The organism is Albidovulum aestuarii (genome assembly GCF_029961185.1).
Taxonomy (GTDB): Bacteria; Pseudomonadota; Alphaproteobacteria; order Rhodobacterales; family Rhodobacteraceae; genus Albidovulum; species Albidovulum aestuarii.
Window position 1 is genome coordinate 54,972 of the sequence record NZ_JASBQQ010000009.1, and the last position, 111,173, is coordinate 166,144.

At 63.8% G+C, this 111,173-nt stretch carries 117 protein-coding genes, 1 tRNA gene and 1 riboswitch (2 of these 119 cut by a window edge); of the genes, 51 read left to right on the top strand and 67 right to left on the bottom strand.

Annotation, left to right across the window (positions count from 1 at the left end; genetic code table 11):
* Positions 1–304: the 5' end (the start) of an ABC transporter substrate-binding protein gene (locus tag QKW60_RS17545; protein WP_282370582.1), read on the bottom strand. It extends 983 nt beyond the left edge of the window; 304 of the gene's 1,287 nt are visible here — the first part of the coding sequence; it begins with the start codon at positions 302–304; its stop codon lies beyond the left edge, outside the window.
* A 71-nt stretch (positions 305–375) separates the two neighbouring features.
* Complete coding sequence (locus QKW60_RS17550; protein WP_282370584.1) at positions 376–1,452, bottom strand: branched-chain amino acid ABC transporter permease; 1,077 nt, start codon at positions 1,450–1,452, stop codon at positions 376–378.
* Positions 1,453–1,551: 99 nt separating this feature from the next.
* Between QKW60_RS17550 and QKW60_RS17555 the strand changes: the two genes are divergently transcribed.
* Positions 1,552–1,932: a hypothetical protein gene (locus QKW60_RS17555; RefSeq protein ID WP_282370586.1), complete on the top strand. Its 381-nt coding sequence runs from the start codon at positions 1,552–1,554 to the stop codon at positions 1,930–1,932.
* 22 nt (positions 1,933–1,954) lie between these two features.
* On the opposite strand, the gene QKW60_RS17560 is transcribed toward QKW60_RS17555, so the two are convergent.
* The 5 genes from QKW60_RS17560 to QKW60_RS17580 form a co-directional block, all read right to left on the bottom strand.
* Positions 1,955–2,329 (bottom strand): VOC family protein, encoded by a 375-nt coding sequence (locus tag QKW60_RS17560; protein WP_282370588.1) that lies wholly within the window; start codon positions 2,327–2,329, stop codon positions 1,955–1,957.
* The gene (locus QKW60_RS17565; protein ID WP_282370590.1) at positions 2,326–2,574 is read right to left on the bottom strand and encodes a hypothetical protein; all 249 of its coding nucleotides are present in this window, start codon (positions 2,572–2,574) and stop codon (positions 2,326–2,328) included. Before QKW60_RS17565 ends, QKW60_RS17560 begins: the two co-directional genes overlap by 4 nt.
* Before the next feature lie 3 nt (positions 2,575–2,577).
* The gene (locus QKW60_RS17570) at positions 2,578–3,564 is read right to left on the bottom strand and encodes a branched-chain amino acid ABC transporter permease (RefSeq protein ID WP_282370593.1); all 987 of its coding nucleotides are present in this window, start codon (positions 3,562–3,564) and stop codon (positions 2,578–2,580) included.
* A gap of 68 nt (positions 3,565–3,632) precedes the next feature.
* A complete protein-coding gene (locus QKW60_RS17575; protein ID WP_282370595.1) occupies positions 3,633–4,454 on the bottom strand; it encodes an ABC transporter ATP-binding protein in 822 nt (273 codons plus the stop codon).
* Positions 4,451–6,427 carry an AMP-binding protein gene (locus tag QKW60_RS17580; RefSeq protein ID WP_282370597.1) on the bottom strand — a complete coding sequence of 659 codons (1,977 nt, stop codon included), beginning with the start codon at positions 6,425–6,427 and terminating at the stop codon, positions 4,451–4,453. Before QKW60_RS17580 ends, QKW60_RS17575 begins: the two co-directional genes overlap by 4 nt.
* Before the next feature lie 201 nt (positions 6,428–6,628).
* On the opposite strand from QKW60_RS17580, the gene QKW60_RS17585 reads away from it, so the two are divergent.
* The 4 genes from QKW60_RS17585 (at position 6,629) to QKW60_RS17600 (ending at position 11,367) form a co-directional block, all read left to right on the top strand.
* Positions 6,629–8,557 (top strand): hybrid sensor histidine kinase/response regulator, encoded by a 1,929-nt coding sequence (locus tag QKW60_RS17585; RefSeq protein ID WP_282370599.1) that lies wholly within the window; start codon positions 6,629–6,631, stop codon positions 8,555–8,557.
* Positions 8,554–9,264, top strand: coding sequence for a response regulator transcription factor (locus QKW60_RS17590; RefSeq protein ID WP_282370601.1), 711 nt, complete (start codon positions 8,554–8,556; stop codon positions 9,262–9,264). The genes QKW60_RS17585 and QKW60_RS17590 overlap by 4 nt, the downstream gene beginning before the upstream one ends.
* Before the next feature lie 12 nt (positions 9,265–9,276).
* Positions 9,277–9,930 (top strand): histidine phosphatase family protein, encoded by a 654-nt coding sequence (locus QKW60_RS17595; protein WP_282370603.1) that lies wholly within the window; start codon positions 9,277–9,279, stop codon positions 9,928–9,930.
* Between the two features lie 306 nt (positions 9,931–10,236).
* The gene (locus QKW60_RS17600; RefSeq protein WP_282370604.1) at positions 10,237–11,367 is read left to right on the top strand and encodes a saccharopine dehydrogenase C-terminal domain-containing protein; all 1,131 of its coding nucleotides are present in this window, start codon (positions 10,237–10,239) and stop codon (positions 11,365–11,367) included.
* 18 nt (positions 11,368–11,385) lie between these two features.
* On the opposite strand, the gene rnc is transcribed toward QKW60_RS17600, so the two are convergent.
* The 9 genes from rnc to folK form a co-directional block, all read right to left on the bottom strand.
* A complete protein-coding gene (gene rnc / locus QKW60_RS17605) occupies positions 11,386–12,069 on the bottom strand; it encodes a ribonuclease III (RefSeq protein WP_282370605.1) in 684 nt (227 codons plus the stop codon).
* Positions 12,066–12,845 carry a signal peptidase I gene (gene lepB, locus QKW60_RS17610; RefSeq protein ID WP_282370606.1) on the bottom strand — a complete coding sequence of 260 codons (780 nt, stop codon included), beginning with the start codon at positions 12,843–12,845 and terminating at the stop codon, positions 12,066–12,068. The genes rnc and lepB overlap by 4 nt, the downstream gene beginning before the upstream one ends.
* A 66-nt stretch (positions 12,846–12,911) precedes the next feature.
* On the bottom strand, positions 12,912–13,313 hold the full coding sequence (gene acpS / locus QKW60_RS17615; protein ID WP_282370608.1) for a holo-ACP synthase: 402 nt from the start codon (positions 13,311–13,313) through the stop codon (positions 12,912–12,914).
* On the bottom strand, positions 13,310–14,290 hold the full coding sequence (locus QKW60_RS17620) for an NADPH:quinone reductase (RefSeq protein ID WP_282370610.1): 981 nt from the start codon (positions 14,288–14,290) through the stop codon (positions 13,310–13,312). Before QKW60_RS17620 ends, acpS begins: the two co-directional genes overlap by 4 nt.
* A complete protein-coding gene (locus QKW60_RS17625) occupies positions 14,287–15,033 on the bottom strand; it encodes a pyridoxine 5'-phosphate synthase (protein ID WP_282370611.1) in 747 nt (248 codons plus the stop codon). The genes QKW60_RS17620 and QKW60_RS17625 overlap by 4 nt, the downstream gene beginning before the upstream one ends.
* A gap of 92 nt (positions 15,034–15,125) precedes the next feature.
* Positions 15,126–15,782 carry a DUF2062 domain-containing protein gene (locus tag QKW60_RS17630; RefSeq protein WP_282370613.1) on the bottom strand — a complete coding sequence of 219 codons (657 nt, stop codon included), beginning with the start codon at positions 15,780–15,782 and terminating at the stop codon, positions 15,126–15,128.
* A 20-nt stretch (positions 15,783–15,802) separates the two neighbouring features.
* Positions 15,803–17,926 carry a RelA/SpoT family protein gene (locus tag QKW60_RS17635; protein WP_282370615.1) on the bottom strand — a complete coding sequence of 708 codons (2,124 nt, stop codon included), beginning with the start codon at positions 17,924–17,926 and terminating at the stop codon, positions 15,803–15,805.
* A gap of 30 nt (positions 17,927–17,956) precedes the next feature.
* Entirely contained in the window at positions 17,957–18,310 is a 354-nt protein-coding gene (gene rpoZ / locus QKW60_RS17640) for a DNA-directed RNA polymerase subunit omega (RefSeq protein WP_282370617.1), read from the bottom strand.
* A gap of 81 nt (positions 18,311–18,391) precedes the next feature.
* Positions 18,392–18,952, bottom strand: a complete 561-nt coding sequence (folK, locus tag QKW60_RS17645; protein WP_282370619.1) for a 2-amino-4-hydroxy-6-hydroxymethyldihydropteridine diphosphokinase — start codon at positions 18,950–18,952, stop codon at positions 18,392–18,394.
* A 134-nt stretch (positions 18,953–19,086) separates the two neighbouring features.
* On the opposite strand from folK, the gene QKW60_RS17650 reads away from it, so the two are divergent.
* From QKW60_RS17650 to QKW60_RS17675, 6 genes are all read left to right on the top strand, one after another.
* Complete coding sequence (locus QKW60_RS17650) at positions 19,087–19,662, top strand: LabA-like NYN domain-containing protein (protein ID WP_263741281.1); 576 nt, start codon at positions 19,087–19,089, stop codon at positions 19,660–19,662.
* 36 nt (positions 19,663–19,698) lie between these two features.
* Positions 19,699–20,139, top strand: a complete 441-nt coding sequence (locus tag QKW60_RS17655) for a YqaA family protein (RefSeq protein WP_282370623.1) — start codon at positions 19,699–19,701, stop codon at positions 20,137–20,139.
* A gap of 131 nt (positions 20,140–20,270) precedes the next feature.
* The gene (ispH, locus tag QKW60_RS17660; protein ID WP_282370625.1) at positions 20,271–21,221 is read left to right on the top strand and encodes a 4-hydroxy-3-methylbut-2-enyl diphosphate reductase; all 951 of its coding nucleotides are present in this window, start codon (positions 20,271–20,273) and stop codon (positions 21,219–21,221) included.
* Positions 21,218–21,811 carry a class I SAM-dependent DNA methyltransferase gene (locus QKW60_RS17665; RefSeq protein WP_282370626.1) on the top strand — a complete coding sequence of 198 codons (594 nt, stop codon included), beginning with the start codon at positions 21,218–21,220 and terminating at the stop codon, positions 21,809–21,811. The genes ispH and QKW60_RS17665 overlap by 4 nt, the downstream gene beginning before the upstream one ends.
* A complete protein-coding gene (gene rnhA, locus QKW60_RS17670; RefSeq protein WP_263741278.1) occupies positions 21,804–22,283 on the top strand; it encodes a ribonuclease HI in 480 nt (159 codons plus the stop codon). The genes QKW60_RS17665 and rnhA overlap by 8 nt, the downstream gene beginning before the upstream one ends.
* Positions 22,270–22,890 (top strand): trimeric intracellular cation channel family protein, encoded by a 621-nt coding sequence (locus tag QKW60_RS17675; protein WP_282370627.1) that lies wholly within the window; start codon positions 22,270–22,272, stop codon positions 22,888–22,890. The genes rnhA and QKW60_RS17675 overlap by 14 nt, the downstream gene beginning before the upstream one ends.
* Here QKW60_RS17675 and QKW60_RS17680 read toward each other — a convergent pair.
* The 5 genes from QKW60_RS17680 to def (QKW60_RS17700) all read right to left on the bottom strand — a co-directional run bounded on the left by QKW60_RS17680 (position 22,887) and on the right by def (QKW60_RS17700) (position 25,727).
* Positions 22,887–23,129, bottom strand: coding sequence for a GlsB/YeaQ/YmgE family stress response membrane protein (locus QKW60_RS17680; RefSeq protein WP_263741276.1), 243 nt, complete (start codon positions 23,127–23,129; stop codon positions 22,887–22,889). The two genes, QKW60_RS17675 and QKW60_RS17680, sit on opposite strands and share 4 nt — an antisense overlap.
* A gap of 69 nt (positions 23,130–23,198) precedes the next feature.
* Positions 23,199–23,645 (bottom strand): YybH family protein, encoded by a 447-nt coding sequence (locus tag QKW60_RS17685; RefSeq protein WP_282370629.1) that lies wholly within the window; start codon positions 23,643–23,645, stop codon positions 23,199–23,201.
* Between the two features lie 97 nt (positions 23,646–23,742).
* Positions 23,743–24,639: a methionyl-tRNA formyltransferase gene (gene fmt / locus QKW60_RS17690; protein ID WP_282370631.1), complete on the bottom strand. Its 897-nt coding sequence runs from the start codon at positions 24,637–24,639 to the stop codon at positions 23,743–23,745.
* Positions 24,640–24,705: 66 nt separating this feature from the next.
* The gene (def, locus tag QKW60_RS17695; protein ID WP_282370632.1) at positions 24,706–25,209 is read right to left on the bottom strand and encodes a peptide deformylase; all 504 of its coding nucleotides are present in this window, start codon (positions 25,207–25,209) and stop codon (positions 24,706–24,708) included.
* Positions 25,206–25,727 carry a peptide deformylase gene (def, locus tag QKW60_RS17700; protein WP_282370634.1) on the bottom strand — a complete coding sequence of 174 codons (522 nt, stop codon included), beginning with the start codon at positions 25,725–25,727 and terminating at the stop codon, positions 25,206–25,208. Before def (QKW60_RS17700) ends, def (QKW60_RS17695) begins: the two co-directional genes overlap by 4 nt.
* Positions 25,728–25,825: 98 nt before the next feature.
* On the opposite strand from def (QKW60_RS17700), the gene QKW60_RS17705 reads away from it, so the two are divergent.
* Together QKW60_RS17705 and QKW60_RS17710 are read left to right on the top strand one after the other, a co-directional pair.
* Positions 25,826–26,998 (top strand): MalY/PatB family protein, encoded by a 1,173-nt coding sequence (locus QKW60_RS17705; protein WP_282370636.1) that lies wholly within the window; start codon positions 25,826–25,828, stop codon positions 26,996–26,998.
* Entirely contained in the window at positions 26,995–27,540 is a 546-nt protein-coding gene (locus QKW60_RS17710; RefSeq protein ID WP_282370637.1) for a L,D-transpeptidase family protein, read from the top strand. Before QKW60_RS17705 ends, QKW60_RS17710 begins: the two co-directional genes overlap by 4 nt.
* A 58-nt stretch (positions 27,541–27,598) precedes the next feature.
* On the opposite strand, the gene QKW60_RS17715 is transcribed toward QKW60_RS17710, so the two are convergent.
* Entirely contained in the window at positions 27,599–27,949 is a 351-nt protein-coding gene (locus QKW60_RS17715) for a hypothetical protein (RefSeq protein WP_282370639.1), read from the bottom strand.
* Between the two features lie 223 nt (positions 27,950–28,172).
* Between QKW60_RS17715 and QKW60_RS17720 the strand changes: the two genes are divergently transcribed.
* Positions 28,173–29,147, top strand: a complete 975-nt coding sequence (locus QKW60_RS17720; RefSeq protein WP_282370642.1) for a glutathione S-transferase family protein — start codon at positions 28,173–28,175, stop codon at positions 29,145–29,147.
* Between the two features lie 3 nt (positions 29,148–29,150).
* On the opposite strand, the gene QKW60_RS17725 is transcribed toward QKW60_RS17720, so the two are convergent.
* Positions 29,151–29,513 carry a response regulator gene (locus QKW60_RS17725; protein ID WP_282370644.1) on the bottom strand — a complete coding sequence of 121 codons (363 nt, stop codon included), beginning with the start codon at positions 29,511–29,513 and terminating at the stop codon, positions 29,151–29,153.
* Between the two features lie 173 nt (positions 29,514–29,686).
* Here QKW60_RS17725 and QKW60_RS17730 point away from each other — a divergent pair, with 173 nt between their 5' ends.
* The 3 genes from QKW60_RS17730 to QKW60_RS17740 are packed head-to-tail and all read left to right on the top strand — an operon-like array spanning position 29,687 to position 32,658.
* Positions 29,687–30,850, top strand: coding sequence for a lytic murein transglycosylase (locus tag QKW60_RS17730; RefSeq protein WP_282370645.1), 1,164 nt, complete (start codon positions 29,687–29,689; stop codon positions 30,848–30,850).
* A gap of 27 nt (positions 30,851–30,877) precedes the next feature.
* Complete coding sequence (locus QKW60_RS17735; protein WP_282370646.1) at positions 30,878–31,636, top strand: 5-oxoprolinase subunit B family protein; 759 nt, start codon at positions 30,878–30,880, stop codon at positions 31,634–31,636.
* Positions 31,633–32,658 carry a 5-oxoprolinase subunit C family protein gene (locus QKW60_RS17740; protein ID WP_282370648.1) on the top strand — a complete coding sequence of 342 codons (1,026 nt, stop codon included), beginning with the start codon at positions 31,633–31,635 and terminating at the stop codon, positions 32,656–32,658. The genes QKW60_RS17735 and QKW60_RS17740 overlap by 4 nt, the downstream gene beginning before the upstream one ends.
* Before the next feature lie 101 nt (positions 32,659–32,759).
* Here QKW60_RS17740 and QKW60_RS17745 read toward each other — a convergent pair whose 3' ends face one another.
* The 7 genes from QKW60_RS17745 to paaA all read right to left on the bottom strand — a co-directional run bounded on the left by QKW60_RS17745 (position 32,760) and on the right by paaA (position 38,422).
* On the bottom strand, positions 32,760–33,833 hold the full coding sequence (locus tag QKW60_RS17745) for a Hint domain-containing protein (RefSeq protein WP_282370650.1): 1,074 nt from the start codon (positions 33,831–33,833) through the stop codon (positions 32,760–32,762).
* A gap of 315 nt (positions 33,834–34,148) precedes the next feature.
* Positions 34,149–34,778, bottom strand: coding sequence for a class I SAM-dependent DNA methyltransferase (locus tag QKW60_RS17750; protein WP_282370652.1), 630 nt, complete (start codon positions 34,776–34,778; stop codon positions 34,149–34,151).
* A gap of 31 nt (positions 34,779–34,809) precedes the next feature.
* Positions 34,810–35,859: a 2Fe-2S iron-sulfur cluster-binding protein gene (locus QKW60_RS17755; RefSeq protein WP_282370653.1), complete on the bottom strand. Its 1,050-nt coding sequence runs from the start codon at positions 35,857–35,859 to the stop codon at positions 34,810–34,812.
* A 9-nt stretch (positions 35,860–35,868) separates the two neighbouring features.
* Positions 35,869–36,342, bottom strand: coding sequence for a 1,2-phenylacetyl-CoA epoxidase subunit PaaD (paaD, locus tag QKW60_RS17760; protein WP_282370655.1), 474 nt, complete (start codon positions 36,340–36,342; stop codon positions 35,869–35,871).
* A complete protein-coding gene (gene paaC, locus QKW60_RS17765; protein ID WP_282370657.1) occupies positions 36,339–37,079 on the bottom strand; it encodes a 1,2-phenylacetyl-CoA epoxidase subunit PaaC in 741 nt (246 codons plus the stop codon). The genes paaD and paaC overlap by 4 nt, the downstream gene beginning before the upstream one ends.
* Entirely contained in the window at positions 37,079–37,360 is a 282-nt protein-coding gene (gene paaB, locus QKW60_RS17770; RefSeq protein ID WP_282370659.1) for a 1,2-phenylacetyl-CoA epoxidase subunit PaaB, read from the bottom strand. The genes paaC and paaB overlap by 1 nt, the downstream gene beginning before the upstream one ends.
* 66 nt (positions 37,361–37,426) lie before the next feature.
* Positions 37,427–38,422 (bottom strand): 1,2-phenylacetyl-CoA epoxidase subunit PaaA, encoded by a 996-nt coding sequence (gene paaA / locus QKW60_RS17775; RefSeq protein WP_282370661.1) that lies wholly within the window; start codon positions 38,420–38,422, stop codon positions 37,427–37,429.
* Positions 38,423–38,536: 114 nt separating this feature from the next.
* Between paaA and QKW60_RS17780 the strand changes: the two genes are divergently transcribed.
* Entirely contained in the window at positions 38,537–39,394 is an 858-nt protein-coding gene (locus QKW60_RS17780) for an SDR family oxidoreductase (RefSeq protein ID WP_282370662.1), read from the top strand.
* Between the two features lie 82 nt (positions 39,395–39,476).
* Here the strand turns inward: QKW60_RS17780 and QKW60_RS17785 are convergent, their stop codons facing one another.
* Positions 39,477–40,346, bottom strand: coding sequence for a branched-chain amino acid aminotransferase (locus QKW60_RS17785; RefSeq protein ID WP_282370664.1), 870 nt, complete (start codon positions 40,344–40,346; stop codon positions 39,477–39,479).
* Positions 40,347–40,513: 167 nt separating this feature from the next.
* Between QKW60_RS17785 and QKW60_RS17790 the strand changes: the two genes are divergently transcribed.
* From QKW60_RS17790 to QKW60_RS17810, 5 genes are read left to right on the top strand one after another with little or no spacing between them, the layout of a single operon-like run.
* Entirely contained in the window at positions 40,514–41,023 is a 510-nt protein-coding gene (locus QKW60_RS17790; RefSeq protein WP_282370666.1) for a MarR family winged helix-turn-helix transcriptional regulator, read from the top strand.
* Complete coding sequence (locus QKW60_RS17795) at positions 41,020–41,736, top strand: response regulator (RefSeq protein ID WP_282370668.1); 717 nt, start codon at positions 41,020–41,022, stop codon at positions 41,734–41,736. Before QKW60_RS17790 ends, QKW60_RS17795 begins: the two co-directional genes overlap by 4 nt.
* 59 nt (positions 41,737–41,795) lie before the next feature.
* Entirely contained in the window at positions 41,796–42,728 is a 933-nt protein-coding gene (locus QKW60_RS17800) for a histone deacetylase family protein (protein WP_282370670.1), read from the top strand.
* A complete protein-coding gene (locus QKW60_RS17805; RefSeq protein ID WP_282370672.1) occupies positions 42,725–42,961 on the top strand; it encodes an exodeoxyribonuclease VII small subunit in 237 nt (78 codons plus the stop codon). The genes QKW60_RS17800 and QKW60_RS17805 overlap by 4 nt, the downstream gene beginning before the upstream one ends.
* Positions 42,962–42,964: 3 nt before the next feature.
* Positions 42,965–43,825, top strand: coding sequence for a polyprenyl synthetase family protein (locus tag QKW60_RS17810; RefSeq protein ID WP_282370674.1), 861 nt, complete (start codon positions 42,965–42,967; stop codon positions 43,823–43,825).
* Between the two features lie 121 nt (positions 43,826–43,946).
* On the opposite strand, the gene QKW60_RS17815 is transcribed toward QKW60_RS17810, so the two are convergent.
* Positions 43,947–44,636 carry a hypothetical protein gene (locus QKW60_RS17815; RefSeq protein WP_282370675.1) on the bottom strand — a complete coding sequence of 230 codons (690 nt, stop codon included), beginning with the start codon at positions 44,634–44,636 and terminating at the stop codon, positions 43,947–43,949.
* Between the two features lie 407 nt (positions 44,637–45,043).
* Here QKW60_RS17815 and dxs point away from each other — a divergent pair, with 407 nt between their 5' ends.
* Entirely contained in the window at positions 45,044–46,960 is a 1,917-nt protein-coding gene (gene dxs / locus QKW60_RS17820) for a 1-deoxy-D-xylulose-5-phosphate synthase (RefSeq protein ID WP_282370677.1), read from the top strand.
* A gap of 6 nt (positions 46,961–46,966) precedes the next feature.
* On the opposite strand, the gene QKW60_RS17825 is transcribed toward dxs, so the two are convergent.
* Positions 46,967–47,770 carry an ion transporter gene (locus QKW60_RS17825; RefSeq protein WP_282370679.1) on the bottom strand — a complete coding sequence of 268 codons (804 nt, stop codon included), beginning with the start codon at positions 47,768–47,770 and terminating at the stop codon, positions 46,967–46,969.
* An 82-nt stretch (positions 47,771–47,852) separates the two neighbouring features.
* Between QKW60_RS17825 and QKW60_RS17830 the strand changes: the two genes are divergently transcribed.
* Positions 47,853–48,521 (top strand): ankyrin repeat domain-containing protein, encoded by a 669-nt coding sequence (locus tag QKW60_RS17830; RefSeq protein WP_282370682.1) that lies wholly within the window; start codon positions 47,853–47,855, stop codon positions 48,519–48,521.
* Between the two features lie 3 nt (positions 48,522–48,524).
* Here QKW60_RS17830 and QKW60_RS17835 read toward each other — a convergent pair whose 3' ends face one another.
* The 13 genes from QKW60_RS17835 to QKW60_RS17895 all read right to left on the bottom strand — a co-directional run bounded on the left by QKW60_RS17835 (position 48,525) and on the right by QKW60_RS17895 (position 63,755).
* Positions 48,525–48,719, bottom strand: a complete 195-nt coding sequence (locus tag QKW60_RS17835; RefSeq protein WP_282370684.1) for a hypothetical protein — start codon at positions 48,717–48,719, stop codon at positions 48,525–48,527.
* Between the two features lie 98 nt (positions 48,720–48,817).
* The gene (gene queG, locus QKW60_RS17840) at positions 48,818–49,870 is read right to left on the bottom strand and encodes a tRNA epoxyqueuosine(34) reductase QueG (protein ID WP_282370686.1); all 1,053 of its coding nucleotides are present in this window, start codon (positions 49,868–49,870) and stop codon (positions 48,818–48,820) included.
* Between the two features lie 72 nt (positions 49,871–49,942).
* On the bottom strand, positions 49,943–50,608 hold the full coding sequence (fzlA, locus tag QKW60_RS17845; protein WP_282370688.1) for an FtsZ-binding protein FzlA: 666 nt from the start codon (positions 50,606–50,608) through the stop codon (positions 49,943–49,945).
* 56 nt (positions 50,609–50,664) lie between these two features.
* Positions 50,665–51,399, bottom strand: coding sequence for a monofunctional biosynthetic peptidoglycan transglycosylase (gene mtgA / locus QKW60_RS17850; protein ID WP_282370690.1), 735 nt, complete (start codon positions 51,397–51,399; stop codon positions 50,665–50,667).
* A 40-nt stretch (positions 51,400–51,439) separates the two neighbouring features.
* Entirely contained in the window at positions 51,440–52,357 is a 918-nt protein-coding gene (locus QKW60_RS17855; protein ID WP_282370692.1) for a Hint domain-containing protein, read from the bottom strand.
* Between the two features lie 194 nt (positions 52,358–52,551).
* The gene (locus tag QKW60_RS17860) at positions 52,552–53,496 is read right to left on the bottom strand and encodes a Hint domain-containing protein (protein WP_282370694.1); all 945 of its coding nucleotides are present in this window, start codon (positions 53,494–53,496) and stop codon (positions 52,552–52,554) included.
* A 204-nt stretch (positions 53,497–53,700) separates the two neighbouring features.
* Complete coding sequence (gene gltB / locus QKW60_RS17865) at positions 53,701–58,239, bottom strand: glutamate synthase large subunit (RefSeq protein ID WP_282370696.1); 4,539 nt, start codon at positions 58,237–58,239, stop codon at positions 53,701–53,703.
* Positions 58,240–58,317: 78 nt separating this feature from the next.
* Positions 58,318–59,040: a hypothetical protein gene (locus QKW60_RS17870; RefSeq protein ID WP_282370698.1), complete on the bottom strand. Its 723-nt coding sequence runs from the start codon at positions 59,038–59,040 to the stop codon at positions 58,318–58,320.
* A 4-nt stretch (positions 59,041–59,044) separates the two neighbouring features.
* A complete protein-coding gene (locus QKW60_RS17875) occupies positions 59,045–59,473 on the bottom strand; it encodes a GFA family protein (protein WP_282370700.1) in 429 nt (142 codons plus the stop codon).
* Positions 59,470–60,186, bottom strand: a complete 717-nt coding sequence (locus tag QKW60_RS17880) for a hypothetical protein (protein ID WP_282370702.1) — start codon at positions 60,184–60,186, stop codon at positions 59,470–59,472. Before QKW60_RS17880 ends, QKW60_RS17875 begins: the two co-directional genes overlap by 4 nt.
* Before the next feature lie 128 nt (positions 60,187–60,314).
* Complete coding sequence (locus tag QKW60_RS17885; RefSeq protein WP_282370704.1) at positions 60,315–61,751, bottom strand: NAD(P)-dependent oxidoreductase; 1,437 nt, start codon at positions 61,749–61,751, stop codon at positions 60,315–60,317.
* Positions 61,752–61,913: 162 nt separating this feature from the next.
* Positions 61,914–62,717, bottom strand: a complete 804-nt coding sequence (locus QKW60_RS17890) for an undecaprenyl-diphosphate phosphatase (protein ID WP_282370706.1) — start codon at positions 62,715–62,717, stop codon at positions 61,914–61,916.
* A gap of 51 nt (positions 62,718–62,768) precedes the next feature.
* Positions 62,769–63,755, bottom strand: coding sequence for a complex I NDUFA9 subunit family protein (locus QKW60_RS17895; protein WP_282370708.1), 987 nt, complete (start codon positions 63,753–63,755; stop codon positions 62,769–62,771).
* Between the two features lie 147 nt (positions 63,756–63,902).
* Between QKW60_RS17895 and QKW60_RS17900 the strand changes: the two genes are divergently transcribed.
* Positions 63,903–63,987: transfer RNA gene (locus QKW60_RS17900), tRNA-Leu, on the top strand.
* Positions 63,988–64,073: 86 nt separating this feature from the next.
* Here the strand turns inward: QKW60_RS17900 and QKW60_RS17905 are convergent.
* The 7 genes from QKW60_RS17905 to QKW60_RS17935 all read right to left on the bottom strand — a co-directional run bounded on the left by QKW60_RS17905 (position 64,074) and on the right by QKW60_RS17935 (position 72,612).
* The gene (locus tag QKW60_RS17905; protein ID WP_282370709.1) at positions 64,074–65,384 is read right to left on the bottom strand and encodes a M16 family metallopeptidase; all 1,311 of its coding nucleotides are present in this window, start codon (positions 65,382–65,384) and stop codon (positions 64,074–64,076) included.
* Positions 65,381–66,721: a M16 family metallopeptidase gene (locus QKW60_RS17910; protein WP_282370710.1), complete on the bottom strand. Its 1,341-nt coding sequence runs from the start codon at positions 66,719–66,721 to the stop codon at positions 65,381–65,383. Before QKW60_RS17910 ends, QKW60_RS17905 begins: the two co-directional genes overlap by 4 nt.
* 75 nt (positions 66,722–66,796) lie before the next feature.
* Entirely contained in the window at positions 66,797–67,357 is a 561-nt protein-coding gene (locus QKW60_RS17915) for a DUF3035 domain-containing protein (RefSeq protein ID WP_282370712.1), read from the bottom strand.
* 52 nt (positions 67,358–67,409) lie between these two features.
* A complete protein-coding gene (gene lspA, locus QKW60_RS17920) occupies positions 67,410–67,880 on the bottom strand; it encodes a signal peptidase II (RefSeq protein ID WP_282370713.1) in 471 nt (156 codons plus the stop codon).
* Positions 67,881–67,888: 8 nt separating this feature from the next.
* The gene (gene purH / locus QKW60_RS17925) at positions 67,889–69,490 is read right to left on the bottom strand and encodes a bifunctional phosphoribosylaminoimidazolecarboxamide formyltransferase/IMP cyclohydrolase (protein ID WP_282370715.1); all 1,602 of its coding nucleotides are present in this window, start codon (positions 69,488–69,490) and stop codon (positions 67,889–67,891) included.
* Between the two features lie 12 nt (positions 69,491–69,502).
* Positions 69,503–71,194 carry a heparinase II/III family protein gene (locus QKW60_RS17930; RefSeq protein WP_282370839.1) on the bottom strand — a complete coding sequence of 564 codons (1,692 nt, stop codon included), beginning with the start codon at positions 71,192–71,194 and terminating at the stop codon, positions 69,503–69,505.
* A 134-nt stretch (positions 71,195–71,328) separates the two neighbouring features.
* Positions 71,329–72,612, bottom strand: a complete 1,284-nt coding sequence (locus tag QKW60_RS17935; RefSeq protein ID WP_282370717.1) for an RsmB/NOP family class I SAM-dependent RNA methyltransferase — start codon at positions 72,610–72,612, stop codon at positions 71,329–71,331.
* Positions 72,613–72,680: 68 nt separating this feature from the next.
* On the opposite strand from QKW60_RS17935, the gene QKW60_RS17940 reads away from it, so the two are divergent.
* Positions 72,681–72,860 carry a DUF1674 domain-containing protein gene (locus tag QKW60_RS17940; protein WP_282370719.1) on the top strand — a complete coding sequence of 60 codons (180 nt, stop codon included), beginning with the start codon at positions 72,681–72,683 and terminating at the stop codon, positions 72,858–72,860.
* A 40-nt stretch (positions 72,861–72,900) separates the two neighbouring features.
* On the opposite strand, the gene dapB is transcribed toward QKW60_RS17940, so the two are convergent.
* Positions 72,901–73,710, bottom strand: a complete 810-nt coding sequence (gene dapB / locus QKW60_RS17945; RefSeq protein WP_282370841.1) for a 4-hydroxy-tetrahydrodipicolinate reductase — start codon at positions 73,708–73,710, stop codon at positions 72,901–72,903.
* Positions 73,711–73,818: 108 nt separating this feature from the next.
* On the opposite strand from dapB, the gene rbfA reads away from it, so the two are divergent.
* Genes rbfA through truB form a run of 3 tightly spaced genes read left to right on the top strand, consistent with a single transcriptional unit; the run spans position 73,819 to position 75,923 of the window.
* Positions 73,819–74,247, top strand: a complete 429-nt coding sequence (rbfA, locus tag QKW60_RS17950; RefSeq protein WP_282370720.1) for a 30S ribosome-binding factor RbfA — start codon at positions 73,819–73,821, stop codon at positions 74,245–74,247.
* Positions 74,228–74,968: a phosphodiester glycosidase family protein gene (locus QKW60_RS17955; RefSeq protein WP_419762702.1), complete on the top strand. Its 741-nt coding sequence runs from the start codon at positions 74,228–74,230 to the stop codon at positions 74,966–74,968. The genes rbfA and QKW60_RS17955 overlap by 20 nt, the downstream gene beginning before the upstream one ends.
* Before the next feature lie 52 nt (positions 74,969–75,020).
* Positions 75,021–75,923, top strand: a complete 903-nt coding sequence (gene truB, locus QKW60_RS17960; RefSeq protein WP_282370722.1) for a tRNA pseudouridine(55) synthase TruB — start codon at positions 75,021–75,023, stop codon at positions 75,921–75,923.
* 9 nt (positions 75,924–75,932) lie between these two features.
* On the opposite strand, the gene QKW60_RS17965 is transcribed toward truB, so the two are convergent.
* The 4 genes from QKW60_RS17965 to QKW60_RS17980 form a co-directional block, all read right to left on the bottom strand.
* Positions 75,933–77,279, bottom strand: a complete 1,347-nt coding sequence (locus QKW60_RS17965; RefSeq protein ID WP_282370725.1) for an aminotransferase class III-fold pyridoxal phosphate-dependent enzyme — start codon at positions 77,277–77,279, stop codon at positions 75,933–75,935.
* A 46-nt stretch (positions 77,280–77,325) separates the two neighbouring features.
* Entirely contained in the window at positions 77,326–79,302 is a 1,977-nt protein-coding gene (locus tag QKW60_RS17970; protein ID WP_282370727.1) for an FAD-dependent oxidoreductase, read from the bottom strand.
* Positions 79,303–79,402: 100 nt separating this feature from the next.
* A complete protein-coding gene (locus QKW60_RS17975) occupies positions 79,403–80,950 on the bottom strand; it encodes a trimethylamine methyltransferase family protein (RefSeq protein WP_282370729.1) in 1,548 nt (515 codons plus the stop codon).
* Positions 80,951–81,136: 186 nt separating this feature from the next.
* Positions 81,137–82,588 (bottom strand): aldehyde dehydrogenase family protein, encoded by a 1,452-nt coding sequence (locus QKW60_RS17980; protein ID WP_282370731.1) that lies wholly within the window; start codon positions 82,586–82,588, stop codon positions 81,137–81,139.
* A 195-nt stretch (positions 82,589–82,783) separates the two neighbouring features.
* Here QKW60_RS17980 and QKW60_RS17985 point away from each other — a divergent pair, with 195 nt between their 5' ends.
* Positions 82,784–83,437 carry a peroxiredoxin gene (locus QKW60_RS17985; RefSeq protein ID WP_282370733.1) on the top strand — a complete coding sequence of 218 codons (654 nt, stop codon included), beginning with the start codon at positions 82,784–82,786 and terminating at the stop codon, positions 83,435–83,437.
* A 97-nt stretch (positions 83,438–83,534) separates the two neighbouring features.
* Here QKW60_RS17985 and QKW60_RS17990 read toward each other — a convergent pair whose 3' ends face one another.
* The gene (locus tag QKW60_RS17990) at positions 83,535–84,128 is read right to left on the bottom strand and encodes a LuxR C-terminal-related transcriptional regulator (RefSeq protein WP_282370735.1); all 594 of its coding nucleotides are present in this window, start codon (positions 84,126–84,128) and stop codon (positions 83,535–83,537) included.
* A gap of 145 nt (positions 84,129–84,273) precedes the next feature.
* On the opposite strand from QKW60_RS17990, the gene QKW60_RS17995 reads away from it, so the two are divergent.
* The 5 genes from QKW60_RS17995 to QKW60_RS18015 all read left to right on the top strand — a co-directional run bounded on the left by QKW60_RS17995 (position 84,274) and on the right by QKW60_RS18015 (position 88,750).
* Positions 84,274–84,978 (top strand): CoA transferase subunit A, encoded by a 705-nt coding sequence (locus tag QKW60_RS17995; protein WP_282370737.1) that lies wholly within the window; start codon positions 84,274–84,276, stop codon positions 84,976–84,978.
* 3 nt (positions 84,979–84,981) lie between these two features.
* Entirely contained in the window at positions 84,982–85,605 is a 624-nt protein-coding gene (locus tag QKW60_RS18000; protein ID WP_282370738.1) for a CoA transferase subunit B, read from the top strand.
* A gap of 106 nt (positions 85,606–85,711) precedes the next feature.
* Positions 85,712–86,722 (top strand): lysylphosphatidylglycerol synthase transmembrane domain-containing protein, encoded by a 1,011-nt coding sequence (locus QKW60_RS18005; protein ID WP_282370739.1) that lies wholly within the window; start codon positions 85,712–85,714, stop codon positions 86,720–86,722.
* Positions 86,703–88,016 (top strand): FAD-binding oxidoreductase, encoded by a 1,314-nt coding sequence (locus QKW60_RS18010; RefSeq protein WP_282370740.1) that lies wholly within the window; start codon positions 86,703–86,705, stop codon positions 88,014–88,016. Before QKW60_RS18005 ends, QKW60_RS18010 begins: the two co-directional genes overlap by 20 nt.
* Positions 88,013–88,750 carry an SDR family NAD(P)-dependent oxidoreductase gene (locus tag QKW60_RS18015; RefSeq protein ID WP_282370742.1) on the top strand — a complete coding sequence of 246 codons (738 nt, stop codon included), beginning with the start codon at positions 88,013–88,015 and terminating at the stop codon, positions 88,748–88,750. The genes QKW60_RS18010 and QKW60_RS18015 overlap by 4 nt, the downstream gene beginning before the upstream one ends.
* 50 nt (positions 88,751–88,800) lie before the next feature.
* Here the strand turns inward: QKW60_RS18015 and meaB are convergent, their stop codons facing one another.
* Positions 88,801–89,784: a methylmalonyl Co-A mutase-associated GTPase MeaB gene (meaB, locus tag QKW60_RS18020; protein ID WP_282370845.1), complete on the bottom strand. Its 984-nt coding sequence runs from the start codon at positions 89,782–89,784 to the stop codon at positions 88,801–88,803.
* Between the two features lie 125 nt (positions 89,785–89,909).
* Between meaB and QKW60_RS18025 the strand changes: the two genes are divergently transcribed.
* The 3 genes from QKW60_RS18025 to QKW60_RS18035 all read left to right on the top strand — a co-directional run bounded on the left by QKW60_RS18025 (position 89,910) and on the right by QKW60_RS18035 (position 94,125).
* Positions 89,910–90,638 (top strand): DUF3108 domain-containing protein, encoded by a 729-nt coding sequence (locus QKW60_RS18025; RefSeq protein ID WP_282370744.1) that lies wholly within the window; start codon positions 89,910–89,912, stop codon positions 90,636–90,638.
* A gap of 8 nt (positions 90,639–90,646) precedes the next feature.
* On the top strand, positions 90,647–93,103 hold the full coding sequence (gene hrpB / locus QKW60_RS18030) for an ATP-dependent helicase HrpB (RefSeq protein WP_282370746.1): 2,457 nt from the start codon (positions 90,647–90,649) through the stop codon (positions 93,101–93,103).
* Positions 93,104–93,219: 116 nt separating this feature from the next.
* A complete protein-coding gene (locus QKW60_RS18035; protein WP_282370747.1) occupies positions 93,220–94,125 on the top strand; it encodes a sulfite exporter TauE/SafE family protein in 906 nt (301 codons plus the stop codon).
* On the opposite strand, the gene QKW60_RS18040 is transcribed toward QKW60_RS18035, so the two are convergent.
* On the bottom strand, positions 94,126–95,121 hold the full coding sequence (locus QKW60_RS18040; protein ID WP_282370748.1) for a sterol desaturase family protein: 996 nt from the start codon (positions 95,119–95,121) through the stop codon (positions 94,126–94,128).
* Between the two features lie 96 nt (positions 95,122–95,217).
* Between QKW60_RS18040 and QKW60_RS18045 the strand changes: the two genes are divergently transcribed.
* Positions 95,218–96,153, top strand: a complete 936-nt coding sequence (locus tag QKW60_RS18045) for a LysR substrate-binding domain-containing protein (protein ID WP_282370750.1) — start codon at positions 95,218–95,220, stop codon at positions 96,151–96,153.
* Between the two features lie 120 nt (positions 96,154–96,273).
* On the opposite strand, the gene QKW60_RS18050 is transcribed toward QKW60_RS18045, so the two are convergent.
* Positions 96,274–97,062 carry an enoyl-ACP reductase FabI gene (locus QKW60_RS18050; protein ID WP_263741207.1) on the bottom strand — a complete coding sequence of 263 codons (789 nt, stop codon included), beginning with the start codon at positions 97,060–97,062 and terminating at the stop codon, positions 96,274–96,276.
* Between the two features lie 6 nt (positions 97,063–97,068).
* Complete coding sequence (fabB, locus tag QKW60_RS18055) at positions 97,069–98,298, bottom strand: beta-ketoacyl-ACP synthase I (RefSeq protein WP_282370751.1); 1,230 nt, start codon at positions 98,296–98,298, stop codon at positions 97,069–97,071.
* A 144-nt stretch (positions 98,299–98,442) separates the two neighbouring features.
* On the opposite strand from fabB, the gene QKW60_RS18060 reads away from it, so the two are divergent.
* A complete protein-coding gene (locus tag QKW60_RS18060; RefSeq protein WP_282370753.1) occupies positions 98,443–99,402 on the top strand; it encodes a homocysteine S-methyltransferase family protein in 960 nt (319 codons plus the stop codon).
* A 24-nt stretch (positions 99,403–99,426) separates the two neighbouring features.
* Here QKW60_RS18060 and fabA read toward each other — a convergent pair whose 3' ends face one another.
* On the bottom strand, positions 99,427–99,936 hold the full coding sequence (gene fabA, locus QKW60_RS18065; protein ID WP_263741203.1) for a bifunctional 3-hydroxydecanoyl-ACP dehydratase/trans-2-decenoyl-ACP isomerase: 510 nt from the start codon (positions 99,934–99,936) through the stop codon (positions 99,427–99,429).
* Between the two features lie 156 nt (positions 99,937–100,092).
* Here fabA and irrA point away from each other — a divergent pair, with 156 nt between their 5' ends.
* Complete coding sequence (irrA, locus tag QKW60_RS18070; protein WP_282370756.1) at positions 100,093–100,518, top strand: iron response transcriptional regulator IrrA; 426 nt, start codon at positions 100,093–100,095, stop codon at positions 100,516–100,518.
* A gap of 44 nt (positions 100,519–100,562) precedes the next feature.
* Here the strand turns inward: irrA and QKW60_RS18075 are convergent, their stop codons facing one another.
* Complete coding sequence (locus QKW60_RS18075) at positions 100,563–101,432, bottom strand: glycosyltransferase family protein (RefSeq protein ID WP_282370758.1); 870 nt, start codon at positions 101,430–101,432, stop codon at positions 100,563–100,565.
* 131 nt (positions 101,433–101,563) lie between these two features.
* Here QKW60_RS18075 and miaB point away from each other — a divergent pair, with 131 nt between their 5' ends.
* The 6 genes from miaB to metK all read left to right on the top strand — a co-directional run bounded on the left by miaB (position 101,564) and on the right by metK (position 108,246).
* Positions 101,564–102,880 carry a tRNA (N6-isopentenyl adenosine(37)-C2)-methylthiotransferase MiaB gene (miaB, locus tag QKW60_RS18080; protein WP_282370759.1) on the top strand — a complete coding sequence of 439 codons (1,317 nt, stop codon included), beginning with the start codon at positions 101,564–101,566 and terminating at the stop codon, positions 102,878–102,880.
* 144 nt (positions 102,881–103,024) lie between these two features.
* Complete coding sequence (locus QKW60_RS18085) at positions 103,025–104,044, top strand: PhoH family protein (protein WP_282370760.1); 1,020 nt, start codon at positions 103,025–103,027, stop codon at positions 104,042–104,044.
* A complete protein-coding gene (gene ybeY, locus QKW60_RS18090; RefSeq protein WP_282370762.1) occupies positions 104,028–104,534 on the top strand; it encodes an rRNA maturation RNase YbeY in 507 nt (168 codons plus the stop codon). Before QKW60_RS18085 ends, ybeY begins: the two co-directional genes overlap by 17 nt.
* A gap of 38 nt (positions 104,535–104,572) precedes the next feature.
* Positions 104,573–105,460 (top strand): hemolysin family protein, encoded by an 888-nt coding sequence (locus QKW60_RS18095; protein ID WP_282370763.1) that lies wholly within the window; start codon positions 104,573–104,575, stop codon positions 105,458–105,460.
* Positions 105,461–105,549: 89 nt separating this feature from the next.
* Complete coding sequence (gene lnt, locus QKW60_RS18100; RefSeq protein WP_419762703.1) at positions 105,550–106,992, top strand: apolipoprotein N-acyltransferase; 1,443 nt, start codon at positions 105,550–105,552, stop codon at positions 106,990–106,992.
* A gap of 33 nt (positions 106,993–107,025) precedes the next feature.
* Positions 107,026–107,075: riboswitch (SAM-SAH riboswitch) on the top strand.
* Between the two features lie 4 nt (positions 107,076–107,079).
* A complete protein-coding gene (gene metK / locus QKW60_RS18105) occupies positions 107,080–108,246 on the top strand; it encodes a methionine adenosyltransferase (protein ID WP_282370765.1) in 1,167 nt (388 codons plus the stop codon).
* A 61-nt stretch (positions 108,247–108,307) separates the two neighbouring features.
* Here metK and QKW60_RS18110 read toward each other — a convergent pair whose 3' ends face one another.
* Positions 108,308–108,589: a DUF1330 domain-containing protein gene (locus QKW60_RS18110; protein ID WP_263739277.1), complete on the bottom strand. Its 282-nt coding sequence runs from the start codon at positions 108,587–108,589 to the stop codon at positions 108,308–108,310.
* A gap of 94 nt (positions 108,590–108,683) precedes the next feature.
* Between QKW60_RS18110 and QKW60_RS18115 the strand changes: the two genes are divergently transcribed.
* A complete protein-coding gene (locus QKW60_RS18115) occupies positions 108,684–109,559 on the top strand; it encodes a LysR family transcriptional regulator (protein WP_282370766.1) in 876 nt (291 codons plus the stop codon).
* Positions 109,560–109,626: 67 nt separating this feature from the next.
* Positions 109,627–110,091, top strand: coding sequence for a preQ(1) synthase (gene queF / locus QKW60_RS18120; RefSeq protein ID WP_282370767.1), 465 nt, complete (start codon positions 109,627–109,629; stop codon positions 110,089–110,091).
* 209 nt (positions 110,092–110,300) lie between these two features.
* Here the strand turns inward: queF and QKW60_RS18125 are convergent, their stop codons facing one another.
* The gene (locus QKW60_RS18125; protein WP_282370768.1) at positions 110,301–110,516 is read right to left on the bottom strand and encodes a hypothetical protein; all 216 of its coding nucleotides are present in this window, start codon (positions 110,514–110,516) and stop codon (positions 110,301–110,303) included.
* 140 nt (positions 110,517–110,656) lie between these two features.
* Here QKW60_RS18125 and QKW60_RS18130 point away from each other — a divergent pair, with 140 nt between their 5' ends.
* Positions 110,657–111,173, top strand: the start of a protein-coding gene (locus QKW60_RS18130; RefSeq protein WP_282370769.1) for a PqqD family peptide modification chaperone. The gene runs 707 nt beyond the window's last position; the window shows 517 of its 1,224 coding nt (coding positions 1–517); it begins with the start codon at positions 110,657–110,659; its stop codon lies beyond the right edge, outside the window.

The window sequence follows — 111,173 nt, forward strand, 5'->3', positions numbered from 1 at the left end:
TGCCGGTCGAAAGCGGGTTGTAGACGAGTGCGCCCGAGCCCTTGGTGGCCTCATAGCATTCGACGCCCTTTTCGGTGTTATACGCGGTTTCGCATTCCGTCACGACGATCTTCTCGCCGCCGATGCCGCCGTCACGCTCGTTCAGAAGCGTGAAATAGTCGGCAAAGCCGTCGGCATAGGGTATGCCACCCGGTGCATAGGGGCCGGTGCGGTACGAAAGCGAGGGGATATTGAGATCCGCCATCGCCGGGGTCGCCGCTGCCACGATGGCCGCTGCGGCAAGGGTTGCAAAGCTCTTCTTCATCGGGTTCCTCCCAAGGGTTCTGGTTTCGTGTTCGCCGGCCTTCCCGCCGGTCTTTTGATTGGGCGGCCCCCCTAGTGCGGGAAGGGCCAAAGCCGGAGTTTTTCTTTCGCCAGCCGCCAGAGCTGGTTCAGGCCATGCGGCTCCACGATCAGGAAGCCCATGATCAGCGCACCGACGATGATCAGTTCGACATGCGCGGCAAGATCGGTGGCCCAGCCGAGCTGGCCGACCAGCACGTTCTTAAGAAGAACGGGCATGAGCACCATGAAGGCCGCGCCTGCGAAGCTGCCGAAGATCGACCCGAGCCCCCCGATGATGATCATGAAGAGGATCAGGAACGATTTCTGGATGCCGAAAGCCTCGCCCACCTCGGCCGCACCGAGATAAACCGCGAAGAACAAGGCCCCCGCCACGCCGATATAGAAGGACGAGATGGCGAAGGCCGAAAGCTTCGTCGTCAGCGGGTTCACCCCGATGATCTCGGCCGCGATATCCATGTCGCGGATCGCCATCCACTTACGACCCATCATGCCGCGCGTCAGGTTCCGCGCGAGCCAAGCCAGCGCGAAGAGGATGACAAGGCAGAAGAGGTACTTGGCAGAAGCGGTCGTCGCAGCACCGGTCACGGCATGGCCAAGAACGGTGCGTTCGGGCGCCGAGATCTGCCCCGAGGCCGAGTAGTTGTAGAACCACGGCACCTTGTTGAAGAGCCAGACAAGGAAGAACTGCGCTGCAAGCGTGGCCACGGCAAGATAGAAGCCCTTGATCCGCAAGGACGGCAGGCCGAAGAGAACGCCGACCCCCGCCGTGATGCCGCCCGCAAGCAGCACATGGATCAGGATCGAGACCTCGGGGAAGGCGGTCATCAGCTTGTAGCAGGCATAGGCCCCCACGGCCATGAACCCCCCGGTCCCGAGCGAGACCTGCCCGCAATAGCCCGTCAGGATATTCAGCCCGATCGCCGCGATCGCGTAGATCAGGAACGGCACGAAGACCGCATTGGCCCAGTAATCGTTGATCAGGAACGGAATGACCCCGAAGGCGACGGCCAGCACCGCATAATAGCGCCAGCGGTCGAACTTGATCGGAAAGGTCTGGCTGTCGTCCACATAGGACGTCTTGAAGTCGCCTGCCTCGCGGTAGAACATCAGCTTCTTCCTTTCAGGGCTAGCAGGACCGTCGCGCAGCCCGCGTCAAACTCTCGCCGGATTTGTGGCTTAGGCAGTTCCCGGACTTCGGAGGACGCCATGACCAACCAAGATCCCGAACGCCGCCGCTGGTGGTTCCGTGAATTCCTCACCAGTTTGCTGGGTGAGTTGCTCGTCATCCTGCTTCCGTTCCTGATCGCCGGTGCCATCGTCGTGTTTTTCGTGGCCCAGCAATTCGGCATCTCATATCGCGATGCGCTGGGGCTCTCCGCCTGCCTGTTCCTGCTTGTCTTCGGGGTCGCCGGCGGGCTGTCCGAGGATTGCAGCTTCATCGGGCCGGGGCTTGGCATCTTCCTTGCCGTCGCGGCCATGGCCATCGCGGGCATGGTGCTGTTCCTGTCGGTCTCGATCGTGTTTGCATTGCCGATCATTCTGATCGCGCTGCCCGTGATGTGGGTGATGTCCTTCTTCAACGGCTGAGCGCCGCAGGCGTTCACAACCATCATCCGAACTCCTTCGCATCGCCCGGGAAGTCGTCACCCTGCGGGCGCACCAGACAGAAACGGTGTCCGGTGGGCGCCTCCATCACGATCCATGTCCTGATCCGCGCCACCTCCGTCGCGCCCAGCGCCTTCAGCCTTTCGCATTCCGCGTCCACGTCATCGGTTTCGAAATCCAGATGCACGCGCGGCTCGTGGTCGACCGCCTGCAACAGCACGCGTGGATAGCCCTTGTGCCCGTCGAACGCCGCGTATTTGCCGCGCTCGTCGATCTCGCCCTTCATGCCGAGCATGCCGGACCAGAAACCGACCGCCTCAGTCAAATCATCGGTCTTGCAGTCGATGCAAAGAACGCCAATGCGGGATCTGTGGCTCATGCCGCCCCCCCGTTCTCGCGGTGATGCTCGCGCGGGACCTGATTGGCGCGCTTGGCATAGCCCGTGGCCTCGGAATGGCGCACCAGCCAGAACCAGGCAACGATGCCCACGGCCGCGCCGATGGCGGCAAGTACCATTGCCACGACGGTGCTCCCGCCGCCCTCTCCGCTGGTCAGGGCAAGGTAGCCGAAGGCCCAGAAGCCGGCCCAGGCAATGACGTTCAGGATGGCGATCAGTTTGGCCATATCTCAAACCCTCTCGATGATCTTTTCACCGAAGAGACCTTGCGGCCGGAAGACGAGGAAGAGAAGCGCCAGCACATAGGCGAACCAGTTCTCGGTCGCGCCGCCGATCAGCGGGCCGATCCAGAACTCGAAAAGCTTCTCGCCCATGCCGATGATGAGCCCGCCGACGATGGCACCGGGGATGGAGGTGAAACCGCCGAGCATCAGGACCGGCAGCGCCTTCAGCGCGATAAGCGACAGCGAGAACTGAACGCCCGATTTCGCCCCCCACATGATCCCCGCGACAAGCGCCACGATCCCGGCGATGGACCAGACCATGACCCAGATGAAGCGCAAGGAGATGCCGACCGAGAGCGCCGCCTGATGGTCGTCCGCCACCGCACGCAGCGCGCGGCCATATTTGGTGTATTGCGAGAAAAGCGTCAGCGAGAGGACCAGAAGGGCCGCCACCACGGTCGCCACGATATCGAGATTGTCGATGAAGAACCCGTAGCCGAAGGCGTTGAAGGTCACATTGTCGATGGTCTCATTGATCCCCTGCGGCAGGCCGACATCCAGCTTCTTGATGTCCGACCCCCACATCAGGTCGCCCATGCCTTCAAGGAAATAGGCCAGGCCGATCGTGGCCATGAAAAGGATGATCGGTTCCTGATTGACGAGGTGCTTAAGCACATAGCGCTCGATGATCACCGCAAGGCCGATCATCACGAGGCCGGTGAGCAGGATCGCCACGATGGCGGGCAGCTGCCAACCGAAATCGTGGATATTGGTGCCGAAAATCGCGTTGATCAGGTGCGAGAACGGCACCTGACCGGTCTGAAACCCGACGAGCGTCAGTGCCGCGAAAAGTGCGAGCACACCTTGCGCGTAGTTGAAGATGCCGGACGCCTTGAAGATGAGGACGAAGCCCAAAGCGACGAGAGAATACATCACCCCCGCCATGAGGCCATTCAGCGCCGCCTCGGTCGCGTAGAGAAGCTGGTCAGACATGGCGGGCCTCCGGGTTGGTGTCGGCACGGGTGCCATACGTTTTGCCGACGTTTTGCAGACGCTTTGCCTCAGTCATGGCTGACCCCCAGATAAGCGTCGATGACGGCCTGATTGGAACGCACCTCATCGGGCGTGCCGTCGCCGATCTTCTTGCCGTAATCCATCACCACGACGCGGTCGGAGAGGTCCATCACGACGCCCATGTCATGCTCGATCAGCGCGATCGTGGTGCCAAACTCGTCATTCACGTCGAGGATGAAGCGGGACATGTCCTCCTTCTCCTCGACGTTCATCCCGGCCATTGGTTCGTCCAAGAGCAGCAGCCGCGGCTCTGCGGCCAAGGCGCGGGCCAGTTCGACCCGCTTCTTGAGGCCGTAGGGAAGTCGGCCCACTGGTGTCTTGCGGATGTCCTGAATCTCAAGAAAGTCGATGATTTTCTCGACTTTTTCGCGGTGTTCGGTTTCCTCACGTTGGGCCGATCCCCACCAGATCGCCTGAGACAGAAGGCCCGATTTCATCATCGTCAGCCGCCCGGTCATGATGTTGTCGAGCACCGACATCCCGTCAAAAAGCGCGATGTTCTGGAAGGTGCGGGCGATGCCCAGGCGGGCCACCTGATAGGGCTTCATCGGCCCCCTCTTGTAGCCCTTGAACCAGACCTCGCCCTCCTGCGGCACATAAAAGCCCGAGATGACATTGAGCATGGAGGACTTGCCCGCCCCGTTCGGCCCGATGATTGCCCGGATCTCGCCCTGGCGGATGTCGAAGGAAATATCGGTGATCGCCGCCACCCCGCCGAAACGCAGGGTGATGTTCTTCATCTCCATCAACACGCCGCCGATCTTGCGGCCGTCGGCGGTGGTGTAACCTTCTGTATTCATTTGGTTCATTCCGCCGCAATCCTTTCCTGCCCGGCCGCGACCTTGGCGTCGCGGATGGTCAGCGTGGCCTTGATCGCGCCCTTGCGGCCGTCTTCATAGGTCACTTCGGTCTCGGTATAGATGCTGTTCTTGCCGCCATAGAGTGCCGCGATCAGGTCGGCGAATTTCTCTTCGATGACCTTGCGGCGGACCTTTCGGGTACGGGTCATCTCGCCGTCATCGGCATCCAGTTCCTTGTGCAGGATCAGGAAGCGGTGGATCTGGCAGCCGGCCAGCATCGGGTCGGCGGCGACGGATTTGTTCACTTCTTCGACATGGCCCGCGATGGTCTCCAGCACCTGCGGGTGCTGGCTCAGTTCCTGGTAGCTGGCATAGGCGATGTTGTTGCGCTCGGCCCAGTTGCCGACCGCCGTCAGGTCGATATTGATGAAGGCAGTGCAGTAGTCGCGCCCGGCGCCGAGGACCACGGCCTCAAGGATGTTCGAGTAGAATTTCAGCTTGTTTTCAACGTATTTCGGCGCGAAGAGGCGGCCATCGGCCATCTTGCCCACGTCCTTGGCGCGGTCGATGATCCGCAAGTGCCCGGTGCCTTCCTCAAAGAACCCGGCATCGCCGGTGGCCACCCAGCCTTCGGCATCCTTGGTCGAGGCGGTGCTTTCGGGGTTGTTGTAATATTCCACGAACGTCCCGGGCGAACGGTAGTAGACCTCGCCATTCTCGCCGATCTTCACCTCGACCCCGGGCGAGGGCACGCCGACCGTATCGGAGCGGACCTCGCCATCGGGTTGCTGGGTGATGAAGACGGAGGCCTCGGTCTGGCCGTAGAGTTGCTTCAGGTTGATGCCCAGAGAACGGTAAAAATCGAAGATTTCGGGCCCGATTGCCTCCCCGGCGGTATAGGCCACGCGCAACCGGCCGAGGCCGAGCGAATCCTTCAGCGGACCATAGACGAAGACCCCGCCCAGCCAGTAGGCGAGCCGGTCACCAAACCCCACTGCCTTGCCGTCCAGCAGTGCCGGGCCAACCCGCCGCGCGACGCCCATGAAGTGCCGGTACAGCCATTGCTTGAAGCGGCCCGCATCTTCCATCCGGATCGTGACATCGGTCAGAAGCCCCTCGAACACGCGGGGCGGGGCGAAGTAATAGCTCGGCCCGATCTCGCGCAGGCAGGTCCGGACGGTGCTGTCGCTTTCCGGGCAGTTGACGGTGAAGCCGGTCCAGTAGGCCTGCCCGACCGAAAAGATGAAATCGCCGACCCAGGCCATCGGCAGATAGGCCAGCACATCATCCGAATGGCGCAGGTGATCGAATTCGGAGGAGTTCTTGGCCGTCTCGATGATATTGCGGTTGGAGAGGACCACGCCCTTCGGCTTGCCCGTCGTGCCCGAGGTGTAGAGCATCACGCAGGTGCTGTCATAGGTCAGCTCGGCGATGCGTTTGTCTAGTTCGGCCCCAAGGCGCTGTTCGGCGGCGCGCCCCTCGGCCGCGATATCGGCCAGCGCGTTCATATGGGAATGGTCGTATTTCCGCATGCCGCGCTTATCGAGATAGGCGATGTGGTGCAGCCTCAAGTCCTTGCCCTCAAGGCCCTCCTGCACCTCCAGAACCTTGTCGACCTGCTCCTGATCGCCACAGACGACAAAGCGCGCGCCGCAATGCTCCAGCACATATGCCATCTCTTCGGCGACCGCGTCCTGATAGAGGGGCACCGGCACCGCGCCGCACATCTGGGCCGCGACCATCGACCAGTAAAGCGCAGGACGGTTGCGGCCGATGATCGCGACGTGATCGCCACGCTCCAGCCCGAGCGCGAGGAAACCAAGCGCCATCGCCCTGATCTCGGCCTGTGCCTCGGCCCAGGTCCAGCTTTGCCAGATGCCGAATTCCTTTTCGCGGAAGGCGGGCAACGCACCCCATTTTACCGCGTTCCGGGCCAGCAGGGCCGGGATCGACTGCAATTCGGCCGGTCTGTCTTTCGCCACCTTGTCCTCCCCTGCGCCGGCGTTGCGGCACCTTATCACCTTTAAGGCGAGTGTTCCTCACCATGGCGGTTCCGGCAAGAGGCTCGTCGGCAAAGGTTTCGGGACTTTTTCCCAATCCTTACGAATTGTAACAGGGCCCGTTTGCCCCTTTCCGGCCCCGCCCCAAGGGTGCTAGCGATAAGCGGAAAGGAGCCTTGGTCGATGGAAAGAACCGACAGCCGCGCCAAGATGACGCAGGCCGGGCTGAACCTCATTCAGCAAGCGCTGTCGATCTACGACCGGGACCTGCGGCTGGCCGTCTGCAACCGCCGTTTTCAGGAGATGTTCGACCTGCCGGAAGCGCTGGTGACGCCCGGCGCGCCCTTCGAGGCGACGATTCGCTTTCTGGTGGAGCGCGGCGAATATGGCGAGGTGGACGACCCCGACGCGGCGGTACAGGTGCGCGTCGAACAGGCCCGCGCCTTTCAAGCGCACTACATGGAGCGGACGCGGGCCAACGGCCGCACGATCTCGGTCGAGGGCTCGCCTTTGCAGCAGGGCGGCTGGGTGACGGTCTATACCGACATCACCGACATCAAGGCGCAGGAGGCCCTGCTGCGCGGCCGGTCCGAGGAATTGTCTGAAGAGGTTCTGGCTCATGCCGAGCGGCTGGCCCAGACCAACCGGCAACTGGCCGCGACCAACACTGCGCTGGAAGAGGCCAAGCGCGAACTGACCGAGATGGAGGCGCGCACAAGGCTCGTGACCGAGATGATGCCCGCCCATATCGCCCATGTCGGGCCGGACCTGATCTATACCTATTCCAACCGGCGCCTCTCGTCGGTCATGCCCGGCAGCCTTTCCGACATTGTCGGCCGCCCGGTATCTGAGGCACTGGGGGCGGAGACCTTCGCCCGGATCGAGCCGGGATTGCTGAAGGCGCTGGCGGGTGAAGCGAGTGTTTTCGAGTTTACCCACGACACCTCGGGCCGCCGCATCAGGCTCGCGCTGACCCCGGATCGGGGCGGGGAAGGTGTGGCGCAGGGCGTCTATGTCCTGTCGATGGACGTAACCGAAGAGGCGCAGGCGCGGGCCGCGCTCAGCCAGAGTGCCAAGCGCGAACTGGCGGCGCAGCTGACCTCGGGTCTGGCCCATGATTTCGCCAATCTCCTGACGATCATCCTCGGCCTGCAGGGCCGGATGGAACGTATGGAGGACCTGCCGGAAGAAGCCATTGACCTTGCCCGCGCGACGCTGGCTGCCGCACGGCGGGGCGGAACGCTTCTCGACCGGATCGCCGCAATCTCAGGACCCCGTGAAATCCGGCCCGCGCCCACGGATATTCCGACTTTGCTGGAGGAATTGCGGGTAATGGCTGGGCCGTCTCTGCACGAAGGCGTGGGCCTTGACCTGCTGACCGGCGATCTCAAGCGACCAATCCTGCTTGATGCCGGATCGCTGCTGGATGCGCTATTGAACCTCATCCTCAACGCCCGCGACGCGCTGGCGCCGGGATCGGGGCGGATCACCCTGACCGCGCGCCCCGTGCGCGATACCTGGCTGGAAATCAGCGTCGCCGATACCGGTCCCGGCTTTTCCGAAAAGGCTTTGGACCACGGGCTTGATCCGTTCTTCACCACCAAGGGGGGGGAGGGGTCGGGCCTCGGCCTCTCCATGGTCTATGACCATATCAAACTGATGGGCGGCACGGTGAAACTCGCCAACCGGCCCGAGGGCGGGGCGAAGGTGACGCTTCGCCTGCCGCTCCGCGCCGCTGACGCCGCGCCTGCGCAACCGACGCTGGTGCTGCTGGTGGAGGATACCGAAGAGATCCGCACCGATGTGCGCGAGATGCTGCGCGGCCTTGGCCACAACGTGATCGAGGCGGCGAGCGCGGAGGAAGCGGCGGAACTGGCCGACCTGCCGGGGATTGGGCTGATCCTGTCGGATATCGGCCTGCCGGGGGAACAAAGCGGCGTCGACTTTCTGCGGGGGCTTTCTGACGCGGGGCATGAGGCCCGTCTGATGCTGATGACCTCGCTGCCGCCGGGCAATCCGGAACGGGTACGGGCGGGCGCGATCCCGGTCCTGACGAAACCCTTCACCGGGGCCGAGCTGGCGGCCTTCCTCTCCGCGAAAGAAGCCGCATGACCGATCCCCGCCCCCATGTCGCCATCTTGGATGACGAGCCCGAGATTCGCCGGATGCTGGCAGCCGCGTTGGAAGAGGCGGGGTTCCGCACCTCCTGCTATGCCCGCGCCACGGAATTTGAGGCTGCGCTGAAACGGCTGACGCCCGATGTCTGCCTTGTCGATCTCGGCCTTCCCGACCGCGACGGGCTGGCGCTGGTCCATCGCCTCGCGCTCGAATCCGGCGCGGCGATCATTATTATCTCAGGGAGGGCGCAGGTGCAGGACCGGGTGACGGGGCTGGAACTCGGGGCCGACGACTACATCATCAAGCCCTTCGACCCGGCCGAGGTCGTCGCCCGCATCCGCGCCCGGCTGCGCAAGGGCCGGACCGATCCGGAGCGCGCCGCGACCATCGCCCGTTTCGCCGACTGGACGGCGTATTTCGACCGCTATCTGCTGGTGAACAAGGACGGAGAAGAGGTGCCCTTTTCTCATGCCGAGGGCGAGGTTTTGCGGCTTTTCCTCGATAGCCCGAAACGGCTGATTTCGCGCGCGCAGATGCAGGAGAGCCTTGGCGGCGCGGCGGGCGAAAGCTTTGACCGGGCGATGGATGTGCGCATCTCGCGCCTCAGAACCAAGCTCGGTGAAGACCCCAAGAACCCGCGCCTGATCAAGACGATCTACGGGGCGGGGTATATTTTCCTTGGCGACGTCCGCTGGGGCTGACAAACAGGCGCCATGACCGAACTGACCCTTATCCGCCACGGACAGGCCAATTCCGGCGCCCGGACCGAAGCCGACTATGACCGGCTGTCGCCGCTTGGCCAGCAGCAAGCCTCATGGCTGGGCGAACATCTGCGGCTGACCGGTGGCTTCGACCGCGTGATCTCGGGCACGCTCCGCCGTCAGCGCGAGACGGCAGAGGCGCTGAACCTCGACGCGCGGCCCCATGCGCTCGACGAACGATTGAACGAACTGGATTACTTCGCGCTGTCGCATGCGCTTCAGGACAGCCACGCCATTCCCTTCCCGACGGGCCCCGAGGATTTCGCCGCCCATGTGCCGCAGGTGCTGCAACTCTGGCGTTCCGGCGATGTCGGGCCGGATCATGAAAGCTATGAGGGGTTCATTGCCCGCGTTTCCGGCGCGGTTGAGGATGCCGCGCAGGGCGGGCCGGGTGCGGTCCTCGTCACCTCGACCGGCGTCATCGCGACACTGGTGGCGCTGGCCTTGGGGCTGGAAGCAGTGATGAAGGCGCGGATGTTCCTGAAAGTGATGAACACCTCCGTTCACCGTTTCGCCGTCCATGACGGTACACTGCACCTCAACCAGTTCGGCGCGACACCGCATCTCGACTATCCTGACCGCCACGGGGCGCGGACGCATTACTAATGGCTGTGCCGACCAATCGGGAGGGTCCGCTATGTGCCTCTTGCGGACACGGCCCCAATCGCAGCGCAAGCCGGGCGGGCGACTGCCCGTGGGGTGGCGCGGCGACCTTTGTTCAGGGCAGTTTATGGCCGCAAAGCCCCCCGCCCTCATGCGAGGCGCGCGACCGCCAAAGCGCCAGCCCGCCGGGACGGGCAGGCGCTCGCCCGGCGCCTTCGGCTTGATTCCGGGCGAAAGTGGGCTTTACTGAATGTCCGCTTGGTCAACACAACACACCAAACGAATTACGGGATCGCTACAGAGGTAAACATGCAGATTCACTGGTGCGGAACCGGCCTTTCCTCCCGCCCCGGCCTACGCCGGCTGATCCTTGCGGGTCACCCGGTCACGGTCTGGAACCTGCCGGTGGAAGCGGCGATGGAGGCCGTGGGCGATATCACCGAAGACATCCGCGCGATGGAACCCGGCGCGCTTGAAGCAGTGCTTCAGCCCGGCGACATCGTCGTTTCCATGCTGCCCGCGACGCTGCATCTGGACCTTGCCCGGACCTGCGTCGATAAGGGCGCGCATTTCGTATCGTCCAGCTACATCTCGCCCGAGATGCAGGCGCTGGACGAACCGGCCCGCGAGGCAGGCGTGGCGGTCGTCAACGAGGTCGGCCTCGATCCCGGCATCGACCACCTGATGGCGCATGACCTGGTCACCGCCTACCGCGCGTCTGCACACTATGACCGCGACAACATCCTGTCCTTCACCTCTTACTGCGGCGGCGTGCCCGCGGTACCGAACGCCTTCCGCTACAAGTTCTCGTGGTCGCCCATCGGCGTTCTGCGCGCATTGATGACCCCGGCCCGCTCGATCCGCGATTTCACCGAACTCAGCGTCGCCCACCCATGGGATGCGGTCCGCACATACTCGGCGCCGCTTCGCCATCCCGAGACCTTCGAGGTCTACCCCAACCGCGACTCGCTGCCCTATCTCGAGGCCTACCGCTTCGAACCGGGGAGCAGGGTAAAGGAGTTTGTCCGCGGCACGTTACGCCTGAACGGCTGGACCGAAGCCTGGGCGGATATTTTCAACGAATTGGAAGCTGCGCCGTCAAACGACCGGCTCAAGGACCTGTCCGATGAGCTATGGGAAAAATATCCCCTGGAAGAGGGTGAGGCCGACCGGGTTGTCCTCTGTGTTTCGCTGAAGGCCGAAAAGGCGGGCATGCCGGTCTGGCACAAGACCTGGGTTCTCGATGCGACGGGCGATATCCGCGGTTCGGCCATGGCGCGTCTTGTTTCGGGAACGGTCGCGCTGGCGGTCGAGGCAGTCATGGCGCGGGAAATGCCGGTCGGTGTCCACGGCGCGCCGCACGATCCGCGACTGGTGCAACGCTGGCTGGACGAAACGCGCAGCGCCGCGCAGGAAATGCGCCGGGTCGATCACGTCTGACGGATAGGGGATGGGCGGTCAGGTCCCGTCCATCCGCGCCAGCAAGGCTTTGGCGGCAGCCTGTTCGGCCTGACGCTTCGCGCCCGCCTTCGCGGCCTCTGTCTCGCCCGTCTCCAGCCGCACCTCGACGGTGAAGATCGGCTGATGGTCCGGCCCCTCGCGCTTCAGTTCCGTGTAGGCAGGCGGTGGCAGGCCCCGGGCCTGCGCCCATTCCTGAAGCGCGGTCTTGGCATCGCGGGCGTCGGCCTCGACCGCGCCGATCCGGTCGCCCCAAAGACGCAGGATCACCGCCTTCGCCGCCTCAAACCCGCCGTCGAGATAGACGGCGGCAATCACTGCCTCCATCGCATCGCCCAGAAGCGCTTCCTTGCGCCGCCCGCCCGACATCATCTCGGACCGGCCAAGTTTCAGGACATCGCCCAAACCCACCTCGCGCGCGACATTGGCGCAGGCTTCCTTGCGGACGAGCGTGTTGAAACGGGGGGCCAGCTGTCCTTCCGACGCGCCCTTGTCCGCCGCCAGCAGGGCCTCGGCCATCACGAGGCCAAGCACCCGGTCGCCGAGAAATTCCAGCCGCTGGTTGTCGGGCCGGGTCGCGGTCGAGATGGATGCGTGGGTCAGCGCCCGGACGAGAAGTTCGGGCCGCAGGAACTCATGCCCGATCCGGGCCGCGAACGCGGCGAGATCGGCCGAGAGTTTCACTCCACCGCCTTGAAGAACCGGTCGGACCGCCAGGTCCAGAAGAAGAAGAGCGACTTGCCGGCAGACGAGAACATGATCCTGTCGGCGCGGCCGATCAGGTATTCGGCAGGCAGCATGCCCACTCCGCCCAATGCCACCGGAACCCGGCTGTCCTGGCTGTTGTCACGGTTGTCGCCCATGAAGAAATACTGACCTTCCGGCACGGTATAGATGGGCGTGTTATCGACACCGCTGTTGCGGATGTTCAGGATGCTGTGGCTTACGCCGTTCGGCAGCGTCTCGATCTTGCGTTCCTTGACGCAGACGGCGCCCTGCCCGACCGGGTCGTTGGCGCATTGCGGCATGTTGCGCTGCGATCCCTGCGGCGCCTTGATCTCTTCGAACGTACCGCCATCTTTCTGCGGGACCGGCTGGCCGTTCAGCCACAAAACACCGTCCTTCACCTGCACGGTATCGCCCGGCAGAGCGATCAGGCGCTTGATGAAATCCGAACCGTTGGTCGGGTGACGGAAAACGACGACATCGCCGCGCTCGGGCTCAGCCGACCAGAGGCGGCCCGATATCGGGCAGGCTGAGAACGGACACGAATACCGCGAATAGCCGTAGGCCATCTTGTTGACGAAAAGAAAATCGCCGATCAGCAGCGTGTCCTTCATCGAGCCCGACGGGATCCAGAATGGCTGATAAAACAGCGTGCGGAAGACGCCCGCGATCAATAACGCATAGACCACCGTCTTGATCGTCTCGACGATCCCGTCCTTTGCCGTACCACTCATATCCGGTCCTGCCCGTTCCTGCTCCGGCGCTTCATGATCGCGCGGCGGCGGGGAGTCAAGTTTTACTCAATTTTTCGGACGTGCCTCGATCACCACAAAGGCCTGTGCCCAGGGATGATCGTCTGTCAGGGTGACATGGACGATCGCCTCATACCCCTCGGGCGTCATCTCGGCCAACCGCTCGGCCGCCCAGCCGGTCAGGTGCATGACCGGCTGACCGGTCCTGAGGTTCGAAACCGCCATGTCCTTCCAGGAAATGCCCATGCGCAGCCCGGTGCCCAGCGCCTTGGAACAGGCCTCTTTCGCGGCCCAGCGTTTGGCATAGGTGCCCGCTGTGTCCCGCCGCCGTTCGGCCTTGCGCTGCTCCACCTCAGTGAAGACGCGGTTGCGGAAGCGGTCGCCGAACCGGTCCAGCGTTGCCTGAATGCGCTCGATATTGGCCAGATCGGTGCCGATGCCGAGGATCATGCGACCTCCAGCACGACCGTGCCGAGCTTGTTGCCTGCCTCGACCATACGGTGCGCCGACGCGCAGTCGGCAAGGTCGCCCCCGGGCACGACGGCATGAGACAACGCACCGGCCTCAAGCCACTCGGTCAGTTGCGCCTCGCCCTGCCGTCGCGTTTCGGGGTCGAGCAGGTAAACGAGGATCATCCTCAGCGTGATGTTGCGGAACATCAATGGGTAGAAGTCCAGCCGGGGCTGCATCTGAGAGGCCGAGGCATAGGTGGCGATCACGCCCCCGGGCTTCAGAAGCGCAAGGGCAGCGGTTTGACCGGCGGCGAAATCCACCTCGACAATGCGGTCAACGCCTTCGCCCCGGGTCATGTCGTTTACGGCCTGAACCACATCCGTGTCACGATAGTTGATCCATTCCGCCGCGGTCGAATGCGCCGCCTTCTCCGCCGAGGACACGGTGGCGATCACCCGCGCACCACCAAGCCGGGCCATCTGGCAGGCATAGCGCCCGACCGTGCCCGCGCCGCCGGTGACGAGAACCGTCTTGCCCGCCACCGGACCGTCAGCAAAGACTGCGCGCCAAGCGGTCATTGCCGGAATGCCAAGGCAGGCGCCCTCGGCAAACCCGGTGCCGTCCGGCAGGCGCACCGCCTGTTCGGCGGGCAGCGCGATCCGTTCCGCCGCCGTGCCGTATTGCCGCTGCCAGCCGCCGTTCCAGATCCAGACACGCTCGCCGATACGCGCCGGATCAACGCCCCCGCCCACGGCCTCGATAACGCCCGCGCCATCGGAATGCGGCACGATCCGGGGCCAACCCATGACCGCCCCAGCCCGCGCACCGGCCCGTAGCTTGACATCCGACGGGTTCACGCCCGAGGCGTGAAGCCGCACCAGAACTTCGCCCGCCTCGGGGACGGGGTCGGGCAGGTCGCCGACCGTCAGGACCTCATCCGCCGGACCGAACCGTTCAAACCAGACAGCCCTCATTGCCCGGCCCGTGCCTCATCCATGATCCGGCGCATCTCGGCAATCGCCGGTTTGAGGCCGACAAAGATCGCCTCGCCGATCAGGAAATGGCCGATGTTCAGCTCGCGCACCTCGGGAAATGCGGCGATGGGTGCGACGGTATCGAAGGTCAGGCCATGGCCCGCATGCACTTCGAGCCCAAGTGAGTGCGCGAAGGTCGACATCTCGCGCAGCCGCTCAAGTTCGGTATCGCGTTCGGCAAAGCGCCCCTCGGCATGAAAGTCGCAATAGGCGCCGGTGTGAAGTTCCACCACTGCCGCGCCGATCCGGTGCGCCGCCTCGATCTGGGCGGCATCCGCTGCGATAAAGATCGACACTCGGCAACCTGCCTCGGCCAAGGGCGCGATGAAATGCGCCAGCCGGTTTTCCTCGCGCGCGACCTCCAGCCCGCCTTCGGTCGTCCGCTCCTCGCGTTTTTCCGGCACGATGCAGACGGCATGCGGATTGTGGCGCAAAGCGATCTTCTGCATTTCGTCCGTCGCGGCCATCTCGAAATTCAACGGCACCGACAGTGCCTCCATCAGCCGGTCGATGTCGCCGTCGGTGATATGGCGCCGGTCTTCGCGCAGATGGGCGGTGATGCCGTCGGCGCCCGCGTCTTCGGCAAGTTTGGCGGCGCGAACGGGATCCGGATAGGCCGAACCACGCGCGTTTCGCACGGTCGCCACATGGTCGATGTTCACGCCAAGCCGCAATTCATTCACGTCATGTACTCCGATTTATCAGGCTCGGTGGCAGGTTAGACCGGCGCGGCCGCCGCTGTGAATGTCTGAATCGTCATGAATACAATTCGGGACTAGCTGTTACCCTGCTGTTCCCCTGCCCGCGCATGAAGTTTTGCTTTCAACTTCTCGAACCGCGCTTTCAGCCGTTTGCGGCGGTGTTTCTGATAGGCGGCGATGACCGGTTCCGACAGGTAGTAGGACAGGACGCCGGCGACAACCCCGGGCAGCAGACCGCCAACCATATAGGGCAGAAAGACTTCGTTCCAGAAATTGTAAAGGTTGTCCCAGCGGCTCGTCGCCTCGGTGAAGATGGCGAAGAAATTGTGCTTCAGGTTCTCGCCCGCGCCGACAAACTTTCCGAACAAGGTTGCATGCTGGCTTTCATCGAACTGGGTTCCAAGGATCAGGTGGCCGAGTTTCATCGACGAAAAGGCGATGAATGGGAAGGTGATCGGATTGCCGAAGAACGTGCCGAGAAGCGAGGCGAGGATGTTGCCCCTTGCAGCCTTCGCCACAAGCGCGGCGGCGACAAAATGCAGACCGAAGAGTGGCGTGAAGCTGACGAAAACACCCGCGCCAACGCCGCGCGCGATCCGGTCGGGGCGGTCGGGCAGACGACGGACCCGATGCTTGACGTAGTGAAAGGCGCGCGTCCAGCCGCCGCGGGGCCAGAAGGCCTCGGCGATCAGTTGCATATAGGACCGTGGCGTCCGCCTTTTGAAAACCACTTAATCTTCCCCTTCGCCCATCAGGGCTTGCGACCCAGATCGCGATACCGTTCCACCTGGGCCACGTCACTTTCCGCTTCAAGGGCCTTCAACACCATGTGCAGATGCTCGGCATCCCTCAAATCAACTTCCACGATAAGACGGTAAAAGTCAGGCTTACGGTCGACAAAAGTAAGGTCAGAGATATTGGCCTTCTGCTCGCCGATCAAAGTGCAGATGCGGCCAAGAACACCGGCATCGTTGGCAATCGTCATGTTGAGGCTGATCGTATAGACCGGCGCGTGACGGCCCGAATGCCAACGCAGATCGACCCAGCGGGCCGGCTGTTCCTCGAACTCGGCCAGTGCCGGGCAGTCGATGGTGTGAATGACCACGCCCTGACCGCGATAGGTGATGCCGACGATACGTTCGCCCGGTACCGGCTGGCAGCAATTGGCGCGGCGGAAGTTCTGGTCGGCAGTCAGGCCGACGACCGGACGGCGGGCATCCACCTCTTCATCGGGATGGGCCGAGGCGAGTTCGGGGTAGATCGCCTCGATCACCTCGCGCGCGGTCAGTTCGGCGCTGCCGAGTCGGGCGAGCACTTCGGTCTCATCGGGCAGGCCGAGCGTCTTGGCGGCCGTCCTCAGCGCCTTTTCGGTCGCCTTGCGGCCATGATGCTCAAACGCCACCCGCGCCAGTTCCTGGCCAAGCTTGACGAACCGCTCGCGGTCTTCCTCACGCAGGGACCGGCGGATCGCGGACTTCGCGCGTCCCGTCACCACGATATCGATCCATGTCGCCTGTGGCCGCTGGCCGGTGGCGGTGATGACCTCGACCGACTGGCCGTTCTTCAGCCGGGACCAGAGCGGCACGCGAATGCCGTCGATCTTGGCGCCGACGGTCGAGTTGCCGATCCGTGTATGGATCGAATAGGCGAAATCCAAGGGCGTCGCCCCTTTCGGCAACTGCACCACATCCCCCTTGGGCGTGAAGCAGAAGACCTGATCGGAATACATTTCGAGCTTCACGTTTTCGAGAAACTCGTCGTGGTCGTCGCCGTTGTCGAACCGCTCGGTCAGGGACGCGATCCATTTCGCCGGATCGACGGCGAAGGGGTTCTTCGCGCGTTCACCATCGCGGTAGGACCAATGCGCAGCCACGCCGCTTTCGGCAACCTCGTGCATCTGGCGGGTGCGGATCTGAACCTCCACCCTTTTGCCGTCGCGGCCCGAAACCGTAGTGTGGATGGAGCGGTAGCCGTTCGATTTCGGCTGGCTGATATAGTCCTTGAACCGGCCCGGAACCGCACGCCAGCGGCGATGAATCGCACCAAGAATACGGTAGCAGTCGCTTTCGTTCTGGCAGATCACGCGGAAACCGTAGATGTCTGAAAGCCGCGAGAAGGCGAGCTGCTTTTCCTGCATCTTGCGCCAGATCGAATAGGGTTTTTTGGCCCTGCCGAAAACATCCGCGTCGATGTTTTCCTTTTCCAGTTCGGCGCGGATATCGGCGGTGATCTTGTGGATCACGTCGCCGGTTTCCTTCTGCAGCGTGATGAAGCGGCGGATGATCGAAGATCGCGCCTCGTGGTTCACGACTCGGAACGACAGGTCCTCCAGTTCCTCGCGCATCCACTGCATACCCATGCGTCCCGCGAGGGGGGCAAAGATATCCATCGTCTCGCGCGCCTTCCGGACCTGCTTTTCATGCGGCAGCGACTTGATCGTGCGCATGTTGTGAAGCCGGTCGGCCAGCTTGACGAGGATGACGCGCAGGTCCTTCGACATCGCCATGAAGAGCTTGCGGAAGTTTTCCGACTGCTTTGACGCGGTGGAAGAGAGTTGCAGATTGGTAAGTTTGGTGACGCCATCCACCAGTTCGGCGATCTCTTCGCCGAACTTTTCAGTGATCTCGGAATAGGTGGATTTCGTGTCTTCGATCGTATCGTGCAGAAGCGCGGTGATGATCGTCGCATCATCCAGCCGTTGCTCCGTCAGGATCGCGGCAACGGCAGCCGGATGGGTGAAATAGGGTTCCCCCGAATGGCGGAACTGCCCCTCATGCATGCGGCGGCCATAATCATAGGCCGTCCGAATCAAATCGGCATTGGTATGGGGATTGTAGTTGCGGACCAGCGCGATCAGGTCTTCGACGTCGATCATTCCGGTCCGCGCGCCTCGGTGTTCTTGGGCTTAGCCCTGGCCCTGAGCTTCCATGAGCGCCCGGAGCAGTTTCTCTTCCGACATGTCGTCGTCCGCCGGACGGTCAACTTCAGCACCCATCAGAAGCGCCATTGCATCATCTTCGGCCTCGTCGACCTCGATCTGGGTCTGGTGGCTTTCGATCATCCGCTCGCGCAGGTCGCCTGCGGTCTGGGTCTCGTCGGCAATCTCGCGCAAGGAGACGACGGGGTTCTTGTCGTTGTCGCGGTCGATGGTCAGCGACGCACCGGCAGCGATCTCACGCGCACGATGAGCGGCGAGCATCACCAGCTCGAACCGGTTCGGAACCTTGTCAACGCAATCTTCGACCGTCACGCGGGCCATGAGACACTCCAATCGGACTTGGGAGATATGGAGCCCGCTATTTAGGCGCTCCTCTCCCCCTTGACAAGCGATGATTCCCCCTCAAAGCGGGCAAATTGCCGCCTTTTCCGCCTTTGACAGTGCGCTGACCATCTCTGCGACGGAAAGTCCGGTCACGGGATGGATCATCGCTGGCGCGATTTCGGCCAAGGGAATCAATACAAATCCCCGGTCCTGAAGCCGCGGATGCGGCAGGATCAGCCGGTCCGGCGCGTCCTGCTTCTGCTTCTCAAGCGGCAGCGCCATCCACGCTTTCTGGGTATCGCTGTCGGGCATGACCGTGTCGCCGTAAATGAGCAGATCGAGGTCAAGCGTCCGCGCGCCCCAGCGGATTTCCCGTGTCCGGCCTGCTTCTGCTTCGATACGGTGCAGGGCCGCGAGAAGCCCCTCCGGCGACAGTGACGAAGCGACGAGCGCGGCGGCATTGACGAAGTCAGGACCAGAGCCAGGTGGATAGGCCGGAGTGCGGAAAAATCGCGATACGGCGACAATTTGGCCGATATCGTGGTGAATTGTCACAAGCGCCGAAATGACCGTCGCAAGCGAATCCCCTTTGCCGGAAGGGGAGTTACTGCCGATAGCGATCGCGGCCAACTTATCCATTTGTACAGATATCAATTTATATGCCAATCTGACTATACGTGTTCACTCACGGGGACTAAAGCTACCGAATTCCAGTTTGCCCACCCAAACGATTGTCGGAAGCTCGGCGGCTATTTTTTTGGAAGGAACAATTGATGTTCTACAAGGACGAACGGCTTGCGCTGTTCATTGACGGGTCGAATCTGTACGCAGCCGCGAAGGCGCTCGGCTTTGACATAGACTACAAACTCCTGCGTCAGGAATTTGAACGTCGCGGCAAGCTGCTGCGCGCGTTTTATTACACGGCGCTTCTGGAAAACGATGACTACTCGCCGATCCGGCCTTTGGTGGACTGGCTCCACTACAACGGCTTCTCGATGGTGACGAAACCCGCGAAAGAATACACCGACAGCCAGGGGCGGCGGAAGGTGAAGGGCAACATGGATATCGAGCTGACGGTCGATGCCATGGAGCTTGCGCCGCGGGTCGATCACATCGTGCTCTTCTCCGGTGACGGGGATTTCCGGCCGCTTGTGGAAAGTCTTCAGCGTCAGGGTGTGCGGGTCTCGGTCGTCTCGACGATCCGCTCGCAGCCGCCGATGATCGCCGACGAGTTGCGCCGTCAGGCCGACAACTTCATCGAGCTTGACGCCCTGCGCGACGTCATCGGCCGCCCGCCGCGCGAACCGCGCTTCGACCGCGAAGACTCGGCGGTTACGGCTGACGAGTGATCAGAGCCGGGGCATGAACGCTCCGGCGGGCCATTCATGACCGAGCTTCTGTCCCTCCTGGGACTATTCGTGGCGGCGTTCGGCGCCGCCACGTTGTTGCCGTTGCAGTCCGAGGTCGTGTTTGTTGCGATGCAGGCCAACGCAAGCGTTTCGCTCCCGCTGATCGTTCTCGTGGCGTCGGTCGGTAACACGCTCGGCGCGGTTGTGAATTACGTCATGGGTCGCTGGGTCCAGCACTTCCGCGACCGGCGCTGGTTCCCGGTGAACCCGGCAAAACTGGACCGCGCTCAGGCATGGTATGCGCGGTACGGCGTCTGGACTCTGCTCTTCAGCTGGGCGCCGCTCGGTGACGGGTTCACCGTCATCGCGGGGATGATGCGCACGCCAATCTGGCTGTTTGTCGGACTCGTCGCGCTGGCCAAGACCGGTCGATACGTGGCGCTGGCCTTGATCACGGCGGGTATCCTCGGGGGCTAGACGCCCCGGGCCCAAGGGCTTACAGAATTTCGGGCCGACACAGGTCCGGAGCCCATTCACTGGATATCCGGCACCAGTGTTTTCGAAATTGTCCCTGGCCAGCCCGCATGCTGGACCGGCAGGAGTATGCGATGGACCGGCCCGACCTGACCCTCTACCTCGCCGCCCCGCGCGGCTTCTGCGCCGGTGTCGACCGCGCGATCAAGATCGTCGAAATGGCGCTGGAAAAGTGGGGGGCCCCGGTCTTCGTCCGGCATGAGATCGTGCACAACAAGTTCGTGGTCGACGGTTTGCGCGCGAAAGGCGCGGTCTTTGTCGAGGAACTTGATGAGTGCCCCGGTGACCGCCCGGTGATCTTCTCGGCGCATGGCGTTCCGAAAGCCGTTCCGGCCGAGGCCGAGCGGCGCGCGATGACCTTTGTCGATGCGACCTGCCCCTTGGTCAGCAAAGTCCATATTGAGGCCGAACGCCACCATCAGAACGGGCTTCAGATGGTGATGATCGGCCATGCGGGCCACCCCGAGACGCTCGGCACGATGGGGCAACTGCCAGAAGGCGAGGTGTTGCTGGTCGAAACTGTTGCGGATGTCGCCACCATCGCCCCGCGCAACCCGGCGAAACTCGCCTTCATCACACAGACGACCTTGTCGGTCGATGACACCGCCGACATCGTGGCCGCGCTCAAGACCCGCTTCCCTTCCATCGTCGGACCCCACAAGGAAGATATCTGCTACGCCACCACAAACCGGCAGGAAGCGGTCAAAGCCGTCGCGCCGAAGATCGACGCCCTTCTGGTCATCGGCGCACCAAATTCGTCGAATTCCAAACGGCTCGTGGAGGTTGGCCGCGCCGCGGGCTGCGCCTATGCGCAACTCGTCCAGCGCGCCACCGATATCGACTGGCGTGCTCTGGAGGGCATCCGCGCCGTCGGAGTGACCGCAGGCGCAAGCGCGCCGGAAGTGCTGGTGAATGAGGTGATCGACGCCTTCCGCGCCCGTTTCGATGTGACGGTGGAACTTGTCGAGACCGCGCAGGAAAACATCGAATTCAAAGTCCCGCGCGTGCTGCGAGAACCGGCATGAGCGCGGACCCCCGCACCATCGCCGTCTATGACGCGAAGGCGGGTGATTATGCCGACCGCTTCGCCAGCACTGAGCCCGACAGGCATCTGAGCGCCTTCATCGCCGCCCTTCCCCGTGGCGCGCATGTGCTCGACCTCGGCTGCGGCCCCGGCACGGCTTCGGCCTTTCTCCGTGCGGCGGGGCATGTGCCTGATCCGGTCGATGCGTCAGCAGCCATGGTCAGCATGGCCAACGAACACCACGACATCGGCGCGCGGCTGGCCACCTTCGACGATGTGGACGCGGTCGCGCAGTATGACGGAGTCTGGGCCAATTTCTCGCTTTTGCACGCGCCGCGCTCCGACCTGCCCCGCCACCTTGCCGCCCTTCACCGCGCCCTGAAACCGGGCGGGCTTTTGCATCTGGGTATGAAGACCGGCACGGGCGAGGCGCGCGACGGGCTCGACCGGCTTTACAGCTACTATTCGGTCGCAGAACTGCACGGGATGCTGGCGAATGCCGGTTTCACCGTCACCGCCACCTCCGAAGGCCACGAACGCGGCCTTGCTGGAACCGACGATCCCTTTGTCATTATCGAGGCCCATGCCTGATCTTTTTGCCTATACCGACGGGGCTTGCTCCGGCAATCCCGGCCCTGGCGGCTGGGGCGTTCTCATGCTCGCCAAGGATGGTGAGACTGTCCTGCGGTCCCGCGAACTCAATGGCGGCGAGGCGGAGACCACGAACAACCGAATGGAGCTTCTGGCGGCGATTTCGGCGCTGGAGGTGTTGAAACGGGCCTCGGCGATCACCGTGGTCACCGACAGCGCCTATGTGAAGAACGGCGTCAGCCAATGGATCCATGGCTGGAAGCGCAATGGCTGGCGCACCTCGGACAAGAAGCCGGTCAAGAATGTCGATCTCTGGCAAAGGCTCGATGAGGCGCAGGCGCGGCATAAGGTGACGTGGGAATGGATCAAGGGCCATGCCGGGCACCCCGAGAACGAGCGCGCCGACGAACTGGCGCGGGCGGGTATGAAGCCCTTCAAGCCGAAAAAGGCCAAGGCCGATGACGCTTCTTGATTTTCTCGACTATGCCTCGGTCTTCATCTTCGCGCTGACCGGCGCGCTGGTCGCCAGCCGGGCGCAGCTCGACATCGTCGGCTTCGCCTTTCTGGCGAGCCTGACGGCGGTCGGCGGCGGCACCGTCCGGGATGTGGTGCTCGATCGCAACCCGGTCTTCTGGATCGCCGAGCCGACCTATATCGGCGTCGCTGTCGTTGCGGCCGTGCTGGTTTTCTTCACCGCCCATATCTTCGAAAGCCGCCTGAAGGTTCTGACCTGGCTCGATGCATGCGCATTGTCGGTTGCGGTGCCTGCGGGCACGGGCGTGGCACTGCTCTTCAATCATCACCCGGCCGTCGCTTTGCTGATGGGGGTCGCCACCGGCTGCCTCGGCGGGCTGATGCGGGATGTTGTGTGCAACGAAGTGCCACTGGTTCTGAAGCAGGGCGAGCTTTACGTCACCGCCGCCTTCGCCGGGTCAGGTGCGGCCCTTGTGGCGTTCCAGTTCCTTCCGGCGGGCATGGCGCTACTGATCTGCGCGGCGGTCACGTTCATCCTGAGGGCCGGAAGCCTGATCTTCGGATGGAGCCTCCCGGTCTACAAATCCCGCCCGCCCCGCCGCTAGCGGCCCCTCGGCCCATAGGTCTTCCACAACCAGATCAACGCCATCGCGCCCAGCACGGCACCGACGAACCCGCCGAGCCAGCCCGAGACCACGGCCAGAAACCGCAGGGTAAGTCCACCGATCACGGCGCCCAGAACGCCGATCGCAATGGTGCTGACCAGATCCGTTTCCATCCCCATCAGCCGGGTCGCGATGAACCCCGCCGCCGCACCGATGATGATAAGCCATACGACGATCATGACGCCCTCCGATCTGCAGGGCGGACTATGCCGGAACGGCACGAGGATGTGAATGCGGTCGCACGCGGCCTATCCTGCGGGATCGTTGTTCCAGATATCCCAGTTCAGGTGCCAGATGCCCGCATCGTCCTGCGTCCAGATGATCACGTATTTGCCCATGGCGGTCATCGTCCCGCCATTGCCGTCCGGCACGTTAATCGAAAATGTTCCCATCTCGTGCGCATGATCGCCGCTCACCTCGAGCATGACCGTGGTCAGGTCGAGGTCGGTGGCCCCGGCATCGATAAACCCGGTCCAGAGCGCCTCTGCCCCGTCGCGTCCGTGAATTGTCGCAATGTCCGGCGGCATGATGACCGCATCAGCGGAATAGTGCGCTGCCACACCGGCCGCATCGCGCGCATTGAAGGCCGCCTCAAAGCTCGCCACGCGTTCGGCGATGGCCGCTTCGTCGGCCAGACCGAGTGCCGGAACCAGGCAGAATCCGCCCCATGCGAGAAGTCCGAAAACCGTTTTCATTGGTGTCCCCCCAGGTTGCTACCACATTCGAGACTCAAAACCGGATCACGGGTACAAGGTCAGCATATCACGGCGGGGGTGTCTGGCCGAATCCGGCTCAGGACAGGTGGTCCGGCAGGTCCCATCCAAGAAGCAGATCCCGGGCAGGCATCGGCCGTTTCCCTTCGCGCTGCGCTTCGGCGATCTCCACCGCGCCGTCCCCGCAGGCAATGGTGAAACCCGACAGGACCTCACCCGGAGCGCCTGAACCTGCTGCCAGACGCGACCGCAAGAGCTTCACCCGCTCGCCGCCGATCTTGCACCATGCGCCGGGAAAGGGTGACAGCCCCCGGATCAGACGGTCAACTTCGACTGCGGGCCGAGTCCAGTCCACCCGCGCTTCGGCCTTGTCGATTTTCTGCGCATAGGTCACGCCCGCATCCGGCTGCGGCACCGGAACCAGCGACCCGAGCCGCCCCAGCGCCTCGACGATGGTTTGCGCGCCCATGGCAGACAGCCGGTCATGCAACTCGGCAGTTGTCTCTTCGGCACCGATCGCCGTCCGCTCGCATAAGAGGACCGGCCCGGTATCGAGCCCGGCTTCCATCTGCATGATGCAGATGCCGGTTTCGGCATCGCCCGCCATGATCGCCCGATGGATCGGCGCGGCCCCGCGCCAACGCGGCAGGAGAGAGGCGTGGATATTCAGACAGCCATGTTTCGGCGCATCCAGCACCGCCTGCGGCAGGATCAGCCCATAGGCGACGACCACCGCGACATCAGCCTGAAGCGCCGCGAACTCCGCCTGCGCCTCATCCCCCTTCAGACTGACCGGATGCCGCACCGGCAGGCCCAGAACCTCAGCCCGCGCCTGAACCGGGCTCGGCCGGTCCTTCTTGCCCCGGCCCGCCGGGCGCGGCGGCTGGCAATAGACGCACACGATCTCATGGGCCGCATGAAGCGCATCCAGAACCGGGACCGAGAATTCCGGCGTTCCCATGAACACGACGCGCATGCCTCACCCCTTCTTCTTGGTCCAAATACTCCGCGGGGGGTGCGGGGGGCGCGAAGCCCCCCGCCGCTACCCGCGCTTTCTCAGCTTTTCGGCTTTGGCGACCAGCATCTTCTTCCGCACAGGCGACAGATGATCGACGAACATCCTGCCGTTCAGATGGTCGATCTGATGCTGAACGCTCGTCGCCCAGAGCCCGACGAAATCGCGTTCCTCGACCTCACCCGTCTCATTCAGGAACCGCACCGTTACCGCACGGGGCCGCTCGATCATGGCATAGACGCCGGGCAGGTTCGGGCTTGCCTCATCATGGCGGCGCGTCTGGACAGAGGCGTGCAGCACCTCCGGGTTCGCCATCTTCACCGCCTGCCCGCGCTTGTCGGAACAATCGACGACGGCCAGACGCAGCATGATGCCGATCTGCGGCGCGGCAAGGCCATAACCCGGCATTGCATCCATCGTCTCGACCATGTCGTCCCAGATCATGCGCACGGTCTCATTGACCTCGGCGACCGGTTCGGCAGCCGTGCGCAGCCTCTTGTCAGGATAGGGAACGAAGGGCCGGACGGTCACAGACGCGCCTTTTCGCGTTTCAGCTTCTGCATCTTGCGGGTGATGAGCTGGCGCTTCAGCGGTGTCAGATAGTCGATGAAAAGCTTGCCATCGAGATGGTCGATCTCGTGCTGAACACAGGTCGCCCAGAGCCCGCCGAACTGCTCTTCATGCGTCGCACCATCCAGACCCAGCCAACGCACCTTCACCTCTTTCGGGCGGGTGACTTCGGCATATTGCTCCGGGATCGACAGGCAGCCTTCCTCGTAGGTGTTGGTGTCCTCTGAGGCCCAGGTCACCTCGGGGTTCATCAGCACCATCGGGCGCGGCTTGGCCTCAGGGTCCTTGATGCAATCCATGACCAATATGCGCGACATCAGCCCGACCTGCGGTCCGGCAAGACCGACGCCGGGGGCATCGTACATCGTCTCAAGCATGTCCTCGGCGGCCGCGCGCAATTCTTCCGTGATTTCAGTCACGGGATCGCAGCGCTTTTTCAGGCGCGGGTCGGGATGGATCAGGATCGGGCGTATCGTCATGGGCCCGATTTAGGGCAAGCCTTTCCCATTCGCAATGCCCGGCCACTTGCACGCGGCGCAAGGATGGCTAGGGTCATGTCGTTCATCGTGAGGCAACCATGACCTTCAACGAAATCATCGATCGGCGCGGCTCTCATTGTTCGCAGTGGGATCTGATGGAAAAGCTACTTGGCGTCTCGCCGAAGGATGGGCTGGCCATGTGGACTGCCGATTCCGACTACCCGACCGCGCCCTGTGTCCGCGAAGTCGTCCGCAAGGAGGCAGAGTTCGGTATTTTCGGCTATTTCGCCGATTATTCCGACTACCACGAAGCGATCCGCTGGTGGATGGCGACGCGTCACAACTGGCAGATCGATCCGGACTGGGTTCTGACTGCGCAGGGCCTTGGCAACGCGATCGCGCTCTCTATCGACGTCTGGACCGAATTGGGCGATGCCGTGGTGGTCTTCTCACCCGTCTATCACGAATTCGCCCACAAGATCAGGAACGCTGGCAGGGTCGTGACGGAATGTCCGCTGGTTCGTATCGGTGACCGTTACGAGCTTGATCTCGATGATGCCCAGGCGCGGATGACAGGGCAGGAAAAGCTCCTGATCTGGTGCTCGCCGCAAAACCCCTCGGGCCGGATCTGGACCGCCGAGGAATTGCGAGCGGTGGCGGAATTCGCGGCGCGGAACGGAATGCGCATCGTATCGGACGAGATCCACCACGATCTGATCTATCCCGGCAGCACATTCGTGCCGATGGATGTCGCCGCACCCGAGGCGCGCGACCGCCTGATCTCGATGACCGCCGCATCCAAAACCTTCAACATTGCCGGTCAGCGGACCGGCAACATGGTCATAGCCGACCCAACCCTTCGGGCGCAGATGGTGAACAGGTTGCGCGCGCTCGATTCACAGCCAAATGGGCTGGGCGTCAAGATGGTGACAGCGGCCTATTCACCCGAAGGCGCCGAATGGGCAGATGCGCAGATCGCCCATCTCGACCGGATGCGGAAAATTTTCGACGCGGGCATCAACGCCATTCCCGGGGTTCGGTCCCTTCCCTTGCAATCGACCTTCCTGGCCTGGGTTGATTTTTCAGGCACCGGCATGACATTCGACGAATTCAACGCACGGACCCGCGACGTGGCTCGGATCGCAGCCAGTCCCGGTCCCGGCTTCGGCGCGGGCGGCGAGACCTTTCTTCGTTTCAACATCGCCCGGCCGCAGACTCGGATCGAAGATGCGGTGGAACGGATGCAAAGGGCCTTCGGCGACCTGCAATGAGATTTCTGCGCCGGCTCTTCCAGCTGACCGTCCTGACAGTCGCGCTCGGGCTGGGGATGCTGGCACTTTACCAATACCGTTTCCCGGCGCCGCTTCCGCCCGAGCCGCTGCCACCGCTGACCGGGCAGATCGACCGCATCCTGATCGAGAAGGCGGCGCGGCAACTGACCGTCTTCCGCGACGGGGTTGCCCTACGGACCTATCCTGTCGCGCTGGGGTTCGCACCTGAAGGCGACAAGCTGCGGCAGGGCGACGGGCGTACACCCGAGGGCACATTCCGCATCGACCGGCGCAATGCACAAAGCAAGTTCCACCTGTCACTCGGCATCGATTATCCGCAGGCAGACGACCTGATCCGCGCCTCGGCAGGCGGCTATTCCCCCGGCGGTGACATCTTCATCCACGGCCAGCCGAACGCCTTTTACGGCAAGGCGACGCTCCGCCACGACTGGACCGAAGGCTGCATCGCCGTCTCAGACACGGAAATCGAGGAGCTTTGGCGCATCACACGTCTTGGAACGGAGGTAGAAATCCGCCCCTGATATCCCGGTTTGTTTTGCCGGATATACTCCCGCCGAAAACGACCGGCGGGGGCACGGCTCAGTTGCGCGGCAGGTAGCCGACCGGTGCGTCCGACTCGCGGACATAATCGAGCGGCACGGAATCATGCGCGATGGTAGACCGCTTCATCGTGCAGATCAGGTCGCCCTCTTCCACATCCGACGCGATGATCAGCGACTGATAGAGATGGCGCGTGCCGTCATAGATATCGACCAGCCCACGCAGGTGCTGCACCTGATCGGCATCGAGCGCGAAACCCGTCTCCCAGAATTTCAGGATCGGATAGATCTCGTCCCCGACCATCACCCTCAGACGCGACCGGCGTTTCAGATCACGCTTGCGTGCCTCTTCCAGCCCGGCACGCACTTCCTTTGGCAACATATCCGTCATTAAACACACTCCCCCCACCCCTCCAGCATGATCCAGCGGTCCTCAAAATCAAGTTAACCTTTTGGTCAAGAAGGATTTGTGCCCAATAGGTGACAGTTTCGTGACTTTGTTTCGCGCTTGCGAACAACACTGTGCGCATGTGCAGAGCACCTCCGCGCCCATGCCCGTAGCCTGCGCGCATCGCTACCTCTACCTGAAGGAGGAAGCGAAAAGGGAATGCACCATGGGCAGACTGATCGACGGAAAATGGTCGACCGAGTGGTACGACACTTCGAAAACCGGCGGCGCGTTCAAGCGGGCCGATGCCGGATTCCGCAATTGGATCACCCCGGACGGTTCGCCCGGCCCTACAGGGGAAGGCGGCTATCCCGCCGAAGCCGGGCGCTACCACCTCTATGTCTCCTATGCCTGTCCGTGGGCGCACCGGACCCTGATCTTCCGCGCGCTGAAGGGGCTTGAGGACATGATCAGCGTTTCCGCCGTGCATCCCGACATGCTGGAAGATGGCTGGACTTTCGCCGCGGATTTCCCCGGCGCGACCGGCGATCATCTCTATGGCCTGCCCTTCCTGCGTGACGTGTATACCAGGGCCGATCCCCATTATACCGGCCGTGTCACCGTTCCGGTTCTCTGGGACCGAAAGCGCGGAACGATCGTTTCCAACGAAAGCTCCGAAATTATCCGGATGTTCAACTCGGCCTTCGACGGTTTGACCGGAAATGACCGCGACTTCTGGCCCCGCGATCTGCAGGACGACATCGAGACGCTGAATGCGCGCATCTACAACACGGTCAACAACGGCGTCTACAAGGCCGGTTTCGCCACGCGTCAGGAACCCTATGACGCCGCCGTCACCGCGCTCTTTGACACGCTCGACTGGCTGGAGGACCGCCTGTCACGCCAGCGCTGGCTGATGGGTGACCGGCTGACCGAGGCTGACTGGAGGCTTTTCACCACGCTCGTGCGCTTTGACCCGGTCTATCACCTGCATTTCAAATGCAACCGGCGGCGGCTGATCGACTATCCCAATCTCTGGGCCTATACCCGCGACCTTTACCAGCAGCCCGGCGTGGCCGCGACCGTGCGGTTCGACCATATCGTGCGGCACTACCACTACAGTCACGAAACGATCAATCCGAACCGGATCATTCCAATCAACCCGGTTCTCAATTTCAACGCACCACACGGGCGCGGGTGAGGGTCAGGCGCTCGTCCCGTAATGCTCCACCACGGCGGCGATATCCTCTGGCGGGGTCGCCGAGGGCAGGAAGGCGCAGGCATTGGAGATGTGCTGAAAGATCGACCCGTCCGAGAAGAAGCTGGTATTGGTCACAAACACCACCTTGGCTTTTGGGCGGCGGTAAGCGGCATAATCTGCCACCGCGATGGCGCTGCCCCGGTTGAGGACGAGGTCCATAACGATGATCTCCACATCCTCATGCTCCAGATGGTTCACCGCGGCCTCCTGATCCGCCGCAAGCGTTACCGTCATGGCGAAGCGTTCCAGATGCCGCTTCCAAAGCCATCCGAGGTTCGGGTCGCTCTCGACAATGAGCACGCGCATGAAGCCTCCTGAGGACCACCGGATCGTGTAATCCCACCCGGTCGTTTGCGATTTGTTAAGAATCATAAACAATCGTTAACCAAGTCTTAACGACCTCCGCCGATGGCGGGTTTCCGCTGGTTGTAAGTGGCGCGGGGCTTGGTAGTCTCGACCCGGACAGACGAGAGGTAGCCATGCGCATCATCCTAGCCGCCCTTGCACTTGCCGCCCTGCCCCAAACGACGCTCGCCTGCGGCGGCGGATTCGTGGATTTCGTCGCCGGTCTGAAGGCCGAAGCCCGCGCGGCGGGCCACCCGGCAGACCGGGTGGACGCCTTTTTCGCCGGGGTCAGGCTGGATGGCGCGGTGCTGAAGGCCGACCGTTCGCAGGGCGTCTTCCGCAAGGATTTCATCGAGTTTTCCCGCGCCGTGATCAGTAAGAACCGCATGGTGAACGGGCAACGGAACGGCCAGAAATTTGCCAGCACCTTCCAGCGCATTCAGCGCGACTACGGGATCGCACCCGGCGTGCTTTTGGCCTTCTGGGCGCTCGAAACCGATTACGGCGCGGTGCAGGGCGATTTCAACACGCTGAACGCACTCGTGACCCTTTCCCATGACTGCCGCAGGCCGCATCTCTTCCGGCCTCAGATCTTCGCCGCGCTGGAACTCTATGCCCGTGGCGACTTCGACCCGGCCCGCACCAAGGGCGCCTGGGCGGGCGAGGTGGGCATGGTGCAGATGCTGCCCGAGGACATTCTGAGAAACGGCGTCGATGGCGACGGTGACGGCCATGTCTCGCTCAAGACCTCACCCCCCGATGCGCTGATGTCGGGCGCCAAGATGCTCAGCGGGCTCGGCTGGCGACGCAATGAACCATGGCTGCAGGAAATCACCGTGCCCGAGGGGCTCGACTGGTCGAAAACCGGCCTGAACCACACGCTCAGCACCGCCGAATGGGAACGGATGGGCGTGCGCGGCCGCTCGGGTGGACTGACAAAGGGGCTGCAGGGCTCGGTCCTCCTGCCGATGGGTCGCAAGGGGCCTGCCTTCATGGCCTATCCGAATTTCCACGTCTATTTCGAATGGAACAAGAGCTTCGTCTACGTCACCACGGCGGCCTATTTCGCCACGCGGCTTGAAGGCGCGCCGGTCTACGATCCGGGCCAACCCGAACCGGGGCTTTCCGTCGGCCAGATGAAGGCGCTGCAGCAGAAGCTTGAGGCGCGCGGCCATGATGTCGGCGGGATCGACGGCATCCTCGGTGAAAAGACCCGCGAGGCGGTGCAGAAAGAGCAGATGCGCCTCGGTCTGCCAGCCGACGCCTGGCCGACACCCGGCCTTCTCGGCAAGCTGTGACCGGGTGAGAGCGCCGGGGTGACGGGCATGGCGAACGCAGAAGCGATGGACCGGACAACCGGATGGCCCCGCATCCTGACGGTAGGGGTCGACGGTTTCCTTGTCAGCTTCGCGGACCGGCTGGACGAACCCGCGAACCGCGCGGCACTCGCCTTTCGCGATGCAATCAACCGGGCGGGATGGGACGGGGTGGAGGAAACCGCGACCTCGCTCACCTCCACCTATCTGCGGTTCGATCCCCTGCACTTCGATCACGCGACGATGCGCGCGCGGCTCGAACACCTGCTCGCCGACCGCGACTGGTACCGCGCGCCGATGCCTGACGGACGGCGGCTCTGGCGCATACCCACGGTCTACGGCACCGATCTCGCCCCCCAGCTTGACGAGGCCGCCGCCGCCGCAGGCGTCACGACGGATCAGGCCATTCATACGTTGTCCAGCACCCGGGTCCGGGTCCAGACCATCGGCTTCGCGCCCGGCCAACCCTATCTCGGCGTATTGCCGCCGGAATGGAACATCCCCCGCCAGACTGCCCTAACCGAAAGCGTGCCCATCGGCGCGCTCGTCGTGGCGATCCGCCAACTCGTACTTTTCTCCGTCACGACGCCCACCGGCTGGCGCCATGTCGGCCAGACCGCGATCCGGCTCTTCCGGCCCGAGGCGGAAACCCCCTTCGTCCTGCGTCCGGGAGACGAAGTAATGTTTCCCGCCGTCACGCCGGAGGCATTCGCGCAGATCCGTACGTCCGGACCAGATGGCGGTGCGACATGCGAGGCGATCCGTTGACGCGCGCTCTGATCATCCACCGCGCGGGGCCTGGGGTCACGGTGCAGGATCTGGGCCGGATCGGCTATCTGGCCATGGGGCTTTCGCGCGGCGGCGCGGCCGACCGTCTGGCGCTGCATGAAGGCACGGCGCTGCTGGGTCAGCCCGTCACCCATGCCGCGCTGGAAATGGCCGGGATGGGCGGCGTGTTCGAGGCGAGCGCCGACCTGCGCATCGCGCTGACCGGCGCGCCTATGCGGGCCGATATCGACGGCGCGGCGCTTGTCTGGAATGCAAGCCACCTTTTGCCCGCCGGCGCGCGACTGACCATCGGCGCGGCGGAACGGGGCGTCTACGGTTACCTTCATCTTGGCGGTGGCGTGGCCACGCCCGAACACCTCGGCGCCCGTTCGGCGCATCTTGCAGCCGGGGTCGGCGCACCCCTCGCCGCCAATGACCGGCTGCCAGTCGGGCCCGATACCGGGACAGAGACCGGCCTCCTCATCGATGCCGAAAGCCGCTTCGACGGCGGGACGATCCGGCTGGTGCCGAGCCTGCAGACCAGTTTCTTCGACGCCGCGACACTCGCCCGGTTCGAGGCGACAGAGTTCCACCGCGATACACGCGGCAACCGGATGGGCGTGCGCGCCGTGCCCGGGGGCGAGGGGTTCAAAACCGAGGCCGGGCTCAATATACTCTCCGAAATTATCGTGCCCGGCGACATCCAGGTCACAGGCGACGGCACACCCTTCGTCCTTTTGTCCGAATGCCAGACGACCGGCGGCTATCCCCGCATCGGCTCGGTCCTACCCGCCGATCTGCCACGCGTAGCGCAGGCCCCGGCGGGCACGCGGCTGAGGTTCCGCTTCGTCACGCTGGAGGAGGCAGTGGCCATCGAGCGGCAGGAGAACACCAGACGCAACGGCCTCAGGCGCAGCCTGTGCCCACTGATCCGCGACCCGCGCGACATGAGCGATCTGCTCACCTATCAACTTGTCGGGGGAGTAACCACGGGAGACGACCTCGACGTTCCGCAGACGTAAAGTGGGTTTAAACCCACCTTACCCGGTGGCTGCCGCGACGCCTGCGGAAACGACAAAGGGCCGGCAATGCCGGCCCTTGTTCATTCCTTGCGGAAGGTTCCTCAGGCGACGGCCTTGACCTCACCCGCGCCCAGCGGCGGCATCTTTTTCATAAGCGCCTCGGCCTCGCGCGCCGACAGCGTGCGTCGCGCGGTGGGCCCGTAGAGCGTCCAGTCGGCGGCGTATTCGGGGAACACAAGCGCCATCTCGGCCCGCGCATCCTCGGTCAGACTGGCGATGGCGGTATCGCCGGGGAAGAGACTCTCAGTCTCGATCCCGTTCGACAGCACGACGTCATGGCGGTCGAGCATCAGATGGAAATACTCCACCGCCTCGGGGCGCGCCGGACGGCGCAGCGTCGGCGCGAATTTCAGATGCTTTGCAGCGACCAGTACCTCGTCCTCGCCGAACAGCATTTCCGGCGCCCAGCCGCGCAGCAGCACCCGGTGCTGCGGCGAAACCCAGAGATCGGCGCGCGGCAGGCCCTCGCCCATCGCACCTTGAGGGATGCAGACCGGACGCATGTCCGGGTTGAGCAGCAGCTCCATCAGGGTCAATTCACGCGCGGCGGCGAAACGCACGGTGGCGGTGGCACCCGAGGCGGTCAGCACCTCGTCACCGGCCTTCAGCACCTCGACCGGAACCTCGCCCTTGGGCGTCGCGATCAGCGTGCCCCGCAGGAAGCAGACCGGGTTGGGGTTTGTGGTGACGAGCTCCAGCGGAATGGCGCCATTGCCGATCTGGTTCATCAGCGTCTGCGTCCCCGAACCATCGGTCACGAAGAACAGTTCAGTTGAAAGACCGCTCGAGGGATAGTTCAGCACGGTGATCACGCTGACCTCCTTGCCCGCAAGCGCGGCCGGAACCTGAGAGTTGCCGGGCAGCGTGCCGGTCAGCTGGTACTGGAAATTGTACTCCGTGCCACCGATCCAGATTGTCGTGTCGGGGTCGAAACCGCCAGCTCCAGTCTCAAGCGTCAGATCGCCGGTCGTGTTCGAACCAATCGTGCCGCTTTCGAAGTAAATCTGCGTCGCCGGAAAAGCGCCGGAACCGCCTGACGCCTTGATCGGGTTCAGGGTCGAGTTGTTGGCCGTGAGACTGTCGGCCCGCGCCCAAAAAGTCGGTGAAACTGCCATGCCTGTTCGCCTCCACAAAATAACCAGCGGAGCACCCCGCCCCGCGCCACGAGACCGCCAGTTGTTGCCCTACTACACCGTCAATTCGGACGAATTTGTGGCCTGAAGGGTTCTTTTCGGCTGATCGCACCTCTTATGCCCGCAGAAACGCGGGAACGTAGTCAAATTCAATCCCGTTCCGGAAGAAACATCAAGGTTGTTCCGATTTGGATACAGGTTCGCAGCCGAACGGGCTAACGGCCAGACGACAACCTCGATCTTCCCCAAAAAGCAAGGTGGGTCTTAACCGATCTTAATCGGGGTCTGCCTCTGTTCTCATGCTTTGCGAAAGGTCACAATCCAGCCGATATCACTGCCGTGATCGCCCGCAGCGCCTTCGCCATAAATCCGGAACGGTTCCGTCCGGAAATCCGCAATCCGCCCGGCGAGCCCTTCAAAGAACGCCGCAAACCCCGCAGTCTCGTAAAAGGCGCTGTGGACGGTCACGGCAAAACATCCACCAAGCCGTGTGATGCGGAGCAACTCGGCTAAGGCCTCCGGCCCGACATGACCGGTGGTGAATGTGCCTGCGCTGATGCACCCCGCATAGGCGGCGTCTGCTAGCGGCAGGGGCTGCGTCAGGTCGGCCGTCACCGTATCGCGATAGGCGCTCTTTTGCGCGGCAACCGCCAGCATCTCGGCCGAGATGTCGATGCCATCAATCGGTCCGATCCCGGCCCGTGCCAGCGCTTCGCCCACAAGCCCCGTGCCCGCGCCGACGTCGAGAACCGGCCCCGCGCCGCCCATCGCGGCATAGGCCCCGGCGATCACGGATGGGCTGCGATATTCCATGGCCTCGGCGAAATCCGCGTCGTATTTCGTCGCCCAGTCGCGATAGTAGCGCACCGAATCCCCGGGCGTTTTCAGCGCATAGGCCCCATCCAGATCATGCTTATCCCCTGTCATGGCGCCATCGGGCCATGACAGGCCCCATCCGTCAAGCGGCATCGAAATCCAGCACGAGCTTTTCGGTGATCGGCCGCGACTGGCAGGCCAGCGTGAAGCCTGCTTCCAGCTCCCATGGCTCCAGCGAATAGTTCACGGCCATCTCGGCCCTGCCCTCGACCACCTTGCAGCGGCAGGTACAACACATGCCGCCATGGCAGGACCATGGCAGGTCCACACCCTGACGGGTGGCGGCATCAATGATGCCGGTATCGCTTTTTTCATAACGGAACTGCCGCCGCCGTCCATCCAGCAAAACCTCGACCGCGACGCCGTCGGCCGCCGCCTTCTCGGCCGCCTGCGATGGCACGCGGGGCGCCTCACCCGATTGGGTGAAATGCTCCTGATGGATACGCTCCGGCGTGACGCCCATCGCCGCAAGCGCCGCTGTCACCTCCTCGATCATACCGCCCGGCCCGCAGAGGAACACACCTTCGACACCGAAGGGGTCGATCACCCCCGCCGATGCAAGCGCCGCGATCTTCGCCGCGTCGATCCGCCCGTTCAAAAGGTCCACATCCTGCGCCTCGCGGCTGAGGGCATGGATCAGCGTGAAGCGATCCAGATAGCGGTCCTTCAGCGCGTCGAGAGCAGCGCGGAACATGATCGTTTCGGTGCTGCGGTTGCCATAGACAAGCGTCACCTGACCGCCATCCGCCAGCACCGCTGCGGCAATCGCCATCATCGGCGTGATCCCGGACCCCGCCGCGATCAGGAGGACATTCCGCTCCTGCCGCAGCCTGAACCGCCCCTCCGGCGGCATCACCAGCACCCGGTCGCCGGGGCGGAGGCTCTGCGCGACACCGGAAAACGCGCCGCCCTCGACCCGCTTGACGCCGACGCAAAGCTCACCCCCCGGTGCCGTGGCGATGGAGTATGAGCGGCGAATATCGGCGCCATTCACTTCGGCCCTGAGTGTCAGATGCTGACCGGGCGTGAAGGCAAAGGTCTCACGCAGGTTGTCCGGCACATTGAAGACCAACCGCACCGCGTCGGCCGTCTCGGGGCAGGCCTCCCGGATCATAAGTTCATGAAACGCCATGCCTGCCCCTCAGTTGCATTTGAAATAATCGAACGGCTCGCCGCAGCCCCGGCAACGGTAATGCGCCTTGCAGGGGGTGGAGCCGAACTCGCTGACCCGTTCGGTCGCTTCAGACCCGCAGCGCGGGCAAGCCACTTCCGGCGCTGCGAACAGCGTCGCCTTGCCGCCCGCAACCGGGGGCGCAATGCCAAAGGCCCAGAGCTTGTCGCGCCCTTCCTCGGTGATCCAGTCGGTCGTCCAGGCAGGCTCCATCACCCGCTCGATCCGGGCCGGTATGCCCGCCTCGCGCAAGGCCGCCTCCACCGCGAGTTCGATGGCCAGAACCGCCGGGCAGCCTGAATAGGTGGGCGACAGTTTGACCACGGCCACGTCGCCCTCGGCCACCACGCCGCGCAGGATGCCAAGATCGGTGACGGTCACGGCGGGTATCTCCGGGTCGGGCACATTGCCCGCGATTTCCGTGGCCCGGCCGAGGTCGATCACCAGACCGCCCCCGGATGGGCGCGGGCGACCGACTGCATCTCGGCCAACATATGGCCCAGATCCTCGCCATGCAGCCCGGCACGGCCGCCCCGCTGCATGAAGACGCCCTCAGGCAGGGCCAGCCGCGCCTCGGCAAAGACCATGCCGATGACCCGGTCCCATTCCGACCGCATCGCCGCGCGCCGGGGCAGCATCCCCACCGCCTCGGCCGCCTGCGCGGCGGGCGAGCTTTCAAAGAGCTCCCCGGTATAAAGGTGCAGCGCCTCGACCGCGCGCACCATCCGCGCCGCACTCTCCCCGGTGCCATCGCCCAGCCGGATCACCCATTCGCCCGCATGGCGGATGTGGTAGGCGACCTCCTTCACCGCCTTCCCGGCGATACCCCTGACCACATCATCCGTGGAGGCAGAGGCCGCCCGCCAGAAGGGCTCCATGAAGGCCGCGAAATACAGTTGGCGCAGCATTGTCCGGGCGAAATCCCCGTTCGGGCGCTCGACCAAAAGGCAATTGCGGTACTCCCGCTCACCCCGGAAATAGGCCAGATCGTCCTCGCCGCGCCCCGCGCCCTCCAGTTCTCCGGCCCGTGCATAAAGCCCGCGCGCCACGCCGATCAGATCAAGCGCCATATTCGGCAGCGCCAGATCCTCCTCCAGCATCGGCGCATGGCCGCACCAATCCGACAGCCGGTGGCCCAATACGAGGCAATCGTCGGCAATTTCCAGCAGCGCCTGATGCATCACATGTGCCCCACCTCATCAGGGATGTCGTAGAACGTCGGGTGGCGATAGATCTTGTCTCCCGTCGGCTCGAACATCTCGTCGACGTGATCGGGGTCCGAGGCTGTGATCACCGCCGACGGCACCACCCAGACCGAATTACCCTCGCCGCGCCGCGTGTAGACGTCCCGCGCCGCCTGCAAGGCCATGACCGCGTCGGCGGCGTGGAGCGAGCCTACATGCTTATGCGCCAGCCCATTCCGCGGCCGGATGAACACTTCCCAAAGTGGTGTCTCTGCCATTCTACTTCACCTGTTCGCAAATATCCTCGGGGGGTCCGGGGGGCAGACAGCCCCCCGGCGCACCGTCTATTCCGCCGCGACTTTGCGTGCCGCCCGCTTCGCCGCATGGGCCAGCGCCGCCTCGCGCACCCAGGCGCCGTCGTCCCACGCCTTCTTGCGGGCAGCGATTCGGTCGCGGTTCATCAAACCCTCGCCCTTCACCACACGCCAGAATTCATCCCAGTCGATGGGGCTGTGGCGATAACCGCCCGTGCCACCGTTCAGCGCCTCGTCCCAGCGCATCTCCGGGTCCGGCACCTTCAGCCCCAGATACTCCGCCTGCGGCACGGTGGCGTCGATGAACTTCTGACGAAGCTCATCGTTCGAGAACCGCTTGATCTTCCAGGTCATCGACTGCTCGGTATGGGAACTGTCGGCGTCATGTGGCCCGAACATCATCAGGGATGGCCACCACCAGCGATCCAGCGCATCTTGCGCCATCGCCTTCTGCGCCTCCGTCCCCCGGCAAAGGGTCAGCATGATCTCGTAGCCCTGCCGTTGGTGGAATGATTCCTCCTTGCAGATGCGGATCATCGCCCGGGCGTAAGGACCAAAGGAACAGCGGCAGAGCGGGATCTGATTCATGATCGCCGCACCGTCCACGAGCCAGCCGATGGTTCCGATATCTGCCCATGTCAGCGTCGGATAGTTGAAGATCGACGAATACTTGGCCTTTCCTGCCAGTAGTTCCTCGGTCATCTCATCCCGTGTCACGCCAAGCGTTTCAGCGGCGGAATAGAGGTAAAGCCCGTGACCGCCCTCATCCTGCACCTTGGCCAACAGCGCCGCCTTGCGCTTCAGCGACGGCGCGCGGGTGATCCAGTTGCCTTCCGGCAGCATGCCGACGATCTCGGAATGCGCGTGCTGCCCGATCTGGCGGACGAGCGTCCGGCGATACACTTCGGGCATCGCGTCCGTCGGCTCGATCTTCTCCTCGGCATCAATGCGCGCCTGAAACGCAGCAAGAAACTCCTCTGTCTCGCCGGTCCGCCCGTCGGCGCCGATCAGCCCCTGGGAATACATGCAAGCCTCCTCCGTTCGCGGCACGATAATACGTTACGAACTGAAGTTATCAAAATTTTTTTTGTAACACTTTGTCACCTTGCACCCGCCGAGCCGAGCCGGAATAGTCGCGCCATGACCGGAACGCTTCTCTCCCTCGGCCACGGCTATTCCGCCGCCGCCCTAACCCGCCGCCTGCAAGGCTGGACCATCATCGGCACCACCCGCCGGGCCGAAAAGGCCGACCGCCTGAGGAGGCAGGGGATCGAGGCCGTGCTCTGGCCGGGCGCGGATCTGAACCCGGCCATCGCGCGCGCCACCCATATCCTCGCCTCAATTGCGCCGGGGGATGACGGCGACCCGGTTCTGGCCGCCTACGGGAACGCGATTGCAGAGGCCGCGCCACATCTGCAATGGGTGGGCTATCTTTCGACGACCGGAGTTTACGGCGACCATCAAGGTGGCTGGGTCGACGAGACGACGCCGCTGACCCCCGGAACGAAACGCGGGCGGATCAGGGTTCTGGCCGAAAGCCAATGGCAGGAGCTGTCGACAAGCGTGGACCTGCCGCTGCACATCTTCCGGCTTGCGGGCATCTACGGTCCGGGACGGGGCCCGTTCGAGAAGGTGAGGAACGGCACTGCCCGCCGCATCATCCGGGAAAACCAGTACTTCAGCCGCATCCATGTTGAGGATATCGGCGCGGTGCTCGCCGCCTCCATCGCCCGGCCCGATCCCGGCGCGATTTACAACCTCGCCGATGACGACCCGTCACCGCCTGAGGATGTGCTGGCCGAAGCCGCCCGCCTGCTGGGCCTGCCTCTGCCGCCCGAAGTGCCCTTTGACGAGGCCGAGATGACCCCGATGGCCCGCAGTTTCTACGCGGAATCGAAGCGGGTCGCGAATGACCGGATCAAACTCGACCTCGGGGTTACGCTCGCCTATCCGGATTACCGGGCGGGCCTCAGGGCTTTGCTGAACGACCTCGACTGATTGGCCCGGTTCCGATTTCTTGAAAAGAAATCGGGCCGGAAACTTCGAAAGTTTCCGGCCCGCCATGTTCGCGTTGCGCGACTTAAGCCCGAACGAGCCGCTCGTATTCCGCCACGACCCGCTTCGCCAGATCGCCCACTTCGAAGGTGTAGTCGCCGATCGAACCGACCGGGGTGACCTCGGCCGCGGTACCTGTCAGCCAGCATTGCTCGAAGCTTTCCAGCTCATCGGGCATGATGTGCCGCTCATGCACCTTGATCTGCATGTCGCGCAGCATCTGGATGACGGTCTGGCGGGTCAGGCCGTTGAGGAAGCAGTCGGCCAGCGGCGTATGGACCTCGCCATTCCTGACGAAGAAGATGTTGGCGCCCGTCGCCTCGGCGACGTAACCGCGATAGTCGAGCATCATCGCGTCCGAACAGCCCTTGGCCTCGGCCGCGTGCTTGGACATCGTGCAGATCATGTAAAGGCCCGCCGCCTTCGCCTCGGACGGGATCGTCGCCGGGTCGGGCCGCCGCCATTTGGCGATGTCCAGTTTCGCGCCCTTCATCTTGGCGTCGCCGTAATAGTTGCCCCATTCCCAGGCCGCGACGGCCAGACGCACCGGGTTCCGCTTGGACGCGACCCCCATATCCTCGCCCGCGCCGCGCCAGGCCAGCGCCCGGATATAGGCATTGTCCCAGCCATTGGCCTTCAGAACCGCTTCCTTGGCCGCATTGATCTGATCGACGGTGTAGGGGATCGGCATGTCGAGAAGCTCGCCTGAGCGCAGGAGGCGCTTGGAGTGCTCAGTGCTTTTGAAGATCTTGCCGTTATAGCAGCGCTCGCCCTCGAAGACCGATGAGGCGTAATGCAGCGCATGAGTCAGGATATGGACCTTGGCATCGCGCCATTCCACGAGCTTGCCATCCATCCAGATCTTGCCGTCGCGATCGTCGTAAGCCGCTGCCATCTCATCCTCCTCGGGCGCGCCCGTTTTCCAAATGTTGCGCGATTTAGGTCCGCATCGGACATAATATTGCGCCAAATCCGGGATTCGCTATCAGTTGACTCTTGGAAAGTCAACATAGCTGACATAAAATCGGCGCATACAGGTTGGACAAAACGGGGATCAGAACCGTGACAACGGGCAGTCCGGGGACGCAGGGTGGCGAAAGCCTGCTGTTCCTGACAGATGAACAGCTCAGGAAGGGCATCGAGGCGATGTTCTTCGCCTATCGCGCCTTCACCGCCGATCCTGACCGGATTCTGGAAAACTACGAATATGGCCGCGCCCATCACCGGGCGATCCATTTCATCAACCGCCAGCCGGGACTGACGGTGAACACGCTTCTGACCATGCTCGGCGTGACCAAGCAGTCGCTGAACCGGGTTCTTAGGACGCTGGTGGAAGACGGCCTCGTGGAAGCCCGCGTCGGTCGCAAGGATAAACGAGAGCGCAACCTCTTCCTGACCACCAAGGGGGCCGAACTGGAACGCGAACTTTCCGATGCCCAGCGCGCCAGGATGCGATCCGCCTACCGCGCGGCGGGACCCGCCGCAGTAGCGGGATTCCGGCAGGTGCTAGAAGCGATGATGGACCCCGAGATCCGTCGGCATTACCAGTCAATCAGGGATACCAATTCATGAGTGCGCAGGCCGATATCCATCTCTTGATCGTCGATGACGATGAACGTATCCGGGGACTTTTGCAAAAGTTCCTGATGCGCAGCGGCTTTTTCGTCACCGCCGCCCGCGACGCGGCCCATGCGCGGCGCCTTCTCGGCGGGCTCGATTTCGACCTCATTGTCATGGATGTGATGATGCCGGGCGAGGACGGGGTCAGCCTGACGCGCAGCTTGCGCGAGACGATGAAGACGCCGATCCTGCTGTTGACCGCCAAGGGAGAGACCGCCGACCGTATCGCAGGGCTGGAGGCCGGAGCGGACGATTATCTGGCGAAACCCTTCGAGCCGAAGGAGCTTCTTCTGAGGATCAACGCCATCCTGCGCCGCGCGCCGGTCGTGGCGGAGCCGAAGACACCGAAGGTCCTGAACCTCGGCCCTGTCCGCTACGATGTCGACCGGGGCGAGATGTGGCGCGGCGACAGCCTTGTCCGCCTGACCGCGACCGAAGCCGCGCTGATGCGCATCTTCGCGGCCAGACCGGGCGAGCCGGTGAGCCGCACTCAACTGGTTGAGGATCTGGGCCGCGCGACCGGTCGGGGCGAAAACGGGCAGGCCCAGGAACGCGCGGTCGATGTGCAGATCACCCGGCTTCGCCGCAAGTTCGAAACCGACCCCAAGCAGCCCCGCTATCTTCAAACCGTGCGCGGCGCGGGTTACATGCTGGCCCCTGAATGACCGACCCGGGGGCCGGTCATTCAAGGGCAGTATTTTTGACAATATGAAGGGCGGATCCGGTGAGCACGATTTTCCTGACCCATGAAGCAGGCCTTGCCCATGTCACCCCGCCCGGCCATCCCGAACAGGTGGCCCGGCTCGAGGCGATCTATGCCGCCCTGCGGTCCCCGGATTGCGACGCGCTGGATCGGCGCATCGCCCCGGCCGCCGCGCCCGAGGAGGTATTGCGCTGCCATTCGGCCGAACACATGAACGCCGTCCGCTCGGCCACGCCCGACACGGGATGGGCCGGGCTTGACCCGGACACGTTCATGGCGCCCGATAGCTGGAAGGCGGCGATGCACGCCATCGGCGGGGTGGAAGCCGCGGTCGATGCCGTGCTGGCGGGTGAGGCCACGAATGCCTTCGTTGCCATGCGCCCGCCCGGTCATCATGCCGAACGGAACCGGGTGATGGGGTTCTGCCTTTTCGGCACCGTCGCCATCGCCGCGAAATACGCGCTTGACGCGCGGGGCCTTTCCCGCGTCGCGGTCCTCGATTTCGACGTCCATCACGGCAACGGCACGCAGGACCTGCTCTGGAACGAGGCGCGCACGATGTTCGTTTCCTCCCAGCAGATGCCGCTCTGGCCCGGCACCGGGGCCGCGTCTGAAACAGGCGCCCATGACCAGATCATCAACCTGCCGCTTCCGGTCGGGTCTGGCGGGCACGAGATGCGGGCGGCATGGGAGGGGGCGCTGGAGCGTGTGCGCGACTTTGCGCCGGAACTTGTCCTCATATCGGCCGGGTTTGACGCCCATCGCGATGATCCTCTCGCCAACCTGAATTGGACCGAGGCCGATTTCGCCTGGATCACCCATGCGATCTGCGACGTGGCGGAGGATTGCTGCGAGGGCCGGGTGGTATCCTCGCTGGAGGGTGGCTATGATCTCGCGGCGCTGGGCCGCTCGGTCGCGGCGCATGTTCGGGTGCTGATGGAGCGGGGCGGATGAGCGACATTGCCAGGATGAGCTTTGAAGAGGCGATGAAGGCGCTGGAAGGCGTCGTGCGCGACCTCGAATCGGGCAATGTGGAGCTGGAGAAATCCATCGCGCTTTACGAACAGGGCGCGAAGCTGAAAGCCCATTGCGAGAAGAAGCTGAAAGAGGCCGAGGAGAAGGTCGCCAAGATCACGCTCGGCCCCGACGGCCAGCCGACTGGGACGACGCCGGTCGAAGGCCTCTGACCCATGTTCCAGGAGCGCCTGAAACGGGTGCAGGTGAAGGTGCAGGAAGCGCTCGACGATGCGCTGGCCTTTCACCCCGACCTGCCGGTGATCCATGCGATGCGCTATGCATTGCAGGGCGGCAAACGTCTGCGCGCCTTTCTTGTTCTGGAAAGCGCCCGTATTCACGGCATTCATGAGGGCGAGGCGATGGCTGCCGCTGCTGCCGTCGAGGCACTGCACGCCTATTCGCTGGTCCATGACGACCTGCCCTGCATGGACAATGACGACCTGCGCCGGGGCCAGCCGACGGTCCATGTGAAATGGGATCAGGCGACGGCGGTGCTGGCGGGCGATGCGTTGCAGACGCTGGCCTTTGAGCTTTGCTGCGATCCCTCGCTTGGTGCGCGGCGCATCGACCTTGTCACTGCGCTTTCGAAGGCAACCGGTGCTGAAGGCATGGTGTTGGGCCAGGCGCTCGACATCGCCGCCGAGACGGCGGCCGAACCGCTGACACTTGAAGAAATCACCCGGTTGCAGGCAGGCAAGACCGGCGCGCTTTTCACCTTTGCCGCGACGGCGGGGGCGATCCTCGCCGGGGCCGACACGAAGCCGCTGGAGGACTATGCCCGCGCCCTCGGCCTCGCCTTCCAGATCGCCGACGATATCCTCGATGTCGAAGGCGACCCTGCGAAAGCGGGCAAAAAGCTCGGGAAAGACGCCGCGGCAGGCAAGGCGACCTTCGTCTCGCTCCTCGGTCTTAAAGGCGCCAAAACCCGTGCACGCGAACTGGTGTCCGAGGCCGAGGCGGCCCTTGCGCCCTACGGAATGAAGGCCGACCTGCTGAAAGAGGCCGCGCGGTTCGTCATCGCCCGCGACGCCTGAGGCCTCAGGCGCTTCGGCTGCCCGAGGCAGCGGCTTTGTCGCGACCATATAAAAAAGGGCGACACAGGCGCAGACGCTCCTGCAACCTGTGTCGTTTAAGATTGCGCGTTCCGAACCGGACTCAGATTGCGGTCGCGGCTTGTTCCAGCGCCGATACCAGGCCCTGGACGATCGCCGGATCAAACGCGACCGGCGCCTTGGCATTGGGATCGGGCAGCGACAGAACGACATCGTCGAATGCCAGCGCCACACCCTGAGCCGCCTTTTTCGAGGCCGGATCGCCCGTCATGATCAGCTCATCCAGCTGATTGCGGGCAACCATCAAAAGGCCCCAGCACTCCTGGAAGGACACCACATCAGTCGTGCCGGACGGATCGAGCATCTCACCCGCTTCGGCCGCAGTGTTTTTCACGGCAGCAAGGAAATCCTGCCCCGTGGGCTGCAACATCACCTTGGCCTGCTGAACCGCAGACAGCACATCGATATAGGCCGCATTGACCGCCTCGCGGCCGCTTGCCCCTTCCAGAGCGATCAGCAACGGCTCAAGATCAGCCACACCGGCATTCGCCAGACCGTCCTTGATCAACGGGAAATTGTCCCGCCGCGGATGGGTGAAATGCGACCCTTCCGTGCTTGTAAGCCCGTCCTGAAGGAAAAGTTGACCCAGCATCATGTCGCGCTCAATCCCGATCAGACCGGCGAGCAGATCAACGGTCTCGTCGCTGACTGCGATGGGCTGGACGATCCCGGCTCCGCCTGCGTCAGCATTGGAAGGCACAACCACACCGCCGGCAAATGTGCCGCTCGACATCGAAAGGCTCGTGGCAAGGCTAAACAACAGTACTGGCAAGCAACGCTGCCCCGGGCAGCGAACACGGGAGACAGGAGTATAATTCGTCATCTTTCAATCCCGTTCTGGGAAGCGGCATCTGCCACGCCGCAGGCAACCGATGATCCCGCGCCTCATACGGGAAAACCCCTGCGCCTATTTACCGACCATCGGATTGAGGTCGGATCGCAAATGATTGTGTCCTGAATTCGATTGGCTATGGGCAAGATTTGGATGCCTCATAGTGGAACGCGCTGCACTCCGCGCAATCCTGACGACGCATTCCCGCAATCCGAGCCGGCCTCTTCCCGGCCCCGATTTGTCCGCGCCCGATTGTCCCCGGCCGTGTTTGCGACTAAACCAACCAAAATGTGCCTTAGGACCCGTCCGTGACTGACAGACCGATTACACCGCTACTGGACCGCGTGAAGGTTCCGGCCGATCTCAAGGGCCTGTCGGATCGCGAGTTGCGTCAGGTTGCCGATGAGCTTAGGGCCGAGACGATCAGCGCTGTCTCGGTGACCGGCGGGCATCTCGGCGCGGGGCTCGGCGTGGTGGAACTCACCGTAGCACTTCACGCCATCTTCGATACGCCGCGCGACAAAATCATCTGGGACGTGGGGCATCAGTGCTATCCGCACAAGATCCTGACCGGGCGGCGCGACCGCATTCGCACGTTGCGGATGAAGGACGGGCTGTCGGGCTTCACCAAACGCTCGGAAAGCCCGTACGACCCGTTCGGCGCGGCCCACAGTTCCACTTCCATCTCCGCCGCCCTCGGCTTTGCCGCCGCCCGCGATCTTGGCGGCGAGGCGGGCGATGCGGTCGCCGTCATCGGCGATGGCGCGATGAGCGCGGGCATGGCCTATGAGGCGCTGAACAATGCGGGCCATCTGAAAAAGCGGCTCTTCGTCATCCTCAACGATAACGAGATGTCGATCGCCCCGCCCGTGGGCGCGATGTCGGCCTATCTCTCGCGGCTTTATGCAGGCGCGCCCTATCAGGAATTCAAGGCCGCCGCGAAAGGCGCGATCAGCCTTCTGCCCGAGCCCTTCCAGGAAGGCGCGCGGCGAGCGAAAGAGATGCTGAAAGGCATGACCGTCGGCGGCACGATGTTCGAAGAGCTTGGCTTTTCCTATGTCGGTCCGATCGACGGCCATGACATGGAGCAGCTTCTGACCGTCCTGCGCACGGTCCATGACCGCGCCACCGGACCGATGCTGATCCATGTGCTGACCAAGAAGGGCAAGGGCTATGCGCCCGCCGAACGCGCCGCCGACAAGGGCCACGCAACGGCCAAGTTCGACGTGGTGACGGGCGAGCAGAAAAAGGCGCCCTCGAACGCGCCCTCCTATACCAAGGTCTTCGCCCAGTCGCTGATCCACGAGGCGGAAAAGGACGACAAGATCGTCGCCATCACCGCCGCGATGCCCGACGGCACCGGGCTGAACCTTTTTGCCGAGCGTTTCCCGAAGCGCTGCTTTGATGTCGGCATCGCCGAACAACATGCCGTGACCTTCTCGGCCGGGCTCGCGGCGGCGGGGCTGAAACCCTTCTGCGCGCTCTATTCGACCTTCCTTCAGCGCGGCTACGATCAGGTCGTCCATGACGTGGCGATCCAGCGCCTGCCAGTACGTTTTGCCATTGACCGCGCGGGGCTTGTGGGGGCGGACGGCGCCACCCATGCCGGGGCCTTCGACATCGCCTACCTTGCGAACCTGCCTGACATGGTGCTGATGGCCGCCGCCGATGAAGCGGAACTGGTGCATATGGTCGCCACCGCCGCCGCCATCGACGACCGCCCCTCCGCCTTCCGCTTTCCGCGCGGCGAAGGCGTGGGCGTGGACATGCCCGAACGGGGCACGCCGCTGGAGATCGGCAAGGGCCGCATCGTCGCCGAGGGCGGCCGCGTCGCGATCCTCTCCTTCGGCACAAGGCTGGCCGAGGTGCTGAAAGCCCGTGAAGCCCTCGCCCAGCGCGGGCTCGCCCCCACTGTCGCCGATGCCCGCTTCGCCAAACCGCTGGACCGCGATCTGATCCTGCGGTTGGCCGCGGAACACGAGGCACTGATCACCATCGAAGAAGGCGCCATCGGTGGCTTCGGCTCCCATGTCTCACAGCTTCTGGCCGAGGAAGGCGTCTTTGACCGCGGCCTGAAATACCGGTCAATGGTCCTGCCCGACACCTTCATCGACCAGGCATCACCCGAGGACATGTACGCCACAGCCGGTATGGATGCCGCCCATATCGAGGCCAAGGTGCTCGACGTGCTTGGCGTCGCATCGGTTGCAAGCAAACGCGCCTGAGCGCGGTCAGCCGACCCTGTCCATCCGCTCCCCGCTATTCTGCGCCTGATCGAGTTTCGCCTCGATCTGCGCCAACCGTACCAGAACCTCATCCCGATAGCTGTCGGTCCGGGCGATTTCCTCTTCGTCATGCGCCTCCTGCATCGAATTGACGATAAGGCCGACGACAAGGTTCATAACCGCGAAGGTCGTGACCAGAATGAAGGGCACGAAGAAGGTCCAGGCCATCGGATAGACATCCATGACCGGTCGCACGATGCCCATCGACCAGCTTTCCAGGGTCATGATCTGGAACAGCGAATAGCCCGACCGGCCGAGTGTGCCGAACCAGTCGGGAAAACTTGCCCCAAAGAGCTTCGTCGCCATGACGGAAGCCGCGTAGAAAACGATCCCCATCAGCAGGAAGACGGACCCCATGCCCGGCAGGGCGGAGATGAACCCCTCCACCACCCGCCGCAGCCGTGGCGTGACGGAAATGACTCTCAGCACCCGCAGGATGCGCAGCACCCGCAAGACCGCGAATCCCTGCCCCGCCGGAACCAGCGCCACCGCCACGATCGCAAAGTCAAAAATGTTCCAGCCGTCACGGAAGAAGGACAGACGTCGGGCATAGAGCTTCGCCGCCAGTTCCGCCACGAAGACCGCAAGGCAGAGACTGTCCAGAAGGACAAGCAGCGGCCCAGCCGCCGCCATCGCCGTCGCCGATGTCTCAAGCCCGAGGATGGCCGCGTTGAACAGGATCACACCGATGATCCCATACCGCACCGCCGGCCGTTCGAGAAAAACGGAAACTCTTTCGCGTAATGACATTCTGGCGCCCTTCGTCCTGTTCCGCTTTCATATGGAAACAGGGGTCGCCCCCGGCAAGGCCATCCGGATCAAGGAGAACATCATGCTGCGCCTCATTCTCTCACTCTGCCTGATCGCCGCGCCCGCTTTCGCCCAGACGGTGCCTGATGCGGCCGAAATCGCCGCCTTTCCGCCGCTGCACCGCGCCGTTCATGTCGGCGATACCGAGACGATCCGCCGCCTCATTGCCGAAGGCGCCGATGTGAATGCCCGTGACCGCCGCCGCCGCACCCCGGCTCACATCGCCGCCTTCGCCTCGCAGGAAGCAGCACTCACTGCTCTGGCCGAGGCAGGCGCCAACCTCAATGCTCTCGATGGCGAAGCCTATGACCTCGTCACCATCGCCGCGGTCGCCGATGATCCGGAGTTCATGTCGCATGCCATCGACCTTGGCAACGATCCCGGCCTGATGACCAGCCGCTGGGATGGAACCGCGCTGATTGCAGCCGCCCATCTCGGCCATGCCGAGGTCGTGCGCCGCCTGATCGCCGCAGGCGCGCCGCTTGATCACATCAACAATCTGGGCTGGACCGCGCTGATCGAGGCGGTCGTTCTCGGCGACGGCGGCGCAAACCATCAGGAGGTCGTCCGCGCGCTCATCGCGGCGGGCGCGGATGCGTCCATCGCCGACCGCGATGGTGCCACACCGCTCATGCTCGCCGAAGCAAGGGGCTATTCCGAAATCGCCCGGCTGATCCGCGCCGGGCGCTGAGGGTCAGGCGGTCTGGCCGCGCTCAATGCGAAGATACTCGCGCAGTTTCGCAGAGTCGTTGCGCGTCACGGGGCGCTCATGCAGGGCCTTCGCGGCCGGGTGAGCACCATCTTCGCCATGGGTCTTCTCGACCTCGACGAAGTTCTTCAGACGGCCACCTTCGGGCGATTTACGACGGTCGACAATATGCCGGCTCATGAGATCCTCCTTCCGGTCTCCCGCACCACAGGGGCGGGAACACCTTCAAGATGGGGCCGAATCGGCGCAATTTCCACCCTTTATTGCGTTCGGCCGAATCAACCTTTGCGCGCTTCCGTCAACCGCGCCACGGCCCAGATCGCGGCATCGGCCACCGCCGGATCGGGATCGGCGACAAGACGCGCAGCATGTTGCCTGAGCTGCGGCAGACCGGAATTTCCGATTGCATAGAGCACGTTACGAACAAACCGGTCGCGGCCGATCCGCTTGATCGGACTGCCGGAAAACCGCGCCCGGAACCCCGCATCGTCCAATCCCGCCAGCTCCGCCAGATCCGGCGCGCCAACCCGCGCCGCATAACCCGCATCGCTTGCCTGAACCGCGAACTTGTTCCACGGACAGACCGCCAGACAATCGTCGCAGCCATAGATGCGGTTGCCCATCAGCCCCCGCAATTCCTCGTCGACCGGCCCCTTATGTTCGATCGTCAGGTAGGAAATGCAGCGCCGCGCATCGAGCTGATAGGGCGCGGGGAATGCCCTTGTCGGGCAGACATCCAGGCACGCCCGGCACGACCCGCAATGATCAACCTCGGGCGGATCCTTCGGCAGGTCGAGCGTGGTGAAGATCGCGCCCAGAAAGAACCAGCTCCCGAGTTCGCGCCCCACCAGATTGGTATGCTTGCCCTGCCAGCCGAGCCCCGCCGCCTGTCCAAGCGGCTTTTCCATCACCGGCGCGGTATCGACGAACACCTTGATCTCCGCCGCCACACCCTCTTTCGCCGCCGCCTCGATCAGCCAGCGCCCGACCCGCTTCAGCCGCTTCTTGACCAGATCGTGGTAATCGCGGCCCTGCGCGTAGCACGACACGGCGGCCAGACCGGGTTCCGCCAGCACCGCCAGCGGATCACCCTCCGGCGTATAGGCCTCGGCCAGCATGATCACCGTCCGCGCCTCGGGCCAGAGTGCGGCCGGATCGCCGCGCCAGCCCATCCGCTCCGCCATCCAACCCATCTGCCCGTGTCGCCCCCCTGCGACGAAATCCGCCAGCCGACCCGCCGCTTCCGGGATCGCATCCGGCGCACAGAGACCCACCGCAGAAAACCCCTCTGCCAGCGCCCGCTCGACCAAACCCACTTTCAGATCGGACATGGAAACAGACCTTCCCACTTTCTGTCCGGAAATACTCCGGGGGTCCGGGGGCAGCGCCCCCGGCTTTGGCGGTCAGAAATCCAGATCGGCATAATGCGCGGGCGGCGGGAAACCCGGCACCTGATCGGCGAGGATCGAGCGGAACGAAGGCCGAGACTTGATCTTCGCGTACCAGTCCTTGACGTTCTGGCTCCGGTTCCAGTCCACGTCCGAGATGTAGTCAAGACTCGACAGATGCGCGGCGGCGGCGAAATCGGCCAGCGTCATCTCGTTCCCCGCCAGCCAGCGGCGCTGATCCAGAAGCCAGTGCATGTAATCGAGGTGATACTTGATCCTCGTCGCGCCGGACTTCACGTTCTTCGAATCCGGATAGCCCTGCTTCATCACCTTCTTGTTCACGCGCTCATAGACGAGCTTCGAGGTCACCTCGTCATGGAACTTGTCGTCAAACCAGGAACACAGGCGGCGCACCTCATAGCGGCCATCGGCATCCTTCGGTAGCAATCGCGGCTCAGGGATCGTGTCCTCGAGATATTCGCAGATCGCCTGGCTTTCCGACATCGTCTTGCCATTCAGCTTGATCACCGGGATCTTCGCCGCCGGGTTGCGGCGCAGAAACTCCGGGTCCTGCTCCCAATAGCGTTCCTCGACCAGTTCAACCTCGACCTTCTTTTCGGCCAGCGTCAGGCGGACCTTGCGACAGAAGGGCGACAGGGGAACGTGATAGAGACGGGTCATGGGGTAAAGCTCGCGCCGGGAACTGTCGACCGTGATAGCGGTGGCGGCCCCCCGGTTCAATCCTCGAAGCAATCGGCCCGCCCGTCGGCGCGGATCGTCGCCGCCCCGTCGGCGATGGATCTGGCACGTTTCCTGAGGAAACCCGAGGGCCGCGCCGGGTTACGGCCCTTCGGGTCGGGCAGGGCAGCGGCGATCAGCGCGGCCTGTGTTGCGCTCAGATCCTTCGCCGATATACCGAAATAGCGCTGCGCGGCGGCCTCGGCCCCAAAGGCGCCCTTCCCGGTCTCGGCCACGTTCAGATAGACCTCGACGATGCGCCGTTTGGACCAGACAAGCTCAACGACCGGCGTCATCACCGCCTCCATCGCCTTCCGCGGCCAGCTTCGCCCCTGCCAGAGGAACACGTTCTTGACCACCTGCTGGCTGAGCGTCGACGCCCCCCGCCCCGCACCTTCGTCCAGCGCCGCGCGGATCGCCTTCATGTCGAACCCCCAGTGCAGGCAGAAATTCGCATCCTCCGCCGCCACGACCGACCGCGCCAGATGCGGCGACATATCCTCAAGCGCCGCCCAGTCGCGGTCGATCCCGCCCTGCCGCCAGCTTTCGGCGATCATGTAGGGCGTCAGGACCGGCGGGATGACGGTGAAGAGGACTACGAGCACAAGAAAGGCCGCGACCACGCCCAAAACCGCCCGGCGCGCCAGCCGCAGGGCATCCCTCAGCGTCCAGCCGGAGCGTTTCGCGGCAGGCTTCTTTTTCGATTTCGACGCTTTTTTTCTGCTCGTGGCCATTGGCCGAGATGAACCACGCCCCGCCCCTCCGGGTCAAGCCTCAGGCTGCGATCAGAAGCGCCTCACGTCGGCTGACCACGCGCCGCGCCGCCGGAACCGGCGGGCCGTCCAGCCGGTCGATGAGGTCGGGAAAGACCGTGGCGATCTCGGCTTGTAGGGCACGGTCCCCTGCGATCATCCAGCTTGACGGATAAAGGCTCTCGCTCGGCGCGCCTTCGGCGAAAACGATTTCGTGCCGGTCGAAAAGCAGATGCAGATAGGTGACCCGCCTCCGGGGTCGATAGTCAATTCCCTCCAGCCCGACCAGATGCTTGGCCGCCACCAGAACTTCTTCCTCGGCGAAATGCAGTTCCGCCTCCCAGCCCGTGATCAGCATCCGGTGCTCGGGCGAGACCAGAAGATCGCGCTCATTGCCAAGCGCGCCCGCCGCGATCGCGACCGGGGAAAAATCGCCCAATCCTTCCACTTCGTTCTGTCCGACCCAGCGCAGTTCCTGCGGCCCGTGATCCATCGTTTCGACCATGTCGCCCACGTTAAGGGTTTCTACCGGGACAGCGCCGCCAGGAACCCGGATCAACGTGCCAGGCGTAAAACAGGGCGGGCCGAGATCGCCGACCAGCAACGGGCCCTGAACCGTGACCCATGTCGATGAGACAAAGGTCCCGTCCTGCAGGACCTGTCCGTCGGTCGGCGTGAATATCCTGCTTCCATCCTGCATGTAGAAGGTGGTGCCGGTATAGGTGACGTTCCCGACACCCGGTACGTTGATCGTAACCGTATCACCGGGATAGGAACGCAGGATATCCACGCCATCGACGCTGTCCCCGTTGAAACGGTCCAGGTCGCCGTCATCGTTCGCATCCGTCAGCGTCATTTGGGTGAAAGACACTGCGGTACCGGCCGGTGGCGGGTTGGCCGGATCGAACGAATAGAACTGGTCGGTGTAGTTCGTGGGCATGGCCCTTCTTAGCTCGAATTCAGGAGTGCATTGTGAACGTATCCGGTATGACCCGTTAATGCGCCGTTAATGTGGCCGGGATCGGACAGTTTTGGCCGCCAAAACGCACCGGAGCGGGCGCTCGGCGTCGCCCGCACAACCATAAGGCGTTCATGTCCGTGAATTCGGCCAGCCCAAGGATCAGTCCCGAAGTTTCAGGCCACCAGAAGCCGCGCCTCGCGCGCCTTGGCCACCGGACGTGCCGTGCGAAACCCTCGCCGCGCTGCAGCCGTCGCAAGCTCGGGGAAGATCGCCAGGATCTCTTCCCTGAGCGCCCGGTCGCTCTCCAGGATCACATCGCCGGGATGGAAGCTTTCACTGGCCGCACCCTCGGCGAAAACAATCTCGTGCCGGTCGAACATCAGGTGCAGGTAATCGACCTCGGCCACCGGCACAAGGTCGATGCCGGGTGTGTCGACGAGATGCACGGCCGCGGCCAGCACTTCGCCCTCGCCGGTGACAAGTTCAGCCAGCCAGCCACTGACCAGCATCCGGTGCTGCGGCGAGACAAGCAGCGCGCGGCGGTTGCCAAGCACCCCTTCCGCGATCCGCACCGGCGCGAAGCGGTCCATGCCGCCGACCCGCCGCCGCCCTGCCCAGCGCACTGGCTGCGCCCCGTGATCCATGGTCGTCACAAGATCGCCGACACCGATCTCCTCGATCTTCCTGGGTCCGTCAGGCGTCGCGATCAGTGTGCCTGGCGTGAAGCAGGGCGGCACGGGCCAGGGTGCCGGCGGGCTCACGACAAGGTCGCTGATCTTCAGCGTGGTATTACCGTTCTGAAGGTTCGGCGTGTCGTCGCCATCGGCATTCATGTCGATGGCATAGGTCAGAAACGTGCCGTCACCGAGGTCGACGCGAATGAACCCCGCGAGCTGCAAGGGATCGCCACGTACGTTTCCGAACCCGAGAAACTCGTAGGTCAGCTGCGTCACGCCACCGTCAAGCGAGACAAACTCGCCGGGCTGCGGCGTGCCGAACATGCCATCGACATCGGTAAAGGTCAGCGAGGTCCAGGCATTGGTGACGATATTGACGTTTCCGCCCGACTGGAGCGGATCGCCATTCACATCCTGCGCCGTCAAAGTGAATGTGGCCACCCTTCCCACCGTTCAGAACATGACCGTCGCTACGATGAGGATAAGCGTACAGGGCGCTCAACGGAATATCCGGAAGGAAAGACATGAAAGTGTTGCCAAAGCCCCACTTTCGGGTGGCACAGCGATACCCGTTTCCGGGTCAGCCGTGGAGGAAAACAAAGGGCCGGGCTGTCCGCCCGGCCCCGATTTTTGTGGCGATTTGACCTATTCCGCCGGAACCGCTTCGGCATCCGTGCTCAGCCGATGGGCGATATGCGGCAGCATCTCCTTCGGGCACACTTGAATGAAATTCGCCCGTTCACTGGCCCAATGCTGCAGGATGCCCGCCGCCTTCCGGCTGCCCGTCTCGGCGGCGTGCCGCTCGATCAGGCCCCTCAGTTCAGTCTCCCAATGCGGATGGGTGACGGCGCAGGTGACGAGCGTTTCAAGGTTCATCATCTCCTCGGCTGTGCCGTCCGGGTCATAGACATAGGCCATACCCCCGGTCATACCCGCGCCAAAGTTTGCACCGATCCGGCCAAGAATGACGGCGATCCCGCCCGTCATGTATTCGCAGCCGTTCGACCCGCAACCCTCGATCACCACCTTCGCGCCGGAGTTCCGCACGGCGAAACGCTCACCCGCGCGACCCGCAGCGAAGAGATGTCCATCGGTCGCGCCGTAAAGCACGGTATTGCCGATGATCGTGTTCTCGGACGCCTCCAGCGGCGACACCATCGGCGGGCGCACGACGATCAGTCCGCCCGACAGGCCCTTGCCGACATAGTCATTGGCATCGCCCGACACTTCCAGCTTGATCCCGGGTGCTGCAAAGGCGCCCAGCGATTGCCCCGCGCTGCCCGTCAGCTTGACCGTCAGGTGATCGGGTTGCAGCGCGTTGCGCATCCCGAAATTCTTCACGATCAGCGACGAGGCCCGCGTGCCGATGGTCCGGTGCGTGTTCCGCACGGCGTAGGAAAGCTGCATCTTCTCGCCTTCCTCGAAGAACCGCGCGCCATCGCGGATGATCTCCGCATCCAGCGTATCGGGCACCATATTGCGCGGTTTCGAGCGGTCGTAGACGATCTTGTCCGCGCCATCGACGGTGATCAGCAGCGGGTTGAGGTCAAGGTCATCCAGATGCGCCGACCCCCGGCTGACCTGGCTGAGCAGATCGGCCCGCCCGATCACCTCGTCTAGGGACCGCGCGCCGATCTGGGCGAGGATTTCCCGCACCTCCTGCGCGTAGAAGGTGATGAGGTTCACCACCTTGTCGGCCGAGCCGGTGAACTTCTTGCGCAACTCCTCGTTCTGGGTGCAGACGCCCACGGGGCAGGTGTTGGACTGGCACTGGCGCACCATGATGCAGCCCATCGCGATCAGGGCGGCGGTGCCGATGCCGTATTCCTCGGCCCCCATCATCGCCGCGATGACGATATCGCGGCCCGTGCGCAGACCGCCATCGGTCCTCAGCGTGATCCGCTCGCGCAGCTTATTCATCGCCAGAACCTGATGCGCCTCGGTCAGACCCATCTCCCACGGCAGGCCCGCATATTTGATCGACGTCGCCGGAGACGCGCCCGTGCCGCCATTGTGACCCGAAATCAGGATCACATCGGCCTTGGCCTTGGCCACCCCGGCGGCAATCGTGCCGACGCCCGAGGACGCCACCAGCTTCACCGTCACCTTGGCGCGCGGGTTGATTTGCTTCAGGTCATAGATCAGCTGCGCCAGATCCTCGATCGAATAGATATCGTGGTGCGGCGGCGGGCTGATCAGCGTTACGCCCGGCGTCGAATGGCGCAGGCGGGCGATCAGCTTCGTCACTTTCATGCCGGGCAACTGTCCGCCCTCGCCGGGCTTAGCCCCCTGCGCGACCTTGATTTCCAGTTCCTCGCAGGCATTGAGATACTCCGCCGTCACGCCGAACCGGCCCGAGGCGACCTGCTTGATCTTGGCCGACGGGTTGTCGCCATTCGGTTCGGGGACGAAATGCGCCGGGTCCTCGCCACCCTCGCCGCTGTCCGACTTCGCGCCGATCCGGTTCATCGCCACGTTCAGCGTCTTGTGCGCCTCGGGGCTCAGCGCGCCCAGCGACATGCCGGGCGTCACGAACCGCTTGCGGATCGAGGTGATGCTTTCCACCTCCTCAATGGCGACCGGACGGCCCAAAGGCTTGATGTCCAGAAGGTCGCGCAGATGGATCGGCGGATTGGCCCGCATCGTCGCCGAATACTGCTTCCAGAGGTCATAGGACGCCCGGTCGCAGGCCGATTGCAGAAGATGCATCGTCTGCGCTTCCCAGGCATGTTTCTCACCCGACCGGCGCGCCTTGTAGAAGCCGCCGATGGGCAGAACATCGGTGCCGCCCAGCCAGCCCTTGGCATGGACCTCTTCCATCTTGTGCTGGATACCGCTCGTGCCGATGCCCGAGATGCGGCTGTGCATGCCGGGGAAGTATTCGGCAACCATCGCGCGGGACAGGCCCACGGCCTCGAAGTTGAGGCCCCCGCGATAGGAGGAAATCACCGAAATCCCCATCTTCGACATGATCTTCAGAAGACCAGCGTCAATCGCATCGCGGTAGCGCCGCATCGCGTCGATCAGCGAGCCTTCGATCAGCCCACGCCGGATGCGGTCGGCAATCGTGTCCTGCGCGAGATAGGCGTTGACCGTGGTCGCCCCGCAGCCGATCAGCACCGCGAAATAATGCGGATCGATGCATTCGGCCGACCGCACGTTGATCGAGCAGAAGGTGCGCAGCCCCTTGCGCGTCAGCCAGCTATGCACGGCCGAAGTCGCAAGGATCATCGGCATCGCCACCTTGCCTTCGCCCTGATGCTGGTCGGTCAGTACGATGTGGCCCGCCCCCGAGCGCACCGCATCCTCGGCCTCGGCCCGGATGCGTTCCAGCCCCTGCCGCAGCACGTCCTGTTCGTGACCTGCCGGGAAGGTACAGTCGATCACCGCGACGTTGTCGCCGAACTGGCGCACCATCTCGTCGAATTCCGCGTTCGCGATGAACGGGCTTTCCAGCACGAGGATCTCGGTCTGGCTCGAATCCTCGTCCAGCACGTTCTTGAGGTTGCCGAACCGGGTCTTGAGGCTCATCACCCGCGCCTCGCGAAGCGAGTCGATGGGCGGGTTCGTGACCTGGCTGAAATTCTGGCGGAAGAAATGCGACAGCGGCCGGTATTGCTTGGACAGAACCGCGGCAGGCGTGTCGTCACCCATCGAGGCGATCATTTCCTTGCCGTCCTCCGCCATCGGCGCCAGAACCTGCTCGATCTCTTCCAGCGAATATCCCGCCGCGATCTGTCGCTTGCGCAGGTCGGCCCCTTCGAAGACGTGCTTTTCCGGCACGTCATGCATCATGGCGTTCAGATCGACGACCTTGTTGATCCAGTCGCCGAAGGGCTGCGACCCCGCCAGCCGGTCCTTGATCGCCCGGTCGTGGTAAAGCTTGCCCTCTTCCATATCGACCGCGATCATCTGACCGGGGCCCAGCGCGCCCTTTTCGCGCACCATCATTTCATCGACCGGCACCATGCCCGCTTCGGATCCGGCAATCAGCAACCCGTCGCCCGTCAGCACATAGCGCATCGGGCGCAGCCCGTTGCGGTCCAGCCCGCCGCAGACCCAGCGGCCATCGGTCATCGCCAAGGCGGCCGGCCCGTCCCAGGGCTCCATCACCGCGTTGCAATAGGAATACATGTCGACCCAGGGCTTCGGCAGTTCGATGGTGGATTTCGACCAGGCCTCGGGCACCAGCATCGTCTTGGCCATCGGGGCCGAGCGACCCGCCCGCACCAGAACCTCAAAGACCGCATCCAGCGCCCCGGAATCCGAGCTGCCGCCGGGAATGATCGGCTTGATATCTTCGGCCATCTCGCCAAAGGCGGCAGAGGCCATGCGGATCTCATGGCTCTTCATCCAGTTGACGTTGCCCTTCAGCGTGTTGATCTCGCCGTTATGGGCCAGCATGCGGAAGGGCTGGGCGAGCGCCCATTGCGGGAAGGTGTTCGTCGAATAGCGCTGGTGATAGATCGCGAATGCGCTCTCGAACCGCTCATCCATCAGGTCGGGATAGAAATCCGCCACCTGCTCGGCCAGCATCATGCCCTTGTAGATGATCGACCGGCAGGACAGCGAACAGAGGTAAAGCCCGCCGATCTGCGCCGCCAGCGCGGCCTTCTCGATCCGGCGGCGGATGATGTAGAGCTCGCGCTCGAACTGCTCGCGGTCGATGTCCTTTTCGCAGCGGATCAGGATCTGCTCGATCTCGGGCCGCGTCGCATTGGCCTTCTCGCCCAGAACCTCGGTGTTCACCGGCACATGGCGCCAGCCATAGATGTAATGGCCCATGCGCAGGACTTCGGTCTCGACAATGGTCCGGCAGCGTTCCTGCGCCCCGAAATCGGTGCGCGGCAAGAAGATCTGGCCAACCGCGATCAGCTTGCCAAAATCCGGCTCATGCCCGGTGCGGCGCACCTGATCATAGAAGAACTTGACCGGAATCTGCACATGGATGCCCGCGCCATCGCCGGTCTTGCCATCGGCATCGACGGCGCCCCGGTGCCAGACGGCCTTCAAGGCATCAATGCCGTTTTCCACAACCTTGCGGCTGGCCTTGCCGTTGATCGAGACGACAAGCCCCACGCCGCAGGACGAATGCTCATCCTCCGCGCGATAGAGCGAGTTTTCGTCCATCCACTGACGCTTGGCTTCCTCGGCCTGAACCCAGCCTGCATCATAGTTTGTCATGGCATTGTCCTTTCCGTTCAGACCTGATCCGCACCGCAGCGCGAGATCGAGAGGGGGGCGGTGCGTGACCGCGAATGGCTATTGGTTTTGGTCACCGGAACCTCCGGGCAAAAGCGTTGCGTCCGACGGGACGAGAGTGACAAAGAACGAAGCCCGCAGCGAGAGGTCCCGCTCTTGCGGGCCCCCACGGAGATCCGTCACCGTGACACGCGCGGCCGTCACTTCGAGGTGGCCGCCCCGGCGCTCTTCGCGCCCTGTTGCGCGGCTGGGCCTGACCCATCCACTCAGGCGTAGCTTGAGGGCATCGTCAGAAACGGCCTGTTGTCCACCTGTTTCAAACCGAAGCGTGGCGCCCGAGCCCTTCACCGACCAGGTGCCACTCAACTGGTCGATTCCGTACATCCCGTAGCAACCCAAGAGATCAAAGGTCACCACGTATTCAAACTGTTGTTCTGACGGGCTTTTCCTCCCGATCTGAGGGATCGGCGCGCCCAGCGCGGATTCACCCGTATCGGGGATCACCGTTTCCTCTACCGATCCACCCTTGTTCACCCGTATCTTTTTTGTATTCGCGCCCTTGAAATTTCTGGCGATCCAGTTGGCATCCTCCAGGAACCGCAGCCCGTCCGCCCGCATCGCGATGCCGATGGTTTCGCCCGGTACGCATGCAGGATTATCGACCCCCAGCCAATATGAGACAGGCGGCTCCTCGTTCATGGCTGCTGCTGCGGAACCGATATTGCTCGCTGTGGCTAAGCCAAGCGCCAGTCGGGCCCCGAATGTCATGTTCTTCACCGCCAACCGCCTATTCTTTCGCTACATCCACCCCGATCGAGGCGAGAAATTCCTGTTCCGTCATCCGCTGATGCTCGCCCGCAAAGGCAAAGCCGCCGGGCTTGCAGTCGACATAGATTTCTTTGGTCAGCGCAAAGCCCGTATCCTCAAAGAGCCCCGCCGACACCGCATGGAAATCCACCTTCGGATCGGTCAGCCGGTACCAGAGCGGCGAGCCACAGGTGCCGCAGCTTGCCCGCTCCGCCCAGTCCGACGACTTGAACGACCGCACCGGCCCCTCCGCCTTCAGCGTGCCGGGCGCGGCGTCGATCTCAAGGAACGCGCTGCCGGTCCAGCGGCGGCACATCGAACAATGGCAGGCATGGATCTCGGGCTTGGCGGGCACCATCGCGACCGTCACCGCGCCGCACATGCAACGGCCCTTCAACTGCCCGGTCATGGCCTGATCCCTTCCTCGGGAAGGACGGCCTCGGTCATCTGCATAGTGCAGTCGTATTGCGGGTCGGCGGACAGAAAGCCCTTCTCGCCTGGCAATGCGAAAACCACCGGCGTGCTGACCGACTCGCTGCTTTCACCGGCGGTATTCTCGAACGTCTCCCGGTCGGCGAAGAAGATGCGCCAGTCGCGGTGGATCAACTGCTGGCCCTTGCGGGTCCACAGCACCTCGCCCGAGGCATTCCGCGCGGTCAGGTCGAACTTGGTCCGCTCCAGCGTGACCCCGTCGATCACCACCTTCTCGCCCGTCAGCCGGTCATGGCCGGAATAGCGCACCACGTTGCCGGAATTGCTTTCGGTGGTGAAATCGTAATCGTCACGGCCCGTCGTGATCAGCGTGGTAAAGGAGGCCGGATCGACCTCGGACATAAGCCGGTCGGTCTCGCCGCTGAAAAGATCATAGCTTTCCATCCAGCGCGTCTCGGCATCGATGCGGCTGGAATAATAGGGCCCCTCGCCATCGAGATAGGTCGCCCACTGATCGCCGGGCGCGTCATGTTCGCAGCGGTAGTGCTGCGAGACCTGACATTCGCGCATCTGCACCGTCGCATAGACTTCGCAGCCTGCCGGTGCAGCGAACTTGCCGCCGGCATGCGCGGGCAGTGTGAAGATGAGCGCCAGAGTGCCAAGGCCGAGGATTCCGCCGGGATGTGCCACGTTCAGACTTCCTTCATTCTCCGGGTCAAGCCCCCTGACCCATTCATAGTACTTGCCACGCCGTTACCGCACCGGTTGCCATACATTTTGCCGACAGGTTGCCGACGCAACGCCGACCGCTTCCCGGCTCACTCCGCTGCCACAGCCTGGACCTCGTTCAGATAGCCCAGCACGCTGTCCGCCGCCTCACGCCCGTCGCGGATCGCCCAGACGACAAGGCTTGCGCCCCGCACGATGTCGCCCACCGCATAGACGCCCGGCAGGCTCGTTGCATGGGTGCCGAAATTGGCCTTGATCGTGCCCCAGCGGGTCACTTCCAGCCCCTCGGTGCCCCAAAGCGCGGGCAGGTCCTCGGGCTCGAAACCCAAGGCCTTGATCACCAGATCGGCGTCCTCGACATAATCCGCGCCTTCGATCACCTCTGGCGCCTGACGGCCCGTCGCATCGGGCGCGCCAAGGCGCATGCGTTCGACCAGAACGCCCTCGACCGCATCGCCCGCCATGAAACCCTTGGGCGCGGTCAGCCAGACGAACTCGACGCCCTCTTCCTCGGCATTCGCGACCTCGCGCTGCGATCCCGGCATATTGGCCCGGTCGCGGCGATAAAGGCATTTGACCGATTGCGCGCCCTGCCGGATCGCGGTGCGGACACAGTCCATCGCGGTATCGCCGCCGCCGATGACGACGACGCGCTTGCCCTTCGCATCGAGTTCGCCTGAGTCAAACTCCGGCACATCGTCGCCGAACGACTTGCGGTTCGAGGCGGTCAGGTAGTCGATGGCCCGAACGATCCCCTGCGCCCCGGCATTCGGCCCGCCCAGATCGCGGCTTTTATAGACGCCCGTGGCGATGATCACCGCGTCATGCTTGCCCCGGATCGCATCAAAGGCGATATCCTCGCCGACATTGCAGTTCATCTGGAACTGCACGCCGCCCTGCTCCAGCTGGGCGATGCGTTGCATCACCACATCCTTTTCCAGCTTGAAGCCGGGGATGCCATAGGTCAGCAGGCCCCCCGCCCGGTCGTAACGGTCATAGACCGTGACCTGCACGCCCTGACGGCGCAGCACATCGGCGGCGGCAAGGCCGCCCGGCCCCGCGCCGATGATGGCGACGCTTTCGGCCCGCTCCTCACGCGGTTTTACCGGTTTGACCCAGCCCATATCCCAGGCGGTATCGGTGATGTATTTCTCGATCGCGCCGATGGTGACGGTGCCATGGCCCGATTGTTCGATCACGCAATTGCCTTCACACAGCCGGTCCTGCGGGCAGATGCGGCCGCAGATTTCGGGGAAGGTATTGGTGGCCTGGCTGATCTCATAGGCCTCCTGCAACCGGCCCTCGGCGGTCAGGCGCAGCCAGTCGGGGATGTTGTTGTGCAGGGGGCAATGCGACTGGCAATAGGGCACACCGCACTGGCTGCACCGGCCCGCCTGTTCCGCCGCCTTGGCGTCGGCGTACTCGCGGTAAATCTCGTGGAAATCCTGCGCGCGCACATTGGCGTCGCGCTTGTCCGGCATCGCCTTCGGAACGGTCACGAATTGCAGCATACGATTCTGGGCCATGACGGGTCCTTTCCGGCGGAAATCAGCAGGGTGCGCATTGCTACTCCCGCACCGCGTGGAATAAAAGTCAGTTGTAATGACCTAAATCAAGGATTTTTTGACCGCAGGGTAGTTATGACAGCATTTTTGACCGTAATTAGGTCAGTATATGATACCTATCTGTCAGTACCCCATGCTCAGAGCCGCCAGAACCACCGATCCAACGATGATTCGCCACCAGCCAAAGAGCGCGTAGCCGTGGCGACTGACATAGCCGAGCAGCCAGCGGACAACGAGAATGGCCGCGACGAAGGCGGCGGCAAAACCGATGGCAATTTCGCCCATGGCACTCATGTCGAGAACATCGCGGTTCTTGTAGAGATCATAGGCAAAGGCCCCCGCCATGGTCGGCATCGACAGGAAGAAGGAAAACTCGGCAGCCGATCTTTTGTCCGCCCCGAAGGCCAAAGCCCCGACAATGGTGGCACCCGACCGCGACACGCCGGGGATCATCGCCAGACACTGGATCACCCCGATCCCCAAGGCCATCAACAGCGGAAAACGTTCGGCATCGTGATGGCGGGGCGTCAGCGGCAGCCGGTCGACGACCAGCAGCACAATGCCGCCGAGGATCAGCATGGTGGCGATCAGGCGCGGGCTTTCGAAAAGCACTTCCTTGATCACGTCATGGGCCAGAACACCCACGATCACCGCAGGGAAAAAGGCCAGCAGAATGGACCCCGCAAAGCGCCGCGCATGGGGGTCGGTGGGCAAACCCGCCACCGTCCTGCCGATCTTCGCCGCATAGACCCCCAGCACCGCCAGAACCGCGCCAAGCTGGATCACCACCTCAAAGGTCTTGCCCGCACTTTCAAAGCCGATGAAATGCCCGGCCAGCAGGATATGCCCGGTGGAGGAAACGGGAATGAACTCGGTCAGCCCCTCAAGAATCCCGAGGAACAGGGCACTCAGCGTAGGGTCACTCATGGCGGGGCTTTCTTATGCTGCGAAGGCCATCAAAGCCCCTCATGGGCGGGATCAGTCGCTGTGCCGCAGGTTCCGGGCCGAGGCCTTGATCGCGTCGTACTGACCCGAGGGACGGAACCGCCAGAGATAATCCGGCAGCACCGCGTCGATCGGCGTGGGCTCGATCCCCAGATCGGCAAGTCCCTTGGCGCCCTTGGCCACGACATTGTCGACGCGCAGCGACTTGACCTGATCGCGGGTCAGGATCTTGTTGGTAATCAGGCCACCAGTGACCAGCGACCCGAAATCCAGAAGCGCGGCGATGATCCGCGCCTTCCAGAACGGCATGTTCAAGATCAGCCGGCGGCGGTTGATGACCGTCAGCATCTCCTCCATCAGATCGCGGAAGCTCGCGACATCCGGCCCGCCAAGCTCATAGGTGCCCGAAGCCTGACCAAGGACGCCTTTCACGGCAGCCGCGGCCACGTCGTCGACATAGACCGGCTGGAACTTCGTTGCAGCACCCACAACCGGCAGGACCGGCCCGAAACGGCTCATCCCGGCGAAGCGGTTGAAGAACCCGTCTTCGGGCCCGAAAATCACCGAAGGCCGCAGGATCAACGCGCCGGGGAAGACTGCCGTGACCGCCGCCTCGCCCTCGGCCTTGGTGCGGGAATAGTCGCAGTCGCTCTGCGCATCGGCACCGATGGCCGAGATATGCACCATGGTCGCCACGCCGGTCTTGGCGGCGATCCGGGCGATCCGGCCCGCGCCTTCGACCTGCACGGCGTCAAAATTGTTGCGCCCGCTCTTGTCGAAGGTGCCAACGCAGTTCACCACCGCATCAGCCCCCGCCATCGCGGCGGCAACGGACGCGTCGTCACGGATATTGCAGAAGACCGGCTCAACCTGACCGACGGCGCCATAGGGCTTGACGAACAGGGCCTCGTTCGGACGGCGGCAGGCCACGCGGACGCGCCAGCCCTCTTTCGCCATGCGCCGGGCGATGTAGCGCCCGACAAATCCCGAACCGCCGTAAATCGTGACCAGCTTGGACATTTCAGGGCCTCCGGCAATCTCTCGCTTTGGCCCCTGATTAGCGCCTGCGCCCCCGGCAAACAAGGCGCGAATGATCGCAGCGCGGATTTGACGAAGACCCCGTTGACAGTCCCCCGCGCCCTCTGTACATCGCGCCCCACGACACCTGCCCAGGTGGCGGAATTGGTAGACGCGCACGGTTCAGGTCCGTGTGCCGCAAGGCGTGGAGGTTCGAGTCCTCTCCTGGGCACCAGTCGCTTCCAGCGACATAGCAGTGAAACGGCCGCGCGGGTTTATCCTTGGCGGCCGCTGTCTTTTTCGGGGTCCCGACTGTTCGGATCAGTTCGACGCTTCGAGGCCCACGGGCCGCCCAACGACCACGAACCGCAGGTCCTCGGGCTTCAAAAGCCGGGCCGCCACACGGCGGATATCGTCCAGCGTCACCGCCTCGATATAGGCGTTACGGTCGTTGACATAGCTCGTTGGCAATTCCTCGATCTGCATGCCGACGAGGATGTCGGCAATCGGGCCATTGCCATCGAAGCGAAGGGGATATGAGCCGGTCAGATAGGTCTTCGCGGCCTCCAATTCAGCCTCGGTGACGCCATCTGCCACCATCCGCGCCCATTCGGCACGCACCACCTCAATCGCCTCGGCGACCTTTTCATTGGCCGAGGAAAAGCCGCCCTGCCAGGTCTCGGCCAGGTCCATTGGGGCAAGATAAGTGTAGATGCCATAGGTCAGCCCGCGCTTTTCGCGCACCTCGTCCATCAGGCGCGACCCGAAGCCCCCCGCTCCCAGAATCTGGTTCAGGACATAGGCGGTGAAAAAGTCCGGATCGTCGCGCTTGATCCCGGCATGGCCGAAGGTGACGACCGATTGCGGCGAGGCAAAGTCGATCACCGTGACGCCGCCGGTCAGGCCCAGTTCCGTCCGGGGCGGCATCGGCGCGCCGGTTTCCGGCAATCCGCCCAGAAGATCGTCCAGCAGCGCGCCGAGTTCCGCCTCGGTGATGTCACCGACGGCCGAGACATAGACCCGGTCACGCGCCAGAACCCCGGCGTGAGCGGCAATCAGGTCGTCGCGGGTCAGCGCCGTCATGCTGTCAATCGTGCCGTTGCGGGACGTGCCATAGGGATGATCGCCAAAGGCCAGCCCGTCAAAGCTGCGCGCGGCGATGGTATTGGGGTCCTTCTCATCCGACTGGATGATGGAGACGACCTGCGCCTTGACCCGCGCAACCGCGTCATCGTCGAAACGCGGCTCGGTCAGCGCCGATTTCAGCAATGCCACCGCCTCGCCCCGGTTTTCGCTCAGCATCCGGGCCGATATCGAAACCGCGTCATCACGGGCGTCAAAGCTGAATTGCGCCGCCAGCGCATCGCGCGCTTCTGCGAAGCCCTGGCTGTCGAGATCGCCGGCCCCTTCCTCCAGAAGCCCCATCATCAGGATCGTCGCACCACGTTTGCCGGGCTGATCGAGACTGGTGCCGCCCTTGAAGCGCAATTCCAGCGCGGTGAAGGGAATGGAATGCTCCTCCACCAGCCAGGCCTTGATCCCGCCGGGCGAGGTCACTTCGCGTATCTCGACGGCACTTGCGGGCAGTGCGGCGGCAAGGGCCAGACAGGCGGCGAACAGAACCCGGATCATTGCATCACCTCTTCCTCGCCGGCCCGCATGGTCCAGCCGGTCACCGCGCGGCGGCGGTCGAAAATCTCGGTCGCGGCGGCAATAACGTCCGCCTCGGTCACCGCATCCAGAACATCGGGCCAGGCCTGCACATCGGCGACCGTGAGCCCGGTCGTCAGCGCCTCGCCATAACGGCGCGCAAGGCCGCCGACATCGTCCTGGGCATAGATCATCGCGGCGTGGATGCGGGTCTTGACCCGGGCAAAGGCTGCGGGATCGACACCGGTTTCAAGAAACTCCGCCAGAACCTCGTCCATCGCCTTTTCGGCCTCATCAAGGCTGACGCCCTCGGCAGGCACGACGACAAGGTTGAAGGTCGTATCGTCATAGGAAGTGCCGTCATAATGCGCCGAGGTATAGATGGCGAGCTTGCGGTCGAATTGCAGTTTCCGCGCAAGGACCGAGGTCTGGCCATCGCCGCCCAGAAGATCGGCGAGGATCGTCAGGGCCGCGGCCTTGGTCTGGTCGCCCGGATCGCGTTCGGGGGCAAGGTAGCTGCGCGTCACATAGGGCTGCGACACGCGCGGGTCGGAATAGGTCAGGCGCCGTTCAGCCAGTTGCGGCGGTTCCTGAGGGCGCTTCCGCACCGCGATACCCTCGCTTGGCTCCAGCGGCCCGTAATAGGTTTCCGCCAATTGCCGCACCTGTTCCGGGGTCACATCGCCCGCCACGACCAGGATCGCGTTATTTGGCGCGTAATAGCGCTGATACCAGTCCAGAGCGTCCTGCCGGGTCAGTTGCTCCATCTCCTGCCGCCAGCCGATGATGGGCGTGCCGTAGGGATGGTTGAGATACTGCGCCGCGCGGCGCTGTTCGCCAAAGATCGCACCCGGATCGCTGTCGGTGCGCTGGTTGCGTTCCTCGATGATCACTTCCCGCTCGGTCTGCCAGTCATCCTCGGTCAGTTTGAGGTTGCGCATCCGGTCGGCTTCCATCCGCATCACCAGTTCCAGACGGTCGGCGGCGATGCGCTGGAAATAGCCCGTGTAATCCCACGAGGTGAAGGCGTTGTCGGACCCGCCATTGTCCTCGACGGTTCTTGAAAACTCACCCGGGGCGAGCGTGTCGGTGCCCTTGAACATCAGGTGTTCAAGGTAATGCGCGATGCCCGAGACACCCGGTTTTTCATCCGCCGCCCCGGCGCGGTACCAGACCATCTGCACGACGACCGGCGCGCGGTGATCCTCGATCACGACGACCTCCAGATCATTGGGCAGGGTGAAGGTCGTCACCTCCTCGGCCAAGGCGGGAAGGGCGGTCAGCGCGGCGAGTATTGCCGGGCACAGGATGTGAAACATGTCTAACTCCCTCGGTCCAACTGCAGAGGTAACCGAGCAAGCGTCGGCGTCAAGGCCGGTGACGGAGAGGTGATGTCAGTTGTCTTCCAGCGTCTCTTCCGGCGGCGCGCCGACAGTGCGGACGCCAATCCGCCGCCAGCGTTCCAGTTCGGCATACTGGTCAAGCGACATCGGCGCATAGGCGCGGAAGTAGACATTGACGTTGAAGGCGCGTTCCAGCAGCCGTCCGTCGTTCTTGCGGCGGTATTCGAGGTCTTCGGCGGCCAGAACCTGACGGATATCCGAAGATGCGCCGAAACGGGAGGCGTAGGACACAAGCCCGCCATTGCCCGACGAGATGCCGGTCTGGGCAAGTGCCGCCGGATTGCCGCCAAGGGCCGCGACCGCGTCGGCCTCGGGCGTCGGGTCGGTGATGTTGCTGCCACCGGGCGTCGGCTCCGGCAGGCTCGCCAGATCCTCGGGCAGTTGCAGCGGCTTTGTGGGCAGGACGGTGAATTCGTCCGGCGCCCGGCTGGCCGAACGGATATTGAGCAGCTTGGGGTCCTTCTTCTCAGCCCCGAAGAGGCCGCCACAGGCCGACACTGCCAGAACCGCGCCCAACATCGCGATGCTGCGCATGCCAAGTCTTGCCGCCATCGGTCTCTCCCTCACCTGCCTTGCCTTCGTTTAGCGCATGTCTTCGCGCGCGTCACGGGGTCTTCTCCCGCCCCGTGAACAGCACAAGACCGATTGCCCCGGCAAAGATCGCGATATCAGCCACGTTGAAGGAATATGGGTTGTGTATCCCTGGCACCGACATGTTCAGGAAATCTGCCACCGCACCATAGGCGATCCGGTCAACGACATTCCCGAGCGCGCCACCGATCAGAAGACCCGCCGCGACCTTGATCACAGGCCGGTGCGGTTCGCGCCGGACCCAGAACCAGACCCAGACTGATATGGCGATGGCCATCAGGATGAGGCCCCAGCGCGTGATCTCGTTCGAATTCGACAAAAGGCCGAAATTGATCCCCTGATTCCAGGCCATACGCAGGGTGAACCAGCCGGGCAGAACGGTGATTTCGTTGCGCGACCAGAGGTCGAGCACGTGGACCACGAATAACTTCGATACCTGATCGAGGATCAGTGTCGCCGCCATCACATAGATCACGAGCCGCATCTGCGCCCTCAGTGCCGGAAATGCCGCTGGCCCGTGAAGACCATGGCAAGCCCCGCGTCATCCGCCGCCGCGATAACCTCGTCATCGCGCATCGAACCGCCGGGCTGGATCACGGCGGTCGCGCCCGCCTCGGCCGCGGTCAAAAGGCCGTCGGGGAAGGGGAAGAAGGCGTCGGAGGCAACGACAGACCCCTTCACCGTCGGTTCGGCAAGGCCCAAAGCCTCGGCCATGTCGGCAGATTTGCGTGCGGCGATGCGGGTCGAATCCACCCGGCTCATCTGTCCGGCACCGATCCCCATCGTCGCCCCGCCCTTCACATAGACAATGGCGTTTGACTTGACATGTTTGGCGACTTTCCAGGCGAAGAGAAGGTCGGCAAGCTCCGCCTCGCTCGGCGCGCGTTTTGTTACGACCTTCAGATCATTCTCGGTGATCACCCCGTTGTCGCGGTCCTGCACAAGGAACCCGCCCGCGACCTGCCGATAGGCGAGGCCCGGAGATGTCGGATCGGGCAGGCCATCGGTCGTGAGCAGGCGCAGGTTCTTCTTGGCCGCAAATACCGTCTTCGCCGCATCATCGGCACCCGGCGCGATCACGACCTCGGTGAAGATCTGGCAGATTTCTTCCGCCGTCGCGGCATCCAGAACCCGGTTCAAAGCGACGATACCGCCGAAGGCCGAGGTGCGGTCGCAGTCATAGGCGGCTTTGTAGGCCTCCAGCAGCGTCGCGCCACGCGCCACGCCGCAGGGGTTCGCGTGCTTGATGATCGCGCAGGCCGGACCCTCGTCCGGGTCGAATTCGGCCACCAGTTCAAAGGCCGCGTCGGTGTCGTTGATATTGTTGTAGCTCAGTTCCTTGCCCTGATGCTGGACGGCGGTCGAGACGCCCGGGCGGACCGAGCCATCGGTGTAGAAGGCCGCGGACTGATGCGGGTTTTCACCGTAGCGCAGGGTCTGGGCCAAAGTCCCGGCAAAGGCACGGCGGCGGGGGGCGGCATCGCCGATGGCGCCCGCCAGCCAGTTGGATACCGCCGCGTCATAAGCGGCGGTGCGGGCGTAGGCCCGCTGGGCCAGCTTGCGGCGGAACTTGGGGCAGGTTTTGTTGCCGTGCTGGTCCATGTCGCCCAGCACCTTGGCATAATCCTCGGGGTCCACCACCACGACCACGTGGGCGTGGTTCTTGGCCGCCGCGCGGATCATGGCCGGGCCGCCGATATCAATGTTTTCGACGCAGGTGTCATAGTCGGCACCCTTCGCGACGGTCGCCTCGAACGGGTAGAGATTGACGACCAGCAGGTCGATCGGTTCGATCCCGTGTTGCTCCATCGCGACCAGATGGCCCGCATTGTCCCTGAGTGCCAGGAGCCCACCATGCACCTTCGGGTGCAGCGTCTTCACCCGACCGTCCATCATCTCCGGGAAACCCGTCACATCTGCAACATCGCGGACGGACAGGCCTGCCTCGCGCAGCATCGCTGATGTCCCGCCGGTAGACAGAAGCTCCACCCCCCTCTCGGCCAGCCCCTTTGCGAAGTCCAGAAGCCCGGTCTTGTCGGAAACAGAGATCAGGGCACGGGCGATCGGGGCCAGTCCGGCGGTATTCTCGGTCAAGGGCAGCGTCCTTTATTCGGCGGTCACGTCTTCATCGCGCTCGGTGTCGCGGATGGCCTGTGGGGTATCCTGTGCCTTGGCCAAGGTCCAGCCCAGTTGCAGCGCATAGTCGAGGACATGGGCCGAAAGCACGATCTGTTTCGTCGCGCGCGGCTTCAGCCGCCCGGATTCGAGATAGACCGAAGGCTCCAGTGTCAGCTCTGCCCTTCCGTCGTGTCGGAAAATCCAGATCTCGCCGGATTTCAGCGCCATCGACACCGCCGTGCCGCCAAGGTCGAGTGCGGCATCGACATCGGGATGCAGATGAAACCGCAGGTCGAACGGCACGCCCTGATGCTTGGTCCGCTCCATGATCGTCTCGTACCGGCGCCGGTCGGCCACGGTCATCGCGCCCAGCGCATCCTCGCCCGTCAGTGTTCGGCCGTCGGTCGACAGGAACAACTGGCGGATATGGCTCAGCCCATGGGTCGGCACATAGCCATTATGCCCGGCTGTCAGGCGGCGGCCGAAAGCGTCGGATTCAGGCCGCGCCCAGACCTGTTCCGGAACATCGGAAAACTCGCTCCGCGCGCCCTCGGCAGCAAGACGGGAGGACGAAAAGCCGTGGATGGCGAGCGTCGAATGCGAGGGCGTGGCCCGTCCGGCCCGGCGCCATTCCGGCCCGAAACTCAGACCAGAACCGCAATTGACCACGACCGGGCGGCGGCCCGAAGTCAGCTCCATCGCGAGGGTGGAGGCGTGCGCGTTGACCGAGGCCCGTCCCTTGGGCGGAGGGGCGGCATCAACGATCACCGTGGTCCGGCCTGAGGCAAGACGGGCATAACCCATGGCCAGCCCATGCGCGGTCAGCGCGCGGCCACCGGCATTGGCCAGGGCCTGATCAAGCCGCCCCTCCAGCCCGCGTCCACCGCCCTGAAACCGCGCCAGACCGCCATCGGCATGGCGCAAGGCCCTGAGCGTCGGCGCGATCCGTTCGATCGCCGCCAGATGCGGCTTCGCAGGCGTGCGGCCCGCCTCGGCCAAAGCCGTCGCGGCCCAGGTCAGAAGCGTGAAGACCTCCAGCAACTCCTCCGGGTTCCGGGTCGGGATACCGCCTTCGGCATCGATCTCACGCTCGCATTCCCGGCCAAGGGCGGACGAGGCCGAGGTGACATGGCGCTCCATCCCGGTCAGCGACAGACCGGCATAGACGAGCCCGGTCAGCGCCTCGAACCGGGGAAGGCCGGGTGCTGCGGCCTTCCAGCGGCGCGACAAGAAAATGGTCTGGCGGCCAAGGCAGCGGAAATAGGCATCCGATGCCGCCCGGTCCTGACCGTTCAAAACAAGCAGCGCATGGTTGATCCAGCGGATAATCCGCCGCCCGGTCAGATCGGGAGTCCAGCCCGGCCCCCTCCCCCGTCCGTAGCGATCGATCCACTCGAAGATCCAGGTCCGGGCCTTGGCACTGGCCGACGCATCGGCGACAGCAGCCAGATCGTCGAGCCAGGCGCAGCCATGGATCTCGTCCTCAAAGCGCCGGTCGGGCACCGGCACATCCCAGATCGACCGGCCCTTGGCCTCGACCAGAAAGCCGGCAAACAGGAAGTTTCCGGCGCTGAGCTGACGCCCCCGGGCGAAGGACCCGATGCTCTTGGGGTCCGGTTGACTGACGAAACCGGTCGCGGGCCGGGCAAGCCCGCTCAGACGCGCATGCAGCCGGTGCATCGCACCGGCAAAGCCGCCGACCCCGCTTCCGGACCGTGTCACGCCTGCTTCCCTCGTTTTGCCTTCGGGGGGAACCCCACCCCGGGAATCTGCCCGTCGCCGAATTTACCGGCGTGCCCTGCCCCTGTCACCGGCTAATGGCCGGGCCGGAGGCAGGCGATGAAGAATCCGTCCATGCCGCCCCGTTCGGGCCAGTAATCGGGACGCAGCCTGAGCGCGTTTTCGTCGGTGATCCAATGCGGTGCCAGACCGGGAAGGTCAAGGGCCGCAGGGTCTGCGGCCAGACCCGGGTGCCGCGAAAGGGCGGCGGATACCTGCCGTTCGCCCTCATCCGGCAGAAGTGAACAGGTCGCGAAGACCAGCCGCCCGCCGGGTTTCAGCAGCGCGAGCGCCCGGTCGATCAGGGCCGCTTGCAGCGTGACAATGTCCTTCAAACCGGACGCATCACGAATATACGGCAGGTCGGGATGGCGGCGGATTGTGCCAGTTGCCGAACAGGGCGCGTCGAGCAGGATGGCGTCGTAGCGCTCCGGGGTCTCCCATGTCAGCGCGTCGGCGACAACGGTATCGGCGGCCAGCCTGCACCGTGCCAGATTTTCGCTCAGCCGTTCCATCCTCTGCGCCGAAAGGTCGAGCGCTGCGACATGCGCCCCGGCGGCAGCAAGTTGCAGCGTCTTGCCACCGGGTGCGGCGCAAAGGTCAAGGATGCGTTCGCCTGCCCGGGGGGCAAGGACCTTGGCGGCCAAAGCGGCGGCGACGTCCTGCACCCACCATTCGCCCTCGGCGTAACCCGGCAAGTCAGAGACCTGCGGCGAGCCGGTCAGCCGGACGGACCCGGTGGGCAGCGCTTCGCCACCAAGCCGGGCTGCAAGCTCCACTGCATCTTCATTCTTCGGCGTCAGATCAATCGGTGCGCCCAGCCCATGCGCCACCTCCATCGCCATCACGGCCTTCTTGCCCCAGGCCGACATCAGCCGCCCCCTGAGCCATCCGGGCAATTCCTGCGGAGGCAGCGCCGCCCAGACGGCAGGATCGGTTTCGGCTACGCGGCGCAGGACGGCATTGACCATGGCCGCAAACCCCTCCGCCTTCCGGCCCGAGGACCGGGTCAGCCCGACCGCCTCACTGACCACCCCATGGGCGGCGGCGCCCTCAGCCATGATCTCGGTCACGGCAAGACGCAGGATGGCGCGGACCGCAGGCGGCGGAGATTTGCGCAGAAAGGGTTTCAGGACCCGGTCGGCGCGGCTAAGATTGCGCAGGGTGATCAGCGACAGCCTCTGTGCCCGGGCCCGGTCGGGCGGGGCAAGTCTCGCGAGCGCACCGGCCGCGACCTGATCGCCAAGTGGCACCTGTTCCTCCAGCACTCCGAGGACGAGCCGGACCGCCCCGCTCCGCGCTGTCTGATCCGCCGCCATGCTCTCTCCGGTTGCCGCCCCTTTGGGGCGGGCCTATATCACGAAGGCAACCGTGACAAGGAAGGCCCATGGCGACAGATAGCGAGAACGACCTGCCCGCAGCGGCGAGACGCGCGCTGGCCGAGGCCGAGGAGCGTCGGCGCAAGGCGGAAGCTCTGGACCTGCCACCGGAACTCGGCGGTCGCGACGGGCCGGAACCGGTCCGCTTCGGTGACTGGGAGAAAAAGGGAATCGCAGTCGATTTCTGACAGCACTCCCGCCAGCGCGATCCTTACCCGGTAACAACCGTCACAGCCCCAGCACATCCAGCATATCATATTCGCCGGGCTTCTTGTCCTGCCCCCAGAGCGCGGCCTTGAGCGCGCCCCGGGCAAAGATGCTGCGATCTGTGGCAAGGTGGCGCAGTACGATGCGTTCACCGTCGGCAGCGAAGATCACGTCATGCTCGCCGACCACATCGCCGCCTCTGATTGCCGAAAACCCGATATGGCCACGCTGGCGCGCACCGGTGATGCCTTCGCGGGCGGCGTCGCGGATATCGGGGAAATTCAGCCTCCGGCCTTCTGCAGCCGCCTCACCCAGCATCAGCGCGGTGCCGGACGGTGCGTCCACCTTGTGGCGGTGATGCGCCTCGACGATCTCGATATCCCAGTCGGCGTCAAGGGCTGCCGCAACCTTCTTCGTCAGCTGGGTCAGCAGGTTGACCCCAAGGCTCATATTGCCCGCGCGCACAATGACCGCGTGCCGGGCGGCAGCTTTGACCTTGGCCAGATGTTCCGCTTCCATGCCGGTCGTGCCGATTACATGGACCGCGCGGGCCTGCGCCGCCAGCGCCGCAAACTCGACCGTCGCGGTGGGGGCGGTGAAGTCGATCACCGCCTGCGCTTTTGCAAAGGCCTCCAGCGGGTCATCGGTGACGGCGACACCCATCTCGGCCCCGCCCATCGCCTGCCCCAGATCGCGGCCAACCCAATCATGGCCCGTCCGTTCCACCGCACCGACAAGCCGCGCCCGGTCCGAGGCGAGGATCGTCTTCACCAGCATCTGTCCCATCCGGCCGGATACTCCGGTCACGACGATGCCGGGCAGGTCCTGAATGTCGGTCATGCGCGCCTCCCTGTCCTGTCTCTGCCCCCTTTAGCCGTTGCGCCCCGGCTTGGCAAAGCCCCGTTGCAGCCGCCGCGCCGCTGGATTACACCGGACGCCATGGCAGCGAACCGCTTCTCATCCGGCTCCGGCCCCTCCCAGCGTCAGCTTCGCGTCGGCGAACTGATCCGCCGGACTCTTTCGGAAATTCTTCAGCGTGGTGGCGTGCACAACGATACGTTGCGCGCCATGTCGATCACCGTGGGCGAAGTGCGCGTCTCGGCCGATCTGCGGGTGGCCACGGTCTATGTCCTACCCCTTGGCGGCAAGGATGCCGATGAAGCGATGGTGGCGCTCAACCGCTCTAAGGGCGAATTGCGTCACCATATCGGCAAGGCGATGAAGCTGAAATTCGCGCCGGAACTGCGATTCATGCTGGACGAGACCTTCGACCGGATGGACGAAACCCGTCGGCTTCTGTCGGATGAACGGGTACAGCGCGACCTCGCGAAGCATGACGATGAAGACGATGATCAGGATCTCGGCTAAGGCCGGACTTGCGTTGTTGCTCTTGGCCGGTAATCCACGGGCCGAAACCTGCCGCGATATGAAATTCGAAACCCAGTCCTACGCCATCTGCGACGTCACCTTTGGTGCCGATCTGCAACTGTTCCTGACCGGATCGGACGAACGCCCGATGGGTACGTTCGACCGGCTGCGCGATCAGGTGGAGGGCGGGGGCAAATCGCTGATCTTTGCGATGAACGCCGGCATGTATCATTCCGACCGCTCGCCGGTCGGGCTCTATGTCGAGCGGGCACAGGAAAAAGCGCCGATCGTCACCCGCGAGGGGCCAGGCAATTTCGGGCTCTTGCCAAACGGAGTCTTCTGCATCTCTGAGAACGGTTTCACCGTTGCGGAAACCCGTGCCTTTGCGGCAAGGTCGCCGGATTGCGCCTTTGCCACCCAATCGGGGCCGATGCTGGTCATCGACGGTGCGCTGCATCCACGGTTCCTGCCAGACTCCGACTCGCGCTATGTCCGCAATGGCGTCGGCGTCAGCATCGACGGGCAAAGGGCGGTCTTTGCCATCTCTGACGCGCCGGTCAGTTTCCACGAATTTGCGCGCCTCTTCCGCGACGGGCTGGACCTGCCTAACGCGCTTTACTTCGATGGCAAGGTTTCGCGCCTTTACGCGCCCGAGATTGGAAGGGACGATATCGGTTTTCCGATGGGGCCAATGGTGGGGCTTGTCGCCCCCGGGCGTTGACGCCGCGCGCAGCATTGGGTAGCTGGCGGCCTTCTTCGGGAAGGAAAAGAACATGGCACGCAAGAAGGGTCGCGACATTTCCGGCTGGCTGGTGGTGGACAAGCCTGCGGGCATGACCTCGACCTCGGTCGTGAACAAGGTGCGCTGGGCGCTGGATGCCAAGAAGGCGGGCCACGCCGGAACGCTCGACCCCGAGGCGACGGGGGTGCTTGCCGTGGCGCTCGGCGAGGCGACGAAGACCGTGCCTTTCATCACAGATGCGCTGAAATGCTACCGCTTTGCGGTGCGTCTGGGGGTCGCCACCAATACCGACGACGCCGAAGGCGAGGTAATCGCGACATCGGAGGCGCGGCCCACGGATGACGAGATCCGCGCCGCTTTGGCGCCGTTCCGGGGCGAGATCATGCAGGTCCCGCCGCAGTTTTCCGCCGTGAAGGTCGATGGTGAGCGCGCCTACGCCCTTGCCCGCGCGGGCGAGGAGATGGAACTGGCCGCCCGCCCCCTCTGGGTCGAAAGCCTCGAGATGATCGCACGGCCCGACGCCGACACGGTCGAACTGGAAATGGTCTGCGGCAAGGGCGGCTATGTCCGCTCCATCGCCCGCGATCTGGGGGCCGCCCTTGGCTGCCACGGCCATGTCACATGGCTGCGCCGCGAATGGTCGGGGCCGTTCGAGGCTGCCGATGGAGTCACGGTCGAAAAGATCGACGAACTCGCAAAGACCGAGGCGCTCGATGCGCTTCTTCTGCCGCTTGAGGTCGGGCTGGCCGATCTGCCGGAACTGAAGGCGACGCCCGAAGGCGCGGCGCGGCTGAAAAACGGCAATCCCGGCATGGTCTTCGCCTCCGACGTCGAATGGGGCGACGAGGCCTGGGCCAGCCATCAGGGCCGTGCCGTCGCGGTCGGCGTCTACAAGTCGGGCGAACTGCACCCGAGCCGTGTCTTCAACCTTTGAAAAAGCCGATCAGGCCCCGGACACATCGGCGAGGAATGCGCCCGCAACCTCGACATAGCGGTCGATATCAGCCTCGTCATGCGCGAACCCAACCTGCGGCGCGGCCGAGATGATCGCCTCCCAGATCCCGCGATTGGCCATGAACACGCGCCGCGCGGCGCTGAATGACCGGTCAAGCGAGGGCTTCGCCTCGGCATAGTTCCGCGGCGCTTCGGGTGTGAGGCAAAACCCCGCACGCGGCCCCAGGCGGAATGACCGCCAGGGCAGGCCATGCCGGGCGATCAGCCCGTCGAGCCCGTCGGCAAGCCGGGTTCCGAGCCGCACAAGGCGGGTGTAACCGTCCTCGGTCAGAATCTCTTCCAGACCGGCGCGGGTCGCCGCCAAGCTGAGCGCATTGCCAAAGAGCGTACCGCCGATGGCCAGCCCGTTCCGGTCGCGCGAAATGGATTCAAGCTGGTCTTCGACGAACGCGCCGATCTCTAGCGTCATGCCGTAGCAGGCGAAGGCAACGCCAGTGCCAAGCCCCTTGCCGAGGCACAGGAAGTCCGCGGTCAACCCATCGCCCGGCGCGAGGCCGCCATAGGCGAATTGCCAGGTATGGGTCTCATCGAACGCAAAGAGCGTGCCCGCCGCGCGGCACAAAGCATGCGCTTCCGTCAGGAATCCGGGCTCGGCAAGGACGAGCGTGCAATTGGTCAGCGCGGGTTCGGTCATCACCAGCGCGACATCCCCGCCCGCTAGTGCAGCGCGCAGGGCAGCGGGGTCGTTGAACGGGATCACGACGGTGTCGCGCACCGAAGCCGGTGCCAGACCCAGCGCGTCCGGCGGGCCGTCCCCGGCCATCGTGGTATCGAGATGGCCGTGATACTTGCCCTCAAACACCACCACTTTCTGCCGCCCCGTCATGGCGCGGGCGATGCGGATGATCTCGGTATTCGCCTGCGAGGCGCTGAGCGTGTACTGCCAGAACTGGAAACCCGTCCGGCGCCGCAGTTGCTCCGCAACGGCAATCGCATCCTCAGACGGCATCAGATATTGCACGCCGCGCGCCGCCGTTTCCGCAATACGACGGCTGACGGCGGTCGGGCCGTAGCCGATGGTGTTGCTCAGATCGGCAAGGTTGAAGTCGATATAGCGGTTGCCGTCGGCATCCTCAAAGGTGCTGCCTTCGCCCCCTACGGCACAGATCGGCGGATGCGCGAAGAGCCCCGCCATCCAGGCCATCGGCACGCCGTCAGGCATCACCTCGCGTGCTCTCGCAATCAGATTTGCCGATTTCGGCGTTCTGGCAACGAACGCCCGATACTCTCGCTCGAACACGGCGTTCAGCCGTGCCGGATCGATCCCCGCAACCATACCCAATGCCCCCCGGTGTCCATCGAATGGGCAAAGTATGCGCCCATCACAGGCTCAAGGCTACTTTTCTTCCTTCGTGGAACGCATAGGGCGCCTGCCGGGGGGCGGCGGCATCGCCGATGAGATGGGTTTCGACATCCGAAAGGTCGGCCGAGAGCGGATCGAAGGCGCGGTTGGTCGTGGAGATGACAAGGGCGGAGGCCTCCAGCCGGCTGTCGGCCCCGGTCAGCATGTTGCGGAGAGTCGCGCCATTCCCATGCCATGCGGAGATCAGGTGTTCGGTCAGGAAGGTGACGCCAAGGCTGGCGAGGCCGGGCCGGAGCGGGATGTCGGAGGAGGTGCGCGCCAGTTCCTTGCCGATGAAGGGTTCCGGTGTGACGATCGTCACCTTCAGCCCCCGCTCGGCCATCGCCCAGGCGGTGCCCAGCCCGCGCCAGTGGCCGCCCTCGTCATAAAGGATGACATGGTCCCCGAGCTTTGCCTCACGGCGCATCACGTCCTCGGGCGACCAGACATTGCCCCGGTCGATGCCGGGCAGCCGCTCGGCCCCGGGCATCCAGCGCTGGAACCCATCCTCATCGGGCAGCGAGCCGGTCGCCAGCACCACGGCGTCCGGTTCCAGCGCGCGGACATCGTCTGCGTCCATATAGCTGTTCAGATGCAGCCGCACCTGTAGCTTTTCAAACTGGCGTTCATACCAGTCCATCAGGTCGAGGATCTGCGCCCGGCGCGGTTGTTCACCCGCCAGCCGGAACTGGCCGCCGACCCGGGGCTGCGCCTCGAAGATATCGACGCGGTGGCCGCGTTCTGCTGCCACGCGCGCGGCTTCCAACCCGGCGGGGCCAGCGCCGACGACGACCACGCGGCGGGGCTTGTCGGCGGGCGTGAAACGGTCGCCGCCCCATTCGAATTCGCGCCCCGCCGAGGGGTTAATCAGGCAGGAAATCCAGTAGTCGCGCGACCGCCGCCCCCAGCACATCTGGTTGCAGGAGATGCAACCCCGCACATCCTCGGCCCGACCCTCGGTTGTCTTCCGCGCCAGATGCGGGTCGGCGATCTGGCCGCGCACGATGGAAACAAGGTCGGCCTGACCGGAGGCGATCACCGCCTCGGCGTTTTCCGGCGTGCGGATATGCGCCTCGGACGTCACTTTGGCGTGTTTGACGATCTTCTTCAGTTCCTCGGTGAAAGGCGCGGTCAGCTTTTCGGCGTAGAGGAAGGTCGGCATGAGCCGTTGGAAATCCAAATAGCCGCCATGACCGCAGGTGACATAGTCGATATGGCCGGTGGCATCGTGCAATGCCACGACCTCAGCCAAAGCCTCGCCCTGAAGCGTTACGTCATAGGCGTCGGACGTGCTGATCGCGAGGCCGATGATGAAGTCCTCGCCACAGGCACGGCGGATGCCCTCGATGATCGTGCGCGACATGCGGGTGCGGTTTTCCAGCGACCCGCCCCACTTGTCGGTGCGCTTGTTCGACCACGGGGTCCAGAACTGGTCGAGAAGCGAGTGGTAGGCGCCCCAGACCTCCACCCCCTGAAAGCCGCCCTTCTGGCAGCGGATGGCAGCGGCGATATGCGCCTCGATCAGTTCCTCGATCTCGGCCTCGGTCATGGCGTGGGAGCCGTCGCTGTCGTGGTAGGACGGTCCGCCCGACGGCCCCCAATGCGGCGAGAACGAGAGGTCGGAATCGCCGTGCGCCCCGATGTGGTAGAGCTGTTGCAGAAGGACCGCGCCCGCCTCTTTAACCGGCTCGGTCACTTTGCGGAAATGCGGAATGACGTCGTCTGTGCCGTGCCGGAAGTTGCCGCGTGTCAGGACGCCCGTAGGGTGGACCGGCATCGGCTCGGCCACGATCATCGCGGCACCGCCCAAGGCGCGTTCCAGAAGATAGGCACCGAAGCGGGGGCCCGGCAGGCCCATATCGGACATGTTCGCGGTATGGGCGCCGAAGACGATGCGATTGCGCAATGTCTGACCGCGCAAGGTGATCGGGGAAAGAAGGTGGGGATGGGTCGTCATCAGGCTCTGCTCCGCGACCGGTTCCGGCTTGTACCGGCCTGATTGTTACGCGCCTCACCTCCCCCTCGTGGGGAGGGGAGGGGGGTGGGGGGCTCGCCGCTCAGTACCAGGCGTCGGGCATCGCCGCCTTTTTCTTCGCCATGAACTCTTTCAGCGCTTCGTCGATGCCTTCATCGAGATGCGGCGCCTCGTATTCGCGCAAGCGCTGCTTCCAGAGCCGGTTGGCGCGGGTTGCCGCATCGTCGCTGCCAGCAGCTTCCCATTTCTCGAAGGGCTCGTTGTCGGCGGTCTCGCTGTCCCAGAAGGCGGTCTCGTAGTTCGCCATCGTGTGCGAGCAGCCGAAGAAATGGTTGCCCGGACCCACTTCGGCAAAGGCGTCGACGGCCAGCTCGTTGTCGTCGATCTTCACCCCGTCGAGATAGGTATGCAGCGCGCCACACAGATCCGCATCCAGCATGAACTTCTCGTAGGACATCGACAACAGGCCGTCGAGGAAGCCCGCCGAATGCATCAGGAAGTTTGCGCCGCAATGCACGGCCGCGAGCATCGACATCACCCCTTCGGTCATCGCTTGCGCATCGGGCAGTTTAGATGTCGTGAAGTTGCCTGAACAGCGGAGTGGCAGGTCCAGCCGTCGGCAAAGCTGACCGATCACCATCGAGCCGATCGCCGGTTCCGGTGTGCCGAATGTGGGCGAGCCCGAGCGCAGGTTCATCGACGACAGGAAGTTGCCGAAGATCACCGGGGCGCCCTTGCGCTCCAGTTGGGTGAGCGCACAGCCCGCCATCGTCTCGGCCAGCGACTGGGCAATGGCACCAGCGGTGGTAACCGGACCCATCGCCCCGCCGAGGATGAAGGGCACGACGATCGCGGCCTGATTGGCGCGGGCATAGGCGCGCAGGGACTTGGTCATGGTGCCGTCCCAGACGAGCGGCGAGTTGACGTTAACGTTGCCGAGGATGACGCAGTTACGGTCAACGAAGTCATTGCCGAACACGATGCGCGCCATGTCGATGGAATCCTCGCTGCGCTCTTCGGCGGTGACCGAGCCGGAAAACGGTCGGTCGGAATAGCGAAGATGGGAATAGACCATGTCGAGGTGACGCTTGTTGACCGGGATATCGGTCGGTTCGCAGATCGTGCCGCCGGAATGGTGGAACCAGGGGGAGGACTGCGCCAGCTTCACGAAATTCTCGAAATCCTGAATCGTGCCGAAGCGGCGGCCGCGATCAAGGTCCATCACGAAGGGGCAGCCATAGGATGGGGAAAAGACAACATTCCGGCCGCCGATCTGGACGGTATTTTCCGGGTTGCGGGCATGCTGGGTGAATTCGGCGGGCGCGGCTTTCAGGATCTCGCGCAGCATGCCGGGTTCGAACTTCACCAGAAGGCCCTCGACCTTGGCGCCGGCCCTTTTCCAGAGGTCAATCGCGGTGTCATCGTCGCGGAACTCGATCCCGGTTTCGGCGAGGATGCGGTCGGCGGCGGCCTCGATCTTCAGGAGGTTCTCTTCCGACATGATGTCGTAGGTCGGGATGTTGCGGGTGATGTAGGGCCGTCCCAACCCCGTCGCCTTGTGCGACCGTTCACGCCGCCGCGCTTCGCGCCCGCCATGCCTGACCCGTGCGGTTGCGTCCTGACCCGTCATGCTTCTCTCCCCGAAAACGCGCGTCCCTCTCAATTCTAGGGGGAGTGGCGCGCTCGGGGAAAGTAGCCATGGCGACATTCGACCGGGGTGAAATGTCGTTTTGAACCGGCAGGTGGGCGGGTTCTCCGGCGTCAGCCGGAGCGGTCCGGAGGGGCTCGATGCCCCGACCGGACCGGGCTGGTCAACCTATTCGGCCGCAATATCGCTGGCCCAGCCGGAGATCGCCTTGACCTCGAGGAATTCCTCGATGCCCCAATGACCGCCCTCGCGGGCGCGGCCCGAGGCTTTGACCCCGCCGAAGGGTGAGCCCGCGCCACGGCTCTGGCCATTCATCTCCACCATGCCGGATTTCAGCGCCAGCGCCATGCGGTTGCGCTTTGCGCCGTCCTGGGTCTGGACATAGTTCGTGAGGCCGTAGGGCGTGTCGTTGGCGATCCTGACAGCATCCGCCTCGTCCTCGAACGGGATGATCGACAGGACCGGGCCAAAGATTTCCTCGCGCTCGATGGTCATGCCGGGTGTCACATCGGCAAAGACCGTGGGGCGGACGTAATAGCCCTTGTTCATCCCCTCGGGCAGACCAAGACCACCTGCAACCAGCCGCGCGCCTTCGTCGATGCCCTTCTGGATATAGCCCTGAATCTGCTCCCACTGACGCTTGTTCACCACCGGGCCAATATGGCGTCCGGGTTCAGAGGCCGGGCCGACCGTGACCGATTTCGCGACCTCGGCCGCCTCATCGACCACGCGGTCATAGACCGAGCGTTCGACCAGCATGCGCGACGGCGCGTTACAGCTTTGCCCGGAATTCTGCATCATGTGGATCACGCCGCGCTTCACGGCCTTTTCATCGGCATCGGCGAAGATCACGTTGGCGCCCTTGCCACCGAGTTCCAGCGTCACGCGCTTCAGCGTTTCAGCGGCGGCCTTGGAAATGGCCTTGCCCGCACGGGTCGAGCCGGTGAAGGAAATCATCTCCACATCCGGATGCTCTGACAGCCGCGCGCCAACGCCCATCCCGTCGCCGTTCACCAGGTTGAAGACGCCGGGCGGTACGCCCGCATCGTGGCAGAACTCGGCGAAGATCATCGCGTTGAGGGGCGATTCTTCAGATGGTTTCAGCACGCAGGTGCAGCCCGCCAGAAGCGCCGGAATGGCCTTCAGCGCGATCTGGTTCATCGGCCAGTTCCACGGCGTGATCAGGCCGACGACGCCGATCGGCTCCAGCGATATCCGGTCATTCGGGGCATGGGGGCCGAGGGGTTTGACCCATTCGATTTCATCAAAGGCCTTGAGGAAATTGTTCAGATGCCAAGGCAGGCAGGGAGCCTGGCTGCCCTTCGCCATGTCGATGGGCGCGCCCATTTCGCAGGAAATGGCTTCGGCCAGCTCGTCCTTGCGCTTTTCATATTGCTCAAGGATGCGCACAACCACCGCGCGGCGCTCCGCCGGGTGTGTTGCGGCCCAGGCCGGGAAAGCCGCCTTGGCGGCAGCGACAGCGACGTCGGCATCGGCGGCGGAGCCGAGCGAGATCACCGCGCAGGGTTCCTCGGTCGACGGGTCGATGACCGGGCAGTCGCGGGGGGCAATCGGCGCGGACCACCGCCCGTTGATGTAGAAGTCGCGTTTCTCGATCATGGCAAACCTCGTCTGTTGGCGGCGGGAGACTGGCATCTGCGAATCCCCGCCGCAAGGGTTGCGCATAATTTGATCAAATTATTTCTGCCGTCAATCCCGGCTTTTTGTCGCGGCTTGACCAATCATGGTGCAAACGTCCTCATGCGAGCCTATGTTTACGACAACACTCTACGGAAAAACGGAAAGGAGCATCCGATGGGGCTGCGCATCAACGACACCGTTCCCAACTTTACCGCCCAGACCGATCAGGGGGTCATCCAGTTCCACGACTGGATCGGCGACAGCTGGGCCATTCTCTTTTCCCACCCGAAGGATTTCACCCCGGTCTGCACCACCGAGTTCGGCGCGGTTGCGCGGTTGGCCGAGGAATGGCGGAAGCGCAATACCAAGGTGATCGGCATTTCGGTCGACGGGATCGAGGAGCACAAGCGCTGGAAGAACGACATCCATGTCGCGGGCGGCGCCCATCCCGGCTTCCCGATCATCGCCGATGACGGTCTGCACGTGTCGAAAGCCTTCGACATGCTGCCGCACGAGGCCTATCTGCCGGAAAACGCCACTGCCAATGACAGCCAGACCGTGCGATCGGTTTTCATCATCGGGCCGGACAAGAAGCTGAAGCTTTCGATGACCTACCCGATGAATGTGGGCCGTAACTTCGCCGAGGTGCTGCGCGCGCTCGACGCGCTTCAGACGGCCAATGGCAAGGGCGTGGCCACCCCGGCCGACTGGACCCCGGGCGGCGACGTGATCATCCCGCTCGCGCATGACGACAAGGCGGCAAAGGAAAAATTCGGTGAGTTCAAAGCCGTCCTGCCCTATCTGCGCTATACGAAAGTGCCGGAATAAAACGGACCAAACGGGGCGCCGTCTGTTCGGCGGGCGCCCCGTCCTGTGGTTCCCGTCTGCATAGACAGAGTGACACCTTGAAAATCCCGGGCATAGCCTAACCGTCCTGCCCTGTAGTCGCATCCGGATCGGGTGTTGCCAGCAGTTTGCGGACCAGTTCGAAACTGTTCCGAACCTGCATCTTGCGGATCATATTAGCGCGGTGCACCTCGACGGTGCGGTGCGAACAATTCAGCGCCAGCGCAATCTCCTTGCTGGTGAAGCCGTTGACCAGATACCGCGCCACGCGCTTTTCGGCGGCGGTGAGCGGTCCAAACTGCGCCGCCTTGCGGTCGGTGGGGCGATAGGTCCAGATCGCCAGCCGTTGCGGATCGGCCCGGTCGAGCGCCGCCCCGCAGCCCTCCATCCAGACGACCTGCCCGTCCTTCCTGCGCATGAATCGTTCGTCCTGATAGACCGGCTGTTCCATCAGCGCCCGCCGCGCCCTTTCGCCGATGACTTCATAGTCGCTCTGCCCGGGATAAAGCAGTCGGATCGACTGTCCCTCCAACTCGGCCGGTGCCCAGCCGAAAACATCGAGAACCCTCAGGCTGGCGCGCAGGATCACCCGGTCCTTGAGGATCAGCGTCGCATCCGGCGCATGCAGGAAGGCAAGCCTTTCATAGTCGCGGGTTGGGGCGGTCGGAGGCACGGCGCCTTCCCTCAGAATACGTATCTCTCTACGTATTCTTACGGATGGCAGTCCGTAGTGCAATCCGTCACGGTCGTGCCGACCAACGGCGCCCGCGCCTCACGGCACGGTTACCCGTATCCAGAACATCGGAAGGAGGATGCCGGTGAAGAAAGTCTATGGAAGCGCGAAAGAGGCCCTCGACGGGCTGCTTTTCGACGGCATGCTGATCGCGGCGGGGGGCTTTGGCCTCTGCGGCATTCCCGAACTCCTGATCGCGGCGATCCGCGATGCGGGCACCAAGGACATCACGGTCGCCTCGAACAACGCTGGCGTCGACGGCTTCGGCCTCGGCCAGTTGCTGGAAACCCGGCAGATCAAGAAAATGATCTCCTCCTATGTCGGCGAGAATGCCGAATTCATGCGCCAGTACCTCTCGGGCGAGCTGGAGCTGGAGTTCAATCCGCAAGGCACCCTGGCCGAACGCATGCGCGCAGGCGGCGCGGGCATTCCCGGCTTCTACACCAAGACCGGCGTCGGCACGGTGATCGCCGAGGGCAAGGAGCACAAGGACTTCGACGGCCAGACCTATATCCTCGAACGGGGGATCGTGGCCGACCTCTCCATCGTCAAGGCCTGGAAGGCCGATGACACCGGCAACCTCGTCTTCCGCAAGACCGCGCGCAACTTCAACCCACCTGCGGCCACCTGCGGCAAGGTCTGCGTCGCTGAGGTGGAGGAGATTGTCCCGCGCGGCAGCCTCGACCCCGACAAGATTCATCTGCCCGGCATCTACGTGCACCGGATCATCAAGGGCACACAGGAAAAGCGCATCGAGAACCGCACCACCCGCAAGCGTGAGGAGGCCTGAACCATGCCCTGGGATCGCAATCAGATGGCGGCGCGCGCCGCGCAGGAACTGGAAGACGGCATGTATGTCAATCTCGGGATCGGCATCCCGACGCTTGTCGCCAACTATGTCGGCGACAAGGACATCACGCTGCAATCGGAAAACGGCATGCTCGGCATGGGCCCCTTCCCCTACGAGGGAGAGGAAGACCCCGACCTGATCAATGCCGGCAAGCAGACGATCACCGAGCTTTCCCGCACCTCGTATTTCGACAGCGCCCAGAGCTTCGCGATGATCCGCGGCGGCAAGATCGCTGCGGCCATCCTTGGCGCGATGGAAGTGGCCGAGAACGGCGATCTGGCGAACTGGATGATCCCCGGCAAGCTGGTCAAGGGCATGGGCGGCGCGATGGACCTCGTGGCCGGGGTCGGCAAGGTCATCGTGGTGATGGACCACACATCCAAGCACGGCGAATCGAAGGTGCTGAAGGAATGCACCCTGCCCCTGACCGGCAAGGGCGTGGTGGACCGGATCATCACCAATCTCGGCGTTTTGGACGTGGTTCCGGGCGGGCTGAAGATCGTAGAAGTGGCTGACGGCGTGACCGAGGCCGAGTTGCGGGCAGCGACTGAAGCGACGATCGTCTGACGGTGTCATCGCGGCCGGAGACAGCTTTCCCCGGCCGCGATATTGTCAACATTACCGAAACAAATCCATATTGCTGCCCTAATCCGTTGCTAGCCACCGGGCAATGATGAGCGCCGACCTGCCCTTGACCAAGGATACTCGCCGCACGCCCCGCCGGCGGTTGCGCGATCGTGTGATCATGGTCGGTCTCGCCCTGTTGTTCGTCGCCGGGCTGATCGGACTGGCCGCTGCAACCGGATGGGAAGAAACCCGCGCCCAGATCGCCCGCCTGACACTTTGGCAGGGCGCTGTGCTTCTGGCCCTGTCGCTCGTGAATTACGGGTTTCGCGGGTTGCGCTGGCACCTTTTTGCGCGGCGCCTCGGCCTCGTCACGACCCTTGCGCAGGACATGCGGCACTTCCTTGGCGGTTTTGCCATGGTGGTGACGCCCGGGAGGGTAGGCGAACTGGTGCGCATGCGCTGGCTGAAGCGCGAGACCGGGTGGAATTTCGAACGCACCGCGCCGCTCGCACTGATGGACCGCGCCTCGGACCTCGCGGCGATGGCGCTGATCCTCGGCTTCTCGATTTCGCTCGCAGCGACCGGCGTCGCGGGCGCGGTGCCCGTCACGATCCTTGCCCTGACGGCGGCCTTCGTTGTGACACGGCCCAAGCTTCTAGCCTGGATCGTCGGCCTCGCCTACCGCCTGACCGGCCGCCTGCCACGGCTTTTCGGCAAGACCCGCCGCGCTGCAAGGTCGCTGTCGCGCTTTTCCGGCCCGTCGACGATGATCCCCGCCCTCGCGCTCGGCATGATGGGCTGGGCCGCCGAGGGCTATGCCTTCCACCTGCTTCTGGGCTGGATGGGGACTGAAATCGGCCTGATGAAGGCCGTCGCCATCTTTGTCTTCGCCACCCTCGCTGGCGGGCTGACCGGCGCGCCGGGTGGCGTCGGCGGTGCCGAGGCCGCGATGATCGCGCTTCTGGCGCTCGATGGCGTGGCGATGGAAGTATCCGTCCCGGCCACCGCCATCATCCGCATCACCACCTTGTGGTTTGCCCTGATCCTCGGCATGGTCATCTTCCCCTTCGCCGAACGTATTTCCCTGAGAGAGAGCCATGCGCTGGAAAACGACTGACTATACCGGCTGGGGCCGGGCCTTGACGGCGAGTGGAGACATTGCACGGCCCGAACGGCGCACGGCGCTTGAGGCGATCCTGAAGGACGGGCTGGTCCCGGCCATCGGCATGCGCCGCAGCTATGGCGATGCGGCGCTGAATGACGGCGGGCGGGTGATCGACATGACCCGGCTCGACCGGATGCTGTCCTTCGACACGACAACCGGCATTCTCGATGTCGAGGCCGGGGCCCGGATCGGCGAGATCGCTGCGGCCTTCGCTCCCCGGGGCTGGTTGCCATCCGTTATGCCAGGCACGGGTTTTGCCACGGTTGGCGGCTGCATCGCACAGGACGTGCACGGCAAGAACCACCACAAGGCCGGGTCCTTCTGCGAACACGTCGTTTCACTGACACTCCTGACCGGCACCGGCCCGGTGGAGGTTTCGCCCGAGAAGACCCCGGAACTCTTCCGCGCCACGGCGGGCGGGCTGGGCCAGACCGGGGTGATCGTCTCGGCACGGCTGAAACTCCTTGCGGCCAAGGGCGACGTTATGGTCGTGACCGAGCGGCGCATCGCCGACTGGGACGAATTCCTTGTCCGCCTCGACGCGTCCGATGCCACCTATACGGTCGGCTGGATCGACGCCACGGCGACCGGCGTGAACCTCGGGCGCGGCATCCTTGAGGAGGGCGAGACGGGTTCCGGCCTGATCACCCAGCGCGGCAAATACCGCAAGGTCCCGTTCAACGCCCCGCATTTCGCACTATCAGGGCCGATCGTGAAGGCCTTCAACTCGGCCTATTACCGCCGCGTCCCGGAAACCGGGCGCACCGTCGTACGGCCGATCTCGGATTTCTTCTTCCCGCTCGACAAGATCCACGACTGGAACAAGCTTTACGGCAAAGCGGGCTTTCACCAGTTCCAATGCGTCGTGCCCTTGGGCGCGGCCCCGGCTTTGCGGGAAATGCTGGAGGAAATCGCAGGCTCCGGCCTCGCCTCACCGCTTGCGGTGCTGAAACGCATGGGACCGGGTCGCGCGGGCTATCTGAGCTTTCCCATGGAGGGCTATACGCTCGCCGTCGACTTCCCCAACCGCGCCGCTGCGCGGAACCTCGTCAAGCGGCTTGAGGGCCGCACTGCCGCTGCGGGTGGACGCATCTATTTCGCCAAGGACAGCCTTGCCGAGGGCACCGATCTGGGTGCGATGTATCCCGACCTGCCCGACTGGCAGGCCGAGGTCGCAAAGCTGGACCCCGAGACGCGTCTTGCCACCGACCTGACCCGCCGACTGTCCCTGAGGAGCGCGCAATGAACTCGACATGGATCATTCTCGGCGCGACCTCGTCAATGGCCCGCGCCTTTGCCCGCGCGGTCGCCGCCGAAGGCGCGGCCGTCCTTCTCGCCGGGCGCGATATTGACGACCTGATGGTGATGGCAAACGATTGCCGGTTGCGCGGCGCGCGTCTTGCCGAACCCGTCACGTTCGACGCGCGCAAGCCCGGTGGCTTTGCGGACCTCATCGAACGAATGGAGAAGGAAGAGGGCGAACTGAACGCCGCCGTCTTCGTCGGCTCCATGCCCGAACAATCCGCGATCGACGAGGATCCCGCGCTGATCGACGGTGTCATCGCCGACAGCCATACCGGCCCTGCGCGGTTCCTGCAGATGCTGGCCCCCCTGATGGAGGCGCGCGGCGGCGGCACCGTTGTCGGGGTCGCGTCGGTCGCCGGTGACCGCGGACGGCTTGGCAACTATGTCTATGGATCGGCCAAGGCGGGCTTCGCCACCTACCTTTCGGGCCTGAGGAACCGCCTGACGCGGGCGGGCGGGCATGTCGTGACCGTCAAGCCCGGCTTTGTCGATACTGCGATGACCTGGGGCCTGCCGGGCATGTTCCTCGTCGCCTCACCCGATGCAGTGGCGAAGGATATCCTGAACGCCGTCAGGAAGCGGAAAAATACAATCTACACGCCGTTCTTCTGGCGTTACATCATGCTGATCATCCGCCATATCCCCGAGCCGATCTTCAAGAAGATGAAGATCTGAAGCGTAGTCTTCAGTCGAGTAAGGTGGGTTCAAACCCACCTTGCAAGCGCCTATTCGCGGGCATTCTGCAGACCGCGCAGCATCTCTGCCGCTGCCTGCACCGGCGCGGCTTTACCTTCGGCCACCGCTCGGCCCAGATCGTCCATCCGCGCCCGCGCTACGGGATCAGATGTCAGCCGGGCGAGCAGGCCCTGCCGCACCTCTTCCTCAAACCAGTGCCGCGCCTGTTCCGCCCGGCGTACCGCGAAATGCCCGTTTGCCCGACGCCAACCGGCCAGCTCCTGCATCTCGGCCCATGCGGTATCCAAACCCGTCTCCTCCGCCGCCGAGACACAGAGTGCCTTCGGGAACCCCTCGGGGTCTTGCGCCCGCTTGCGCAGAAGCCGGAGCGCACCGGCATAATCGGCGCAGGTCCGCGTCGCGGTGTCCTTCAGGGCACCGTCGGCCTTGTTCACGAGGATCAGGTCGGCCATCTCCATGATGCCCCGCTTTACCCCCTGCAATTCATCGCCACCCGCCGGCGCAAGCAGCAGGATGAAAAGGTCCGACATCTCGGCTACCACCGTTTCGGACTGACCGACCCCCACCGTCTCAATCAGCACCACGTCAAAACCAGCCGCCTCGCAAAGCGCGACCGCCTCGCGCGTGCGTCGCGCCACGCCACCAAGATGGGTCTGGCTGGGCGAGGGGCGGATGAAGGCATTGGGGTTGCGCGACAGCCTCTCCATCCGCGTCTTGTCGCCGAGGATCGAGCCACCTGACCGCGCGGAAGAGGGATCGACCGCCAGAACGGCCACCTTCAAACCCTGCCCGGTCAGCATCGTCCCGAACGCCTCGATGAAGCTCGACTTGCCAACACCGGGCGTGCCTGACAGCCCGATCCGAAGTGCCTGACGCGTGGTTCCGAGCGTGTCCAGAAGTGCTGCAGCATCGGCCCGGTGATCCGTACGTCGGCTTTCAACCAGCGTGATCGCCCGCGCCAGCGCCCGCCGGTCGCCTGCTTCCACCTTCGCGGCAAGCTCGTTCAACTCGATGTTACGCAAATGGCGGCCTTTCGCTGACGGAACGGGGTTGTGAGTTGACCTCACCGGGGTTTTCTTGCCTGTTCGGATGCGCCGATGTCCAGAGCCACGGCGAGAAAAAGACAACGGGCAGAGTGATGACGATTGCAATCCGTACCCTTGGCGCAACGGCGCTGATCCTCGCATTTGCGCAGACGCCGCTGCGCGCTGATCAGACCGACAGCGCGGTCTTCGACCTGACGCTGAAAGGCATCCATGCCGGTACGCTGTCGGTTTCCGGCTCCATTCAGGGGACGAGCTATGCTGCCTCCGGTGTCCTGAAATCCGGTGGCCTCGTCGCCTTGGTCAAGAAGGTGCGCTACGATGCCCGTTCGGCAGGCCATGTCTCTGATGGCCGCTTCACCCCGTCCCGGTACGAGGAGGACGCCGATACCGGAAGTCGCCAATCGCAATCGGTGATGGAATACATTGCCGGCGTGCCGCAGGTGAAGAAGTACAACCCGCCCCGGACGGAGAAGGAAGGCGGTGTCGATCCCGCCACCCAGGGCGGCACCGTCGACCCGCTGACCGCGCTTTACGCGGCTTTGCGCGACGTGCCCGAGGGCGAGGCCTGCAAGCTCGCCGTCTTCATGTTCGACGGCAAGCGCCGCAGTCAGGTCGTTCTCGGTGATCCGAAGCCCGATGGCTCCGGCGTCTCCTGCCCCGGTGAGTATCGCCGGCTGGAAGGGTTCTCGGCCCGCGAGATGTCGGAGAAGAGCCGCTTTCCCTTCATGATGCAGCTGGAGCCTGTCGGGAACGGCATGCTGCGGGTGACCGAGATTTCGATGGATACGCTCTATGGCAAAGGACGCCTGAAACGGCGATAAGCGCCGGTGTGAAGGATCATCTGCCGATAGACGAAGCGCTTCCCGCGCTGACTGACGCGCTTCGCCGCGCGGGCCGGGCCGTCTTGCAGGCGCCCCCCGGCGCGGGCAAGACGACAGGCGTGCCTTTGGCGATGCTTGAGTCCGGGCTGACGGATGACCGCATCGTCATGCTGGAACCCCGCCGCCTTGCCGCCCGCGCCGCCGCCGAACGTATGGCCGAGACCTTGGGTGAAAGCGTGGGCCAGACAGTCGGCTACCGCATCCGGGGCGAGGCCAAGGTATCAAAAGCCACGCGGATCGAGGTCGTGACCGAAGGCATCCTGACAAGGATGATCCAGTCCGACCCCGAACTGACCGGCATCGGCGCGGTGATCTTCGATGAGTTCCATGAACGCTCGCTCAATGCCGATCTGGGCCTCGCCTTGGCATGGGAGGTGCGGCAGGCCTTGCGCCCCGACCTTCTGATCCTCGCCATGTCGGCGACGCTCGATGCCGCCCCCGTGGCGACGATGCTGGACGGTGCCCCCGTGATAACCTCCGAAGGCCGCGCCTTTCCGGTCGAGACCCGCTGGCTGGCCCGTCCGGTGGACAAGTCGATGCGGTTCGAGGCGGCCGTTGCCGGGCTGGTCGGGCAGGCGGCGGAAGAGACCGACGGCGGCATCCTTGTCTTCCTGCCGGGCGAGGGCGAGATCCGCCGCGTCGAAAGCCTGCTCTCGGGCCGCCTGCCCGCCGGGTGCACCGTCCGCCCCCTTTTTGGCGCGATGGACTTCGCCGCCCAGCGCGCCGCCATCGCGCCCGCGCGGGAGGGGCGCAAGGTGGTGCTTGCGACGTCGATCGCCGAAACCTCGCTGACGATCGAAGATATCCGCGTAGTCGTCGATGCGGGCCGCGCGCGCCGGGCGCGATTCGATCCGGCCTCGGGCATGTCGCGGCTGATCACCGAACGCGTGACCAGGGCCGAGGCAGAACAACGCCGGGGCCGTGCGGGCCGTGTGGCCGAGGGCACCTGCTACCGGCTCTGGACGAAGGGTGAAGAGGGCGGCATGGCCCCCTTCCCGCCTGCCGAGATCGAGGCAGCGGATCTCTCGGGCCTTGCACTGGAACTCGCGCTCTGGGGGTCCGATGGGGCGGACCTAGCCTTCCTGACGCCACCGCCCGGCCCGGCTTTGGCCGAAGCGCGGGCGCTTCTCACCGATCTCGGCGCGCTCGAAGGGGCGGGCCGGATCACCGATCACGGCAAGGCGCTGGCCGCCCTGCCGCTGCATCCCCGTCTCGGCCACATTCTGCTAACAGCGGGGCCGGAGGCTGCGACTCTGGCAGCCCTTCTCGCCGAACGCGACCCCTTGCGCGGCGCGCCTGCCGATCTGGCTCTGCGCCTTGCTGCCATCCGCGATCCGAAGGGCTACGAGGTAGACCATCCCCACCGGGTTGACCGCGGCACGGTCGAACGCATCCGCACCGAGGCGCGACGCCTCTCACGTCTGACCAAACCCGTCACCGAAAGCTACAACCCCGCCGAGATGGCCGCACTCGCCTATCCCGACCGGATCGGGCTGCGCCGCAGGGGCGATGCGCCGCGTTATGTGCTTTCAGGCGGCAAGGGCGCGGTCGTGAACGATGCTGACCCTTTGGGCGCCGAACGGCTGATCGTCGTCACCGACCTCGACGGTGACCCGCGTGAGGCGAAGGTCCGGCAGGGCATCGCGATCCGCGAGGCCTCGCTCCGCCGCCTCTTCGCCGACCGGATTGGCTGGCAGGACATCTGCGAATGGTCGCGGCGCGAAGGCCGCGTGGTGGCCCGGCGTCAGGAACGGTTGGGCGCGCTGATCCTCGATGACCGCCACTGGCCGGACGCAGACCGCAAGGCGATGGCCCGCGCAGCACTCGACGGGTTGCGCCAGATCGGCCTCACATGGTCCGAACCCGCCCGCCGTTTCCGGGCGCGGGTGGAACTCTTGCGCCATGAGGGTGCCGACCTGCCCGATTTCAGCGATGATGCTCTTCTGGATCGCGCCGGGGACTGGCTTCTGCCCCATCTCGCGGGCAAACGCACCGAAGGCGAATTGCGCAATCTGGACCTGACCGAGCCGCTGCGGAACGCATTGACATGGGACCAGCTTCAGCTTGTCGACCGCCTCGCGCCAGGGCATTTCGAAACCCCGCTCGGCCGCCGCGTGCCCATCGATTACGAGGGCGACCATCCCGGCATCGCGATCCGCTTGCAGGAGATGTTCGGCGTGACCGAACACCCCACGGTCGGGCCGAAACGCCTGCACCTGCGCATCACGCTCCTCTCGCCCGCGCAGCGCCCGGTCCAGACCACGCTCGACCTGCCGGGCTTCTGGGCCACCTCCTATGCCGATGTCAGGAAAGATATGCGCGGGCAGTATCCCAAGCACCCATGGCCCGAGGACCCGACAGAGGCGGAACCAACGCTGAGGGCCAAGCCGCGCAGCAGGCCCTGAACACTGGACCTATCAGCGCCACAGCTCTGGCGCGATGAAAGGCGCGCGCTGCATTTGACACAGGCAGCAATGGAATGCATGACGCTGCGGCATAACCCGGCCAGCGTGGCAACCCAATGCACCTCTACCTGCCCATCGCCGAAGTATCGGTCAACGTCTTCCTCCTCTTGCTGATCGGCGGAGGTGTTGGCGTGATGTCGGGCATGTTCGGGGTCGGCGGCGGGTTCCTGATCACGCCGCTGCTTTTCTTCATCGGCGTACCGCCCGCAGTCGCCGTGGCGACCTCGGCCAACCAGATCGTCGCCTCCTCCGTCTCGGCGATCCTCGCCCATATCCGCCGCCGGACAGTGGATTTCCGCATGGGCTGGATACTTCTGGGTGGCGGCATAATCGGATCCGGCCTCGGGATGGTGGTTTTCAACTACCTCAAGGCTTTGGGTCAGGTGGAGCTTCTTATCCGGCTCTTCTACGTCATCTTCCTCGGCGGCATCGGCGCCCTGATGTTCGTCGAAAGCCTGCGGGCGATCCTGCGGGCGCGCGACGCCTCGCGCCCGGTCGTCACGCGGCGGCAACGAGGCTGGGTCACAGCCCTGCCCTTCAAGATGAAGTTCCGCACCTCCGGCCTTTACATCTCGGTGATCCCACCTCTGGCAGTCGGCGCCTTGGTGGGCTTTCTGGCCGCGATCATGGGCGTCGGCGGTGGCTTCATCATGGTGCCCGCCATGATCTATATCCTCAACATGCCGACCAAGGTCGTTGTCGGCACCTCGCTTTTCCAGATCATCTTCGTCTCAGGCTTCACCGCGATGATGCATGCGACGACGAATTACAGCGTCGACATGGTACTTGCCGTGCTTCTGCTGGTCGGCGGGGTCGTCGGCGCCCAGATCGGCGCGGGGATCGGCGCGAAGCTGAAGGCCGAACAGTTGCGCATCCTTTTGGCGATCATGGTGCTGGGCGTCTGCATTAAGATCGCTCTGGAACTCGGCCTGCGCCCGGATGAACTTTATTCTCTCAAGTAGTCACCGCCCGATCCGCTTGCGGCGGTCCTTCATCCGTTCATGCGCCTCTGCCGTGCCGTCGTGAAACGATCCGAACCACTTGTCCCAGGGCATTTCCAGATTGCCGTAATTCACCTCGAAATAGCGGTGATGCATCTGGTGGTGGAAGGTGCCGAGGGCAAGTCGTTTGCGGTCCTTCACCAAAAGGTTCTCGAACCCGGTATGGGACGTCGCTGCGGTCAGAGACTGGTGCTGCATGTGAAAGAGGATGTGCAGTGGATGGGCCGGAATGACGAAATGGATCAGCACGCTTGAGAAGAAGATCAGATGCTCCACAGGATGCATCGACAGGCCCGACCACGGGCCGACATTGACATTGCGGTGATGAAGCGCATGGGCCAGCCGGTAAAGCGGCCCCCAGTGCAGCGCCCTATGCACCCAATAGAAATGGAGCGAAATCCAGAATGGCGTCAGCAGGAACAGAGCCACGAACCAGACCGGATGCGCCCCCCATGTCAGGACCGGCGCCCAGCCATTGCCCATCGCCCAGAACATCAGGACCTCATAGCCGGTCCAGAACCCGACGCCGCTCGTCAGAGTCCAGAACATGTTGTCGCGCACCTGCCCGCCAAGGGTGAATTGCCGCCCTTCGCGCGCAAGGTCGCGCGGGTCATATTTCAGCCGGTCCCCCTGCTTGCGGAAGGTGAAGAAGAACAGGTGCAGACCGCCCGCGACCAGTGTCATCAGAATGAGGTTTCTCAGCCAGATCCCAATTATCCAGCCGGGCGCGAGCGTCTGGGTTACCTCCAGAGAGGGCTGGAACCACGCCCATGACACCAAAGCGATACCGACCAAAATCGCGTTTTCGGCGAATGCGAGCCAGCGTACAGCCAGCCAGTGAACCATCCGCACAGGATCAGGTGGCCACGAAAAAAAAGGTGACGCCTGGATCGGCACTTCCGGGATATGGTGCCAGCCTTTCAGCGCCGGGCCGGTTGTGTCGTTGTGGTTGGTCATGGCGGTTCCTCCTGATCGGGCAAGGATGACGCAACCGTCTTTTCTTGAAAAACAGATTTAATCTGTCATTTTAGTCTAAAAATCAGAGATGCAAACATGCACGGCGATCTGCGCCTGTCTCTTCGCCTTATGCGCGCCTATCTGGCTGCGGTGGATCATGGCTCAATTGCGGCTGCGGCGGCCGCTCTGAATGTCGCGTCCTCGGCCGTGGCGACCGCCATCGACAAGGTGGAGGCAGAGTTCGCCACGACTCTTGTAACCCGGACCCGTGCACGCGGCGTTACGCCGACCACAGCGGGGCGGCTTCTGGCGGATCGCATCAGGGCGCTTTTGGAGGACTATCAGGCGGTTATGTCCGAGGGTCACGCGCTAGGTTCCGCGCTCACGGGCGAGTTGCGCATCGGTTACTATGCCCCGGTTGCACCAGCCTTCCTGCCCGGGATCGTACAGCCGCTTCTGGCCGCTCATCCCGGCCTGACGGCGCATTTCCGCGACTGCGACAATGACAGTGCGCAGGCCGGGCTACTGGACGGAACGCTTGATGTCATCGTTTTCGCAGGAGGCGAGGTTCGCGTGGGCATCGCGACGGAAGTGCTGATCGAGGTTCCACCCTACCTGCTGGCCCCTGCAGGGCACGCGTTCACCCTGCGCGATCATGCATCCCTGAAAGATCTCGAAGGCGCGGACCTTGTCCTGCTCGACCTGCCGTTGGCCGGGGCCTATACGCGACGGTTGTTCGAGGCGGCGAATGTCACGCCGCGCATCGTTGCAACGGCCAGCACGACCGAAATGGTCCGAAGCCTTGTCGGTGCGGGGGTAGGTCTGGCGGTATTGAACATGCGGCCCCGGACGACGGTCAGCTATGGCGGCGACGAACTGACCGCCGTTCCGCTCAGCCCGGCAGCGCCGGGCCTGATGCTGATGGCCGGATATGTCGACGGTAGACCGCGCCGGGTTGTCACGGCGTTCCTCGACGCGCTTCGCGACTGGTTCTCGGGTCCGAATGCCGATGCTCTGACCGTCCGGGAATAAGTCGCACCCGACAATGACTTCAAGCCGTGCGCACCGTGTGAGACTTAGACGACAGGCGGCATCAAAAAAACCGAACAAACGGACCGGCAGATGCGCTAGACCATCGCTGGTCGCTTGCGCTCAGAGGTTTTCCTGCTGAGGCATGCCAAGGACGTGGAAGCCGCCATCGACGCGGATGATCTCTCCGGTCGTGAAGGCGCCGTAGTCAGAGCACAGATAGACCGCCGTACCACCGACCGATGCGAGCGTGGCATTGGAACGCAGGGGTGCGTTTTCCTCTGTGTGCCGGAAGGTCGCCCGCGCGCCGCCGATGGCAGCCCCGGCCAACGTCTTCATCGGACCGGGTGACACCGCGTTGACGCGGATCTTCTGGGGCCCAAGGTCATTGGCGAGATAGCGCACCGAGCTTTCAAGCGCCGCCTTGGCGACGCCCATCACGTTGTAGTTCGGCGTCACCCGGTTCGACCCGCCATAGGTCAGCGTGATCAGCGACCCGCCCTCGGGCATCAGGTCGGATGCGCGCCGGGCCACGTCAATGAATGAAAAGCACGAGATGTCGAGCGAATGCTTAAAGTTCGCGCGGCTCGTATTGATGAACCTTCCCGTCAGCTCGTTCTTGTCGGAATAGGCGATGGCATGGACGAGGAAGTCCATCGTCCCCCAGCGGTCCTTCAGCTTGCCGAAGCAGGCCTCGAGGCTCGCATCATCCGTCACATCAACATCGACGAGGAAATCCGATCCGACGGAAGCGGCCAGCGGCTCAACCCGTTTGCCGAAGGCCTCGCCCTGATAGGAAAAGGCCAGTTCGGCGCCTTCGGCGGCAAGTGCCGAGGCAATGCCCCAGGCGATGGAGCGTTCATTCGCGACGCCCATCACGAGGCCGCGCTTGCCCTTCATGAGATCTGCCATGGGTGGTTACCCCTGATACTTGCTCATCACGAGCGTGGCGTTGGTGCCGCCGAAACCGAAGCTGTTCGACAGGACGGAATCAAGCTCCACACCCTCGCGGTATTCGGTGCAGATCTCTTCCGGCTTGAGTTCGGGATCGAGCTGGGTCACGTTGGCCGAGGCGGTGATGAAATTGCCGCCCAGCATCAGAAGGGAATAGATCGCCTCATGAACGCCAGTCGCGCCCAGCGAATGGCCGGTCAGCGATTTCGTCGAGGAAATCGGCGGCACGCTCCCCTCGCCGAAGACCCGGCGGATCGCCTTCACTTCGGTCACATCACCTGCGGGCGTCGAGGTGCCATGGGCATTGATGTAGCTGATCTTACGGTCCTTCGGCAGCGTCGCCACAGCCAGCCGCATGGAGCGTTCGCCACCTTCGCCGGACGGGGCCACCATGTCGTGCCCGTCCGAGGTCGCGCCATAGCCGGTAACTTCCGCGTAGATTTTCGCGCCGCGCGCCTTGGCGTGCTCAAGTTCCTCCAGCACCACGACCCCGCCGCCGCCGCCGATCACGAAGCCGTCGCGGGTCGCGTCGAAGGCGCGGGACGCGGTTTCAGGCGCGTCGTTGTACTTGGACGACATCGCCCCCATTGCGTCGAAGAGGCACGAGAGCGTCCAGTCCAGCTCCTCGCCGCCACCGGCAAAGACGATGTCCTGCTTGCCCATCTGAATGAGTTCGGTGCCGTTGCCGATGCAATGGGCCGAGGTCGAGCAGGCCGAGGTGATCGAATAGTTCACGCCTTTGATCTTGAACGGCGTCGCCAGACAGGCGGAGTTCGTCGACGACATGCAGCGCGTGACCATGAAGGGGCCCATCCGCTTCGGGCTGCCCTTTTCGATGACGATCTGATGAGCCTGAAAGAAGTTCGATGTCGACGGCCCGCCCGAGCCCATCACCAGCCCCGACCGTTCGTTCGAAACGTCGCTTTCCTCAAGCCCGCTATCGGCGATGGCCTGTTCCATGGCCAGGAAGTTATAGGCCGCGCCCGGTCCCATGAAACGCAGGTTGCGCTTGTCGATATGATCTTCCAACACGATCTGCGGCATGCCGTGAACCTGGCTGCGGAAGCCATGTTCGGCGTATTCCGGGGCGAAGACGATGCCGGACTTTCCGGCCCGCAAGCTGGCTTCGACCTCGGCGGCATTGTTGCCTATGGGAGAGACGATTCCGATCCCGGTGATGACGACGCGGCGCATGCGGCCTCCTTGATCCCGTTTCTGCCTGTCTAGGATAGGAGGGGGAAAGGGGCAAGCCGTTAGAGATATTGTTGCTGGCGGCGATCAGGATGACAAATCCCGCCCGTTTCGCTAGTTTTTGGTGTGGGAAAAGGGGGAAATCAGATGTCGAACGGGCAAACGCTTCCGCAAATGAACGGTATGGACATGACCTGTGGCGGCGGCATTGAGACCTGGCTGCAATATGTCGATGGTTTCAAACTTCGGCACTTCTGCCTCTTTGAACTGCTCGACGACAAGCGCGGCCTTGCCTGCCTGACGGACTATCATCGCAAGCTTGTCGAAGCGGCGGTTGAAAATGGGTTTGGCGTGATCAACGAGGGCCTTCACTACCGGGCAAGTCGCGACTGGGGAGAACTGATCGGCTATTCCCGCGAGGGGTTGGAAGAGATCAACATCCGCGGGATTGAATTCTACAAGGATTTCGTCCGTGAATACGGCAGCCCCGAAACGCCGATGACCGTAGGCGGCGTCATCGGGCCGCGCGGCGATGCCTATGATGTCGGACGGACGCCGGAAGCGGCGGAATCCGAGGATTATCATTCCGAACAGATTTTGACGTTCAAGAAAGCCGGTGCGGACCAGATCAGTGCGCTCACCCTGTCGAGTGTCGAAGAGGCAATCGGAATCAGCCGCGCGGCAAAGGCGGCTGACATGCCCGTCGTTATCTCATTCTTCGTGAAGCTCGGCGGAAAGCTGTCAGGTGGCGAAACGCTGGAAGAGGCGATCACGCGCGTGGATGCGGCGACCGGCATTGCGCCCGCCTATTACATGATCAACTGCACCCATCCGTTAGAGTTCGAACCGGCGCTGACGCCCGGCGACTGGACCGGGCGGCTTGGCGGCTTCATGCCGAACGCCGTGGCGATGGATACGCTGTCGCTTTGTAAGCTCGGCCATCTCGAAGACGGAGATCCCGAAGAACTTGGCGGGCAGTTGGCCGATCTAGCCCGTCGTTTCCCGCATATCCATGTCTGGGGCGGCTGTTGTGGCACCGACGGACGCCACATCGGTGAAATCGCGCGGCAGGTGCGAAAAACCCGTGTGGCCATGGCGGGCCGCTAACTGCCCCACCCGATCAGGCAGACGCTACGCCTCGCTCAACGCAACCTTCATGTCCTTGACGAGATAGATGGTCTCGCCATCCGCCTCGACCCGTCCATCCGCAACGCCCATTGTAAGGCGGCGGGTCTGCACTGCCTTGGTAAAATCAACGTAGTAGGTCAGCATCTTCCGGTCCGGCCGCACCATGCCGGTCAGCTTGACCTCGCCCACGCCCAACGCATAACCCCGCCCCTGCCAGCCGCGCCAGCCGAGGTTGAAGCCGGTCAACTGCCAGAGCCCGTCGAGCCCGAGGCAGCCGGGCATGATCGGGTTGCCCGGGAAATGGCAGTCGAAGAACCAGAGATCTGGGGTGATGTCGAACTCGGCGACGACATGGCCCTTGCCATGCTCGCCCCGGTCTTCCGAGATATCTGTGATCCGGTCCATCATCAACATGGGCGGCGCCGGAAGCTGGGCATTGCCGGGGCCAAAAAGCTCGCCCCGGGCGCATTTCAGCAACCCTTCCTTGTCGAAACTCGTCGGAAATCCGGCCATCGTACCTGTCCCCCAAACCGCTTGTTGTTATGACCCCTCTACCACCCGTCCCAACAGCAGGGCAAGGGCACCGGCCCGCGGGCGCATGGGGTAATTATGATTGAAAAGTTCAGGCGGTACAGCCTATATATCCTATTGCAAAACGAAGGGCGCCCAATGGACGGGATCGAGATGCAGGCGGTAAAACGCGGAACACGCTGGCTGGCGCGGGCCGGGCTGAGGCCGACGCGGCAGCGGGTTTCGCTGGCAGCACTGCTGGTCGGCGACGGCCAGGACCGGCATGTCACGGCGGAAAGCCTGCATGCCGCCGCCGGTGAAAGCGGCGAGCCGGTTTCGCTCGCGACCGTCTACAACACGCTCCGCGCATTCTGCGAGGCAGGGCTGATCCACGAAATCTCGGTCGACGGATCGCGCAGCTATTTCGACACAAGACTTGACGATCACCCGCATTTCTTCTGGGAAGAGGAAGGGCGGCTGGTCGATGCCCCGGTCGAAGATCTGGAAATCGCCCGGTTGCCGAAGTTGCCAGAAGGGGCAGAGCTTGCGCGTGTCGATGTGGTGATCCGGCTGCGCCGGTCGTGACACGGCGAAGCGCTTAAACCCACATTATTCAACACTAGTGGTACTCAGAACCACTGGCCCGGCTCCATCAGACCCAAATCCATCAACTGCTGCGAATGCCAGTCGAACTTCGCCGAATTGTGCCAGTTGAAGGTCCAGATATCGAACATCGAACCCGGGTTGGTTTTCAGCGCCTTCGCCGTGCGGAAGGACGCGATCGCGGCCGTCAGGTTGTGATGCCAGGGACAGGAGTAGGTATTCATCTCCTCGATATTAAACCTGTGGTCGTCCTGCAGCTTCACCCCCGGCGCGCTCCGGAACAATGCGGTGCGGCCAATCTTGCGGCGATCAGCCGGGATATGTTCCTCGAACCGCCACCTGAGTCCGCCGAAGAAATCCAGTTGCCGCTCCATGGGATGCCCCGTCGCCGGGTCTTTCCGCGCCAGTGCGTAATAGCCCGACCGGTCCAGCATCGCTTCATCGCGGCTCACGGCATTCGGGAAACGGTCAAGGTCAGGTGCATAGAGGTCGACGACATAGGCCAGCATCGCCTCTCGCCGTTCCTCGGTGTGAAAGGCCAGCAACTCACCGATGCTGCGATGTTCGCAGAACGGGAAGAACAGGTATTCGGCATTGTAGCAGTAGTAAAACCACGTCCCGGCAGGCGCCTTCGCGATGATCGCATTCACGGCATCCGGCACGGCGTGCCGGGCCAGCGTGTGATACCGTACCCAATGCGCAAGGGTTTCGACCTCATCGGGAATGGTGAAATCCTCGGGCAGAAACACGATGACCTCGCGAAACCGCGCTCCGACATGGTGAAGGACGGTCGAGGCGATCTCCACCGGGTCCTCAGCAAATATCAGCGCGACCGGACCTTTGGCGATCAGGGCCTGACCATCAGCGAGAAGAGCATTGAGCGAGGAAAACTGCATAGTCCATTCCGTGCGGTCCGAAAGCCTGCGCAGATTCGGGTAAGCACCGTCTGAATGCAAGCACCTGTCGCCCGATTGCCTGCCGGGCCGGTTTGCGCTAGGAACCGCAGGTCCCGGCCCAAGGTATCGCCATGTCCGCCCCGAAGAAGCTATTCATCAAGACCTATGGCTGTCAGATGAACGTCTACGACAGCGAGCGCATGGCCGAGGCCATGGGGGCCGAAGGCTATGTCACGACGGAGGTGGCGGAAGAGGCGGATATGGTGCTGCTAAACACCTGCCATATCCGTGAAAAGGCCGCCGAAAAGGTCTATTCCGACCTTGGCCGTCTGCGCCCGCTGAAACTTGCCAAACCTGACCTGAAGATCGGCGTCGCTGGCTGCGTGGCGCAGGCCGAGGGCGAGGAAATCCTGAAGCGCATGCCTTTGGTCGATCTGGTGGTGGGACCGCAAAGCTATCACCGCCTGCCTGCCATGGCGAAGGCCGCCGAGGCGGGCCAGAAGACGGTAGATACGGACTTTCCCGAGGAAGACAAGTTCGACCATCTGCCGGACCGTCCGAAGGCATCGGTGCGCCCGACCGCCTTCCTGACCGTTCAGGAGGGTTGTGACAAATTCTGCGCCTTCTGTGTCGTGCCCTACACCCGGGGCTCCGAAGTCTCCCGCCCCGCCGAGCGGATCATGAAAGAGGCGCGCGGTCTTGTGGAAAAGGGCGTGCGCGAGATCACGCTACTGGGCCAGAACGTCAATGCCTATCACGGGGCCGGGTCGGACGGCGACTGGACGCTCGCGCGGCTGGTGCGGGAACTGGCGAAGATCGACGGACTGGAGCGCATCCGCTACACGACCTCGCACCCAAATGACATGGGTGACGACCTGATCGCCGCCCACAGCGAAGAGCCGAAGCTGATGCCCTATCTGCACCTGCCGGTGCAGTCCGGGTCTGACCGCATCCTCAAGGCGATGAACCGCAAACACACTGCCGAGGACTATCTCCGCCTGATCGAACGCATCCGCGCCGTGCGGCCCGACATGATGATGTCAGGCGATTTCATCGTTGGTTTCCCGGGAGAGACCGACGCCGATTTTGACGCGACGATGGACCTGATCCGCGCCGTCAACTACGGAATGGCCTATTCATTCAAATACTCCGCCCGTCCCGGTACGCCTGCGGCCGAAAAAACGCCGGTCGCGGCGGAGGTTGCCGATGCGCGGCTTCAGGCCCTTCAGGCGCTGATCACCGAACAGCAGCGCGCGGCGCAGAAGGCGATGATCGGGCGAGAGGTTTCGGTGCTTTTCGAAAAGCCCGGGCGCCTGCCCGGTCAGATGGTCGGCAAGTCCGACTACCTGCATGCGGTCCATGTTCAAACCGACGCAAAACCGGGCCAGATCGCGAAGGTCCGGATCACCAAGAGCGCGCCGAATTCGCTGGCCGGGGATATCGCCTGACGCAATTTTCGGCGTTACCCGTCACACCTCTGTAACATCCGCAGGATTTCTTTACGTAGGCACAAATTTTGGTTGGTGTGGCTTGCTTTGAACACAATCCACAGGCACCATCCGGTCAGGCCTGCCGCAGAAAAGGAGATTTGCTTGGGCATCAGCGCCTTGACCCCGCCGCCGCGTCCAGAGGATCTGCACGAAACCCTCCTGGAATTTCCCGACAACCGGCTTCTGATAGATTTGTGTGGTGAGTTTGACCGCAATCTTGCACAGATCGAGCATCAGTTAGGGGTCCATATCCTGCGCCGCGGCAATCAGGTCGCCGTTGTGGGATCGGCTGAGGCGCGAGGCCAGGCGGCGGCGGTTCTGCAAACCCTTTATGGCAAGCTGGAAGCGGGCCGCCCCATCGACGCGGGCGAGATTGACGCCGTGATCCGCATGGGCGAGGGCACGAAAGCAGAGCCGACCAGCCTTGACGAACAACTGGAGATGTTCGCGGGCGGGCGCTACGAAATCCGCACCCGCAAGAAACAGGTCGAACCGCGTACCGAGGCGCAGAAGGCCTATGTAAAGAACCTCTTTTCCAACGAACTTGCCTTTGGCATCGGCCCGGCGGGCACCGGCAAGACCTATCTGGCCGTCGCCGTCGGCGTCACCATGCTGATCGGCGGCCATGTCGACCGGATCATCCTGTCGCGTCCCGCCGTCGAGGCGGGCGAGCGGCTGGGTTTCCTGCCCGGCGACATGAAGGAAAAGGTCGATCCCTACATGCAGCCGCTCTACGACGCTCTGAACGATTTCCTGCCCGCCAAGCAGGTGTTGAAGCTGCTGGAAGAAAAACGGATCGAGATCGCACCGCTGGCCTTCATGCGCGGCCGGACGCTGGCCAATGCCTTCGTGGTGCTGGACGAGGCGCAGAACGCCACCACCATGCAGATGAAGATGTTTCTGACGCGTCTGGGTGAGGGCAGCCGCATGGTGATTACCGGCGACCGGACGCAGGTCGACCTCCCGCGCGGCACCAATTCGGGCCTGACGGATGCCGAACGTATCCTGAAGGACGTCAAGGGCATCAGCTTCAACTACTTCACCGCGAAAGACGTGGTGCGACACCCGCTTGTGGCCCGCATCATCGAAGCCTATGACGCCGAGGATGGAGTCACTGGTTGATACGATGATTGAGGACGACCGCTGGGGGGCATTTGGCCTGCCGGCGCTTGCCGATCGCGCCGCGCGCGGAGTTCTGGCCGAGTTGGGCATGCCGGGACAGGGGTTCGAGATCAGCCTTCTGGGCTGTGACGATGCCCGCATCGCCACGCTGAACGCAGATTTCCGGGGCAAGCCTCAGCCGACCAACGTGCTCTCTTGGCCGACGGAGGAACGCGGCGCCGAAGAGGACGGCGGCAGCCCCGATCCGGTGGAACCCGGCGATGCGGAGATGCCCGAAGAACTCGGCGATATCGCCATCGCGTGGGAGACCTGCACCCGAGAGGCAGAGGAGCAGGGCAAGCCCGTGGCAGATCACGTCACGCATCTCATCGTTCACGGAGTGTTGCATTTACTCGGCTATGACCATGTAAGAGAGCGGGATGCCGCCTTGATGGAGTCGACTGAGACACGAATTCTTGTAAAAATGGGTATAGCCAACCCATATGAGTGAACCGGTGCCGCATGGGCCGGGTGATTTGGAAAGGAAAAATGGGCGAATCCGCAGACGGGTCTATGATGGCGCAGGACGCGCCCGACCCCTCAGACAGTAGCGAACAGCGCGGCTTTTTCGGTCGCATCATCGACGCTTTCTCTCCCGCCGAGGTAAATACCGACGAGCAGGCGAAGCCGCACGAGGAGGTCGGCGAGCGCAGTATTGGCGCGCCCCTCCCGGGCATCGGAAACCTGCGCCGTATGCGGGTGGAGGATGTGGCGATACCAAAGGCCGAGATCGTCGCAGTGCCCGTAAACGCCACGATGGACGAACTGGTGACGAATTTCCGCGAAAGCGGCTTTTCCCGTCTGCCGGTCTTCAAGGGCACTCTCGACAGCCCGCTGGGACTCATCCACCTGAAGGACCTGGCGCTGGAACAGGCCTTCAGCGACCCGAAGCCACGTTTCTCGTTACGCAAGATGCTGCGCCCGCTGCTTTATGCGCCGCCCTCGATGCCGATCGGCGTCCTTTTGCAGAAGATGCAGTCCGGACGGATTCACATGGCCCTCGTCATCGACGAATACGGTGGCGTCGATGGGCTGGTGACGATCGAGGATCTCATCGAAACCGTCATCGGAGAAATTGAGGACGAACACGACACCTCCGAAGACGGGCTCTGGCACGAGGAAAAACCGGGGCAGTACATCGTCCAGTCCCGTGCACCGCTCGATGAATTCGAAGCCGAGATCGGTATGAAACTCGCGGCTGAGGAAGAGGGTGAAGAAATAGACACGCTTGGCGGGCTCGTCTTCATGCTGGTGGGCAGGGTGCCCGCGCGCGGCGAAGTGATCCGGCATGAAAGCGGCGCGGAGTTCGAAATCGTCGATGCCGATCCCCGCCGCATCAAGCGGTTGCGGGTACGCCTGCCACAGGCCGCAGCCTGACCGTGAAGCTTCGCCCACTGGCCTTTTTCCGGCGCGAAAACCGGCCCGATGGCCTGCGCCTTGCGCTTTCCGCCCTTCTCGGCGCGGTCATGGCGCTCGGGCAGGCGCCCTGGTCGCTCTGGTGGCTGGCGCTTCCCGCGCTCACGCTTCTCATCCGCCTGATCGCGGTCGAACGGCGGGCGGCGCAGGCGGTCTGGCTCGGCTGGATCGCCGGGGCGGGATATTTCGCGGCGGGCCTCTTCTGGATCGTGGAACCGTTCTTCGTTGATGCGAAGACCTATGGCTGGATGGCGCCGTTCGCGCTTTTCTTCATGGCCTTCGGCATGGCGCTTTTCTGGGCGCTGGCGGCTGGCATCGGCACGATGGGTCGCAGCCCCGGCCTCCGCGCTCTCGGCTTCGCATTCGGCCTGGCCGCGACCGATCTGCTGCGCGGCTATATTTTCACCGGGTTTCCCTGGGCGCTTGTCGGCCATATCTGGATCGGCACGCCGGTCTCGCAGGCCGCGGCCTTTGTCGGGCCGGTCGGGCTTTCGGCGCTGACTGCCTTTGCCGCGGCGCTGCCGGTTCTGGCGGTGACCAACGGAAAACGCGCGGGCCTTACCCTGTTGTCCATCGCAGGTCTGGCAGCCGTCTGGGCCTCCGGCGCTGCGCGGCTGGCAGCGCCCGAAACACCGCGCGACCCTGCAATTCAGGTCCGCCTGATCCAGCCCAATGCCGCCCAGCACCTCAAATGGCGCGGCGATATGTGGCGCATCTTCCTTGACCGGCAAATGGACCAGACCGCCCAGCCTGCGAACACACCGCTCGACCTCATCGTCTGGCCGGAAACGGCGGTGCCGTTCCTGCTGTCGGATTCGGGGGAATTCTTTACCGCCTTGGCAGAGCGTTCGGGCGGCGTGCCGGTCGCGTTCGGCATCCAGCGCGAAGAGGGCTTGCGCTTTTTCAACAGCCTTGCCGCAATCGACGGTGAGGCGCGTGTCACTGCCGTCTACGACAAATGGCACCTCGTCCCCTTCGGTGAATACATCCCCTTCGGCGACGTGATGGCGGCGTTTGGCATCGCCGCTTTTGCGGCGCAGCAGGGCAACGGCTACAGCCCCGGTCAGGGCCCGGTCGTGCTTGATCTCGGCAAGGCGGGGCGGGTGTTGCCTCTGATCTGTTACGAGGCGGTCTTTCCGCAGGACCTGCGGGTGAAGGGCGATCGGCCCGACTGGATTCTGCAGATCACCAATGACAGCTGGTTCGGCAATATCGTCGGGCCCTACCAGCATCTGGCACAGGCGCGGCTTCGGGCCATCGAACAGGGGCTGCCGCTCTTGCGTTCTGCCAATACCGGGGTGACAGCGGTTATTGACGCTAAGGGACGCATCCTCGACAGCCTGCCCCTGAACACAGAAGGTGTTCTGGATACTGCTGTTCCACCAGCCCTGGCACCCACGCTTTACTCCCGAACCGGTGACCTTCCGGCAACAATCCTGGTCGGTCTGGGCCTTTTGGGTCTGATTACCCTTCGCCGCCGACAATCCGATTGACCGCACGGCATGGCGGGGATAGTCAGGCTCGACGAACCGTCACAACGGCTTCCTGGCGTGACGGGGATAACCCCAATGGAGCACTTCATGTCCCGACAGAATTACGTTTTTACCTCCGAAAGCGTTTCGGAAGGCCATCCGGACAAGGTTTGTGACCGGATTTCCGATGCCGTCCTCGATGCATTTCTTGCTGAAGATCCGCAATCCCGCGTCGCCTGTGAAACCTTTGCCACCACCGACCGCGTCGTCATCGGCGGCGAGGTGCGCGGCCCCGGTTCCGTCATTGAACGGGTCGAGGATATTGCCCGCGAATGCGTCAGGGATATCGGCTATGAGCAGGATGGCTTTCACTGGGCCAACCTGAAGGTCGACAGCTATCTGCATGCGCAATCCGCCGATATCGCGCAGGGCGTCGATGCCAGCGGCAACAAGGATGAAGGTGCAGGCGATCAGGGCATCATGTTCGGCTATGCCGTCGATGAGACGCCAGAGCTTATGCCCGCGCCGATCCTCTATTCACACGCGATGCTTCGCCGTCTGGCCGAGGTTCGCAAGAACGGCACCGAGCCGAAGCTTGGCCCCGATGCCAAGTCGCAGCTTTCGATCCGCTATGAGAATGGCAAGCCGGTCGAGGTGACCTCGCTCGTGCTTTCGACCCAGCATCTCGACGCGACGATGTCCTCGGGTGATGTGCGGGCGCTGGTGGAGTCCTATATCCGCGAAGTTCTGCCGGAGGGCTGGCTGACCGCAGCCACCGAATGGCACGTCAATCCGACCGGCAAGTTCGTCATCGGCGGCCCGGACGGGGATGCGGGCCTGACGGGGCGCAAGATCATCGTCGACACTTATGGCGGGGCGGCCCCCCATGGCGGCGGCGCGTTTTCCGGCAAGGACCCGACCAAGGTCGACCGCTCGGCGGCCTATGCCGCGCGGTACCTTGCCAAGAACGTCGTGGCGGCGGGGCTGGCGAAACGCTGCACGCTGCAACTGTCCTATGCGATCGGTGTGGCCAAGCCTCTGTCGATCTATGTTGACACCCACGGCACTGGCGAGGTTGACGAGGCCGCGATCGAACGCGCCGTGGCGCAGGCGATGGACCTCACCCCGCGCGGTATCCGCACCCATCTCGGCCTCAACAAGCCGATCTATCAGCGCACGGCGGCCTATGGCCATTTCGGCCGCGCGCCGGATGCGGATGGCGGGTTCTCGTGGGAAAAGACCGACCTTGCCGAGGCGCTGAAGAAAGCTCTCTGAGCCAAAGGCGACGAAGTCAATGCGGCCCCGCCTCCAAAAAGGGCGGGGCTTTTTCATTGGATCATCCGATCAGCACGATCTCGCTGTCACCCGCCTTTTGGCGTAGGGCGTGCACCTCGGCCAGTTCGGGGTCGTTGATCCAACCCAAAGCCGCATCGCGGTCGGGAAAAGATAGAAGCACGACCCTGCCCGGAAGCGCCGCATCGCCTTCGAGCCGCGTCGGCTCTGTCGTCATCGCTTCGGGCTTCGCGCCCCATTTGGCCAGTGCAGGTCCAGCCTTGCTGGCATAGGATGCGAACGTGTCTGGGTCGGTGATGGTCAGTCGGACAACGGCGTAGATCATGGCGGTTCCTTTCTCGGTTGCAGGGGGAATGTACGGCCGCGCCAGAGATGCGAAAACGCGTGATATTGCAGGTTATACATGCGATAACGCATGCATGAAGGATGCGGCTTGGGATGATCTGAAAACAGTGATGGCGCTCGTGCGGCACGGGTCGCTGGCGGCGGCCGGTGCCGCACTCAGGCTCAATTACACGACCGTTGCCCGAAGGATCGCACGGGCCGAGGCGGCGCTGGGGACAACACTCTTTGAACGCCTGAAGGACGGCTACGTGCCAACAGATGCCGCGATGCTTGTCGCCGCCCATGCGGGCGAGATGGAGGTGCGCGAACATGACCTGATGCGCAGGCTTGCCGGGCGGGACGGCACACTGGAAGGCGCGCTCACCATCACCGCCCCGCAACTCCTGATCGCATATGTGCTGCCCGCGGCGCTCGCGCAGTTCCGGGGGCTTTATCCAAAGGTAGACCTCAAGGTACGGGCGACGAACGATATCCTCGACCTGTCGCGGCGCGAAGCTGATCTTGGCATCAGGATCAGCCGGACGCCGGGGGACACGCTGACCGGCCTGCGGCTTGCAGAACAACATTCGGCGAGTTTCGCGAGCCCCGGCTGGGCTGAGCGGATCGCGAAAGACCCGGGCGCGCCCATCGACTGGATCCTCTACGAGACGCATGACGACGTGCCAAAAGCCGCCCGCGAAGCCTATCCGTCAAGCCGGGTCCAATACCGCTTTGACGACATGATCGCGATGGCGGGCGCCGCGCAGGCCGGGCTTGGCGTGGTGCGGATGCCGATGTTCCTCGGGCGCTCATTGCCCGGGCTGATGCAGGTGCCGCTTTTGCCGCCGCAACCTTACATGGATGTCTGGATGGTGGCCCATCCCGATGTCTGGCCCGGCGCCAAGGTCCGGGCCTTCCGCGATGTGCTGAAGGCCGACATGAAGACCCGGCGGGCCTTATTCGTCGCCTGATGTGACAGGCTTGACGCCGCTCCACCGCTCTGACAGGGCAGAAGCACAACTGCCCAAGGGGAATGACATGCCCAAGACCGACGTTTCCGGCCTGACGCAGCTCGGTCAGGACACCAACCAACCCGCGTCGCCGGAAGAGGCGGTGCTGGAGCGTGTGCCCGCCGGTCATTCCGGCACCAAGTATGTCGTGCGGTTCACCGCGCCGGAATTCACCTCGCTCTGCCCGATGACGGGGCAGCCCGACTTTGCCCATATCGTCATCGACTATGTGCCGCGCGACTGGCTGGTCGAGAGCAAGAGCCTCAAGCTCTATCTCTTTTCCTTCCGCAACCACGGCGCGTTCCACGAGGATTGCACGATCGACATCGGCAAGAAGCTGGTGGCCTTGCTCGATCCCGAATGGCTCCGGATTGGTGCCTACTGGTATCCGCGCGGCGGCATCCCGATTGATGTCTTCTGGCAGACGGGCACGCCGCCGGAAGGCGTCTGGATACCCGACCAGGGCGTACAGCCCTACCGGGGACGAGGCTGACGACTTTCGGCGGAGCCAAGGCCTGAACCGAGGTCCGACAATCCGTCCGACCTTGGTCCGTTCCCCTACCCGCCGCACCGTCAGTAATCTGGTCCCATCGTGCATCGCAGCACAATCAGATTGCACAAGGAGACCGACATGAGCAGCGACACCACCACTTTCTCACGGCGCAAGGCGCTGACCCGCCTCGGGGCACTTGCACTTGGCGCTTACACGATTCCGGCCTTCACGACGCTCAGCAAGGCCGAAGCCAAAGGCTCGGGTTCATCGGGCGGCGGGTCCGGTGGCGGGTCCGGCAATTCGGGATCCAGCGGGAACTCCGGATCCAGCGGGAACTCCGGCGCCAGCGGATCCGGCGGATCGCACGGGACAACCGGCGCGAGCGGCAGCGAGAGCAATTCGAGCGGGACGACCGGTGCGAGCACCTGCTCCGGTCCGGGTGACGACGACGCCGGCTGCGGTGCTTAATCCCGACCAACGCAGGCAGGTTGCATGAGACCCGACCGGAGCGGTAATGCTTCGGGCGGGTCCTTTTCCTGATGGATCACAAGTCGATGGAAGACAGGTGAGCCGGTCTATCGATCTCATATTTGACGGATTGTCAGCGCCGGTTCGGCTGAACGGTTGCGAAGAGTTGCTGCAGCCGATCCGGACCATCCTGCCCCATTGGCCCTTTGCGACAATGCCATCGGCAGATGCTGAAGAGCCGATTGCGATAATCTCGCCCGCATCGCGTGGCCGCTATTCCAGCGTCTGCCTGTCATCTGGTGGCAAAACCCGGGTCTATGACGCCATCGACGCCGTCTGCGACATGATCGTGGAACTGTCGTGGGAAATGCTCCGGTCGGGCCAGTGGCTGATGTGCCTTCATGCTGCGGCGATCGAGATGGCCGGACGGCTGGTGATCGTTCCGAATGTGCGGCGCGCGGGCAAGAGCACGCTGACGGCCTGCCTCGCCCGGCGCGGCTACCCGATATTTTCAGACGATTTCGTTCCGGTTCGTCTGGGCGATGATGGCATCCTCATGGGCCATGCCAACGGCATCTGCCCGCGCCTTCGCCTGCCGCTGCCCAAGGATTTCA

Bases quoted from the DNA above. Each gene is read 5' to 3' on its own strand.
- QKW60_RS17550 (WP_282370584.1), bottom strand. From the start codon at position 1,452: ATGTTCTACCGCGAGGCAGGCGACTTCAAGACGTCCTATGTGGACGAC.
- QKW60_RS17555 (WP_282370586.1), top strand. From the start codon at position 1,552: ATGACCAACCAAGATCCCGAACGCCGCCGCTGGTGGTTCCGTGAATTC.
- QKW60_RS17560 (WP_282370588.1), bottom strand. From the start codon at position 2,329: ATGAGCCACAGATCCCGCATTGGCGTTCTTTGCATCGACTGCAAGACC.
- QKW60_RS17565 (WP_282370590.1), bottom strand. From the start codon at position 2,574: ATGGCCAAACTGATCGCCATCCTGAACGTCATTGCCTGGGCCGGCTTC.
- QKW60_RS17570 (WP_282370593.1), bottom strand. From the start codon at position 3,564: ATGTCTGACCAGCTTCTCTACGCGACCGAGGCGGCGCTGAATGGCCTC.
- QKW60_RS17575 (WP_282370595.1), bottom strand. From the start codon at position 4,454: ATGAACCAAATGAATACAGAAGGTTACACCACCGCCGACGGCCGCAAG.
- QKW60_RS17585 (WP_282370599.1), top strand. From the start codon at position 6,629: ATGGAAAGAACCGACAGCCGCGCCAAGATGACGCAGGCCGGGCTGAAC.
- QKW60_RS17590 (WP_282370601.1), top strand. From the start codon at position 8,554: ATGACCGATCCCCGCCCCCATGTCGCCATCTTGGATGACGAGCCCGAG.
- QKW60_RS17595 (WP_282370603.1), top strand. From the start codon at position 9,277: ATGACCGAACTGACCCTTATCCGCCACGGACAGGCCAATTCCGGCGCC.
- QKW60_RS17600 (WP_282370604.1), top strand. From the start codon at position 10,237: ATGCAGATTCACTGGTGCGGAACCGGCCTTTCCTCCCGCCCCGGCCTA.
- lepB (WP_282370606.1), bottom strand. From the start codon at position 12,845: ATGAGTGGTACGGCAAAGGACGGGATCGTCGAGACGATCAAGACGGTG.
- acpS (WP_282370608.1), bottom strand. From the start codon at position 13,313: ATGATCCTCGGCATCGGCACCGATCTGGCCAATATCGAGCGCATTCAG.
- QKW60_RS17620 (WP_282370610.1), bottom strand. From the start codon at position 14,290: ATGAGGGCTGTCTGGTTTGAACGGTTCGGTCCGGCGGATGAGGTCCTG.
- QKW60_RS17635 (WP_282370615.1), bottom strand. From the start codon at position 17,926: ATGATCGACGTCGAAGACCTGATCGCGCTGGTCCGCAACTACAATCCC.
- rpoZ (WP_282370617.1), bottom strand. From the start codon at position 18,310: ATGGCCCGCGTGACGGTCGAAGATTGCGTTGACAAGGTTCCGAACCGG.
- folK (WP_282370619.1), bottom strand. From the start codon at position 18,952: ATGGATAAGTTGGCCGCGATCGCTATCGGCAGTAACTCCCCTTCCGGC.
- QKW60_RS17650 (WP_263741281.1), top strand. From the start codon at position 19,087: ATGTTCTACAAGGACGAACGGCTTGCGCTGTTCATTGACGGGTCGAAT.
- QKW60_RS17655 (WP_282370623.1), top strand. From the start codon at position 19,699: ATGACCGAGCTTCTGTCCCTCCTGGGACTATTCGTGGCGGCGTTCGGC.
- ispH (WP_282370625.1), top strand. From the start codon at position 20,271: ATGGACCGGCCCGACCTGACCCTCTACCTCGCCGCCCCGCGCGGCTTC.
- QKW60_RS17665 (WP_282370626.1), top strand. From the start codon at position 21,218: ATGAGCGCGGACCCCCGCACCATCGCCGTCTATGACGCGAAGGCGGGT.
- rnhA (WP_263741278.1), top strand. From the start codon at position 21,804: ATGCCTGATCTTTTTGCCTATACCGACGGGGCTTGCTCCGGCAATCCC.
- QKW60_RS17675 (WP_282370627.1), top strand. From the start codon at position 22,270: ATGACGCTTCTTGATTTTCTCGACTATGCCTCGGTCTTCATCTTCGCG.
- QKW60_RS17680 (WP_263741276.1), bottom strand. From the start codon at position 23,129: ATGATCGTCGTATGGCTTATCATCATCGGTGCGGCGGCGGGGTTCATC.
- QKW60_RS17685 (WP_282370629.1), bottom strand. From the start codon at position 23,645: ATGAAAACGGTTTTCGGACTTCTCGCATGGGGCGGATTCTGCCTGGTT.
- fmt (WP_282370631.1), bottom strand. From the start codon at position 24,639: ATGCGCGTCGTGTTCATGGGAACGCCGGAATTCTCGGTCCCGGTTCTG.
- def (WP_282370634.1), bottom strand. From the start codon at position 25,727: ATGACGATACGCCCGATCCTGATCCATCCCGACCCGCGCCTGAAAAAG.
- QKW60_RS17705 (WP_282370636.1), top strand. From the start codon at position 25,826: ATGACCTTCAACGAAATCATCGATCGGCGCGGCTCTCATTGTTCGCAG.
- QKW60_RS17710 (WP_282370637.1), top strand. From the start codon at position 26,995: ATGAGATTTCTGCGCCGGCTCTTCCAGCTGACCGTCCTGACAGTCGCG.
- QKW60_RS17715 (WP_282370639.1), bottom strand. From the start codon at position 27,949: ATGACGGATATGTTGCCAAAGGAAGTGCGTGCCGGGCTGGAAGAGGCA.
- QKW60_RS17720 (WP_282370642.1), top strand. From the start codon at position 28,173: ATGGGCAGACTGATCGACGGAAAATGGTCGACCGAGTGGTACGACACT.
- QKW60_RS17725 (WP_282370644.1), bottom strand. From the start codon at position 29,513: ATGCGCGTGCTCATTGTCGAGAGCGACCCGAACCTCGGATGGCTTTGG.
- QKW60_RS17730 (WP_282370645.1), top strand. From the start codon at position 29,687: ATGCGCATCATCCTAGCCGCCCTTGCACTTGCCGCCCTGCCCCAAACG.
- QKW60_RS17735 (WP_282370646.1), top strand. From the start codon at position 30,878: ATGGCGAACGCAGAAGCGATGGACCGGACAACCGGATGGCCCCGCATC.
- QKW60_RS17745 (WP_282370650.1), bottom strand. From the start codon at position 33,833: ATGGCAGTTTCACCGACTTTTTGGGCGCGGGCCGACAGTCTCACGGCC.
- QKW60_RS17750 (WP_282370652.1), bottom strand. From the start codon at position 34,778: ATGACAGGGGATAAGCATGATCTGGATGGGGCCTATGCGCTGAAAACG.
- QKW60_RS17755 (WP_282370653.1), bottom strand. From the start codon at position 35,859: ATGGCGTTTCATGAACTTATGATCCGGGAGGCCTGCCCCGAGACGGCC.
- paaC (WP_282370657.1), bottom strand. From the start codon at position 37,079: ATGCATCAGGCGCTGCTGGAAATTGCCGACGATTGCCTCGTATTGGGC.
- paaB (WP_282370659.1), bottom strand. From the start codon at position 37,360: ATGGCAGAGACACCACTTTGGGAAGTGTTCATCCGGCCGCGGAATGGG.
- paaA (WP_282370661.1), bottom strand. From the start codon at position 38,422: ATGTATTCCCAGGGGCTGATCGGCGCCGACGGGCGGACCGGCGAGACA.
- QKW60_RS17780 (WP_282370662.1), top strand. From the start codon at position 38,537: ATGACCGGAACGCTTCTCTCCCTCGGCCACGGCTATTCCGCCGCCGCC.
- QKW60_RS17785 (WP_282370664.1), bottom strand. From the start codon at position 40,346: ATGGCAGCGGCTTACGACGATCGCGACGGCAAGATCTGGATGGATGGC.
- QKW60_RS17795 (WP_282370668.1), top strand. From the start codon at position 41,020: ATGAGTGCGCAGGCCGATATCCATCTCTTGATCGTCGATGACGATGAA.
- QKW60_RS17805 (WP_282370672.1), top strand. From the start codon at position 42,725: ATGAGCGACATTGCCAGGATGAGCTTTGAAGAGGCGATGAAGGCGCTG.
- QKW60_RS17810 (WP_282370674.1), top strand. From the start codon at position 42,965: ATGTTCCAGGAGCGCCTGAAACGGGTGCAGGTGAAGGTGCAGGAAGCG.
- QKW60_RS17815 (WP_282370675.1), bottom strand. From the start codon at position 44,636: ATGTCGAGCGGCACATTTGCCGGCGGTGTGGTTGTGCCTTCCAATGCT.
- QKW60_RS17825 (WP_282370679.1), bottom strand. From the start codon at position 47,770: ATGTCATTACGCGAAAGAGTTTCCGTTTTTCTCGAACGGCCGGCGGTG.
- QKW60_RS17830 (WP_282370682.1), top strand. From the start codon at position 47,853: ATGCTGCGCCTCATTCTCTCACTCTGCCTGATCGCCGCGCCCGCTTTC.
- QKW60_RS17835 (WP_282370684.1), bottom strand. From the start codon at position 48,719: ATGAGCCGGCATATTGTCGACCGTCGTAAATCGCCCGAAGGTGGCCGT.
- queG (WP_282370686.1), bottom strand. From the start codon at position 49,870: ATGTCCGATCTGAAAGTGGGTTTGGTCGAGCGGGCGCTGGCAGAGGGG.
- fzlA (WP_282370688.1), bottom strand. From the start codon at position 50,608: ATGACCCGTCTCTATCACGTTCCCCTGTCGCCCTTCTGTCGCAAGGTC.
- mtgA (WP_282370690.1), bottom strand. From the start codon at position 51,399: ATGGCCACGAGCAGAAAAAAAGCGTCGAAATCGAAAAAGAAGCCTGCC.
- QKW60_RS17855 (WP_282370692.1), bottom strand. From the start codon at position 52,357: ATGCCCACGAACTACACCGACCAGTTCTATTCGTTCGATCCGGCCAAC.
- gltB (WP_282370696.1), bottom strand. From the start codon at position 58,239: ATGACAAACTATGATGCAGGCTGGGTTCAGGCCGAGGAAGCCAAGCGT.
- QKW60_RS17875 (WP_282370700.1), bottom strand. From the start codon at position 59,473: ATGACCGGGCAGTTGAAGGGCCGTTGCATGTGCGGCGCGGTGACGGTC.
- QKW60_RS17885 (WP_282370704.1), bottom strand. From the start codon at position 61,751: ATGGCCCAGAATCGTATGCTGCAATTCGTGACCGTTCCGAAGGCGATG.
- QKW60_RS17890 (WP_282370706.1), bottom strand. From the start codon at position 62,717: ATGAGTGACCCTACGCTGAGTGCCCTGTTCCTCGGGATTCTTGAGGGG.
- QKW60_RS17895 (WP_282370708.1), bottom strand. From the start codon at position 63,755: ATGTCCAAGCTGGTCACGATTTACGGCGGTTCGGGATTTGTCGGGCGC.
- QKW60_RS17905 (WP_282370709.1), bottom strand. From the start codon at position 65,384: ATGATCCGGGTTCTGTTCGCCGCCTGTCTGGCCCTTGCCGCCGCACTG.
- QKW60_RS17910 (WP_282370710.1), bottom strand. From the start codon at position 66,721: ATGTTTCACATCCTGTGCCCGGCAATACTCGCCGCGCTGACCGCCCTT.
- QKW60_RS17915 (WP_282370712.1), bottom strand. From the start codon at position 67,357: ATGGCGGCAAGACTTGGCATGCGCAGCATCGCGATGTTGGGCGCGGTT.
- lspA (WP_282370713.1), bottom strand. From the start codon at position 67,880: ATGCGGCTCGTGATCTATGTGATGGCGGCGACACTGATCCTCGATCAG.
- QKW60_RS17930 (WP_282370839.1), bottom strand. From the start codon at position 71,194: ATGCACCGGCTGCATGCGCGTCTGAGCGGGCTTGCCCGGCCCGCGACC.
- QKW60_RS17935 (WP_282370717.1), bottom strand. From the start codon at position 72,612: ATGGCGGCGGATCAGACAGCGCGGAGCGGGGCGGTCCGGCTCGTCCTC.
- QKW60_RS17940 (WP_282370719.1), top strand. From the start codon at position 72,681: ATGGCGACAGATAGCGAGAACGACCTGCCCGCAGCGGCGAGACGCGCG.
- rbfA (WP_282370720.1), top strand. From the start codon at position 73,819: ATGGCAGCGAACCGCTTCTCATCCGGCTCCGGCCCCTCCCAGCGTCAG.
- QKW60_RS17955 (WP_419762702.1), top strand. From the start codon at position 74,228: ATGATCAGGATCTCGGCTAAGGCCGGACTTGCGTTGTTGCTCTTGGCC.
- truB (WP_282370722.1), top strand. From the start codon at position 75,021: ATGGCACGCAAGAAGGGTCGCGACATTTCCGGCTGGCTGGTGGTGGAC.
- QKW60_RS17965 (WP_282370725.1), bottom strand. From the start codon at position 77,279: ATGGTTGCGGGGATCGATCCGGCACGGCTGAACGCCGTGTTCGAGCGA.
- QKW60_RS17970 (WP_282370727.1), bottom strand. From the start codon at position 79,302: ATGACGACCCATCCCCACCTTCTTTCCCCGATCACCTTGCGCGGTCAG.
- QKW60_RS17975 (WP_282370729.1), bottom strand. From the start codon at position 80,950: ATGACGGGTCAGGACGCAACCGCACGGGTCAGGCATGGCGGGCGCGAA.
- QKW60_RS17980 (WP_282370731.1), bottom strand. From the start codon at position 82,588: ATGATCGAGAAACGCGACTTCTACATCAACGGGCGGTGGTCCGCGCCG.
- QKW60_RS17985 (WP_282370733.1), top strand. From the start codon at position 82,784: ATGGGGCTGCGCATCAACGACACCGTTCCCAACTTTACCGCCCAGACC.
- QKW60_RS18000 (WP_282370738.1), top strand. From the start codon at position 84,982: ATGCCCTGGGATCGCAATCAGATGGCGGCGCGCGCCGCGCAGGAACTG.
- QKW60_RS18005 (WP_282370739.1), top strand. From the start codon at position 85,712: ATGAGCGCCGACCTGCCCTTGACCAAGGATACTCGCCGCACGCCCCGC.
- QKW60_RS18010 (WP_282370740.1), top strand. From the start codon at position 86,703: ATGCGCTGGAAAACGACTGACTATACCGGCTGGGGCCGGGCCTTGACG.
- QKW60_RS18015 (WP_282370742.1), top strand. From the start codon at position 88,013: ATGAACTCGACATGGATCATTCTCGGCGCGACCTCGTCAATGGCCCGC.
- QKW60_RS18025 (WP_282370744.1), top strand. From the start codon at position 89,910: ATGACGATTGCAATCCGTACCCTTGGCGCAACGGCGCTGATCCTCGCA.
- QKW60_RS18035 (WP_282370747.1), top strand. From the start codon at position 93,220: ATGCACCTCTACCTGCCCATCGCCGAAGTATCGGTCAACGTCTTCCTC.
- QKW60_RS18040 (WP_282370748.1), bottom strand. From the start codon at position 95,121: ATGACCAACCACAACGACACAACCGGCCCGGCGCTGAAAGGCTGGCAC.
- QKW60_RS18045 (WP_282370750.1), top strand. From the start codon at position 95,218: ATGCACGGCGATCTGCGCCTGTCTCTTCGCCTTATGCGCGCCTATCTG.
- QKW60_RS18050 (WP_263741207.1), bottom strand. From the start codon at position 97,062: ATGGCAGATCTCATGAAGGGCAAGCGCGGCCTCGTGATGGGCGTCGCG.
- fabB (WP_282370751.1), bottom strand. From the start codon at position 98,298: ATGCGCCGCGTCGTCATCACCGGGATCGGAATCGTCTCTCCCATAGGC.
- QKW60_RS18060 (WP_282370753.1), top strand. From the start codon at position 98,443: ATGTCGAACGGGCAAACGCTTCCGCAAATGAACGGTATGGACATGACC.
- fabA (WP_263741203.1), bottom strand. From the start codon at position 99,936: ATGGCCGGATTTCCGACGAGTTTCGACAAGGAAGGGTTGCTGAAATGC.
- irrA (WP_282370756.1), top strand. From the start codon at position 100,093: ATGGACGGGATCGAGATGCAGGCGGTAAAACGCGGAACACGCTGGCTG.
- QKW60_RS18075 (WP_282370758.1), bottom strand. From the start codon at position 101,432: ATGCAGTTTTCCTCGCTCAATGCTCTTCTCGCTGATGGTCAGGCCCTG.
- miaB (WP_282370759.1), top strand. From the start codon at position 101,564: ATGTCCGCCCCGAAGAAGCTATTCATCAAGACCTATGGCTGTCAGATG.
- ybeY (WP_282370762.1), top strand. From the start codon at position 104,028: ATGGAGTCACTGGTTGATACGATGATTGAGGACGACCGCTGGGGGGCA.
- QKW60_RS18095 (WP_282370763.1), top strand. From the start codon at position 104,573: ATGGGCGAATCCGCAGACGGGTCTATGATGGCGCAGGACGCGCCCGAC.
- lnt (WP_419762703.1), top strand. From the start codon at position 105,550: ATGGCGCTCGGGCAGGCGCCCTGGTCGCTCTGGTGGCTGGCGCTTCCC.
- metK (WP_282370765.1), top strand. From the start codon at position 107,080: ATGTCCCGACAGAATTACGTTTTTACCTCCGAAAGCGTTTCGGAAGGC.
- QKW60_RS18110 (WP_263739277.1), bottom strand. From the start codon at position 108,589: ATGATCTACGCCGTTGTCCGACTGACCATCACCGACCCAGACACGTTC.
- QKW60_RS18115 (WP_282370766.1), top strand. From the start codon at position 108,684: ATGAAGGATGCGGCTTGGGATGATCTGAAAACAGTGATGGCGCTCGTG.
- queF (WP_282370767.1), top strand. From the start codon at position 109,627: ATGCCCAAGACCGACGTTTCCGGCCTGACGCAGCTCGGTCAGGACACC.